The following is a 115,343-nucleotide window of genomic DNA, read 5'->3' as shown; positions in this document are numbered from 1 at the left end:
TTCCCGGCACGATCTACGAGCACTGTCTTGCAGAGCAGATCCTGGGCGCCAACAGCCTGTTTGAACGGGATCCGCACGAGGTGAGCCGCACGACGCGCCGCCGAATCGAGGAAGTTGAGCTGCTGCTGACCTTGCAGCAACAGCTGCGTGGCCCGCACTGAACGCAACGTGGTAAAATAATTGCAGACCAGAATGCTTGTAAGGAGTCACCATGACGATTACCTGCCCGGATTGCCAGGCACTGCTTGAGCCTCAGAATGGGGTAGCGCACTGCGAGAGCTGTAATAAGGATATTGCGCTTGAAGCCCGCTGCCCGGAGTGCCATCAGCCACTCCAGGTCTTAAAAGCCTGCGGGGCGGTGGATTATTTCTGCCAGAACGGCCACGGTCTTATCTCTAAAAAACGCGTGGAGTTTGTTCGGGCCGAAGGTTAATCGCACACGCAGCCTTCACCTTTCTTCCACAGCTCGACCAGCGACTCGGGCGCTTCCTGCTCCGGCACCAGCACGATGATATCGGCGTAGTGCGCCTGATTTTGCCCGGTCCAGATAATCTGGATGCGGAAATAGCGCTGGTCGCCGCTGCCGGGTGACGAGGCCTGTCCCGGCGGCTGGCCGCGCGGAAAGGCCTGCTCCAGGATGCTCACCAGACGCTGGCGCTGGGCCTCATTGAGCGAGGAGAGCGCGATGGTGCGCTGGCCGCTCAGCTTAGGAATAAAAGCGACGCCGCCTTCCCGGGCCAGCTCAACCACGGCGTCATCCGTCAGTTCCGGAACCTGCATTTACAACACTCCCACCTGTTCCCAGGCTTGTTTAATGGCCGCCCCAACGTCGCCGCCGGAGCGTTTCTCTCCGTGCGAGATTGTCAGTTTTGCGAAGGCCTCAAAATCTGCATCCTGCGCCAGATTGCGATCGCAAACCGTGTCGTACCAGGCATAACCCGCTTTTTCCCAGGCGTAGCCGCCGATCGCCGTCGCGGCCAGATAAAATGCCCGGTTGGGGATGCCGGAGTTGAGATGAACGCCGCCGTTATCCTCGCGCGTTTTTATGAAATCTTTCATGTGCGCGGGCTGCGGGTCTTTGCCGAGCAGCGGATCGTTGTAGGCGGTGCCCGGTTCAGACATCGAGCGCAGCCCTTTGCCGTTGATACCTTTTGCCAGTAACCCCTCACCAATCAGCCAGTCCGCTTTATCGGCGGTTTGCTTCAGATGGTACTGCTTCACCAGCGAGCCAAACACGTCCGACAGCGACTCATTCAGCGCGCCCGACTGCTCAAAATAGATAAGACCGGCTTCGGTCTCGGTCACGCCGTGGCTCAGCTCGTGCGCCACCACGTCGATGGCGATGGTAAAGCGGTTAAATATTTCCCCGTCGCCATCGCCAAATACCATCTGCTGACCGTTCCAGAAGGCGTTCTGATATTCCCGGCCGTAATGTACGGTGCCGGTCAAAATAAGCCCTTTATTATCGAGCGAATCACGCTGATATTCTTTCCAGAAGAAATCATGAGTAATACCCAAATAATCGTAGGCTTCGTCCACCGCCACATCGCCGTTTGAAGGCTGGCCTTCGTAACGCACCTGCGTACCCGGCAGCTCCTGGGTTTGCTTCGCATCGTAGATATCCCGCTCCAGCTGTCCGGCTTTATTCACGTGCGGCGCGGCGGGTTTTCCCGGCATGTGGGCCATCAGCGTCTGGACGTGGGTTAAGGTCTGGCGGGCACAGCGCTGCTGCGGCTCGGAACCGCTTTCGATAATACGACGAAGAATATAAGGGGGAATAACGCTATAAAGATGGGGCATGCTGCTCTCCTTATTAAAAAAGGGAATAGCAGCAGTATAGTAAGTAACCGGCGAAGAATTATCCGGTTTTACGCTGACGCGTCTTTTTCACCGGTTTAATTGATTTAACTTCGCTTTCTACCCAGCCGTCTGAAAGACGCGTCGTCAGCACATCGCCGGTATTTACCTGTTTGGTCTGCTTGAGCACTTTGCCGTCCGTCGCCGTCGTCACGCTATAGCCGCGCGCCAGCGTGGAGAGGGGGCTGACCGCTTCAAGGTGGGTCACCGCATTGCCAAAACGTTCGCGGGTGGTGCTCAGTCGGGCGCGGAGAGTCTCTGCCAGACGATACTCCAGCTGCTGGATCCGCGTTTGCGCGCGATAAATTTTCGGCTGTGGGTTCTGCTGGTTCAGGCGCTGCGTCACGCGCTGCTGGCGCGACACCGCGCGCTTAAGCTGCGCGTCCACCGCCACGTTCATGCGCTGACGCAGGCGCTCCAGCACGGTCTGCTGACGCGCCAGACGCAGCTGCGGGTGCTGCTGCTGAAGACGGTGATGAAGCTGGGTAAAGCGGCGGGTACGGTTGGCAAGGAAGTAGTCCATCGCCATCTCAAGACGCTGCTGGCCGTTCTGAATCTGACGCAGCAGCTCAAGCTGGTTTCGGCTGACCACTTCCGCCGCCGCGGACGGCGTAGGCGCGCGCAGATCCGCGACAAAATCGGCTATTGTTACGTCCGTTTCGTGGCCGACGGCGCTCACCACGGGGATAAGGCTGGCAAAGATTGCCCGCGCCACGCGCTCGTCGTTAAAGCTCCACAGGTCTTCCAGCGAGCCACCACCGCGCCCGACGATTAATACGTCGCACTCCTGACGGGCGTTCGCCAGCTCAATGGCGCGCACAATCTGGCCCGGCGCATCGTCACCCTGCACGGCGGTCGGGTAAATGATGACGGGCAGGGAAGGGTCGCGACGCTTGAGTACGTGCAAAATATCGTGCAGTGCCGCACCGGTTTTCGAGGTGATGACACCTACGCAGTGGGCAGGCGAGGGCAGCGTCTTTTTGTACTGCTGATCGAACAGTCCCTCGGCAGAGAGCTTGGCTTTTAACTGTTCATACTTCTGCTGCAGCAGGCCTTCACCCGCAGGCTGCATGCTCTCGACGATAATCTGATAGTCGCCGCGCGGCTCATACAGGGTGATATTGGCGCGCACCAGAACCTGCTGGCCGTGCTGAGGACGGAACGTCACGCGACGGTTGCTGTTGCGGAACATCGCGCAGCGCACCTGGGCGGTGTCGTCTTTTAAGGTAAAGTACCAGTGGCCGGAGGAGGGCTGCGTGAAGTTAGAGATCTCACCGCTGATCCAGACCTGCCCCATTTCCTGCTCAAGCAGCAAACGCACCGTCTGATTCAGGCGGCTGACGGTATAAATTGAGGGGGATTGAGAGGATAACATGTGAGCGGGATCAAATTCTAAATCAGCAAGTTATTCAGTCGATAGTAACCTGCTGAGAGGTGAGCGCAAGCATTTTTTTTAAAAAAGTGTGGATGCAATCGGTTACGCTCTGTATAATGCCACGGCAATATTTAACCACCCAGGTCAGAGATATTGCCCATGCTACGTATCGCTAAAGAAGCACTGACGTTTGACGACGTCCTCCTCGTTCCCGCTCACTCCACCGTTCTGCCGAATACTGCCGATCTCAGCACGCAGTTGACGAAAACCATTCGCCTGAACATTCCTATGCTCTCTGCGGCAATGGACACCGTGACTGAAGCGCGCCTGGCTATTGCCCTGGCACAGGAAGGTGGCATTGGCTTTATTCACAAAAACATGTCTATCGAACGTCAGGCGGAAGAAGTTCGCCGCGTGAAGAAACATGAATCCGGCATCGTGTCCGATCCACAGACCGTTCTGCCAACCACCACCCTGCACGAAGTGAAGGCCCTGACCGAGCGTAACGGCTTCGCCGGTTACCCGGTGGTGACCGAAGAGAACGAACTGGTCGGTATCATCACCGGTCGTGACGTGCGTTTCGTGACTGACCTGAACCAACCTGTCAGCGTCTACATGACGCCAAAAGAGCGTCTGGTCACCGTTCGCGAAGGTGAAACTCGCGACGTGGTGCTGGCAAAAATGCACGAAAAACGCGTTGAAAAAGCGCTGGTTGTAGACAGCAACTTCCACCTGCGCGGCATGATCACAGTTAAAGATTTCCAGAAAGCAGAACGTAAACCGAACGCCTGTAAAGACGAGCATGGCCGTCTGCGCGTCGGTGCTGCGGTTGGCGCAGGTGCCGGTAACGAAGAGCGCGTTGACGCGTTGGTTGCTGCGGGCGTTGACGTCCTGCTGATTGACTCCTCTCACGGCCACTCCGAAGGCGTTCTGCAACGTATTCGTGATACCCGTGCCAAATACCCTGACCTGCAGATCATCGGCGGTAACGTGGCCACTGGCGCAGGCGCTCGCGCGCTGGCTGACGCTGGCTGCAGCGCGGTGAAAGTGGGTATCGGCCCTGGCTCTATCTGTACCACGCGTATCGTGACTGGCGTGGGCGTTCCACAGATCACCGCCGTGTCTGACGCGGTTGAAGCCCTGGAAGGCACCGGTATTCCGGTTATCGCTGACGGCGGTATCCGCTTCTCTGGCGACATCGCGAAAGCGATCGCTGCGGGTGCAGCGGCGGTGATGGTGGGCTCCATGCTGGCCGGTACCGAAGAATCCCCGGGTGAAATCGAACTCTACCAGGGCCGTTCTTACAAATCCTACCGCGGCATGGGCTCCCTGGGCGCGATGTCCAAAGGTTCATCTGACCGTTACTTCCAGACCGATAACGCCGCTGACAAACTGGTACCGGAAGGTATCGAAGGTCGCGTTGCCTATAAAGGCCGTCTGAAAGAGATCATTCACCAGCAGATGGGCGGCCTGCGCTCCTGTATGGGTCTGACCGGCTGTGGTACCATTGACCTGCTGCGTACTAAAGCGGAATTCGTACGCATCAGCGGTGCGGGTATCCAGGAGAGCCACGTTCACGACGTGACGATCACCAAAGAGTCCCCGAACTACCGTCTGGGCTCCTGATAAGTTTCCGCGCCCGGCTTCTGCCGGGCGCTCTGTTTTTGTTTCACTTGCCTCGGAATTAGCGTCAATGACGGAAAACATTCATAAACATCGCATTCTCATCCTGGACTTCGGTTCTCAGTACACTCAGCTGGTGGCGCGTCGCGTACGTGAACTGGGCGTTTACTGTGAGCTGTGGGCGTGGGATGTCACGGAAGCACAGATTCGCGAATTCAATCCAAGCGGCATCATCCTGTCCGGCGGCCCGGAAAGTACCACCGAAGAGAACAGCCCGCGCGCGCCACAGTACGTGTTCGAAGCTGGCGTGCCGGTATTCGGCGTCTGCTATGGCATGCAGACCATGGCCATGCAGCTGGGCGGCCACGTAGAAGGATCTAACGAGCGCGAGTTCGGCTATGCACAGGTTGAAGTGGTTAACGACAGCGCGCTGGTGCGCGGTATCGAAGACTCCCTGACCGCAGACGGCAAACCGCTGCTGGACGTGTGGATGAGCCACGGCGACAAAGTCACCGCCATCCCGTCTGACTTCGTGACCGTTGCCAGCACCGAGAGCTGCCCGTTTGCCATCATGGCGAACGAAGAAAAACGCTTCTACGGTGTGCAGTTCCACCCGGAAGTGACCCACACCCGTCAGGGTATGCGCATGCTGGAGCGCTTCGTGCGTGACATCTGCCAGTGTGAAGCCCTGTGGACCCCGGCAAAAATCATCGACGACGCCGTTGAGCGTATCCGCCAGCAGGTTGGCGATGACAAAGTGATCCTCGGCCTCTCCGGCGGCGTGGACTCCTCCGTGACCGCGATGCTGCTGCACCGCGCCATCGGCAAAAACCTGACCTGCGTCTTCGTGGACAACGGTCTGCTGCGTCTGAACGAAGCCCAGCAGGTGATGGACATGTTCGGTGACCACTTCGGTCTGAACATCGTTCACGTGGAAGGCGAGCAGCGCTTCCTGGACGCGCTGAAAGGCGAGAACGATCCGGAAGTGAAACGTAAGATCATCGGCCGCGTGTTCGTGGAAGTGTTCGACGAAGAAGCACTGAAGCTGGACGACGTGAAGTGGCTGGCGCAGGGTACTATCTACCCTGACGTTATCGAATCCGCGGCATCCGCCACCGGTAAAGCACACGTCATCAAATCTCACCACAACGTGGGCGGCCTGCCGAAAGAGATGAAGATGGGTCTGGTTGAACCGCTGCGCGAGCTGTTCAAAGACGAAGTGCGTAAGATCGGTCTGGAACTGGGTCTGCCGTACGACATGCTCTACCGTCACCCGTTCCCGGGCCCGGGTCTGGGCGTGCGCGTGCTGGGTGAAGTGAAGAAAGAGTACTGCGACCTGCTGCGTCGCGCGGACGCGATCTTCATCGAAGAGCTGCACAAAGCTGACCTGTACAACAAAGTGAGCCAGGCGTTCACCGTGTTCCTGCCGGTTCGCTCCGTCGGTGTGATGGGCGATGGCCGTAAGTACGACTGGGTTGTTTCCCTGCGTGCGGTGGAAACCATCGACTTCATGACCGCGCACTGGGCGCACCTGCCGTATGACTTCTTAGGCCGCGTGTCTAACCGCATCATCAACGAAGTGAACGGTATTTCCCGCGTGGTGTATGACATCAGCGGTAAGCCACCGGCTACGATTGAGTGGGAATGATTTCCCAACCGGCTACGTCTGGTACTAACAGGTTCTAAATTATCTCTAAGCCCGCGGATTGCGGGCTTTTTTTTGGGCCATGGCTGGCAACACCATCTCAGGTGAGTGCCAGGAGCGGGCGCAACGTAATACTATCCATTAAATCCTTATTCGATGCGTTCCACATTTGGATGACGATCGGTTGCGGCTTCATGGAAAATGTCACCCAGCCAGCCGGCAATCTCGCCTTCAGTCATATCGTCAGGAATAGCGATGTCATAGAGTCGAGAAAACTTTCTCTCCGTCAGGTCAGCACGAAATACCAGCCACCGATCATGCTTACGTTGAACGCCAATATGCCGTCCAAAAACGTTATATATCAGCATATGCAATCTCCGATCATGCTAGTGAGTTCCTGTAGTTAAGATATATACGGCAGATCAGGCCAGAGAGTAAATTGTATAAATATGAAAGGTCAGCGTTCGTACCTCGCTCACAGCGCACATCATGCTTCTGTATCTGCTCTGTGCCAAGAGGGGACGTTGATAACCAAATTTAAGTATCACCTAGGGCTTATATGAGAATGGTCTTGATACAGCGTTCAGTAAAACTCGAACGCTTCATCAAAATGTCTTAGAGTGGGAGAATATTCTACTTATGCCCATATCGATTTGTCAGGGGATTGTCTTACCACTCAAAGAACCGGAAACTGATACCGGAAAAACTCTAACTCAGTGGGCAATTTTTGTTGACCATTACAACGCTCTCTCTTGTACAACTTGGTTTATGGCATGACAGACGCGACTGATTTATCAGATTAACCCATTAGACATTACAAACTTTTGATACTTCCCGTGGATTATTCGATTCAGGAACGGTAGTATAGTTATATTAAGGTGATACAAACAGTGAATTTCAATACTGTAGTTAAAATGAGTAAAACGCTTAGCATTAAGTTGAGAGGAAAATGAAACTACTTAATAAAAAGTATTACAATCTCGAACCAAACTTTGAGTACCTTAAGGACTCATTTATTTTAGGGCTAGCTTGGAAAAAAACGGATCGTTTTGTAAGAACTCATAATTGGTATGCAGATCTTTTAGCGCTAGACAAGTGTGCATTTGATATTAGTGATGAGGTCACTAGTTGGTCAAGTGAGGCCGTAAATAGAAATCTGTCTAAAAGTGATATTGAATTAATACCAGCTCCAAAAGGAGCGAGCTGGTTCTTTAATAAAGGGAAGTGGACTACTAATAAAGATGATAGGAAACTAAGACCTTTAGCTAATATATCTATTAAGGATCAGTCTTTTGCAACAGCAGTAACCATGTGTCTTGCTGATGCGATAGAAACGAGACAGAAAGACTGCTCATTGCGTAATCTTGACTATGCTGAGCATGTAAATAAAAAGGTTGTTAGTTACGGAAATAGGCTTGTCTGTGATTGGGACAATGAAAGGGCGAGATTTCGTTGGGGCGGCAGCGAGTATTATAGGAAATTTTCCTCAGATTATCGTAATTTTCTACAAAGACCTGTCTATATAGGTAGGGAAACTGTAAATAAAATTAGTGAAATTGATGATGTTTATATTATTAGTTTGGATCTGAAAAATTTTTTCGGTTCTATAAAAATAAGCACACTGTTAGAAAAACTTAAGAAAATATCTTCTGAGCATTATGGTCATAATATTATAAATGAGAATGGTTTTTGGGATTTTACGAGTCAGATTTTAAATTGGGAGTGGCCTGAAGACTCTTTATCTTTACTTAAAGATTTGGATATTGAAGAAGAAAATGTTGGACTCCCACAAGGTTTAGCATCTGCCGGAGCTTTGGCTAATGCTTATCTCATTGAGTTTGACGAATCTTTAACTTCCAACCTCCGTACTAAGATAGGCGGTAGCCAAATTATACTGCATGATTATTGTCGATACGTCGATGATATTAGGATGGTAATTTCTGGAGAAGCATTAACAAATGAGGAAATTAAGAAATCCATTCATGAGTTAGTTCAGAGGATCCTCGATGAAACGCTAGATCAAGATGAGTCAGATAACGAACCATATTTAAAAATTAATGATAAAAAAACTTATATATTGGGACTCTCAGATATTGATAACGGAAGTAGCCTTACAAATCGAATCAATGAAATCCAGAATGAAGTAGGAACTTCGAGTATTCAGAGCGTAATGGATTAGATAATAACATACCGGCGCTTCAACAGTTATTATTGACTGAACAAGATAATTTTCTAGATGATGCAGAAGGTTTATTTTCTGGATTTAATAATGATAAATCGATTAAATTAGAATCTTTACGTAGATTTTCTGCCCATAGGCTGGAAACAAGTTTGGCTAATAAAAGCAAACTAATCTCACCTGCAGAAAGAAAGCAGTTTGATAATGAATCTGCGTTGATTGCAAAGAAATTATTAAAAACCTGGTTAAAAGATCCATCAATTATGGTTATTTTCCGCAAAGCGATAACCATAAACCCTAATCTAGATGCTTATAAAACAATTTTTGAAATTATATTCCAAAGAATACAGCGTAATCGTGAAAAATGCGATAGATATATCATGTTGTATCTTCTTTCCGATATATTTCGTAGCGTTGTTGATATCTATCGAAAACTATCCCCAGAGTGTACCTCTGATTATCAGAAATTGATGAGTGAAGTTACATCATTTGCCCATAAACTTCTTTCTTGTAGATCCGTTATTCCAAACTACGCATATCAGCAAGCACTATTTTATCTTGCAGTTATCAATAAGCCATTTATAGCTAGTAAAAAATCCTCTTCTGATCTTTCAAAGCTTCAACATGTCTTAATTAAACGACATTTAGAGCCGTTGAGTAGTAGTGATGGATACCTATTTGAATTATCTGCTCAAATTAGTAAAGACTACCAAGCAAATGTTGCTTTTCTACTTTCTCATACAAATACTAGTGAAGTAGTAGACTCAATCGTCGAGAAATTTGCTTACCGTGGTGGTGAGTTTTGGAATAGCATTTGGAAAGAGTTTGTCAGGACGCAAGATAAAGTTAGGATCAACAAATTTAGATGGGCCATACCAAAAAATGAGGCGAAACCAAATGGTTCGGACCACTATCTTTCATCAGTGATAAGTTTTAAGGAAAATCCATTTAAATACGAACATGCGCTTCTCAAGCTAGGTATAGCATTAGTTAATCTTTTAGAAGATACAGAGAAAAACGTATGGCAATCTGATGGAAAGCAGTATTCCCCACATGAAATAAAAGTGAAATTAGAAAGCCATTCAACATCATGGGCTGAATTATGGCGCCAAAATTCTATTATTTCATGTTCGATTGATAAAATAGCTCAAGATCCTCGCTATGAAAGCCCTAAATGGTTGGTGAATTGTCAACAAGACAAAAATGATGAAAAAAAAATATATTGGGTTTGCAGTGTATTAAGAAGTGCTGCTTTAGGTAATGTAGATTACACGCAGCGAAATGATTTAAAGCCTGATAGAGTAGAGTATGATGGGATCCACTCTCAGTTTTACAAGCGACGTATGGGAATGTTACATACACCAGAGTCAATTGTTGGTTCATATGCAACTATAACTGATTGGTTTGCAAGCTTTCTTCAGCATGGATTGCAATGGCCAGGCTTTTCATCTTCATATATAAATCAAGAAGATATATTGTCAATTACCAGCCTTGGTGAGTTTAAAAAATGCTTGTTGGAAAGGTTAGGCTACCTGAACACGCAAATATGCACTTCATCGAGTGTTCCGACCTTACCTACTGTTGTCAGCAGACCTGAATTGGCATCTAACTATTTTAGAATTGTTACGGTTCAGCAATTATTTCCGAAGGATAAGCATTTTCACCCTTCTGACGTAACACTTGATAATCCAGAGGTGCGTTGGAAACACAGAGAACACCTTGCGGAAATTTGTAAACTAACAGAGCAGACTTTAGATGCAAAACTTAAAACTGAGTCTAGGGATCATACAAGTACCGCTGATCTGATTGTCTTTTCTGAATTGGCTGTTCACCCGGAAGATGAAGATATAGTAAGAGCACTGGCATTTAGAACCAGATCCATCATTTTTTGCGGTTTTGTCTTCTGTGAACAAGATGGTCAAATAGTTAACAAAGCTCGCTGGATTATTCCAGATTCGTCAGAATCGGGGACTCAATGGCGTGTTCGTGATCAAGGGAAATTTCATATGACCAGTGGTGAAATGACTCTGGGTGTTCATGGATATAGACCATCTCAACATATTATTTCTATTGAGGGTCACACCGAAGGACCATTTAAATTAACTGGTGCGATTTGTTACGATGCGACAGATATAAAGCTTGCTGCGGACCTGAGAGATTTGACTGATATGTTTGTCATTGCAGCGTACAATAAAGATGTAGATACGTTTGACAATATGGCTTCAGCTCTACAATGGCATATGTACCAGCATGTTGTTATTACGAATACTGGAGAATATGGTGGCTCAACAATGCAAGCCCCGTACAAAGAGAAACATCACAAACTGATTTCTCATGCTCATGGAACTGGTCAAATAGCAATTAGTACTGCTGATATAGATTTAGCAGCATTTAGACGAAAGATTAAAGAATATAAAAAAACCAAAACCCAGCCTGCTGGATTTAATCGAAAACATTAAGGATTCATATGGAAACATTAGTTAAGTTAGCTACGATTGCTTCTCCATTAGTAAGTGCTGGGGTAGCTATTTGGGCAATTTTAGTTGCCAAATCAACTATCAATGAAAACAAAGAAATTGCTAAGAAAACCATTGCAGATACAGCCTACCAGGCATATTTGCAACTAGCGATGGAGAACCCTCAATTTTCGAAAGGTTATAGTGCAGATTGTCGACAAGAGCGAGACCCTATGTATGACCAATATGTTTGGTACGTAGCCAGAATGATATTCTGTTTTGAGAAAATCATTGAGGTTGAAGGAAACTTAAAAGATAGCTCTTGGACGAATACGCTGGAAAAACATTTGAAGTTTCATTCTGAACATTTTAAGAAAACAAAAGTTGTTGAAGAGATACTCTATATTTCCCCAATTTTGGATCTTATAAAATGTGCGACTAACTAAGAATCTATTCTAAAAGAGTGTATTCCACACAAGAAGCCCACTGGAAACTGTAACCTCCCAAGATAATTTTGGGGGGCTCTCCGTGGGCGGTAAGTGTCAAGATCGTTGTCAACCGGTGGGGCTGTAAACCATTTTGTGGGGCGGGTGTATATTGCGAGATAAATTTGGCATCGCGGCTTTAACTTCCGTTCTTCGCTCAGAGCGGATCTGACCCGCCCCACAAGCCCACTCCCTTTAGAGCATTGTAGTTCAGGTCTCTAAAATCGCATGACTCACCGGGATAGGGCCCTTACAATTGCCTCCGAGCCGAACTTTCGACAACTGTTAGGTCAACAAAAAGCTAAACGGGGCATTTCCTGTTGAAACTCAGAACCATCCGGGATATTACACCCCTTATAATGGTTCCACCGCGCCCGGTGCAAAACCGACACGCATTAACCAACGGAGATTATCATCTTGAACAAGTCAATACTCGCATACTCTGTGGCCGCGCTGCTGGCCGTGTCCGCCATGTCCGCCCAGGCCAGGACCCCTGCCAGGCTCAAGTCGCCAGTATCGGGCGTGCTCTGCGACCGATATGTATGCGCCAATGACAAGGGATTATCCCGCGATTTGACAGAGACGTATCTCGGTAAGAAGGCTGCTGCAAACGAGGTGTTCACGTCGAGCAATGTCGATCTGACCGAATTCACCTTTGCCAACGGTATTTTCTGCGATGTGAAGGAGCGACTGTGCCGTGAAGATCGCTATTATGGCGCGAACGGACAGCGCTCAGGGGCGGTGTCTAAAAAGTACACAAAGCTGCTCTTTGGCGAATAATGGTAATGAAAAGAGACTGCGTTATAGGGATATAAATTATATTTTGCAGTATATTATTATAAATAATGATGTGGTTATCAAAAATAAATTTCTCGTGAAAGGTTATGTTGCGGAATATTGCTCTGTTACTACCCTTTAGCTGAGCGTAACAGTGAAGCGGTCTGGTTACGTGAATTCCCATTCACTACCATGAGCGAATAAAGGAATGAAAAACCGCATAATGATTGTCGGCGGCGGCACGGGAGGAACAATTGTCGCCAACCTTCTGACCAGGAAATTACGACGTGAAATTGCTGCTGGTCAGGTAGAGCTGGTACTGATTTCCGAATCACCGGTGCACTACTACAAACCCGCCTTTATGTACGTCGCCTTTAACCTCTTCCATCACCATGAACTGGCCCGGCCTGAACGGCAGTTACTGAGTCCTGAAATTCAATTTATTACCGACAGGATTGAATCTTTCGATTTTAAGCAGCGTCGACTGTACGGTGCCAGTAAACGATATTACGACTGGGAGCTGCTGGTTATCGCAACGGGCTGCACGCCTTTCCCCCAAAAAATCCCTGGCCTTGCCGAAGCGGGCGACCATTTTTATCAATATGCGGCGGCAAGACAGCTAGCGCATAAGCTCGCCACCATCAAAAAGGGGCGAATATTTATTACCGTCTCTTTTCCTGAAACGCCGAATGTTCCCCACCAGTGCGGCATTGCCCCTATTGAAACCACGCTGATGGTTGACGACTATCTGCGCCAGCGTGGGGTGCGTAATCAAGTTGAGATTGTTTATACCTATCCGACCGTCGCGCAGCTGCTGCGAAACTGTTTGTTCCTGCAGCGTCCGGTGGGGGAGGCGCTGGGTGATATTTTTGCTGCCAAAGGAATACAGCATCAGCGCGGTTTTACCTTAAGCCATGTCGATCCTGACAGCAAAATTGCCTATTCCGCCGAGGGCGATTCACAGAACTTCGACATCCTGATGGCAACGCCTCCCATCAGGGCGGTTGAAGCGGTGCGTAATACGGGACTCAGTGAGGTTCAGAACGGTGAAGGCTGGCTGCCGACGGATCACCAGACGCTCTGCGTCTACGGCTTAGAAGGCGTATATGTGATCGGCGATACCGTTGACCTCCCGATCAGTAAAGCGGGAGGGTCGTGCCACAACCAGGCGCCCATCATTGCTGACAACATTGTGGCGGAGCTGTACGGCAGACCGCCCGGAAGCGGTAACCATTATGATGGACGGGTTCAGGCCGTCGCGCAGATGGGGCTCTGGGCCGGCATGCCGTTGGTATATGACTATCGCAATGACGTGACCCCCATGCCGGCGACAAAACTCGGCGGCATGCTGCGAAACGGTTTTAACCGTGGACTGTATTGGGGCGTCGTGAGGGGGATGTTCTGATGAGTGACCAGGAACAGATACTAAAAAGCCTTGCCCCGCTTATGGCGGGCAATCGCCTGAATAATCTGGTTGATCTGCTTGCCGTCGTCGCAGACCTGCTGGAAATGGCCGATAGCGCGATGGTCGAAAAACTGGCTGGCGTTTTTGAAGATGTCGTGACCGTCGGCTGGGAAGGGGGAACCGCGCTACGCATGGCGTGGGGAGAGCAAATTAACCGGGAAGGGGATATCTCGCTTCGGCAGGTGTTCACTATGCTTAACGACCCTGATACCCGCCGCGGCATTATGCTTTTACTGCGGGTGTTACAGATTACGGGGCAACGTCTGAATTCCCTCTCTTCCGTCAGTTATTCTGATTGCCCCGAGATAAGGAGTAGTTAATGTCTGGCTGATGCTTTTCAGGCGGTCGGGTATCGGCTATGCCTTACCCGGCCCACCAAACTGCACTGGGGCTATTTCTCCCCGCTCCCCAACCGATACGCCAGCGCCACCACCAGCGACTGCACCAGGCACAGCGTCGCCGACTGAGATCGAAACGCGTCCACCTGCGCCTCTTTCACCACAAAGCAGAGATCGCTGAACGTCGCCAGGGGGCTTATCTGGCTGTCCGTAATCACAATCTGCCGCGCGCCAACGCTGGCGGCGGTTTCGCTGACCATCACCGTCTCTTCCGCGTACGGCGAGAAGCTGATCGACACCACGATGTCGCGCGCCTTAATGCGGCTGATCTGCTCGCGCAGCATCCCGCCCATACCGTCGAGCAGGATAGGGCGACACTCCAGGTGGCTCAGGGCGTAGGTCAGATACGCGGCGACGCTAAAGGAGCGGCGCAGCCCGGCGATGTAGATGGTGTCGGCGTCGGCCAGCAGCTGTACCGCGCGCTCCAGCATCTCCGGCTCGGCGCGGGCGGCCAGCTGCTGCAGCGCCTGGGCGTTCGAGCGGGCGAACTCCTGCAGGATATCGAGCGGCGTTTCCGGCACGGCCTCGCTCTCCATTTCGCGGAACAACCGGGCGCGGTCGCTGTAGCTGGCGGTCTCCTCCACCAGGTTCATGCGAAACAGCTGTTTCATTTCGTTGAAGCCGGTGAAGTCAAAGGCGTTAGCAAAGCGGATCAGCGTCGAGGGCGGCACGTCGGCGCGCTCGGCAATGACGGCAACCGTATCAAACGCCACGCTGTTGGTGTTATCCAGCACGTAGCGGGAGACCTGCTGCAGCCTCTTGCTCAGGCTATCGTAGCGATCGCGGATTTGCTGCTGCAGTTCGTTCAGGCTGGTTGCTGTCGTCATCTTTTCCCCCAAATACAGTCTTATGATTCTAAACGCAAAACCGCGTCTTTTAAATGTCGGCCATCCATCTGGCAGCAAAAATGAAACAGAAGCTTCAGTCATTTCCTCGCCCGAAATTCCTTAATAGCGCACGCGGCGTCAGTGGTGATGGCTGTTAACATAAAAATCCATCCTTGATCACAATAATCATCATTTATTTTATTTCAACTTAAAATGGAATATTTGTTTCATATATAGTGTTCAGTACACAGTGTTCAGGTCACAGTCACGTATCAACAGCGAGAGGTTAAGGATGGAGACGGTAGCGAATTTTATTCACGGCGAATGTGTCACCGGTTCAGGCCAGCGCGTTCAGGCGATCTTCAACCCGGCCACCGGCGAGCAGATCCGCCAGGTGGTGATGAGTACGGCGCAGGAAACGGAGCAGGCGATCGCCGCCGCGCAGCAGGCGTTTCCGGCGTGGGCGCGTCATGCTCCGCTTAAGCGCGCGCGCGTGATGTTCCGCTTCAAGGCGCTGCTGGAAGAGAACATGGATCGCCTGGCCCGCCTCATCAGCGAAGAGCACGGCAAGGTCTTCTCCGACGCGGTGGGTGAACTGACCCGCGGCCTGGAAGTGGTGGAGTTTGCCTGTGGTATTCCGCATCTGCAAAAGGGCGAACACTCGGCGAACGTCGGGACCGGCGTCGACAGCCACTCGCTGATGCAGCCGCTCGGGGTCTGCGCCGGGATCACGCCGTTTAACTTCCCGGCGATGGTGCCGATGTGGATGTTCCCGATTGCGCTGGCGACCGGGAATACCTTCGTGCTGAAACCGTCGGAAAAAGACCCTTCACTCGCGCTCGCGCTGGCGCAGCTGCTGAAAGAGGCCGGCCTGCCGGACGGCGTGTTCAACGTGGTGCAGGGCGATAAAGAGTCCGTTGACGTGCTCCTGACCGACCCGCGCGTGCAGGCGGTGAGCTTTGTCGGCTCCACGCCGATTGCGGAATACATTTACCAGACCGCCTCCGCCCACGGTAAGCGCTGTCAGGCGCTGGGCGGCGCGAAAAACCACTGCATTTTAATGCCGGATGCCGACATGGAGATGGCGACCAACGCCATCATGGGCGCGGCCTACGGCGCGGCGGGGGAACGCTGCATGGCGCTCTCGGTGGTGCTGGCGGGGGGGGATAACACCGCCGATGACCTCTGCGCCCGGCTGGAAAAACAGATTGCCGCGCTGCGCGTCGGACCGGGTCTTGACCAGACGCCGGAAAACGAAATGGGGCCGCTCATCTCCTCCGCGCACCGCAGCAAGGTGCTGGGCTACATCGACAGCGGGGAAGCGCAGGGGGCGAAACTGCGCGTGGACGGTCGCGGCTTCAGCGTGAAGGGCCACGAACAGGGCTACTTCGTCGGGCCGACGCTGTTCGATAACGTCACCCCGGAGATGACCATCTATAAAGAAGAAATTTTCGGCCCGGTGCTTTCTGTGGTGCGCGTAGCAGATTACGCCAGCGCGGTGGATCTGATTAACCGCCATGAATATGGTAATGGCTCGGCAATCTTCACCCGCGACGGCGGCTGCGCGCGCCGCTTCTGCGAAGAGGTGCAGGCGGGCATGGTGGGGGTCAACGTGCCGATCCCTGTTCCGATGGCGTTCCACAGCTTCGGCGGCTGGAAGCGTTCCATCTTCGGCGCGCTCAACGTCCACGGCAGCGACGGCGTGCGTTTTTACACCCGAATGAAAACCATCACCGCGCGCTGGCCGGAAATGCAGCAGGAGACAGGCGCTGCGTTCTCCATGCCGACGCTGGGCTGACAGGAGGCGTTATGAAAACCGAACGTATGACCATGGCCCAGGCGCTGGTCCGGTTCCTTAATCAACAGTATGTTAGCGTGGATGGTCACGAAACGCCCTTCGTGGAGGGCGTCGCCACCATCTTTGGGCACGGCAACGTGCTGGGTATCGGCCAGGCGCTGGAGCAGGATCCCGGCCATCTGCAGGTGATGCAGGGCTGCAACGAGCAGGGCATCGCCCATATGGCGACGGGATTTGCCAAACAGCACCGTCGTCAGCGCATCTTTGCCGTCACCTCCTCCGTCGGGCCGGGCGCCGCCAATATGGTCACGGCCGCGGCAACCGCCACGGCGAACCGCATCCCGCTGCTGCTGCTCCCGGGCGATATCTACGCCAGCCGCCAGCCCGACCCGGTGCTGCAGCAGATTGAGCAGTATCACGACATCAGCATCAGCACCAACGACTGCTTCCGTCCGGTCTCCCGCTACTGGGACCGCATTAACCGCCCCGAGCAGCTCATGAGCGCGATGCTCAGCGCGATGCGAACGCTTACTGACCCGGCTGATACCGGTGCGGTGACGATTTGCCTGCCGCAGGACGTGCAGGGGGAAGCGTGGGATTACCCGCTGAGCTTCTTCGCGCGTCGCGTGCACCACATCGAGCGCCGTCCGCCCGATCCGCAGCGTCTGGCGCAGGCGCGGGCGCTGATCGCCCGCAAGCGTCGTCCGCTGGTGGTGTGCGGCGGCGGGGTGCGCTATTCCGGCGCACATGAGGCGTTTCGCGACTTTGTCGAGACGCTGCAGCTGCCGTTTGCCGAAACCCAGGCCGGAAAGGGGGCGCTGGTAAGTGACCACCCACTTAACCTCGGTGGCGTAGGGGTGACGGGCGGAATGGCGGCCAACCAGCTCGCGCCGCAGGCTGATCTGGTGATTGGCATCGGCACGCGCCTGACCGACTTTACCACCGGCTCCAAGGCGCTCTTTTCCCATCCGGATGTCGAATTTCTGCTGCTGAACGTGGCCGAGTTTGACGCCCTGAAGCTGGACGCCACGGCGCTGATTGCCGACGCTCAAACCGGGCTCGAGGCATTGACCCACGCGCTCGGTGATTACCGCAGCGGCTGGGGAGAGGCGATCGCTGAGGCGAAATCCGCCTGGCGCGACGAGTGCCGTCGCCTGTGGGATCGCCAGTGGCGTCCGGACGACGCGCCCGAAGTGGCGGGGCATCTGGACGCGCAGCTGGCGGAGTACGGCGAGACGCTCAACACCCGCCTGACCCAGACGCGGGTGCTGGGGCTGATCAACCAGCATATTGAAGATAACGCCATCGTGGTGGGCGCGGCCGGTTCGCTGCCGGGGGATTTACAGCGCCTCTGGCAGGTCAAAACGCCGGACAGCTATCACCTGGAGTACGGCTACTCCTGCATGGGCTATGAGATTGCGGCAGCCATCGGCGCGAAGCTTGCCCGACCCGGGCAGCCGGTATACGCCATGGTGGGGGATGGCTCCTACATGATGCTGCACTCCGAGCTGCAAACCGCCGTTCAGGAGGGCATTAAGGTCACCGTTCTGCTGTTTGATAATGCCAGCTTCGGCTGCATTAACAACCTGCAGATGGGGCATGGCATGGGCAGCTTTGGCACGGAAAACCGCCATCGCAACCCGGAAACCGGACGGCTTGACGGTCCGCTGGTGAAGGTCGACTTCGCGCAAAATGCGCAGAGCTACGGCTGCCGCGCCTGGCGGGTGCACGACGAGCAAACCCTGCTGGCGGCGCTGGAGGCATCACGCGCCCATCCGGGCCCGACGCTGCTGGACATCAAGGTGCTGCCGAAGACCATGACCCACGACTACGCCTCCTGGTGGCGAACCGGTGATGCGCAGGTGGCGGCGTCGTCTGCCGTGCGTGAGGCCGCTGAGCAAACCCAGGCGCAGGTGAAAAAAGCCCGCCAGTATTGAGTTTTCCTGCCGTAACGAAATTTTCATTTCATTTCCCCTCACCCTAACCCTCTCCCCAAAGGGGAGAGGGGATGGTTCGGTGCGGCCTTTTCTCCCTGGCCCACTTGGGGAGAGGGGACGGCTCGGGGCTGTCTTTTCTCCCTCGCCCCTTTGGGGAGAGGGCCGGGGTGAGGGGAAGATGTCCTCTCTCACATGTTGTGAGATTGATAACAAAATTTATCTCATTCATCTCAAAAGTGTTAACCCACACTCAAAAACATAATTTTCACTATTTATAAAAATGAAATAAATGTTTTATTTATAGGGTCGTTAGTTCACAGCATTCACCAACACCGGGAGCCGTTATGTTTAACATTGCTTTACTGGGCGCTGGCCGAATTGGCCAGGTACATGCAGCTAACATCGCCAGCCACGGCGCGACCACGCTCTGGTCCGTGGTTGACCCGAATCAGGAATTTGCCACCCGTCTCGCTGCGCAGTATCAGGCCCGCCAGCAGAGCCTGGAGGAGGCGATGACCGACCCTAACGTTCACGCCGTGCTGATCGCCTCCGCGACCGATACCCACGCCGACCTGATTGAAATGGCCGCCCGCCACGGCAAGGCCATCTTCTGCGAAAAGCCGGTCCACCTTGACCTCGCCCGCGTGCGCGACTGCCTGAAGGTGGTCAAAGAGTACGACGTGCCGCTGTTTATCGGCTTTAACCGCCGCTTTGACCCGCAGTTCCGCCGCGTGAAAACCGACGTGCAGGCCGGGCGCATCGGCAAGCCGGAATCGCTGCTGATCATCTCCCGCGACCCGTCTCCGCCGCCTGCGGAGTACGTGCGCGTTTCCGGCGGCATGTTCCGCGATATGACCATTCACGACTTTGACATGGCCCGCTTCATCATGGGCGAAGAGCCGGTGTCGGTGTATGCCCAGGGCAGCAACCTGGTCGATCCGGCGATTGGCGAGGCGGGGGACATCGATACCGCGTTTATCGTTCTGAAATACGCTTCCGGCGCGATGGCGACCATCGTCAACAGCCGCCGTTCATCTTACGGCTACGACCAGCGCCTGGAGCTGCACGGCTCCGAAGGGCTGCTGTGCGCGGGCAACATTCTGGAAAACCAGGTGCAGCACTACGGCAAACAGGGCTGCACCAGCGCGCTGCCGGAACACTTCTTCCTGCAGCGCTACAAATCCGCTTACGCCGCGGAATGGGAACACTTTGTCGCGGTCCTGCGCGGCGAAGCGGTACCTGACTGCAGCGGCGATGATGGTGAACGTGCGCTGTACCTTGCGGATAAAGCGCTGGAGTCGCTGCGTACCCAGCGCGAGATCGTCCTCTAAACACAACAACCCTACACAGAGAGACATAATAATGAAAAAACTGATCGTAGCCGCCCTCATCGCCATGACGTCCGGGGCCGCCCTCGCCGAAAACGAGCAAATTGTTTTCAGTACGCCAAACCTGGCCATGCCGTTTGAAGTTCACATGCAGCGCACGGCGGTGAAAGCCGCAAAAGAGATGGGCGTGAAGCTTCAGGTGCTGGACGGGCAGGGCAGCTCGCCGAAGCAGGTGGCTGACCTGGAAAACGCCATCACCCGCGGGGCGCAGGGCTTTATCGTCTCCCCGAACGACGTGAACGCGGTCTCCAGCGCGGTGGATGAAATTCAGGATGCGAAGCTGCCGGTGGTCACCCTTGACCGCTCCGTCGACAGCCAGAAGAAGGTGCCGCACTTTGGCGCCAACAACTACAAAGGCGGCCAGGCGATTGGCGACTTCGTCAAAACCAAATTCCCCGACGGGGCGGAAATCATTCTGCTGACCGGCCAGCCGGGCTCCTCCTCCAACATCGAACGCACCAAAGGGATCCGCGACAGCCTGAAGGCGGGTGGCGATAAATACAAGATCGTCGCCGATCAGACCGGCAACTGGATGCGTTCTGAAGGGATGCGCATCGTGGAAAGCGTGCTGCCCTCGCTGCCGAAGCGTCCTCAGGTGATCCTCTCTGCCAACGACGACATGGCGCTGGGGGCGATTGAAGCCCTGCAGAGCCAGGGCGTGAAGCCGGGCGAAATTCTGGTCACCGGGTTTGATGCGGTGCCAGAAGCGCTGGCCCGCGTGCGCGATGGCTGGCTGGCGGTAACGGCGGACCAGCGTCCGGGCTTTGCGGTGCAGACGGCGATGAGCCAGCTGGTGGCCAACGTGCGCGAGAAGAAAGCCATCACCGGGGCCGACTATCCGCCGACGCTGATCACCAAAGAGAACCTGCAGCAGGCTGAGCGTATCGGTGAGGCCGGTAACTAATATGTCCCGAGCCGCCTCTGGCGGCTCATCATGAGGAGGAGCAGACTGATGTCGCAACCCTTACTGAAAGTGACCGACCTGGCAAAAAGCTTTTCCGGCGTCTGGGCGTTAAGCAGCGCCCAGCTGACCGTCGGCGGGGGCGAGATCCACGCCCTGCTGGGGGAAAACGGGGCGGGTAAATCCACGCTGCTGAAGGCGCTCGCGGGGGCGCAGCCGCAAACCCGCGGGGATATCTGGTTCAACGGCGAAACCCTGCCGGTGGACGACTCCCCGGTGGAACGGCAGAACAAGGGCATTATCACCATCTATCAGGAATTCAACCTGCTGCCCAACATGACCGTCGCGGAAAACATGTTTCTCGGGCGCGAGCCGCGTAAACGTAACCTGATCGTCGACGAAAAGGCGGTCAATCAGGAGGCGCAGGTCATTCTCGACTATCTGCAGCTGAACGTTGCGCCGACCACGCCGGTCGCCCGCCTGAGCGTTGCCCAGCAGCAGATGGTGGAGATCGCCCGGGCGCTGACCCTCAACGCCAGGCTCATCATTATGGACGAACCCTCCGCCGCGCTGAGCGACAGCGAGGTGGAAAGCCTGCACCGCGTGGTGCGCGAGCTTAAAAACCGTGGCGTGAGCATTATTTACGTTACCCACCGTCTGCACGAAGTTTTCCAGCTCTGCGATCGCTTCACCGTTTTCCAGGACGGCCGTTTCACCGGCACCGGCGCGGTGGCGGAGACCAACGTCGAACAGCTCATCCGCCTGATGGTCGGACGTGACGTGGCCTTTAACCGTCGTCCCGCCAGCGAAACGCATCATGAGGACAAACCCGTCCGCCTGGCGGTGAAGGGGCTGAGCCGCGAAAAGCCGCCGCTGGATCCGCACGGCATCGCCCTGCACGACATCAGCTTCCACGTCCACGCCGGGGAGGTCTTAGGCATTGCCGGGCTGGTGGGCGCCGGGCGCACCGAGGTGGCGCGCTGCCTGTTTGGCGCGGACGCGTTTACCGCCGGGAGCTTTGAGCTGGACGGCGTACCGTACCAGCCGCGCGACCCGCTCTATGCCCTCGACCAGGGTGTGGCGCTGGTACCGGAAGACCGCAAAAAAGAGGGGGCGGTGCTGGGACTGTCGATTCGCGACAACCTGTCGCTCTCCTGCCTCTCCTCGCTGCTGCAGTGGCGCTGGTTCGTGAACACCCGCAAAGAGGACGATCTGATCGAGTCCTACCGCAAAGCGCTGCAGATCAAAATGGTCAACAGCGCGCAGGAGGTGCGCAAGCTCTCCGGTGGTAACCAGCAAAAGGTGATCCTCGCGCGCTGCATGGCGCTCAACCCGCGGGTGCTGATCGTCGATGAGCCGACGCGCGGCATCGACGTGGGGACCAAATCGGAAGTGCACCAGGTGCTGTTTGACATGGCGAAAAAGGGCGTGGCGGTGATCGTGATCTCCTCCGATCTGCCTGAAGTGATGGCGGTGTCAGACCGGATCATCACCCTCAGCGAAGGCCGGGTGACCGGCGAGATCCACGGTGACGACGCTAACGAAGAACGGCTGATGACGATGATGGCCATCAACCACAACGCCCTGAACGCGGCATAACGGAGTTTCTCATGACGCAGATGATTTCTAAAACGCAGGCCCCGGTCAAACGCGCCGGACGCATCGATCCCATCGCCTTCTTCGAGCGCTTCGGGGTGCTGATTTTCATGATCCTGCTGCTGATCTTCTTCCAGTCGCAGAACAGCAACTTTTTCTCTGAACGCAATATTTTCAACATCCTGACCGAAGTTTCCATCTACGGGATCATGGCCGTGGGGATGACCTTTGTCATCCTGACCGCCGGGATTGACCTCTCCGTGGGCTCCATTCTGGCTGTCTGCGCCATGACCGCGGCGTACGTGATCAAGGGCGACAACTTCACCACCGTCGACCCGAACGCCTGGGGCGGCATGAGCTGGCTGATCGGGCTGGGGATTTGTCTGGCGATGGGCACGGCGATTGGCTTCCTGCACGGTCTGGGCGTCACCCGCCTGCGCCTGCCGCCGTTCATCGTGACCCTCGGCGGGATGACCATCTGGCGCGGCCTGACGCTGGTGATCAACGACGGCGCGCCGATTGCCGGTTTCGATCAGGGCTACCGCTGGTGGGGGCGCGGGGAGCTGCTCGGCATCTCCATTCCGATCTGGATCTTCGCCATCGTCGCCCTCGGCGGCTATCTGGCGCTGCATAAAACCCGCTGGGGCCGCTTCGTCTACGCCATCGGCGGTAACCCGGAGGCAGCGCGCCTGGCGGGGGTGAACGTCAAGCGCGTGCTGGTTAGCGTCTACGTGCTGATCGGCTGCCTGGCGGGGCTGGCGGGCTTCATTCTGAGCGCGCGTCTGGGGAGCGCCGAGGCGGTGGCCGGGATCTCCTTTGAGCTGCGCGTCATTGCCTCGGTGGTGATTGGCGGCACCTCGCTGATGGGCGGCTACGGGCGCATCGGCGGCACCATTATCGGCTCCATCATCATGGGGATTCTGATTAACGGCCTGGTGCTGATGAACGTCTCGGCCTACTACCAGCAGATTATCACCGGATTAATTATCGTTCTGGCGGTGGCGTTTGATACCTACGCCAAGAGCCGTCGCGGCGCACTGTGAGGATCACGATGAAAGAGGTTCGTATTGGATTGATTGGTACCGGGTATATCGGCAAGGCGCACGCTATCGCCTATGCCCAGGCCCCGACGGTGTTCAACCTGCGCGGCAGGCTGGTGCGCGAGATGGTGGCGGAAGTCACGCCGGAGCTGGCGGCAGCGCGCGCGCAGGCGTTTGGCTTCAACCGCTCCACCGGCGACTGGCGGGCACTGGTGGCCGACCCGGCGATTGACGTGGTGGATATTTGCTCACCCAACCATCTGCATAAGGAGATGGCGCTGGAGGCGATCCGCCACGGCAAGCACGTCTACTCGGAGAAGCCGCTGGCGCTGAACGCCCACGACGCGCGCGAGATGGTCGACGCCGCGAAGCGGGCCGGGGTGAAAACGCTGGTGGGGTTCAACTACATGAAAAACCCGACGGCGCAGCTGGCGAAGGAGATTATCGCCCGCGGCGAGATTGGCGAGGTGATCCACTTCTACGGCACCCACAACGAAGACTATATGGCCGACCCGCGCTCGCCCATTCACTGGCATTGCTTTAAAGAGACCGCCGGGCTGGGGGCGCTGGGCGACCTCGCGGCGCATATCGTCAATATGGCCCAGTACCTGGTCGGGGAGATTGAGCAGGTCTGCGGCGACCTGAAGATTGTGGTCCCGGAACGCCCGGCGAAGGCCGGCTCGTCGGACATGGTTGCCGTCGAAAACGAGGATCAGGCCCACGCGATGGTGCGCTTCGCGGGCGGGGCGCAGGGCGTGATTGAAACCTCCCGCGTTGCCTGCGGCCGCAAGATGGGGCTGTCGTACGTCATTACCGGCACGAAAGGCGCCATCAGCTTCACCCAGGAGCGCATGGCCGAGCTGAAGCTCTATCTGCATGACGATCCGGTAAACCGTCAGGGGTTCCGCACCTTACTCGTCGGCCCTGCGCACCCGGACTACGCCGCGTTCTGCATGGGCGCAGGCCACGGGATTGGCTTTAACGATCAAAAAACGGTGGAGGTGCGCGATCTGGTGGACGGAATTGCCGCCGACGCGCCGATGTGGCCGGACTTCGAAGAGGGCTGGAAGGTGTCGCGCGTGCTGGACGCGATCGCGCTCTCGCACCGGGAAGGCCGCTGGCTGAACGTGAACGACATTGTCTGATGAGGTATCAACGTGGAAAAGCAGTTTGATGTGATATGCATGGGCCGCGTGGCGGTAGACCTCTACAGCCAGCAGATTGGTGCCCGTCTGGAGGACGCGTCGAGCTTCGCCAAATATCTCGGCGGGTCGTCGGGCAACGTGGCGTACGGCACCGCGCGTCAGGGTTTACGTTCGTCGATGCTGGCGCGCGTCGGCGATGAACATATGGGCCGCTTCCTGCGCGAAGAGCTCAACCAGGTGGGCTGCGATACCAGCCATCTGATCACCGATAAAGACCGCCTCACGGCGCTGGTGCTACTCGGCATTAAAGACCGGGACACCTTTCCTCTTATTTTTTATCGCGATAACTGCGCGGATATGGCGATTACCGCCAGCGATGTGGACGAAAGCTACATTGCCTCCGCACGTTGTCTTGCCATCACCGGGACTCACCTTTCTCATTCTCAGACCCGCGAGGCGGTGCTGACGGCGCTGGGCTATGCCCGCCGTCACGGCGTGCGCACGGTGCTGGACATCGACTACCGTCCGGTGCTGTGGGGGCTGACCTCCTTAGGCGACGGTGAAACGCGCTTTATCGCCGCCGATAAGGTCACCCGCGAGCTGCAGGAGGTGCTGCACCTCTTCGACGTCATTGTCGGCACCGAAGAGGAGTTTCACATTGCGGGCGGCAGCACGGAGACCCTGCAGGCGCTGGGGCAGGTGCGCTCAGTCAGTGAAGCTACGCTGGTCTGCAAACGCGGTGCGCTCGGCTGCTCGGTCTACACCGACGCCATTCCGCCCCGGCTGGACGACGGCCTGACGGTGACCGGCGTGCGCGTGGAGGTGCTGAACGTCCTCGGGGCGGGGGACGCGTTTATGTCCGGCCTGCTGCGCGGCTACCTGAACGACGAGGGCTGGGAGCAGGCGTGCCGCTACGCCAACGCCTGCGGCGCGCTGGTGGTCTCGCGCCACGGCTGCGCTCCGGCGATGCCGAGCAAAATCGAGCTGGATGACTATCTCTCCCGCGCTGCGAACGTGCCGCGCCCGGATCTCGACCCGCGTCTTAACCACCTCCACCGGGTGACCACCCGCCGCCGCGAATGGCCGGAGCTGTGCGTGATGGCCTTCGACCACCGCAGCCAGCTTGAGGATATGGCGCTGCAGTGCGGCGCGTCGCTTAAGCGCATTCCGGCGCTGAAGCAGCTGATCCTGCAGGCCAGCCGCGAGGCGGCGAGCCGCGCGGGGCTGGAGGGCAAAGCCGGTCTGCTGTGCGACGGCACCTTTGGTCAGGACGCGCTGAACGCCATCACCGGGGAAGGGTGGTGGATTGGTCGCCCCATCGAGCTGCCGGGGTCGCGTCCGCTGGAGATGGAGCATGGCAACATCGGCACCCAGCTCATCAGCTGGCCGCAGGAGCATGTGGTGAAGTGCCTGGTCTTTTTCCATCCGGAAGACGCTCACGGCCTGCGCCTGGAGCAGGAGCAGAAAATCGCCGAGGTATACCACGCCTGCTGCCAGTCCGGGCACGAGCTGCTGCTGGAGGTGATCCTGCCCGCAAGCATGCCGCGCAGCGACGAGCTCTATCTGCGCGCTATCTCCCGCTTCTACAACCTCGGCATTTACCCGGACTGGTGGAAGCTGCCGCCGCTCTCCGCCGACGGCTGGACGGCGCTGAGCGAGATTATCGAACGTCGGGACCCGCACTGCCGCGGGGTGGTGATCCTCGGTCTGGACGCCCCGGCGGAACAGCTGCGCGCCGACTTTAAAGCGGCAGCGGGGCAGACGCTGGTGAAAGGCTTCGCCGTGGGGCGCACGCTGTTTGGCGATGCGTCCCGCGCGTGGCTGAAGCACGATATTGACGATGCGCAGCTGGTGGCGCGCATCCGGGACAACTACCTGCAGCTTATCGCCTGGTGGCGCGAGCGCGGACACGCATAATGGAGACGACAATGAGTGTACAACTGGGCATTAACCCGCTGACGTGGACGAATGACGATCTGCCTTCTCTCGGCGCGGAAACGTCGCTGGAGACCTGCCTGAGCGAAGGGAAAGAGGCCGGTTTCGCCGGTTTCGAGCTGGGCAATAAGTTCCCGCGCGAAGCGCGCCTGCTTGGCCCCATCCTGCAGCGCCACGACCTGCAGCTGGTCTCCGGCTGGTACTCCGGCCGCCTGCTGGAGCGCAGCGTGGAGGAGGAGATCGCTGCCGTGCAGTCCCACCTGACGCTGCTGCGCGAGCTGGGGGCGAAGGTGCTGGTCTTTGCGGAAGTGAGCGGCTGCATTCACGGCGAGCAGCAGACCCCGGTGCACCTGCGCCCGCGCTTCCCGCAGGCGCGCTGGAAAGAGTACGGCGAGAAGCTCACCGAATTTGCCCGCTACACCCAGCAGCAGGGAGTCCAGATTGCCTACCATCACCATATGGGCACGGTGATTGAGTCCGCCGACGACGTGGACAACCTGATGACCCACACCGGCGACGCGGTGGGGCTACTGCTTGATACCGGCCATCTGACCTTTGCCGGGGCCGATCCGCTGGCGGTGGCGCAGCGCTGGGCGTCGCGCATCAACCACGTTCACTGCAAAGACGTGCGCGCCGACGTGCTGGCGGACGTGAAAAACCGCAAAACCAGCTTCCTCGACGCGGTGCTGAGCGGCGTGTTTACCGTGCCGGGCGACGGCTGTGTGGATTATCCGCCGATTATGCGGCTGCTGAAGGCGCAGGACTATCACGGCTGGCTGGTGGTCGAGGCCGAGCAGGATCCGGCCATCGCCCATCCGCTGACCTACGCCCGTCTGGGATATAACAACCTGAACCGCCTGGCGCGCGACGCCGGACTGATTTGAGGAGGTGACATGTCACGTCTGTTATCACGCTGGCAACAGCCGAACGCGGAGGGACGCACCCAGTCCGTCACGCCGGAAAGTGCAGGGTGGGGGTACGTCGGCTTTGAGGCGTATGAGCTGCAGGAGGGGCAGACGCTGACGCTGCCCGCCGTCCGCGAAGAGCGCTGTCTGGTGCTGGTCGCCGGACGCGCCTCCATCAGCACGCCTTCCGCGCAGTTTAGCGACATCGGTGAGCGGATGAGCCCGTTCGAGCGCATCAAGCCGTGGGCGGTGTACGTCACCCCGCAGGAGACGGTGCAGGTGAAGGCGCTGACGACGCTGGAGCTGGCGGTCTGCGCCGCGCCGGGCAAGGGCACGCATCCGACGCGGCTGATTGCCCCGCAGGATATCGACGGTGAGGCGCGCGGCAAGGGGCACAACCAGCGCTATGTGCATAACATTTTGCCGGAAGACAAGCCTGCTGACAGCCTGCTGGTGGTGGAGGTATGGACCAACGAGGGCTGTACCAGCTCGTATCCGAGCCACAAACACGACACGGATAACCCGCCTCAGGAGACGTATCTGGAGGAGACCTACTATCATCGCCTCAACCCGGAGCAGGGGTTCTGCATGCAGCGGGTTTACACCGACGACAGAACGCTGGATGAGTGTATGGCAGTCTATAACCGTGACGTGGTCATGGTGCCGAAGGGCTACCATCCGGTGGCGACGATGGCCGGGTATGACAGCTACTACCTCAATGTGATGGCGGGGCCGGTGCGCAAATGGATGTTCACCTGGGAGGAGGACCACGCGTGGATTAATCGGGATTATCCCGCGGATGGTGGTAGCTAACGCGGGTTAGCCACCAGAACACCAGCGCCAGCAGGCTGACCGAGGCGCCAAGCAGGCAGACGCCCGGCCAGCCGGCAAAGGCATACGTCATCGTCGTGCCGAGTGCGCCGAGCCCGCTGCCGGCGGCATAAAACAGCATGTAAAGCCCGACCAGCCGGCTGTGCACCTCGGGACGGGTGCGAAAGATCATGCTCTGGTTGGTGACGTGCAGCGCCTGTCCCCCCAAATCGAGCAGTATGATGCCGATAAGCATGATCCCGAGTGAACGGTCCATCAGCGACAACGGCCACCATGCCAACAGCAGCATCACCAGCGCCGCGGCGCTGGTGCGTTGGGCATATCCCCGATCGGCCCAGCGTCCTGCCCGGCCAGCCGCCAGCGCCCCCACCGCGCCTGCCAGTCCAAACGCGCCAATCACGGTATGCGAGAAGCTAAAGGGCGGAGCGCTCAGCGGCAGCACCAGCGCACTCCAGAAAATGTTGAACGATGCAAACATCAGCAGCGCCAGCACGCCGCGTATCTGCAGCACTTTTTCCTGCCGTAACAGTGTAAGCATTGAGCCAATCAGCCGCGGGTAGCTCATCGTGGCAGTGACGGCTGGCAGAGTGGGGAGCCTCCACCACAGCGGTAACGCAATGATGAGCATCAGCGCGGCGGCACACAGATAAACCCCGCGCCAGCCCGCGATATCGCTGATGCCGCCAGCAAAGACGCGCGCGAGCAGCAGACCCATGAACACGCCGCCCTGCGCTGCGCCGACAACGCGGCCTTGTTCATGCGGGGACGCGGCGCTGGCGGCGTAGGCAATCAGCCCCTGTGTCATGGCCGTACCCAGCATACCGGTCGCAAGCATACCGAAAAGCAGCGCCGAGGGGGACTGTGCCAGGCTGACGGAAACCAGCGCAACCACCAGAGCAATCAGCTGTATTGCCATCAGCCCTCGACGATCCACTTTGTCACCCAGAGGAACCACAAGCAAAAGAGCCAGCGCGCAGCCAATTTGTGTCGCGGTCACCACGCCACCCACGGCCGCATGGCTGATGCCGAAATCGTTCGCCAGCGCGTCAAGCAAAGGCTGGGCGTAATAGACATTTGCCACGCTTAAGCCGCTGGCAGTGGCGAACAGCCAGACTATGCTGCGTGGCATGTCGGCTGAAAGAGGGGCTGATGTCACTGACATGTTTAACGTTCCTTGCCTGAGATAACCTGGTTTTAAAATGAAACTGGTTGAATGCTAGGTCATGTGGTTTTAAAATGCAACTGGTTGCGGGGTGGCCTTTGCGAGGAGAATACGAGATGTCCCAAAAGACGGTTAAAGCGGAATATTGTCCCGTTGCCCGCAGCGTCGAGGCGATCGGGGATCGCTGGTCGTTGCTTATCGTGCGCAATGCATTTGACGGCATGACGCGCTTCGGGGATTTTCAGCGTAGCCTCGGGGTGGCGCGCAACATCCTTTCTGACCGGCTTCGCAAGCTTGTAGATGCGGACATCCTGACGTTACAGGGGGCATCAGACGGCACGGCGTATCAGGAATATGTCCTGACCGACAAAGGTGAGAGCCTTTTCCCCGTGGTCGTGGCGCTGCGTCAGTGGGGAGAACAGCATCTGTTTGCGCAGGGCGAGCGCCACTCGCTGTTGGTCGACAGGCGGACGGGCAAGCCGGTTCCCTTTATGGCGCCAGCAGCGCAGGACGGCACTGCGCTGCTGCCTGGGGATACGGAAGTGCAGAAAGTTGAATAAGCCGCCGCTGTTGTTAATTGCTCCTGATCGCCTGCTCAATCGTGCGGGCAACGATCTGCGGCTGGCTCACCATCGACACGTGGCTTGCCGTCACCTCTGCGGTTTTCGCATGGATCGTCTTTGCCATCGCACGCTCAAGATCGGGGTTGATCATTCGATCATTCTTGCTGACCACAAACCAGCTCGGTTTATCATGCCATGCCGCGTGGGCGACCTTTTCACCAAACGCCTCGGCCTTAATCGGCCCCTGCGTCGCTGCAATCGTGTTTTGAATGTCTGGCGTCACATCCGGCGCGAAATCCTTCCTGACGGCGTCCGTTGGCAGATATAAATAGCCGTCCGCCGTTTTGGCAATGCCCGCGCTGCCCGGCGGCGCAGGGAATCTTTCTGCCAGATCCGCCGTCGACTGACCGGAATCCGGCGCGAACGCCGCCACATACACCAGTGATTTTACTCGCGCATCGTTGCCTGCTTCGCTAATCACGGTGCCGCCCCAGGAGTGACCCACCAGTACGACATCCCCCTGGGCGCGTTCGATGGCTCGTCGCGTGGCGGCAACGTCATCTTTTAGCGACGTGAGCGGTAGCTGGACGGCAATGACCTCTGCGTGCTGTTTCTGCAACAGGGTAATGACCTTATTCCAGCTGCTGCCGTCGGCAAATGCGCCGTGTACCAGCACGACGCTGGTTTTGCTCTGTGCAAAGGCACTGGCGGAAAGCGCCAGCAGGCCTGCCGTCAGTACAGACAGTGCTTTCATTTTCAGATTCCTTAAAAATGGTGGACCGCCGCGTGGGGCGGGACGGTGAATTCAAGGGTTTTATGGTCGAGCGGCTTATGCGTCGGGTCGGCCAGAATAATGGTCACCTTGTGTTTCCCTGCGGGCAGCCCCACCAGGATCACCGGCTCTCCGCTGGCGTCAGCCCAGTGCCATGGCGCATCGTCCACCACCACGTGAATGTGCCCGATGCGCGGGGTGACCTTGAGCGCGTCGGGCCCGAACACCGGCTCGATGCGCAGGTTTTCGGCACGGTACTGTATAAACACCGCGCCTTTGCTCAGCGGCCCGGCAAGCGGCGGATCGACGATCAGTTTTGCAGGCGGTTGCGGCTGTGCCAGTGGCGCAACGGCGGCGGGGCCGTTAACGTCCGCGGCGCTCAGATTGTCCAGCGGTGTGGCCTGGACACGTGCTACAGATGTCAGGACAAGCAGGGGGAAAAGTACATAGCGACGAATCATTGCTCTCTCTCCTCATCGGTTCTCAATGGCGACAGGGAAAGAAAACCATTTTTATGTATCGGAGATATTTGCCGGAGGGGGCGTTTTGTACTCGTTTGTCACCGTGGCCCGCGGGATACAGTGCGATACACTTTGCCTTCCGGGACGGCGCACAATGGCTATCGCCAGCCCGGCAATCACCAGCGTCAGCCCCGTTGAAACCCACATTGCACCCGCGATCCCCAGCGTTTTATTCAGCCACGCATAGGCAAACGGCGAGGCTGCCGCCATCAGCTGGCCGGGGATAAGCAGCATGCCGGTGCGGCGGGCATAGCTTTCCGCGCTGAACAGTTCCAGCGGCAGCGTGGCTTTCACGATGGTGACCAGCCCGTTCATGGCGCCATAGCCCAGCACAAACCCGGCCGCACACCACACAAACAGAGCGCTGCTCAACCCCAGAAGAAAGCAGAGCGGCATGGCGAGCGCGGTAAAAAGCGTGAGTTTGAAGGGGGTTAAACGGGCACCCGCCAGCACTTCCAGCGAGCGAGCAGCCGTCTGGCCGATCCCCCACAGCATGCCGATGGCGACCGGCAGGCCGAAGTGGGCAATAAACTCCGGCAGATGGGTGGAGGTGCCGTTAGAGACAAAGGTGATGAGGGCAATGAAGGCGGCATAAAGCCAGCCATTGCGCCGCTCGTTGTGCAGAGGCGGCGCGGCGACCTTTGTCGTCACCGTCAGCCGCTGCCGGGGAAGCGTTCTTATCAGCGTCGCGCTCAGCAGGCCGAAGAGAGCATAGACGCGCAGCGCCTCCTGCCAGCTCATCACCTGAAGCAGAGCATCGCCCAGCGGCCAGAAGACGGCGGAAGCCAGCCCACCCGCCAGCGTGACGCGTGAGATCGTTCTTCGCGCCTGCTGCCCGTAGAGATTCACCAGCGCGGCGAAGAGCGCATCGTACAGCGACAGGCGCATCCCTACACCGGTGATCAGCCAGGCGCAGTACCAGCCAAATAGCGTCTGGGTATACGCCATACAGGCGCAGCTTGCGGCGATCAGCAGCGTGCCGCTCATCACCACCGTCTGGCCGCCAAAGCGTGCCAGCAGGCGGGCCACAAAGGGGGAAACCGCCGCCATCACCAGCATCGCCAGCGTCAGGCCGAGGTAAATCTGCGGTGACGACCATCCCCGGTCGGCTGCAATGGCCAGCGCAAAGGTGCCGGGCATATAAAACGAGATCCCCCAGTTGATGAGTTGATTACATCCCGCCATGAGAGCGAGGCGGCGTGGCAGGGCAGGTGTTTCCATTATTTTTCATTCCGTTATGTAGTTGTCCTGAGCATAACGGGCGCGGTATTGTGCTGGCAGGGCCGTAACCTTATGCGCGGTATAAGAGAAACTTTGAATGACGACGCTTAATCTGGGCTATCTCGCCACCTTCCGTCTGGTGATCCAGCGCGGCAGCTTTTCAGCGGCAGCGGACGTGCTGGGCATTTCACAGCCCGCCGTCAGCCTGCAAATACGCCAGCTGGAGCAGTTTCTGCAAACGCGGCTGGTAGAGCGTACCGGGCGGGGGATTAAGGCGACGGCCGCCGGGCAGGCTTTGCTGACGCATGGGGAGCGTATTCAGCAGGCGGTGGATGACGCCATCCGGTCCGTGAGTGCGTTCAGTCACGACGTGAGCGGCACCATTACGCTTGGCACGGGGGCAACGGCCTGCATCCATCTTCTCCCGCCCCTGCTGGAGCAGCTGCGCCGCGACTATCCGCTCCTGAGCGTGGGGGTGACAACGGGCAACACCCTCGACATCGTCAGGGCCATCGAAGAGAACCGTCTCGATGTGGGGCTGGTCACGCTGCCGGTGAGCGGCAGAGCGCTGGACGTCATGCCGGTGATGGACGAAGAGTTTGTGTTTATCGCCTCGCGGGAGCAGCAGGATGTTTTCCGGGATTTCACGCCGGAGGCGCTGCACGCTCATCCGCTGATTGCCTTTGAATCAGGCAGCGGGACCCGGGCGCTGATCGACGGCTGGTTTGCAGCCAGTGGATTGGCGATCGCGCCGGTGATGCAGCTTGGCAGCATCGAGGCGATCAAACGCATGGTTCGCGCGGGGCTGGGCTACAGTATTGTGCCGCGCATGGCGGTCGAACAGGATGTCGATCGTGAAGGGCTATGCGTGATGTCGCTGATGCCCATGCTGCAGCGGCAGCTGGCGGTGGTCATGCGGCAGGATAAAATCCTCAGCAAAGGGATCGCGGCCCTTATTCGGCTCGTGCAACATCCTTCGGCGGTTTAGCGGTCAGCGGTGTCGACGGTCAGGCTGGATTGCTGCGACTGGGTTTTGTCCTGATGGTGGTACCAGGCGCCAATCGAAGAGTAAACGAAGCGGCCAAAGAAAAACAGGAAGCTGATGAGCAGTATGATGCGGGTCATTCGGGTGTTAAATCGATGTCGTTTGCGCATACGCGTGACCTGACTCACTCTGTTTTTCCTGGGTAAGCCCTTTTGGGCGATAAGGATATTAAGGCACAGCGGGAAGATGGGGTCAATTCTGTGATGTGTAAATAACCGTCAATGTTTACATTAATTAATGTTATTGAGATTAATTAATACATTTACCATATTGATAATATGAAGAAAATAATTGTAGAAAAACGTCGCAAAACGTTATTTGCGTAAAGTAGTTTGATTTATGTCAACGGATTCCTGGCCCTGATATTTAAAATCCTTCCTCCACACTGTTCGCCCGGCACGCTGCCGGGCGGGACGTACGTCAGGTCGGATGCCTGTCTTTATTTCCCTCTGGAGCGATAGGGGTTTAACCGGGCATCTATGAACATTCTCGCTTTCCTGAAAAAAAATGAAAACCGCTGGTGGGCATTGCCGCTTATTTTACCGGTGGTTTTACTTCCCGTGCTGAGCATTGCGAATACGCTCACGCAGCTGGGCGACGGCATTGTGGCACTCTATTATTTACCCCTCTCATTTTTGCTTTCGCTGATGATGTTCTTTGGCCTGGAAGCGCTGCCCGGGATCGTATTGTCGCTGTTTATCCGCTATTACCCCTCGGTCGGGATGTTTGAAACCGTCGCCGGCGTGCTCCATTTTATCGTCCCTTTAGTGCTCAGCTGGGGCGGCTACCGGGTGTTTGCGCCCAGACGGAATATGACCGCGTACGGCGACATCCGGCTGATGGCGCAGCGCATCTTCTGGCAGGCCTTCTGCCCCGCGACGCTGTTTCTGTTGCTGTTTCAGTTTGCGGTGTATTTAGGCGTGTATGAGAGCCGCCAGAGCCTGGCGGGATTAAACCCTCTTAATATTCGCACGCTCATCAACTACCAGGCGCTGCTGGTCAGCGGACTGACGGGCGTGCCGCTGAGCTATCTGCTGATCCGCCTGATTCGTCATCCGCGCTATCTTAAAAGCCTTATCTCGCAGGTCCGTTCCCAGATAGACAAAAAGGTGACGATCGTTGAGTTTCTGGTGTGGGCAATCGCGCTTGGCGGGCTGCTTTCGCTGCTGCTGCTCCCGATGAATGAAAACAGCTCCATTTTTACCACCAACTACACCCTGTCGCTGCTGATGCCGGTGATGCTCTGGGGCGCGATGCGTTTTGGCTATAAGCTGGTGTCGCTGATCTGGATACCGGTGCTGCTGGTGTCTATTCACTATTTTTACCACTATATCCCGGTGAACCAGGGGTATGACATTCAGCTGGCGATCACCTCTTCCAGTTACCTGGTCTTCTCGTTTGTGGTGATTTATATGTCGATGCTGGCGACCCGGCAGCGCGCGGTGAACAAACGCTCCCGCAGGCTGGCGCTACTCGACCCGGTCGTCCATATGCCTAACCTGCGGGCGCTGTCGCGTGAACTGGCGAAAAACCCGTGGTCGGCGCTCTGCCTGCTGCGCATTCCGGAGCTGGAAATTCTGGGTCGAAATTACGGCGTGTTGCTGCGCATTCAGTACAAACAGCAGCTGGCGCAGTGGGTGAATGGCACGCTCCAGCCCAATGAGCAGGTGTATCACCTCACCGGGTATGACATGGCGGTACGGCTCAATGCGGAATCACACCAGCAGCGGATTGAAGCTCTGGACGAGCATATCAAACAGTTTCGCTTTGTCTGGGACGGAATGCCGCTGCAGCCGCAGGTGGGCGTGAGCTATTGCTATGTCCGCTCCCCGGTTAATCATCTTTATCTGGTGCTGGGCGAACTGGGCGTGGTTGCCGATCTGTCGCTCTCCTCCAACCATCCGGAAAATCTTCAGCAGCGTGGGGCCATCCATTTGCAGCGCAGCCTGAAGGATAAAGTCGCGATGATGAGCCGCCTGCAAAAGGCACTCGATAACGACGAATTCGCCCTGCTGGTTCAACCCGTTCGCGGCCTGCGTGGCGATCGCTATCACGAAGTTCTGCTGCGGATGCCGGATATCAACGGGCTATTGATCTCCCCCGACCAATTCCTGCCCGTCGCGCAGGAGTTTGGTCTCTCCTCGCGGGTGGATTTGTGGGTGCTGGAGCATACCCTGCGCTTCCTTGCAGCGCATCGTGAAACACTTCCCGGTCAGCGCTTTGCCATTAATCTGGCCCCGTCGACCGTGTGTCGGGTGCAGTTCCCGCTTGAGGTAAGTCGCCTGCTGGCAAAATACGCCATTGAGCCGTGGCAGCTGATTTTTGAGGTGACGGAGTGCAGCACCTTCGGCAGCGGGGAGCAGGCGCTACATATCCTCCAGCAGCTGCAGAAAATGGGGGTACGCATTGCGATTGATGATTTTGGTACCGGGTATGCAAGCTATGCGCGGCTGAAAAGCGTGGATGCCGATATTCTCAAGATTGACGGCAGCTTTATCCGCAATATCGTCAATAACAGCCTGGATTATCAGATCGTGGCGTCTATCTGCCATCTGGCGCGCATGAAGAAGATGCTGGTGGTGGCTGAGTACGTCGAGACGGAAGAGATACGTAGCGCGGTTCACGCGCTAGGTATCGATTATGTGCAGGGCTATCTGATTGGCAGGCCAGCGCCGCTTGAGTCACTGCTGGAAGCTGAGGCGTCCTGCGCGGACGCCTGAGCCGTTACGCGGCGACGTCGGCGCTCTCTTCTTCAATTTTGAGCAGCCAGCCGGTGACCGCTTCCCAGTACTGCTGCTCTTTTTCCAGGTCCAGCAGGACCAGCGCGTTCTGGCTGAACCAGTCGTGCGGGAAGCTCAGCGTCCAGTGATGGTCGTCGGTTTTAAGCTTCAGCGTGGGCGGCGTGGTGGTGGCCTGGCGCTGGTTATTGAGCAGCACGCCCAGGCGCAGCAGCTGAATAAGCGGCAGGAACTGCTTCTTCTTGAACAGCGTGAAGCGCGGCAGATCGTCGAGCTTGATGGCTTTGCGGTGATAACGCACCAGGGTCGCCATCATGGTTTGCTGCTCCTGGTTGAAGCCAGGCAGATCGCTGTTTTGCAGAATGTAGGCCGAATGGCGATGCATCCCGCTGTGGTTGATGTTCAGCCCCACTTCGTGCAGCATCGCGGCCCATTTTAACAGCGCGGCAAGCTGCGGGTGTGCGAGCTTCGGATTCTGTTCTTCCCACTGTTCGTACATCTGCACCGTGGTGTCCAGCACGCGCTTCGCCTGTTCGCGGTCGATGTTGTACTGGTTGGCCAGGCTTTGCGCGGTGCGGCTGCGAATATCCTGATGGCGGAAGCGGCCTTCCATTTCGTACAGCACGCCTTCGCGTAGCGCGCCGTCGGAAAGGCGCAGCTCTTTAATGGCGAGGGCATCAAACACGCCGCAGAGAATGGCCAGCCCCGGCACGAAGACCGCCTTACGCTCGTCGGAAAGACCCGGCAGGCTTAGGGCGTCAAAACTTTTATGCTTCAGCACTTCTTCGGTCAGCAATGTCAGGCGTTCAGGCGTGATAAACCCGTCTTTTTCACCCATCGCCAGCAGCACTTCATGCGCCGCTTTGATGGTGCCTGACGCGCCCAGCGCCACGTTCCAGCCCTGAATTCGGTACTGCCAGGCCAGGTTTTCCAGTTTCTGGACGGCCGCCATACGCGCACGCTGGAAGTTCTCGCGGGTGATGGTGCCGCCCGGGAAATACATCTGCGCGAAGCTGACGCAGCCCATACGGCGGCTTTCCACCAGGCGAGGCTCAAAGTCTTCACCGATCACAAGCTCCGTTGAGCCGCCGCCGATATCGATAACCAGCTTGCGCCCTTTTTCCGGCTGGGTGTGCTCAACGCCCATGAAAATCAGACGCGCTTCCTCGTTGCCGGAGATGATCTCAATCGGGTAGGGGATCACTTTTTCGGCCCGCTTGAGAAACTCTGGCGCGTTCAGCGCCTGGCGCAGTGTGTGGGTGCCCACAATGCACACGCTGGAGGGCGAGAAGCCCTGCAGGCGTTCAGCAAACAGCGACAGGCAGTTTAACCCACGCTCCATTGCCTCTTCGCTGAGCATGCTGCGTTCATCAAGGCCATCCGCCAGGTGTACCCGCTGCTTCAGACGACCGATGATCTGCAGCGCGCCATCCACCTCACGGGCGATGACCATGTGGAAACTGTTAGAGCCAAGATCGACCGCGGCGAATTCCTGCGGGCGTGGGGTCTTATCATTTATCGGCATAGGTTAATCGGGTTGCTCGAGTGATTTGATATAGTCGTAAATCGCCAGTTGCGACCGCACTTTGCGGCGGTTGCCACGCGGTACATAGCGGTTACTGAGTTCTTTGTCGATATAGCGTGCTTTCACGGTATCGCTGAACAGAATCTCGATGATGTCGAGGATCTGCTGCTTCAGGCGCGGATCCAGCAGCGGTGCCGCGACTTCAATTCGGTAGTCAATATTGCGCGTCATCCAGTCTGCCGAAGAGAGATAGACCTGTTTATCACCCGCATTATCGAAAATATAGACGCGATCGTGTTCCAGGTAGCGGTCAACAATGCTGATCACGCGAATATTGTCGCTGATGCCTTCCAGTTCCGGGATCAGCGAGCACATGCCGCGGATCAGCAGATTAACCGGCACGCCGGAGCTGGACGCCGCGTACAGCCTGTCCACCAGCCCTTTATCAACCAGGTTGTTAAGCTTCAGCGTGATGCCGGACGACAGCCCTTTCTGGGCATTGGCGATCTCTTTATCGATCATATCGTACAGCAGACGGCGCGAGTTCTGCGGCGAGACCAGCAGATAGTCAAAGTTCACCGGACGGTACGGGTTCTCAATAAAGTTAAAGACCCGGCGCACCTCGTTGGTGATGCGGGCATCGGCGGTCAGCAGCGAGTAGTCGGTATAGATTCGCGCCGTTTTCTCGTTAAAGTTCCCGGTACCGATGTGGGCGTAGCGCACCACCTCGTCGCCCTCTTTACGGGAGATGAGGAACAGCTTGGCGTGAATTTTTAGCCCTGGCGCAGAGAAGATGACGTGCACACCGGCTTCCGTCAGACGACGCGCCCAGTGAATGTTCGCCTCTTCGTCGAAGCGCGCCTGCAGCTCAACCACCACGGTGACTTTTTTGGCGTTGTGCGCCGCGTGGATCATCGCGTCGATGATGCGGGAATCTTTTGCCACGCGGTAGATGTTGATTTTGATCGCCAGCACGCTCGGGTCGAACGAGGCCTGACGCAGCAGTTCCAGCACGTGCTCAAAGGTGTGATACGGATAGTAGAGCAGGACATCGCGTTCGCGGATGGCGTCGAATCCGTTGCGGAATTTATCGAACCACAGATGGCGCAGGCGCGGCAGCGGCTTGTTCACCAGATTCGCTTTGCCGACGTTCGGGAAGCCAATAAAGTCTTTAAAGTTGTGGTAACGACCACCCGGTACGATGGAGTCATAGCGCGAAATGGTCAGCTTCTCGCGCAGCATTTCCACCATGGCGTCCGGCATATCGCGCTGATAGACAAAGCGTACCGGCTCGGCCGTCAGGCGCTGTTTCAGGCTGGACGACATCAGCTCCATCAGGCTGGCTTCCATCTCGTGCACCAGGTCATATTCGGCGTCACGGGTCATCTTCATCGAGTAGGCGTTTAACGCATCGTAATCGAAGAAGCCCTTGAAGATGTCGTCCAGACAGTAGCGCAGGATGTTATCGAGCAGGATCATCGGCTTGCGTCTGCGCGGGGTTTCCGGCGGCAGGTTCACAAAGCGCGGCACCTTGTCGGACGGGATTTCCAGCAGCGCGTAACGGATGGATTCACCGCGAATAATTTCCACGGCCAGATAGGTGTAGTCATCTTTCAGGAACTGCACCAGATCGGTTTCGCGGTTGATGAGAATCGGGGTAATGTGCTGGCGCAGGTACTGTTTAAAGTAGTGGCGCAGCCAGTTTTGTTGGTTAACGGAAAGCTGACGTTCGTTAATCAGGAAGATTTGATTACGCGCCATCTCCAGCAGCAGTTCGTTATACAGGCCGTCAAATTCCTGATCGGCTTTCAACACGCGGGACTGGATTTTGCCCAGCAGGTGCCGCGAGTGCGAGTTTAGACCCTGTTCTTCGCTGATGATGATGCGTCTTTTCAGCTCGGCAAAGCGAACCTTGTAGAACTCATCCAGGTTGTTGGAATAGATGCCCAAAAAACGCATGCGCTCGATCAGCGGGTTACTTTTGTCTGCCGCTTCCTGGAGTACACGTTCGTTAAATGCTAACCAGCTTAGCTCTTTCTCGATATATAACTTTTCCTGACCCATTACAGCTCACACTCCAGTTCAATCACAGGACGTGGTAAATCCGTCTCGTCCTTATTATGGCGAGCATTTCCACGATATGTCCAACAGTGCCAGAAAAGTATGACAGTTATTTTTTTTGTTGGGGATTTTAGAAGGTTGGAGAAGGGGATATCGGGTAATGCAATGAACAGGTCGGGTAAGCGCAGCTGCGCTACCCGACATAACAAACTACTCTTCCGCCGCATGACCTTGCGGGGGTAACTTCACGCCGTCCAGCCAGGCTGCGCCGTCGCGCATTTCGAGACGCCCGTCGACAAACCAGCTTACCACCAGCGGGTAGATGGCATGCTCCTGGGTCTGCACGCGTTCGGTCACGTCTTCTTCGCTATCGCCGTCAAAGACCGGGACTTTTGCCTGCAGGATCACCGGACCGCCGTCCAGCTCGTCGGTAACGAAATGCACGGAGGTGCCGTGCTCCTCATCGCCGTTTTCCAGAACCTGACGATGGGTGTGCAGGCCGGGATATTTCGGCAGCAGGGAAGGGTGGATATTCAGCAGACGTCCGGCGAAGTGTTCTACAAAAGCCGGGCTCAGAATACGCATATAGCCCGCCAGTACGACCACGTCCGGCGCGTAAGCATCAATCTCATGCACCAGCTCGCGGTCAAAGGCTTCACGCCCGGCGAACTGGCTGGCTTCCAGCGCGTGCGCAGGGATGTTCGCTTCCCGCGCGCGCTCAAGGCCGAACGCGTCGGCCTTGTTGCTGAAAACTGCCCGAATGGTGCCATTGATTTTCTTCTGTTTGCAGGCGTCAATTATCGCCTGCAAATTGCTTCCGTTGCCGGAAATGAGCACCACGATGTTTTTCATTCAATGACCACACGCTGTTCGGAATCGGAGGCTTTAATCGTACCGATTTTCCACGCGTTTTCACCTTTTTCAGTCAGCAGCTTGACCGCTTTATCCGCTTCGCTTGCCGGCAGGGCGATAACCATGCCCACGCCGCAGTTAAAGGTGCGGTACATTTCGTGGGAGCTCACGTTGCCTGCGGTCTGCAGCCAGTTAAACACGGCTGGCCACTGCCATGAGGATTCGTCGATCACCGCCTGGGTGTTGTCCGGCAGGACGCGCGGGATGTTTTCCCAGAAGCCGCCGCCGGTCAGGTGAGCGATAGCGTGAACGTCGACGTTCTCGATAAGCTCAAGCACGTTTTTCACGTAGATGCGGGTCGGGGCCAGCAGATGGTCAGCCAGCGGTTTACCGTCAAGCTCGGTCGTCAGCGGGTCACAGCCGCTCACTTCGATGATTTTACGCACCAGGGAGTAGCCGTTGGAGTGCGGGCCGCTGGAGGCCAGCGCGATCAGCACATCGCCATCGGCCACTTTGCTGCCGTCGATAATTTCTGATTTTTCTACTACACCGACGCAGAAGCCCGCGACGTCATAATCTTCGCCGTGATACATGCCCGGCATTTCCGCGGTTTCACCGCCAACCAGCGCACAGCCAGACTGCAGGCACCCTTCGGCGATACCGTTGATCACGCTTGCCGCGGTATCTACGTCCAGTTTGCCGGTCGCGTAGTAATCGAGGAAGAACAGCGGCTCTGCACCCTGAACCACCAGGTCATTCACGCACATCGCGACCAGATCGATACCGATCGTGTCGTGACGCTTTAAATCCATCGCCAGGCGCAGTTTAGTGCCTACACCGTCAGTTCCCGAGACCAGAACAGGTTCACGATATTTTTGCGGCAGCGCGCACAGTGCGCCGAATCCACCCAGACCCCCCATCACTTCCGGGCGGCGGGTTTTTTTCACCACACCTTTGATTCGGTCAACCAGCGCATTACCTGCGTCAATATCAACACCGGCATCTTTGTAGCTGAGAGAAGTTTTGTTGGTCACGGCTTAAATCCCCACGCGATTGCATAGCTAGTAAGAAAAATCGGCGCAATTCTAACAGTCCAGGCAAACGTTTGCGAGCCTATTCTGGACGTAGGGATCTTTTTTTACGCGCAGCCTGCCAGTGCGCCCAAACTTGCGTCTGTTCACGAAAATGAAACCGGTTTCGGTATTCTCCTTGCAACCCGAAACGGCTTTGCACATCATTCAACTGAAACCGGTTTCTGTAATTGTTTTTGCAGAAAATAACGCAGAATGAGGGAAAGTGAATGTCAGGATTTAAAGCAGATTTTCTGTGGGGCGGTGCGGTTGCGGCGCACCAGCTAGAAGGCGGCTGGAAAGAGGGCGGCAAGGGGGTGAGTGTGGCCGATGTGATGACCGCAGGCGCGCACGGCGTGCCGCGTGAAATCACCAACGGCGTGCTGGACGGGAAAAACTACCCTAACCATGAAGCCATCGATTTCTATCACCGCTATAAAGAAGACATCAAACTCTTTGCCGAGATGGGGTTTAAATGCTTCCGCACCTCTATTGCCTGGACGCGGATCTTCCCGAAAGGCGACGAGCTTGAGCCGAACGAGGCAGGCCTGAAATTCTATGACGACCTGTTCGACGAGTGTCTGAAGCACGGCATCGAACCGGTTATTACCCTGTCTCACTTCGAGATGCCGTTCCATCTGGTCACGGAATACGGCGGCTGGCGCAACCGTAAGCTGATCGACTTCTTCGTTCGTTTTGCAAAAGTGGTTTTCCAGCGCTATCAGCACAAGGTGAAGTACTGGATGACCTTTAACGAGATCAACAACCAGGCCAACTTCCACGAAGACTTTGCCCCATTCACCAACTCGGGGCTGAAGTACGCGCCGGGCGAAGATCGCGAGCCGGTAATGTTCCAGGCCGCGCACTATGAGCTGGTGGCCAGCGCGCTGGCGGTGAAGGCGGGGCGCGAGATTAACCCGTCCCTGCAGATCGGCTGCATGATTGCCATGTGTCCTATCTATCCACTGACCTGCGCGCCGGACGATATGATGATGGCGATGAACGCCATGCACCGCCGCTACTGGTTCACCGACGTGCACGTGCGCGGCAAGTACCCGCAGCATCTGCTCAACTACTTCGAACGTCGCGGCTTCGCGCTGGATATTACCGAAGAAGATAAAGCGGCGCTGACGCAGGGCTGCGTTGACTACATTGGGTTTAGCTATTATATGTCCTTCGCCACCAAGGCGACGGCGGACAACCCGCAGCTGGACTATGACGAGAGCAAGAGCCTGGTCTCTAACCCGTACGTGCAGAAATCCGACTGGGGCTGGCAGATTGACCCGGTGGGGCTGCGCTACTCCCTCAACTGGTTCTGGGATCACTACCAGCTGCCGCTGTTTATCGTTGAGAACGGCTTTGGCGCAATCGACGTGCAGGAGAGTGACGGCACGGTGAACGACCAGTACCGCATTGACTACCTGGCCGCCCACATCCGCGAGATGAAAAAAGCGGTGGTGGAAGATGGTGTAGACCTGATGGGCTATACCCCGTGGGGCTGTATCGACCTGGTGTCTGCCGGTACCGGTGAAATGAAAAAACGCTACGGCTTTATCTTTGTCGATAAAGACAATGAAGGAAAAGGCACGCTGAACCGCAGCAAGAAGAAGTCGTTCGACTGGTATAAGCAGGTGATTGCGAGCAACGGGGATAACCTGTAATTGTCGGGTGGCGCTAACGCTTACCCGACCTACAATACACGTAGGCCCGCGTAAGCGCAGCGCCACCGGGCAGAACCCGCACCCAAGCCGGAACTCAGCCTCCGGCTTTTTTGTCTTTGCTTGATCCCTGTCAAGCAACATGGGTATGGCCTAATCCGAAAAAAGCGGTATAATCCCGCGATTTTTTTGCGGATGCCATTCAGAGGAGAAAGAGAATGAAGATTGTGGAAGTGAAACACCCACTCGTTAAACACAAGTTGGGCCTGATGCGTGAGCATGACATCAGCACGAAGCGTTTTCGCGAACTGGCCTCTGAAGTCGGCAGCCTGCTGACCTACGAAGCGACCTCCGATCTGGAAACGGAAAAAGTCACCATCGAAGGCTGGAACGGCCCGGTGCAGGTTGAGCAGATCAAAGGTAAGAAAATTACCGTTGTGCCAATCCTGCGTGCCGGTCTCGGCATGATGGAAGGCGTGCTGGAGCACGTGCCAAGCGCGCGCATCAGCGTGGTGGGGATCTACCGTAACGAAGAAACCCTCGAGCCGGTTCCTTACTTCCAGAAGCTGGTGTCCAACATCGACGAGCGTATGGCGCTGGTGGTTGACCCGATGCTGGCAACCGGCGGTTCAATGATTGCCACCATCGACCTGCTGAAAAAAGCGGGCTGCAGCAGCATTAAAGTGCTGGTGCTGGTTGCGGCACCGGAAGGGATCGCGGCGCTGGAAAAAGCGCACCCGGACGTTGAGCTGTATACCGCCTCTATCGACCAGGGCCTGAACGAGCACGGGTACATCATCCCGGGGCTCGGCGATGCCGGCGATAAGATTTTTGGTACGAAATAATCGAATAACGATAAATAAGCCGACTTTGATAGTCGGCTTTTTTTTGAATAAAACACCAACAACGATACTACTCAGAGGAAAACACTATGACGCGCCGTGCTATCGGGGTGAGTGAAAGACCGCCGCTTTTACAGACTATCCCGCTTAGTTTGCAGCACCTGTTCGCCATGTTTGGCGCAACCGTGCTGGTGCCAATCCTGTTCCACATTAACCCAGCTACCGTGCTGCTGTTCAACGGCATCGGTACGCTGCTGTACCTCTTCATCTGTAAAGGCAAAATTCCGGCGTATCTCGGGTCGAGCTTCGCCTTTATCTCGCCGGTGTTGCTGTTGCTGCCGCTGGGTTATGAGGTCGCGCTGGGCGGCTTTATCATGTGTGGCGTGCTGTTCTGCCTGGTCTCCTTCATTGTGAAGAAAGCCGGTACCGGCTGGCTGGACGTGATGTTCCCCCCTGCGGCGATGGGCGCCATCGTGGCCGTCATCGGTCTCGAACTGGCGGGCGTCGCGGCGAATATGGCCGGTCTGCTGCCTGCTGACGGCCAGTCACCGGATTCCAAAACCATTATCATCTCGCTGGTGACCCTGGGCGTAACGGTGTTTGGTTCCGTGCTGTTCCGCGGCTTTATGGCGATTATCCCGATCCTGATCGGCGTGCTGGCGGGCTACGCGCTCTCCTTCGTGATGGGCGTGGTGGATACCACCCCGATTGCCGAGGCGCACTGGTTCGCGCTGCCAACCTTCTACACGCCGCGCTTCGAATGGTTTGCGATTTTCACCATTCTGCCTGCGGCGCTGGTGGTGATTGCGGAGCACGTCGGCCACCTGGTGGTAACGGCGAACATCGTTAAGCGCGATTTAATCCGCGACCCGGGTCTGCACCGCTCCATGTTTGCGAACGGTTTCTCCACCATCATCTCTGGTTTCTTTGGTTCTACGCCAAACACCACCTACGGTGAAAACATCGGCGTGATGGCGATTACCCGCGTCTACAGCACCTGGGTTATCGGCGGCGCGGCGATCATCGCCATTCTGCTCTCCTGCGTCGGTAAGCTGGCGGCAGCGATTCAGATCATCCCGGTTCCGGTGATGGGCGGCGTTTCTCTGCTGCTGTACGGCGTGATCGGTGCCTCCGGTATTCGCGTGCTGATTGAATCCAAAGTGGATTACAGCAAGGCGCAGAACCTGATCCTGACCTCGGTGATCCTGATTATCGGCGTGAGTGGCGCGAAGGTGCACATCGGCGCGGCCGAGCTGAAAGGCATGGCGCTGGCAACCATCGTCGGCGTGGGCCTGAGCCTGATTTTCAAGCTGATCTCCGTGATCCGTCCGGAAGAGGTGGTGCTGGACGCTGACGAAAGCGAAAAAGCGTCACACTGATCCTATAACCGGGTGGACGATCCGCCCGGTTCTCTCCTTGCAGGTTCCGTGTTAAACTCCATGCCGATTTTATGTCAGATCTGGTTGAGGTACTTCTGAACGGACCGGCACAGCTCTCTCTGCCACTCTATCTCCCTGACGACGAAACTTTCGCGAGTTTCTGGCCGGGTGATAACCCCTCTTTACTGGCTGCACTGCAAAACGTGCTGCGCCAGGAACACAGCGGATACATCTATATCTGGTCACGCGAAGGCGCGGGGCGCAGCCACCTGCTGCATGCCGCCTGCGCGGAGCTTTCGGCGCGCGGCGATGCGGTAGGCTACGTGCCGCTGGATAAACGTACCTGGTTCGTGCCTGAGGTGCTTGAGGGAATGGAACATCTTTCGCTGGTGTGCATTGATAATATCGAATGCGTGGCGGGGGATGAGCCGTGGGAAATGGCGATCTTTAACCTCTACAACCGCATTCTGGAATCGGGGAAAACCCGGCTGCTGATCACCGGCGATCGTCCGCCGCGTCAGCTGAACCTGGGACTGCCTGATCTGGCGTCTCGTCTGGACTGGGGGCAAATCTACAAGCTTCAGCCGCTATCGGATGAAGATAAGCTTCAGGCGTTACAGCTGCGCGCAAAGCAGCGCGGGTTTGAGCTGCCGGAGGACGTAGGGCGCTTCCTGCTGAAGCGTCTGGATCGCGAAATGCGCACCCTGTTTGATACGCTCGATCAGCTCGATCGCGCCTCCATTACCGCCCAGCGCAAGCTGACTATCCCGTTTGTGAAAGATATTCTAAAGCTTTGAGTTTTTTGCCCGGTGTCGGCTGCGCCTTACCGGGCCTACGAAAACCTGCCGCACTTTGTATGCCGGGTAAGGCGCAACCGCCATCCGGCTAAAGATCCCCCATTAGATGCTCAACCAGCAGTGGAATCGGTCTTCCCGACGCCACGCTTCGTCCGTTTTCGCGCCACAGCGCCGTACCGCTGATGTCCAGATGCGCCCACGGGATTGTCGGCGGGCAGAAGTGATGCAGCAGCCACGCTGCCGAAGCGCTGATCGCCGCATTGTTGGTTGGCGTGTTGCACAGATCGGCAATCGCGCTGTCGGTCTGCTTTTTCAGCCGCGCATCCAGCGGCAGGGACCACACTTCATCGCCGCTCTGCTTACCCGCCAGCGTCAGCGCCGCGCGCAGCGGTTCATCCTGCGTCATCAGCCCGCTCAGCTCATACCCCAGCGCCTTCACGACCGCACCGGTTAACGTAGCCATATCAATGATATAGCGCGCCTGCGGATGCCGCTGGCTGGCCCAGGCGATGGCGTCCGCCAGCACCAGTCGGCCTTCGGCATCGGTGTTGTTGATTTCAACGGTGATCCCGTTGCAGGCCGTTGCTACCGTGCCGGGCTGCATGGCGTCCGGGCCGATGGCGTTTTCTGCCAGCGCCAGCACGCCCATCATGCGTACGGGCAGCGCCAGCTCTGCGACGGTCAGCATCAGGCCCAGCACGTTAGCCGCACCGCACATGTCGTATTTCATGGTGTACATGCCCGCGCCTTCCTTCAGCCACAGGCCACCGGTATCAAAGGTAATGCCTTTACCCACATAGCAGCGCACCGGGCCGTCGTTGACACCGTCATAGTGAATTGCCAGCAGGCGCGGCGGACAGGTCGCCCCTTTGCCGACGGCGTGCAGCAGCCCCAGACCGTCCTCAACGATTTGCTTTTCATTCAGCACTTCGCACCGCAGGGCAGGGAAGGCGGCACACAGTTTTTGCGCCTCTTCCACCACAAACTGCGGCGTGCAGCGGTCGGACGGGGTATCCGCCAGACGTCGCGCCGCGACCATGCCGTGGGCGATGGCCTGCTGCTGGCGGAAAATAACCGCCAGTCGCTCCTGCTGTTTGGGTAAGCAGAGCGCGGTGATGCGCTCAAGACGGACGCTGTCGCTGGTTTTCTTCAACTGCAAATCGCTAAGCCTGTGCGCCTGATTAAAGAGAAAACGCAGCACCTGCGCCAGCACCACATCGTCGATATCAGTCACGTCCAGTATCAGCTCGGGACTGACGGGCGAGGCCAGCAGCGGGCGCAGCGCCGTCAGTAATTCTTCGGTCAGGCTATCCTGCCAGAGCGCATCGGGCAGCAGGGTGATCCGGGCAAACGGGGCGCAGCCAAAGCGGGTGTCAGCGATGCTGGCAGACTCGCGCATTTCCGCGACAAGCGCCGTTTCGGGCAAAAGCGTACAGGAGGCGGAGGCAATCAAATGGCTCTGCGGCTTCGCGTCGGAAAGCGCGGTGATAAACTGATACGTAATCATCATGACTCCTCAATCGGCGCGCGGATCCGTGCGGCATAGGCCTGCATCCACTCATCGTCTACCGCGTGATAATGCGTTTTCTCCCGCAGGCGTTCGGTACGAAAAACGGTGAGGGGCTGTCGAGCCGTCGCCACCACGAACGAAAAGGTTTTGATGTTGGTAGCGGCACCAAATTCGCCCCTGTTATTCATGCACACCACGGAGAGATCGCCCACGCGGCCAAAGCGCGACATCAGCTTGTCCTCCAGTTCGAACACCACCGAATCTGCCGCCTGCTGCGGCGTCATACCCTGCGCCATGCGGCGAACGATTTCGTAGCTGGTGCAGCCTTTCATCAGATCTTCACCGACGCCGGTGGCGGTGGCGGCGCCGGTTTCGCTGTCACAGTAAAAGCCGGAGCCGATGATCGGCGAATCGCCGAGTCGACCGCGTTTTTTCATGAACAGGCCGCTGGTGGAGGTGGCGACGCTCATTGAGCCCTGTTTATCGAGGCCGATAATGCCGACGGTGTCATGTCCGTCGTAAGGGCTTAAGCCCTTATCCAGCGTTTCGCGGCAGCGTTTGCGGTAATGCTGCATGGCGCGGTCGGTGAGCATGGTTTTGTCGGCAAAGCCCTGGCTCAGCGCCCATTCCCGCGCGCCCTGGCCGACCAGCAGGCTGTTGTAGCGCTGGCGGCTTAACGCATGCGCCACGCGCACCGGGTTGGCGATATCCACCAGGTTGCCCACGGCACCAAACGCCAGCGTGTCGCCGTCCATGTAGGCGGCGTCCAGCTCCACCTCACCATTTTCGGTGGGCAGCCCGCCGTAGCCGACGGATTTATAAAACGGAAAGTCTTCGACGGCGGCGACGGCATCCACCACCGCTGCCGAGACCGGTTTCCCCGCAGCCAGCGCAGATGCAGACTCGGTGACGCCTTCAAGCGCCATTCGCCAGGTCGCGATAATTCCCCACATGCGTTACTCCTGTTTTGCAAGGGTGGTGTCGGTTTGCGTAACGGTGGCCATTTCCGCCGCGCGGTACTGTTTGTCCACGATACGCATAAAAGGCAGATACAGCATGGCGCCAATCAGCAGGTTGATCAGTTGCATCACGCTGCCGCTCAGGTGACCGGTGACGATAAAACCGCTGATGACCGGCGGCAGCGTCCAGGGAATAAACACCCCGGTGGTGACGGCAACCGCGCCAATCTTCATCGCCGCATACTGCACGGTGACCAGCACCAGCGGCACCAGGTTGAACGGGATAAGCATGATCGGATTCATGATCACCGGCAGGCCAAACAGGATCGGTTCGTTGATGTTAAACACCGATGCCCCGGCGCCGAGGCGCGCCACTTCACGCATGTTTTTGCTGCGGGCGAAAATCAGCATTGCAATCACCAGCGACAGCGTGGCCCCCGCGCCGCCCATCCAGATCATGTCAAAAAACTGTTCGGTGATAATGTGCGGCGGCGTCGTGCCTGCCTGAATCGCGGCGATGTTGTCGGTCTGGTTCTCCATCCACAGCGGTCGAATGATGCCGTTGATCATCGAGCCGGAGTTAATGCCCACTGACCACAGAATGGTGATGCTGAACACCGTCATCAGCGCGCCAAAGTAAGAGGTGCCGTAGTGGCGCACCGGCGTGGCAACCACTTCGTAAATAAACTGGTGGATGGTGTTGTAGTGGGTGTTTTCAAACACGATACGGATACCCAGCACCAGAATCATCACCAGCAGGGCCGGGATCAGCGCGGCGAACGACTCCTGCACCGCCGGAGGCACGCCGTCCGGCATTTTGATCACCAGTTTTTTGCGCTTGAGCCAGCAGAACAGCTCCGTCCAGAGCAGGGAACCAATCATCGCCACGAACAGCCCTTTGCTGCCAATCCACTCCACCGGAATGACGGTGATACCGCCGTTCTCCGCCACTTTGATAAAGGGCGTCAGGATGAGAAAGGCGACCAGCGCCAGGATGCCGCAGGAGATGCGATCCTCGCCATAGTGTTCCGCCAGGCGGAAGGCGACCAGGAAGCTGATGAACAGCGACATGGTGGAGAACACCGCGTTGAACGGGATTTCGATAATGGCGCTCCAGCTCTCACCAAAGGCCTGAGACATAAACTGCTGATAGGCTTGATTCGGGAACGACGAGATCACCAGCAGAATAGAGCCGACGATGATAAACGGCATGAAGGAGACGTAGGCGCCGCGAATGGCCCCGAGATGCCGCTGCTGGGCCGTTTTGGCCGCCAGCGGCATCAGTTTTGCTTCAAGAAATCCCAGAACATTGTTCATTGTGAACTCCGTACAAGATTGAGGGGTGTTGTTTGTGTTATGTCTGAGGATTATCAGTGAAGCGTGGCGAGCGAAAGGTGAAATCGGTCACAAAGCAATCGCTGGTATAGTGTAAATCTCACAAGATTGGTTCTGAGGATCCTGCGATGGAAATTAAACTGCATGCTAATGCCACCACGACGCCGCGCATCCGTCGCTATCTTCAGCAATCAGATAAAAGCGACAGGGAGCTGGCCGTTGAGCTGGGGATCTCGGTCACTACAGTCAGGCGCTGGCGTAACCGCGACCAGGTTTCGGATAACCACACGACGCCAAAAGTGATACACAAAGCATTGAGACAGGAGCAGGTTGCGCTGGTCAATGCCCTGCGGGATATCACGGGTGCCCCGCTGGACGAACTGCTGCAGATGGTCAATAACGGACTCGGGATCGCCGTATCCCGCGCGACCCTCAATCGCTACCTCAAACCGGCTTCGGTAAAGCAGAAGGGCGCGACGTTACAAGGGAAAAAGGCGCTGAGGGCAGGTATCGTGCCGCAAAAACTCCTGTTACATCATCAGCCTCTGTCTCTGCATATGGACGATGGCGGTGAACAGCATCTGCTCTGGGCGCGTGAACCCGTGAGCGGCTGGTGCTCCGCCCGGCTGTACGCGGGCATTTCTCCACAGCTGCTGGTCCACTGGGTGAACGACGTGCTGGAAGCCTGTCCGGCTGATATTCAATCTATTGAGACTTTTGGTTTCGAGGTGAAGCTTGAGAAACGCAATACCGCCGTGACAGTGCATCCACAGCAATTCCCCGCCGTTCAGGTTGCTCTGCCGCTATGCGACATCATTCCACGTCTGAACAGTGAACCGGCAGGCGAGCTGCTGATCCAGCTGTGCGAATTTTACAACCGGGGAAAAACGCAGAAAAAGTTGGGAGAGAGTACGCCGCAGGCCTTCTTGGAAGCGCTGCGGCATAAGGACTAGAGGATCTCGAGCACGTCTTCCGGCGGGCGTCCAATGCGCGCCTGGCCGTTCGCCACCACAATCGGGCGCTCAATCAGCTTTGGATTTTCAACCATCGCCTGAACCAGTTCAGCCTCGGTGAGACGGTTGTCATCCAGGTTAAGCGACTTATACAGATCTTCTTTCTGGCGCATCAGTTCTCTTGCACTGCCCATTCCCAGCATGTGCAGCAGCTGGCGGAGGGTTTGCGCGTCAGGTGGGGTGTCAAGGTACAGCACCACCTCCGGCTCCACGCCGTTAGACTTTAACAGGCTCAGGGTATCGCGGCTCTTGGAGCAGCGAGGGTTATGATAGATTTTTACGGCGTCTGTCATGACGTGAATTCTCCTTTATTACATCTTCTCGTACGGCTTAAAGCGCTGCTGCAGGCCGCGTAGCTGATCGATACGCGCGTCGTAGCGAGCCTGCTGGAGGCTGCCGAGTTTGACCTGCGAGCTGGCGCTGCTGAGCGCGGAAATCGCCTGATCGAGGCGGCCCACCAGGGCAAAACCTTCGGCACGCGCCGCCAGCTCCTGATCGCGGTTGCCGAGCTGGGCTTCCGCCTGAGCGAGCAGATCCCAGCCGTTTTGATCGTCTTTATTATTAAAGGTGTAGCGGTTGAGGATGGTCGCCGCCTCGCCAGGCTGGCCGCCCTGCAAGTAGGCGTTCGCCAGATTAAGCTGCAGCACCGGGTTGGTACGGACATCTTTCGCCCCTTTCAGGCGGTTAATCGCATCGGCAGGCTTCTTCTGCCCCAGGTCGATATCCGTCGACAGATCGAGGTACCACGGGTTGTTCGGATCGGCTGCCAGAAGCGGCTGCAGCGCTTTACGCGCCTCGTCGTATTTGCTGGCTTCCATCGCCTGGAGCGCATGACCATACTGCGCGGCGTTTTTTTCTCGCACGTTGCCTTTCGCCAGGGTATCCAGCAGGTCGCTGGTGAGCTGGTTACGCCCGGAATTGTACATCCCCAGCGTTCTCACTTTCGCCATGTAGAAATCCTGCGAAGACTGGACCACGACCGGGCGCATCTGGTTGGCACGGTTACGCGCGTCCGACAGACGGCTTTCCGGCAACGGGTGGGTCAACAGAATTTCCGGTGGACGGGAAGAGTAACGCGCCTGATCGAGCAGTTTTTCGAGGAAGCTCGGCATGGCCTGCGGGTCAAAGCCCGAACGCTGTAACACCTGAATGCCGATGCGGTCCGCTTCCTGCTCGTTCTGCTGGGTGAAGCTGATCATCCCCTGACGCGTTCCCGCCAGCGTACCGGTCAGGGCTGCCATCCCGGCCTGTGGGCTGGCCATCGCCAGCAGAATAGAGCCCAGTGCGCCCACCCAGGTGAGGGGGGCGTTACGTTTCTGGTCTTCCATCGCACGCGCCAGATGGCGCTGGGTGACGTGCGAAATTTCGTGCGCCATTACCGAGGCCAGCTGGCTTTCGTTGTCAGAGTAACGGAATAACGCCGAATGCAGCACCACGTTACCGCCAAAGAAGGCGAAGGCGTTGATTTCGTCATTATTGATTAAATAGAAATGGAAGGGGGTTTTTACCGAGTCGGCGTGCGAAACCAGACGCATCCCCAGCCCGTTAATGTACTGTACCAGCAAAGGGTCGTTAATCAGCGGGGCGCTGCCGCGCAGCTGGCGAACATAGTAATCCCCCATTTGCATCTCTTGCCCAATAGAGAGCGTGCTTCCTGCTGTGGTGCCCATGTCCGGCAATGTATCGGACGAGTCAGCAAAAGCGGGCAACACCTGACCGACCGTCACCGCGGCAATCAGTGTCGCAACCAGTGTTTTTCTCAACTGCCTGAACATAACCACTGTCCTGTATGTTGGATGTGCTAATTTGACCGATGAACCGGTATATCGTTCATCTCTGCTGCTCTGGGAGTGTAGCCGTGTTGTAGCATGAAGAAAATCCCATTCATCAGGCTTTTGCGGATTGTGATCGGGATACAAAAAGCGAAAGTCTTTTTTGTGACAGTTAGATACAATTCATCGTCTCACTCCCGCCATTCGATTCAGGGAAGGGTTGTATGCTCGAAATGTTAATGCAGTGGTACCGGCGTCGGTTCAGCGACCCGGAAGCCATTGCTTTGTTGGTTATTCTGGTTGCCGGGTTCGGTATTCTGTTCTTCTTCAGCGGTCTGCTCGCGCCCCTGCTGGTGGCGATTGTGCTGGCGTACCTGCTGGAGTGGCCAACGGCGCGCCTGGAGCACATCGGCTGTTCCCGTCGCTGGGCGACCAGCATCGTGCTGGTGCTGTTTGTCGGCATCCTGCTGTTAATGGCCTTTGTGGTGATGCCGGTTGCCTGGCAGCAGGGGATCTACCTTATTCGCGATATGCCCGGCATGCTCAACAAGCTTTCTGATTTTGCCGCCACGCTGCCGCGCCGTTACCCAGCCCTGATGGATGCTGGGATTATCGACGCGATGGCGGAAAATATGCGCGCCCGCATCATGATGATGGGCGATTCGGTGGTGAAATACTCTCTGGCCTCGCTGGTCGGACTGCTGACGCTGGCGGTTTACCTTGTGCTCGTGCCGCTGATGGTCTTCTTCCTGGTGAAAGATAAAGACCAGATGCTCAACGCCGTACGCCGTATTTTACCGCGCAACCGCGGGCTGGCGGGGCAGGTCTGGGAAGAGATGAACCAGCAGATCACCAACTACATTCGCGGCAAGGTGCTGGAGATGATTGTCGTGGGGGTCGCCACCTGGATTGGCTTTCTGATTTTCGGCCTGAACTACTCGCTGCTGCTGGCGGTGCTGGTAGGGTTATCGGTCCTGATCCCTTACATCGGCGCGTTTGTGGTGACCATTCCGGTGGTTGGCGTGGCGCTGTTCCAGTTTGGGCTGGGAACTGAGTTCTGGAGCTGCTTCGCGGTGTACCTGATTATTCAGGGCCTGGACGGTAACCTGCTGGTGCCGGTGCTGTTCTCCGAAGCGGTGAACCTGCATCCGCTGGTGATTATCTTATCGGTGGTGATTTTCGGCGGGCTGTGGGGATTCTGGGGCGTATTCTTCGCCATTCCGCTGGCAACGCTGATTAAAGCCGTGGTCCACGCGTGGCCGGATGTGCCGGCGGTGGAAGAGAAGTAGTTTTGAGCGGCCTGATGCCCTCACCCCGACCCTCTCCCACGGGGAGAGGGGGAAAACACGAAAAACGGCAACCTGGGTTGCCGTTTTGCTGTTTATCAGGCGCTTTCTTTCAGCCAGTTCAACACCACGTCGTGGTGGTTGCTGGTTTTGAAGTCGTCAAACACGTGTTCAACTTTTCCGTCAGCGTCAATCAGGAAGCTGATGCGGTGAATACCGTCGTAGGTTTTACCCATAAACGTCTTCTCGCCCCAGACGCCGAACTGCTCGCACACCTGATGGTCTTCATCAGAAAGCAGCGTGAAGTTCAGCAGCTCTTTTTCAGCAAATCGTGACAGCTTTTCTGGTTTATCCGTGCTGATACCCAGCACTTCCACGCCGACTTTTTTCAACTCGTCCATGTTGTCGCGTAAGCCGCAGGCCTGTACGGTGCAGCCAGGGGTCATGGCTTTCGGGTAGAAATAGACCAGAACACGCTGTCCCTGGAAGTCGGTCAAATTTACTTGCTCGCCGTCTTGATCCGGTAAGCTAAATTTCGGTGCGATGTCACCGGCTTTCAGTGGGTTCATTACTCAACTCCATCCTGTTCGTGCTGCGAATAATTGACGACGCTTATACTGCCCTGCGCGTTTAATTCTGTACAGAGGGCTTTGAACGCTTGCTCGATATTTGACGCATCCTGTGATGCAGGACTGTGCGCGGTAATTTGAATAAAGAGCGTGGGAACTGTGCTTGCGTCGCCCGGCTGTGTGCGGGAAACGAGCTCGGCAATGTTCATCTGATGGCTGTCAAACAGCGCCGTGAAGCGCTCTATCAGATGGGGAGAATCAGGCACTTCAACCTGCACCCAGACGGTAGAAGGCATAGCCGGACGCGGTCGCGCCGTGGTGCGCTTCATGACGATCAGCAAATCCAGCTCGGCGCCTTTCAGCGGCAGGGTCGATTCAATCAACGTAATGGCGTTCCATGTCCCGGAAAGCAACATAATAAATGTGAACTCTTCGCCAAGCATGGCCAGACGGCTGTCTTCGATATTACAGCCGCAGCTGCTTACGTGGCGGGTGATGGTGTTCACGATACCCGGCCTGTCGGCACCCAGCGCAGTGATAACCAGGTAATGTTGTGATGAGGTTGTCAAACCTGTTCTTCCTTTGCTTGGTTAAGTCTTCCTAAGGAAAGCATAAAAAAAACATGCATACAACCGCCTGAGCGCCTCAGGTCGCTTGCTTTTATTACAGTTCCAAACGTACCATTGAGACTCTTGTTCGCACAGAGGATGGCTCATGTTCACGGGAAGTATTGTCGCGCTTGTTACACCGATGGATGAAAAAGGTAATGTCTGCCGGTCAAGCATGAAGAAGCTCATTGATTACCATGTCGCCAATGGAACCTCGGCGATCGTTTCGGTAGGGACTACCGGTGAATCCGCAACGCTGAGCCACGACGAGCACGGCGATGTCGTGATGCTGACCCTGGAACTGGCTGACGGACGTATTCCGGTCATCGCGGGGACAGGGGCTAATGCAACCGCAGAAGCTATCAGCCTGACCAAACGTTTTAACGACAGCGGCATCGTTGGCTGTCTGACGGTGACCCCTTATTACAACCGTCCTACTCAGGAAGGTTTGTTCCAGCACTTCAAAGCCATCGCTGAACATACTGACTTGCCACAAATTCTGTATAATGTGCCGTCCCGTACCGGTTGCGATATGCTGCCGGAAACCGTTGGTCGTCTCTCGGAAGTAAAAAATATTATCGGTATTAAAGAGGCGACAGGGAACTTAAGCCGCGTTCATCAGATCAAAGAGCTGGTTTCAGACGACTTTATCCTGTTGAGTGGTGATGATGCGACCGCGCTGGACTTTATGCAACTCGGTGGCCATGGCGTGATTTCCGTAACGGCAAACGTTGCGGCGCGCGATATGGCTGAAATGTGCAAACTGGCCGCAGCCGGTCACTTTGATGAAGCCCGCGTCATTAATCAGCGTTTGATGCCGCTGCACAATAAATTATTTGTCGAACCCAATCCGATCCCAGTGAAATGGGCATGTAAGGAGTTGGGGCTTGTAGCAACCGATACGCTGCGTCTGCCAATGACACCGATTACCGACCACGGTCGTGACATCGTCAGGGCGGCGCTGAAGCATGCCGGTTTGCTGTAGAGTTTAGGGAGATTTGATGGCTTATTCAGTACAGAAGTCGCGCCTGGCGAAGGTTGCGAGTGTTTCGCTTGTTATGCTGCTCGCTGCCTGTAGTTCAGACTCGCGCTACAAGCGCCAGGTGAGCGGTGATGAATCCTATCTGGATGCGACCCCGCTTGCTGAACTTCACGCACCGGCTGGTATGATCCTGCCGATTCAGAACGGCGATTATAATATTCCCGTGACCAACGGCAGCGGCCCGGTCGGTAAAGCGCTTGATATTCGTCCGCCAGCACAGCCTCTGGCGCTGGTTAACGGGGCGCGTACCCAGTTCACCGGTGATACGGCGTCTCTGATGGTTGAGAGCGCGCGCGGTAGCACGCTGTGGCCGCAGGTTGTCAGCGTCATTCAGTCGAAGAACTACACCATCGATAAACGCGATGACGCCAGCCAGACGTTAACCACCGACTGGATCGAGTGGAACCGTCTGGATGAAGACCAGCAGTACCGCGGTCGTTATCAAGTCTCCGTAAAACCACAGGGTTACCAGCAGGCGGTCAACGTTAAGCTGTTGAACCTGGAGCAGGCGGGTAAACCGGTTGCGGATGCCGCGTCCCTGCAGCGTTACAGCACCGAAATGCTGAACGTGATTGCCGCGGGTCTGGATAAAACCGCGACCGATGCCGCCAACGCCGCGCAGAGCCGCAACGGTGTGACCTTCGATGTGCAAAGCGGTGCGGATGATACCGGCCTGCCAATGCTGGTGGTTCGTGCACCGTTTAACCAGACCTGGCAGCGTTTGCCAGCGACGCTGGAAAAAGTGGGCATGAAAGTGACCGACAGCACCCGCTCAACCGGTAGCATGACGGCAACCTATAAGCCGCTCTCCGACAGCGCATGGCAGGAACTGGGCGCGAAAGATCCTCAGCTTGCCTCCGGTGACTACAAAATTCAGGTCGGTGACCTTGATAACCGCAGTAGCCTGCAGTTTATCGATCCAAAAGGTCACACGCTGACCCAGTCGCAGAACGATGCGCTGGTCGCTGTCTTCCAGGCAGCATTCAGCAAATAAATACGAGGGCTGGTGAATCCAGCCCTTTTTATTTTCGTGCCACGCAAACGTGTGCGTGGCATAATATGCCCAGTTTTGAACACAAATCATCACACCAGGAGTAATGAAGATGCAGAAGCAAGCTGAGTTGTATCGTGGCAAAGCGAAGACCGTATACAGCACGGAAAACCCGGATCTGTTGGTGCTCGAGTTCCGCAATGATACGTCAGCAGGGGATGGCGCACGCATTGAGCAGTTCGATCGTAAAGGCATGGTGAACAACAAGTTCAACCACTTCATTATGACCAAACTGGCCGAAGCGGGTATCCCGACCCAGATGGAAGCGTTGCTGTCCGATACGGAATGTCTGGTGAAAAAACTGGATATGGTTCCGGTTGAGTGCGTTATTCGTAACCGTGCGGCGGGCTCCCTGGTGAAGCGTCTCGGCATTGAAGAAGGTATCGAACTGAACCCACCGCTGTTCGACCTGTTCCTGAAAAACGATGCCATGCACGACCCGATGGTCAACGAATCCTACTGCGAAACCTTCGGCTGGGTGAGCAAAGAGAACCTGGCGCGTATGCAGGAGCTGACCTATAAAGCCAACGAAGTGCTGAAAAAACTGTTTGATGACGCGGGCCTGATCCTCGTCGACTTCAAGCTGGAGTTTGGTCTGTTCAAAGGCGAAGTGGTGCTGGGCGATGAGTTCTCACCAGACGGTAGCCGCCTGTGGGACAAAGAAACCCTGGATAAAATGGACAAAGACCGTTTCCGTCAGAGCCTGGGTGGCCTGATTGAAGCGTACGAAGCGGTTGCTCACCGTTTAGGCGTTAAGCTCGACTAACTCCCTCACTTGCCAAAGGATGTTCGCATCCTTTGGCGTCTTACCTTTGTTTCCTATGGTAATCTTGCCGTTAACCGCCTACGATCATAGCTATTATAAATGGAATAGTTCGAGGTGGTTATGCGCTGGCAAGGGCGTCGTGAAAGTGACAATGTAGAAGACAGACGCAGTGATGGCAGCGGCGGTCCTTCCATGGGGGGGCCCGGCTTCCGGTTACCCAGCGGCAAGGGCGGTATCATCCTGCTGATTGTGGTGTTAGTCGCGGGTTACTACGGCGTTGACCTCACCGGGTTGATGACCGGTCAGCCGCTGCAACAGCAGCATTCTCAGCGCTCCATCAGCCCGAATGAAGATGAAGCGGCCAAATTTACCTCCGTTATTCTCGCCACAACAGAAGACACCTGGAGTCAGCTGTTTGAGAAAATGGGGCGTACCTACCAGCAGCCGAAGCTGGTGATGTACCGGGGGGCAACCCGCACCGGATGCGGCACCGGGCAATCCGTGATGGGGCCGTTCTACTGCCCGGCAGACGGTACCGTCTATATCGATCTCTCTTTTTACGATGACATGAAACGCAAGCTTGGCGCCGACGGTGATTTTGCCCAGGGCTACGTGATCGCGCATGAGGTTGGCCATCACGTGCAAAAGCTGCTGGGGATTGAGCCAAAAGTACGCCAGCTGCAGCAAAATGCGTCTCAGGCTGAAGTGAACCGCCTGTCCGTCAAAATGGAGCTGCAGGCGGACTGCTTCGCGGGCGTCTGGGGTCACAGCATGCAGCAGCAGGGCGTGCTGGAATCCGGCGATCTTGAGGAGGCGTTAAATGCCGCTCAGGCGATCGGTGACGACCGTCTTCAGCAGCAGAGCCAGGGGCGCGTCGTACCGGACAGTTTCACTCACGGTACCTCACAGCAGCGCTACAGCTGGTTTAAACGCGGTTTCGACAGCGGCGACCCGGCGCAGTGTAATACCTTCGGCAAAGCGATGTAATGCTGGCGTTTGATCAGCTGATACGCGAGCTTGAGCGCACCGGCCATCGTCGGCTGGTGGTGCTCAGCGGTGAGGCGCAGTGGACGTTAAGCCAGGCGGTTGCCCTGCGTGACGCCTTGCCCGGAGACTGGGTAAGGCTTCACGAACATCCTTCAAAAGCCATCAGCGGCCTGCTGGGACGCGAGTTCCGGCATGCCGTTTTTGACGCCAGCACCGGGTTTGATGTCGCCGCGTTTGCCGCCCTGAGTGGAACGCTGAGCGCCGGAAGCCTTCTGGTGCTGCGGGTTCCGCCGCTTGCTGACTGGGCCGACAGGCCTGACAGCGATTCTTTGCGCTGGAGCGACAGCGCGGAGCCGATCGCCACTCCACACTTTGTGCACCACTTCTGCCGGACGCTTGCCGCCGATTCGGATGCGATTGTCTGGCATCAGCATCGTCCCTTGTCCGTTCCCGTTGCGCCGGATTTACCCGCCTGGCAGCCTGCCAGCGGCGCACCGCAGCGCGAGCAGGCGGAGATCCTCGACGTGCTTCTGACCATGCCTGCGGGCATTGCAGCCGTAACGGCACCGCGCGGACGCGGAAAGTCAGCGCTGGCGGGGATGCTGCTCAGTCGCATTCAGGGGAGTGCGGTGGTCACTGCACCGGCTAAAGGGGCAACGGATGTCATTGCGCGCTTTGCGGGCGAGCATTTCCACTTTATGGCTCCGGACGCGCTGTTGGCCTCTTCACGCCAGGCTGACTGGCTGATTGTCGATGAAGCCGCTGCGATCCCGGGTCCGCTGCTGGAGAAGCTGGTGACGCGTTTTCCGCGCGTAGTGTTAACCACCACGGTCCAGGGCTATGAGGGGACGGGCAGGGGATTCCTGCTGAAGTTCTGCGCTCGTTTCAGTAGATTGCGGCATTATGCCTTATCGACCCCCATTCGCTGGGCTGCCGGATGCCCGCTTGAGCGATTCGTGGCGAATGCGCTGTTATTTGATGATGCGCTTATCGATCGCAAACCGGAAGGCGATGTGCGTATAACGCCGCTGACACCGCGGACGTGGGAGAGTGACCCGGCATGCGTGGCAAGCGTTTATGAACTGCTGTGTGCTGCACATTACCGTACTTCACCGCTCGATTTACGCCGGATGATGGACGCGCCCGGCCAGCACTTTGCTGTTGCCGGGACGGAGGCAGAGATTGCCGGCGCGCTCTGGCTGGTGGAAGAGGGCGGGCTGTCCCCTGAGCTTAGCCGCGCCGTGTGGGCGGGATACCGGCGTCCACGCGGGAATCTCGTGGCGCAGTCGCTGGCGGCGCACGGCGGATCGCCACTCGCGGCGACGCTGAAAGGGCGACGGATTAGCCGCATTGCGGTTCACCCCCTGCGCCAGCGGGAAGGCATCGGGCAACGGCTTATCCGTAGCGCCAGCGGGGAAGACTATCTGTCGGTGAGTTTTGGTTATACCGACGAGCTGTGGCATTTCTGGCTGCAATGTGGGTTTGTGCTGGTGCGGATGGGGAGCCATCGGGAAGCCAGCAGCGGCTGCTACACGGCGATGGCGCTGCTGCCGCTGAGCGAAGCCGGGCGTCAGCTGTGCGCGCAGGAACATCAGCGTTTGTGCCGGGATATGCGCGTCCTGTCGGCCCGGAACGGTGAAAAGATCCCGGTGGAAGACGGCTGGGAAGCTACCCTTAATAGTGACGACTGGCTGGAGCTGGCGGGGTTTGCGTTTGCCCATCGGGCGTTTTCAACCTCGGTTGCCGCGCTTACGCGGTTGTTGCTCACCATTGATATGCCGCTTCCGGCCCTGCGGGGGAAAATGGCAGGGAAAGCGGATGAGGTCGGGCGAAAAGCGTTGCTGGCAAAGCTGCGCAGTGAAACCGCGCAAGCGCTTGAAAGCCTTGATTATCCGCGCTGCCAGCGGTTGAAGGAAGCCATTTTGCAATGGCAATTTTTTCAATGACTTCTTCAGTAAAGTGGCATGGTCATTCCCGCCGGGAGGCGTAGAATCCAGGTCATCTATTAAGGAGACCACCATGAAACACGACCATTTTGTTGTTCAAAGCCCTGACAAACCGGCTAAACAGTTACTGCTTCTGTTTCATGGGGTTGGCGATAATGCCGTCAATATGGGTCAGATTGGCAGCTGGTTTGCGCCCGTTTTCCCCGACGCGCTGATTGTCAGCATCGGTGGCGTTGAGCCATGCGGTCCGAACGGACGCCAGTGGTTCTCGGTTCAGGGCGTGACGGAAGAGAACCGTCAGGCGCGCATCGATGCCATCATGCCCACCTTTATCGATATCGTCCGCTACTGGCAACAGCAGAGCGGCGTGGGTGCCGACGCGACCGCGTTGATTGGCTTCTCACAGGGGTCAATCATGTCGCTGGAAAGCGTTAAAGCGCAGCCGGGTCTGGTTTCACGGGTAATCGCGTTTAACGGCCGTTTTGCGACGTTACCGACAAGCGCAACCACGCAGACCACGATCCACTTAATCCACGGCGGTGAAGACCGGGTGATCGAGCTCTCGCATGCGGTTGCTGCCCAGGAAGCGTTGATTCGCGAAGGTGGGGATGTGACGCTGGATATCGTTGACGATCTGGGCCACGCCATAGACGACCGCAGCATGCAGTTCGCGCTCGATCGTTTGCGCTATACCGTACCGAAGCACTACTTTGATGAAGCGCTCAGCGGCGGTAAGCCGGATAATGATGATATTGTTGAGTTTATGTGAGGTTATCCCCTCTCCACAGGAGAGGGGATACAGACCGATTACTTCTTCTGGTCTTTCTTCGGCCAGTCGTCGTCATCGTCCCACTTGTCGTTGAAATCACGGTGCGGGGGAAGATCCGGTTTGTTGGCGAGAAATTTTTTATGGTCAACGCGCTTAAGGTCTTTAATCACGTTAAGCAATACGCCAACCAGAAAAACCAACACCAGAATCCACCAGTACTTTGAAAGCCAATCCATTCGCTATTCCTCTCAGAGCGTTCGTCAGGCGACGAGTTGCTCCATAATACGTTGATACATACGGGCCAGCAGTTGCAAATCTGCCGCATTGACACACTCATTTATTTTATGAATGGTTGCGTTTACTGGCCCCAGTTCGACAACCTGGGCGCCCATACGGGCGATAAAGCGTCCGTCTGAAGTGCCACCCGTTGTCAGCAGCTGTGGCTTAATTTCATTATAGTGCTCGATGGCGTTCACCACCGCATCCACCAGCTTACCGCGCTGCGTCAAGAACGGCTGGCCGGAAAGCCACCACTCCACGGTGTAGCGCAGCTGATATTTTTCCAGCAGGGCGACAACGCGCGCCTTGATCATCTCATCGGTCAGTTCGGTGCTGAAGCGGAAGTTAAACTGGACGAAGTAATCACCCGGGATCACGTTGTTGCTGCCGGTCCCGGCCTTGACGTTCGCAATCTGCATGCTGGTTGGTGGGAAGAATTCGTTGCCTTTATCCCACTCGATGCCCACCAGCTCGTTCAGCATCGGCGCAGCGCGATGTACCGGGTTATCGGCCAGATGTGGATACGCAACGTGCCCCTGAACGCCGTGAATGGTCAGGTTACAGGTCAGCGAGCCACGGCGCCCGTTTTTGACGACATCACCCACCACTTCGGTGCTGGACGGCTCACCGACCAGGCAGTAGTCGAGACGCTCGTTGCGCGCCATCAGCGCTTCAACGACCTTCACGGTACCGTTGTGCGCGCTGGCTTCTTCGTCGGAGGTGACCAAAAACGCGAGACGGTTTTTGTGGTTCGGATGCTGCGCCACAAAGCGCTCTGCCGCCACGACCATCGCCGCCAGAGAGCCTTTCATGTCTGCCGCGCCGCGACCAAACAGCATGCCATCGCGAATGGTCGGCTCAAACGGCGGGTTAATCCAGCGATCCGCATCACCTGCGGGAACGACGTCAGTATGCCCGGCAAAGGCCAGCGTTTCACCCTGGCCGCGCCACGCCCAGAAGTTCTGGGTATCGCCAAAATCCATGTGTTCAACGGTAAAACCGATGGCACGCAGGCGTTCAATCATAAGAGCCTGACAACCTGCGTCGTCCGGGCTAAGGGAAGGACGGCGAATAAGCTGCTGAGTCAGCTCAATGACCGGGCATGACATAAACTACACCTCAACGAAAAAAGTCGGAATAAAGGGTTTCACTGAAACCCAGCAGCATAGGCTGCCCTGGCGCGCAGAGCAATGGGCGTTTGATAATTGCCGGCATCTCGAGCATCAGTTTTGCCGCGCTGTCGGCATCGTTGATGCTGGCGCGCAGAGAGTCGTCCAGTTTACGCCAGGTGGTACCGCGGGTGTTCAGCAGGGCTTCCCAGCCCAGTTCGCGAATAGCGCTATGCAGAAATTCTGCATCGAGCCCATCGGCACGGTAATCGTGGAAGCGGTACTCCACGCTGTTTGCTTCCAGCCAGCGGCGGGCTTTTTTGATGGTGTCGCAATTTTTAATGCCGTACATCACAACCATGGTGAATCCTTTTGATGTTCTGATAATTAAATGTTCAGTAAATTCGAAGATATATCCTTAAGTGGAATATAACACATTCAGGAATCGTCTGGATTAATGTGTCTTCTTAATTCGACTCACAACTGTACGCTGAATATTCTTTCATCATTTAAGCATAGATGTCCATAAACTTTAAAAACCCAATAAAGTCAGCCAATAAAATAAAACTCACCCGTCCGTAGGGTTATTTCAAAATATTGCTGGCCGTCACAAAAAATTGAGAGCTCTCCGTTCATATTTATCATAAATCCCCGCGGAACGTGGGGTACAATCACAGCAATTGGTTAAATAGTCTTCACAATGATGGTACGTTTTTGTAGAATGCGCATAATAATAAGAGAGGTTGTTATGATTGAACGTGAACTGGGGAACTGGAAAGATTTTATCGAAGGCATGCTTCGTAAATGACATTCAGTAAGAATTGCAAGAGCACTAAAATAAGTAAAATAACCATAGTGTGAATTAATCACACAATAAAAAGGCGGCCGATAAAGCCGCCTTTTTTTATTTCAACCACTTACTCAGGACGTTCCTTCAGCGGGAAGCGGCGACGCACCAGCACAAAGAACAGCGGAACGAAGTAAATGGCCAGAATGGTGGCCGAAATCATGCCGCCCATCACCCCGGTCCCGACCGCATGCTGGCTGCTGGAGCCCGCGCCTGTGCTGGTTGCCATTGGCAGAACACCAAAGACAAACGCCAGCGACGTCATCAGGATCGGACGCAGGCGCTGACGGCAGGCGTGCAGCGTAGCGGCCATCAGCTCGTGGCCTTTGGCATTCATCTCGTTGGCAAACTCAACGATCAGAATGGCGTTTTTCGCCGACAGCCCAATAACGGTGAGCAGGCCCACCTGGAAGTAGACATCGTTCTCCAGGCCGCGCATCCAGGTCGCCAGCAGCGCACCGATGACGCCAAGGGGCACCACCAGCATGACCGAGAACGGGACCGACCAGCTCTCATACAGTGCGGCAAGGCAGAGGAAGACCACCAGCAGAGAGAGCGCGTAAAGCGCAGGGGCCTGCGCCCCGGAGAGACGCTCCTGGTAAGACATGGCCGTCCACTCGAGACCAAAACCGGCGGGCAGCTGCTGCACCAGTTTTTCCATGGTGTCCATGGCAGTACCGGTACTGACGCCCGGCGCGGCTTCCCCGACGATTTCAACCGCAGAATAGCCGTTATAGCGCTCCAGGCGCGGCGAGCCGCTCTCCCAGTGCGAATTAGCAAAGGCGGAGAACGGCACCATGCCGCCAGCATTATTTCTGACAAACCAGCGGTTTATATCATCCGGCAGCATGCGGAACGGCGCGGCGGACTGGACATACACTTTTTTCACGCGGCCGCGGTCCATAAAGTCATTCACATAGCTCGAGCCCCACGCCGTCTGCAGGGTGTCATTGATATCGTTGATCGAGACGCCCAGCGCCTGCGCCTTACGCTGATCGATATCCACCTGGAGCTGCGGACTATCATCAAGACCGTTATGGCGAACGCGGGTCAGGCCCGGATCGTTGCCCGCCAGCGCTAGCAGCTTATCGCGTGCCGCCATCAGCGCCGTGTGGCCCGCCCCGGCGTGATCCTGCAGCTCCATATCGAAACCGGCAGAACTGCCCAGCCCGCTTATCGCCGGCGGACTGCTGGCAAAGACGCGCGCCTCTTTGATGTGGGCAAAGGCTTTAGTCGCACGTTCAATGATGGCAAATGACGTTCCCGTTCTGGTATCGCGCTCGTCCCAGTCCTTCAGGCGGACGAACATGCGGGCGACGTTCTGCCCGTTCCCGCCCGGACCGGAGCCGACGGTAGAGAAGACCGACACCACGTTATCTTTCTCTTTGGTGAAGAAGTACTGTTCCACTTTCTGGACCACTTTCAGCGTCTGCTGCTGCGTTGCGCCGCTCGGAAGCTGCACCGAGGTGGTGAACATCCCCCGGTCTTCCATCGGCAGGAACGAGGTGGGCAGGTGCAGGAACAGCCAGACCATGCCGCCCAGCAGCACAACGTAAATCATCATCCAGCGCAGGCTGCGGTGCAGCACGTGACCAACGGCAGACTCATACCGCGCGGCGTTGCGGTTGAACATCCGGTTAAACCAGCCGAAGAAGCCTTTCTGCCCGTGATGCTCCCCTTTGTGCAGCGGTTTCAGAATAGTGGCGCACAGCGCAGGGGTGAGGATCAGCGCCACCAGAACGGAGAGCACCATCGCCGAGACGATAGTGATTGAGAACTGACGGTAAATCGCCCCGGTTGTGCCGCCAAAGAAGGCCATCGGGATAAAGACGGCCGACAGCACCATCGCAATCCCGACTAACGCCCCCTGAATTTGCCCCATGGATTTGCGCGTCGCCTGGCGCGGAGAGAGTCCCTCTTCGCTCATGATGCGCTCGACGTTTTCAACCACCACGATGGCATCATCCACCAGAAGGCCAATCGCCAGCACCATGGCAAACATCGTCAGGGTATTAATGCTGTACCCGAACGCGTAAAGCACCGCAAAGGTCCCCAGCAGCACCACCGGAACGGCAATGGTGGGGATCAGCGTCGCGCGGAAGTTTTGCAGGAACAGGTACATCACCAGGAACACCAGCGCGATGGCTTCCAGCAGGGTCTTCACCACGTCCTCAATCGAGGCTTTGACGAAGGAGGTGGTTTCGTAGGCGACTTTGTACTCCAGCCCGTGCGGGAAATACTGCGACAGCTCGTCCAGACGGTCCAGCACCAGTTTTGCCGTCGCCATTTCGTTCGCGCCGGAGGCCAGTTTAATCCCCAGCCCGGAGGCCTGATTGCCATTAAAGCGGCTCAGATAGTCGTATTTTTCCGCCCCCATTTCCACCGTGGCGACATCGCCGAGACGGACTTCCGACCCGTCCTGATTTACGCGCAGGGTGATGTTGCGGAACTGGTCCGGCGTCTGCAGCAGGGATTGTGAATTGATGGTGGCGTTCAGGGCTTGTTTATCAACAGAAGGTGTTCCCCCCAGCTGCCCCACCGCAATCTGGGCGTTCTGGGCTTTAATGGCATCCGTCACGTCGGTTGCCGTCATCTGGTAGCTGTTCAGCTTGTTGGGATCGAGCCAGATACGCATCGAGTATTGTGAGCCGTAGGCGTCGATATCTCCGACGCCGTTAATCCGGCTGATAGGATCCTGAATATTACTGGCGACGTAGTCCGCGATGTCCTGTTTATCCATCGAGCCATCTGTCGAGACAAAGGCGATGGTCAAAATGTTGGTATCACCGGTTTTACGCACGGTCACACCCTGGTTCTGCACCGCCTGGGGCAGCTTGCGCATGGCCGACTGCAGCTGGTTTTGGACCTGCTGTACCGCTTCGTCCGGATCGGTACCCGCCTTAAAGCTCAGGGTCACCGTCGCCTGACCCGTGGCGCTACTTTGCGAGGACATGTACATCAGGTTATCCAGACCCGTCATGTTCTGCTCGATAACCTGCGTCACGGTATTTTCCAGCGTTTGTGCCGACGCGCCGGGATAGTTTGCGGTGACGCGCACGTTCGGCGGGGCCAGGTCGGGGTATTGCTCAACGGGAAGTGAAGTAATCGCCAGGACACCTGTCAGACACAACAGGATGGCAAGCACCCAGGCAAAAATGGGGCGATCGATGAAGAAATTCGCCATGAAAGTGTGACCTCGTTTTGCTGCACGTCATTATTGTTTATTGCCCGCATAACTTTAGCGGTAAGGGCCAGGTCAAACGTGGAGAAATAAAGGAGATAATGTAAATTATCATGCGCTTTTCCCTGCGCTTGCCCCTTTACCGTTATTTACCTGTTAACGGTGTGGGCACCGGGAACGTCACGCTGACCAGCGTGCCGCCGTTTTGCGGCTGTGAAAAGTGTAGTGTTCCCCCAAGCCGTTGCGCGCGTTCACGCATAATGTTCAGCCCGTAGTGTCCCGGCGGCTCGCTGGCCTCGCCAATTCCGATCCCGTTGTCACGAATGCTGACGCAGTGCGTACCGTTCGCTGCCGTCACGCAGTTCACCGCGATTTCGCTGGCCTGCGCGTGCTTAATGGCGTTCAGCACGGCCTCACGCACGATCTGTAAAAGATGCACCTGCTTTTGCGCGTCCAGCGCCAGCGAGGAGAGGCGACAGTCGAGATGCAGCTTAGCCTGCGTCTGGCGCTGCAGGACGTCGAGGGACTCCTGCAGCGCCGCGGGCAAATTCGCGTGGTTCAGCGTCAGGCGGAAGGTAGTGAGCAGTTCGCGCAGCTGCTGCCAGGCGTTGTTCAGCTCGCGGGAGAAGTCGGAGATGATGGTCTGCGCCGGAGTATTTTCCTCCGGCACGGCGCGTTTGAGCAGCGCAAGCTGAATGCGCAGATACGACAGCACCTGCGCCAGCGAATCGTGCAGCTCGCGGGCGATGGTGGCGCGCTCTTCCATCAGCAGCAGCTGCTGGTAATGTTTTTGCGCCTGGTTAAAGTACAGCCCGCGCCCGAGCATAGTCGCCACGCTTCTCATCAGCGGAAGGGGGACGCTGTCCGTTTCGCTTTGCCAGCGCAGCTCGCCGTAAAGGGTGTCCTGCATCAGTACCGGCAGGTTTTGTAGAGGGATCCCCCTGGACTCCTTCCCTTCACACAGCCGCCAGTCGTCGCTGGTGCGCAGCTCCAGATAATTCATCTGCGTATAGTCATGGACAATCTGCAGGATATGCCGGAAACAGTGGCTGTCTATCTGGCCGGTATTCAGCGCCTGCGAGCACTTGAACAGCATGTCGAGCTGCTGGTGGGCTTCGTGCAGGTGCCGCGTTTTTTCCGCGACCGAAGCCTCAAGCGAACGGTAGAGCGTATCTAATTCGGCGGACATGTGGTTGAAGGCGCGGGAGAGCTGGCCCAGCTCATTCGGCAGGGCGGAATCCGGCGCCGGGGTTGCAAATTCCCCGCGCTCAACCCGTTCGCTGGCCGCCACCAGATTGTTAAGCGGCAGCACCACCTGGCGACGGATGCGTCGCAGGGTAAACAGCGTCAGCAGCAGGATCCCGAGAGCGCCTGCCAGGGAAAGCAGGGTCACCGTCTGAATTTTATGTTCGGTGTAGTGCTGAAGGGCGAGCACAAAGGCATCAATGCGGCCGACAAAATCTTCAATATTGCGTTGATACCACGCGCTGTCGCCACCGGCGATGCGTGCATCCATCTCCTGCCAGGCCACATGCAGCTGCTGGTAGCGCGCTTTAACATTGTCCGGAACGTACCAGCGGTTCAGCTTCTGCAGCGCTGGCGCGCCGAGCGTCTGTTGCCAGCTCTCGCGATGTGCAGCAAGGGAAGGGCTGTTGCGCTGCATCTCGTAGCCCAGACGATAGCTCTGCATGCGCAGCGAGCCGGCGATATTGATGGCTTCGGCATCACGCTGGCTGCTGGCCAGCGTCAGCAGCGCGACGGTGCTGGTCAGCACGGATAAGACAATGATCGAAAAGAAAGCCCAGGCAAGGCTTCCGGAAACGGGTCGTTTAACGGTCACAGAACGGCTCTCTGAATAAAATTGATCTGCCACAGGTTCACTGGAAATAATTGGGCATTCCGGGCATTTGAACATTGCCCGATCGCGCCGTGATGCGTAAATACCATACTCTTATAAAGAGAAAGGTTATTGAACCAAAAACAGGTGTGGTTATGAATCGTTTTATTATGGCTAACAGCCAGCAGTGCATCGGGTGTCGCGCCTGCGAAGTGGCCTGCGTGATGGCGCACAACGATGAGCAGCATGTCCTGAGCGAGCGCCATTTTCATCCCCGTATTACGGTCCTGAGATCCGGTGAGAAGAGCAGCCCCGTGACCTGTCATCATTGTGAAAATGCACCCTGCGCGCAAAGCTGCCCGAACGGTGCCATCAGCAAATGCGATGACAGCGTACAGGTGAATCAACAAAAATGCATCGGCTGTAAGGCCTGCGTGGTGGCCTGCCCGTTTGGCACAATGGAGATTATCGTCACCCCGCTCGACAACGGCAGCGTGAAGGCCTCGGCGAATAAATGCGATCTCTGTCTGACGCGGCCACACGGCCCGGCCTGTATCGAGAATTGCCCGGCAGATGTCCTCTCACTGGCGACGCCTGCTGTCCTTGATCATCTGGCGAAATCGCGCCGACAGCGCACGGCCTGCCTGGAGGCGCAGCCCTGGCATGCGGAGGCCGTCGGAGAAGATGCTCCGCGCGCCAAACTGCAGCAGATGCAGGGGACGGCGCCACGCGGCGAGCCCGATAAACTGGCTGCCGCCGAACGCGTAAGCCATTTTAACGAAATTTACCTGCCGTTCCGGGACGGGCAGGCCGCCCGCGAGGCGTCGCGCTGCCTGAAATGCGGAGAGCACAGCATTTGCGAATGGACCTGCCCGCTGCACAACCACATCCCGCAGTGGATTGAGCGTCTCAACGCGGGGGATATCACCGGCGCGGTCGAGCTTTCTCATCAGACCAACTGTTTACCTGAAATTACCGGCCGCGTCTGCCCGCAGGACCGATTATGCGAAGGGGCCTGCACGCTTCGTGAAGAGGCAGGCGCCGTGACCATCGGCAACATCGAGCGCTATATCTCCGATCGGGCGCTGGCGATGGGCTGGCGGCCGGATATGTCCGCCGTCACGCCGACAGATAAACGTGTCGCGATTGTCGGCGCGGGGCCTGCCGGGCTGGCGTGCGCCGACGTGCTGGCGCGCAGCGGCGTGAGCGTGACGGTCTATGACCGGCATCCGGAAATCGGTGGATTGCTAACCTTTGGCATCCCGGCATTCAAGCTGGACAAATCGCTGCTCGCGCGGCGCAGAGAGATATTTACCGCGATGGGGATCCGCTTTGAGCTGAACTGCGAGGTGGGCCAGGACGTATCGATGTCGCAGTTAAAGCACGATTACGATGCCCTGTTTATTGGCGTGGGAACCTATCGTTCGATGAAGGCGGGTATCCCGCATGAAGACGCGCCAGGGGTCTATGACGCGCTGCCTTTCCTGGTGGGCAACACGCGGCATGTTATGGGGCTGGAGGCGACGGCCAGCGAACCGTTCATCGACACCCATGGCTTAAACGTGGTGGTGCTTGGCGGGGGCGATACCGCCATGGACTGCGTCCGCACCGCGTTACGCCACGGTGCGGCGAAGGTGACCTGCGCCTATCGTCGGGATGAGGCCAACATGCCGGGCTCGAAGAAAGAGGTGAAGAACGCCAGAGAAGAGGGCGCTGCGTTTGAATTTAACGTCCAGCCGGTTGAGCTGACGCTGGATCCGAACGGAAAGGTCAACGGTATCCGGATGCTGCGTACCGAGCTCGGAGAGCCGGATGCGCAGGGACGGCGGCGACCGGTTCCCGTGGCGGGCAGTGAGTTCGTGATGGCCGCGGATGCAGTCATCATGGCGTTTGGTTTTAACCCGCACGCGATGCCGTGGCTGCAGGCGCAGGGTGTCGAAACGGATGACTGGGGGCGGATCGTTGCCTCCGTCGAGAGCCGTTACCGTTACCAGACGACTAACCCGCAGATATTCGCCGGGGGCGATGCGGTACGCGGCGCGGATCTGGTGGTGACCGCAATGGCGGAAGGGCGTCATGCGGCGCAAGGGATACTCGACTGGCTGGGGGGTAACGCGCCAAAACATCATTAAACCGGCGGGCGACAAAGCGGGATTCACGGCGTAGTATAGGACGACTCATTGTGTCGTGGAGCCCGTATGACCCTGAAAATTGACGTTATCAAAGACAAAATTCTCTCTGAAAACTACTTTGTCCTGCGTAACATCACCTATGATCTTACACGTAACAACGGTGAAGTGATCCGCCACAAACGCGAGGTCTACGACCGTGGCAATGGAGCAACTATTCTGCTCTATAACCGTGAAAAGCGGAGCGTGGTGCTGATCCGCCAGTTCAGGGTGGCGACATGGGTCAATGGCAACCCTGACGGACGTCTGATTGAAACCTGCGCGGGCCTGCTCGATGATGATGAGCCGGAAGTCTGCATCCGCAAAGAGGCCGTTGAAGAAACCGGCTTCGAAGTGGGCGAGGTCAAAAAGGTCTTCGAGCTGTTTATGTCGCCCGGCGGCGTGACGGAAATCGTCCATTTCTTCATCGCGGAATACAGCGACGCGCAGCGCACTCACCGGGGCGGTGGCGTCGAGGATGAAGATATCGAAGTGCTGGAGCTTCCTTTTGCCCGAGCGCTGGAGATGGTGCGAACAGGGGAAATCAGGGATGGTAAGGCGGTGATATTACTGCAGTATTTACAGACTACCGGGCTGATGAATACCCCTTTCGAACGGATATAGCCTGTTTTTCGGGTATATCTGATAAATCCGATTGAGCAACCCCGGCGGGAACACGAAGATACTGCCCAGTTATGCGTTTTCGTTCCGGGATTGTGTCATTCATGCGCTACAGCGTCTTTTTATTTTCCCTGTTTTGGGTGCTCCTCGCGCCGCAGGTGCGGGCTGCACCCGCGCAGCAAGCCTTTTCTGACTGGCAGGTGACCTGCAATAACCAGAACTTTTGCCTTGCCCGCAACACGGGCGAACATCGTGGTCTGGTCATGACGCTCACCCGAAGCGCCGGGGCGAAAACGGATGCCACGCTGCGTATCGATCTCGGCGGTCTTGATACGCCCTCCGTTAAAGAGCCTGAGATTGCTCCCCGCCTGCTGCTGGATAACGTTCCTCTGAAGCTCGACAAACAGCGCTGGCAGCTCACGCCCTGGCATCTGAAAACAGACGATGCGGCCACCATCACCGCCTTTCTGAAAAACATCCAGGAAGGGAAGGCCCTGACCCTGCGCGGCGGTAAGCAGGTCATTTCACTGAGCGGTCTGAAAGCCGCGCTGCTGTTCATTGATGCGCAGCAAAAGCGCGTCGGCAGCGAAACCGCGTGGATCAAGAAAGGTGACGATCCGCCGTTAAGCGTTCCGCCTGCACCCGCCTTAAAAAAGGTGGCGGTCGTCAATCCGACCCCGACGCCACTCTCCCACGTCGAACTGAACGACCTGCTGGACTATGGTACCGGACGGATGAACAGCAGCCAGTGCTCGCTGGATCCTAACCGCCGGGAAGTGCGCGTCACCGCGTTAACCGATGACAAAGCGCTGCTGATCGTCAGCTGCGAGGCGGGGGCCTATAACACGGTTGATCTGGCGTGGCTGGTATCACGTAAAAAACCGTTCACCGCCCGCAGCGTCAGGCTGCGTCTGCCGTTTACGCCGTCAAGCGACGGCAGTGAGATGGAGTTGATGAACGCCAGCTTCGATGAGAAGACGCGCGAGCTGACAACGCTCGCGCTGGGACGCGGTATGGGCGATTGCGGGATCCAGACGCGCTGGCGTTTTGACGGCCAGCGTTTCCGCCTGGTGCGCTACGCCGAGGAGCCCAGCTGCGACAACTGGAATGGGCCAGATGCCTGGCCCACGCTGTGGATCACGCGGTAGCTTTTCTGCCGGGTGGCGGCTTCGCCTTACCCGGCCTACAAAAGCCCGAACCGTAGGCCGGGTAAGCGCCACCCGGCAAAGCAGACCGCACCCCCGTTACTGTTTACGGAAAAAGTCGTTATACAGCATGTAAAGATGCGCCGCGCTCCATGAGAAGTTAGGCGCGCCCTGCTGCGCGCCGGTCAGCGGGTTGTAGTTTTCCTGAATCGGGCCGTCGGACGTTAATCCCTTCGCGTGCTTAAAGAAGTTTTCTGCCAGCGTTTGAGCCTGCTCCCGGTAGCCATAGCGTTCCATCCCTTTCAGCCCAAACCAGAACTGGTCGACCCACACCCGGCCTCGCCAGTAGATATCCGGACCAAAGGCCGGGTTGGTTAGCGCGGCAGTCCCGAGCGGCACATACGTGTTGAACTCTTTCGGATCCAGCATCACCTTCACCACGGCATCCGCATGCGCCTGCGTTGCCGCACCGTTAAACAGCGGCGACCAGCCTTCCGGTCCTTTACCGCGCTCGACGATAGGGTTGCCCGCACAGCCGTTCGCCAGCGGTTTATCCTCGATACGGATGTCATAGTAAAAACCGCTCTTCGCGTCGAACATGCAGGTATTGATGTAGGTCGCGAGCTTATCCGCCAGCTGGCGGTAGCGGCTGGCCTCCTGCTCTTTACCCAGCAGGCTCGCCATCTGCGCCAGATAGTGATTGTCGCTGTACATGTAGCTCGCCTGATCGACGGACTCCTGCAGCAGCGAATAGCCCAGCAGCTTGCCCTCGTTATCGCGATTTTCAGCAAACTTCACCGTCCAGTCGCTGCGCTTGCCGCCGTTTTCGACGTAGTTATCCAGCTGGGCTTTATCGATAAAACCGAATACGGCTGCGTCATCGCGACCTGATTCCCACGAGGCCGCAACCTGCGCCGGGATCTCCAGACTGTCGTAATGGTCCTTGTCGATCACCCGGGCATAGTTGTTCAGGCCGGAAAGCGATTCCTCTTTATCGCCTTTTTTGACCGTAAAGAGCATCTCCCCGCTGGCGGTGTTATGGGCTTTGTCACGCGTCGCGCCGTACTCCGGCACGCCGTTGCCGTTATGGTCGCGGTTGCGCAGCCACCAGTCGTGGTAGGCCACCAGTTTAGGGTACATTTCTGCCAGCCAGGCTTTATCCTGCGTGGTGTTATATACCTCCATCACCGACCACGCTGCCAGGCTCGGTTTAGTATTGCGCTCATTCCAGTTGCCGCCGTCGCCGCCGCGTTCCGGGCTCAGGTTCCAGGCGATGAGATCCGGCACAAAGCCGGCATCCTGCGGGCGTACCGGATCGTCGGGTTTGATTTGCCAGGAGAAGACCGCGCGAATGTTCTCTTTGGCGATATCCGGGTTGAAATGCGACATGGCAAACGCCTGTTTCCAGGTATCCCAGGGCCAGGTCTGGTTGCCGGAGAACCACCGTCCGGTGACGGATGGCGTCACCGTGTTATAGCGCACCGCGCCGCCCGGCGAGCGCCAGTTGCCGTTCAGCGTTTCGATGGCCTTCACCGCCACGCGGGTTTGCTCTGGCGTGGCGTTAGGGTTAGTTAAACCTTTCTGCAAATAGCCCTCCCAGCGCTGCTGCGAGGCCGTCATATAAGCGGCCGGGCGCGCCAGAATATCGCGGATCTGCACCTGCTCGCGCTTCACCTCATCGGCATTCAGCAGATGGGAGTAGGTGGTATACAGCGTGGTGCTGCCGGTAATGTGTGCCCGGCTGGTAAAGCGATGCCCGTCGACGGTGGTCTCGACGGGGAGGGATTTATGCACCTGATATTCGGAACTGCCGGAGGTCAGCAGATCCCAGGTGGAGCGCACTTTGCCAAAGGTCACTTTCAGGCCGTCACGGGTGGGGACCAGCCTGCGCTGGTAATCCGGATACGCGCCGTCGATGGTCTTATCCGACAGCGGTTTGCCCTCTTTGGCCTCCAGCTTTTCCAGCAGTTCGCCGTCCCACACCAGTTCCAGCGGTGCCTTGCTGGTGATGCGGGTCTCCAGCAGCGAGGTGCGCGCGGTGGCAAAGCGCAGCGTCATTACGATCTGCACATCTTTCGCACTCAGCTTTTGCACCAGCGCGCCGGGAAGGCTGTAAGCCTCAAGGGTAAAATCGACTTTTTTGCCGTTCTGATACACATTCAGGCGATCGAAATTGGTCGCCATAAAGTTAATGTACTCTTCGGTGAGCAGCGCTACGCCGGGAAATCCTCCCTGGGTCTGCGGCCCGTTCGGCAGCAAATGACCATGCCAGGCACCCAAATCGAAAAAGGGATTAAACCGCTGGTGGTCGTCAGCGTCGAAATCGTGCATGTATTCCGGCGCACCGGTACGGTTGATGGCGTTTTTAAAATCAGCAGGAGCGGTGGCGTGAGCCGAAAAGCTGAGCGCCAGCGCGCAGGCCAGCGGTGTAAGGCTGAGTTTCATATCGGAAGATCCTTTTACCAGTAGACGTATTGCATCAGGAAGACCTGATCGCTCGGGTCGCCGGAGGCATTTTTCATGTAAAAGCGGCTGTCGGCTGCGGTGGCAAAGCGTCCACCGCCGTACTCATACCAGATGCCGAACTGCATAAATGAGGTCGTTTCATCGGCGGCATTGTCCGGGCGATGCTTTGCGTAGCTGTAAGCGGTGGAGAGATAGACACCTTTTAACGCTTCAACCATGGCGCTGACCATATAGCCGGTTTCAGTCCCGGAGACGTCCTTGCCGCTGGCGCGTCCGGTGTGATGCCAGGCGCGCGCCGCCAGATTGGGGGACAGAATGCCGGTCAGGAAGAGTTGTCCCGTGCCGTCGGTGACCTCAAGTCCGTTCATCCAGGTGACATCTTTGACGATGTCATACTGGATATAGCCGTTCGCCATCGCCGGATAGGTATACTTATCGTCATAGCGATCGTATTTACCAAAATGCAGCCAGGCTTTGCTCTCGTCATGGTGCCCCGCAGGCGTGGCGGTGACGCTGTAGCGCAGGTTCCCGGAGAGGTTTTGTACCTTGAGCGCGTACATAATGTCGCGGGTGTTGGGGATCACGTAGCCCAGATCGGGCGTGAAATCTCCCCACCACTGCAGGTCATCAAGGGAGGAGTCCTGACGCAGGCTGAGCATGATCTCGGTGTTGCCGTCGGTTTTGTAGCCGCCGTAAAAGCGGTTAAGCCCACCTTCGAATCCGCCCCAGCTGTGGTCGGGCACCCAGGCGTTCCCCTGATGGTCAGCCTGTACGGTCCAGCCCTCGCCGTAAATCAGGCCGAACCAGTGCCCGTATTTCATTTCCAGACCGCTCTCAATGTAGGTGCCGTCACTGTATTTATGTTTATTCTGACCTTCTAAATCCATATATCCGCCAACACCCAGCTCGCCATAAAAACGAAACGACGGAGAGGTAATTTCCGGGGTTCGGGTATCGTCATGTTCAGCGGGTCGGGCTTCTTCTGCGGCAAATGCCGGGCAGCAGAAAGAGAGGGCAGCGAGTGCCCCAATTGTTTTCTCTTTAATTTTCATGCACTCATCCCAGTGAAAAAATATCCATGCCTTCAGCGTTAGTGAAGATTTGAGGCAGGTGACGCTTCTGTTTGTTGTTGTTCTTTTGATAATCCCTTGACGTATTTGCTGTATTTCCACCAGGCAAATCCGAGGAATAACACAATGCCCCCGACGTTATAGAAAATAATCGTCAGAATATTGGCACTGGTGGGGAAAGTTGAGGCCACAAAGCCGATGGAAAAAATCACAATCAGCATCGACACCACTACCATGCCCGTGGTACGTGAGCCCATTTTGAAGTCGCGCGGGAGATGATCGAGCTTACGGCGCAGGTTCAGGTAGGCCAGCATAATGAACAGCGGCGGTAACATTGACGCGGCGGCGGTCATGTTGATGACGGTATTCATCAGCTCCTGCGCGGTATTCGACCCCATAGTTGGGATAATCATGAGCGGAATGACGATCAGATACTGGATCCACGCCGCCCGCGCCGGTACGCCGTTCTCGTTCAGCGCCACGGTTTTTGGCCCAAAGATGCCGCTTGGGATCTCAGAGAAGAAGATTTTGACCGGGGTTGCCGTCCACATCAGCAGGGAGCCGAACATCGCGGTAAAGGAGACCAGGCCGACAAAGCGGTTCATCAGCACCTCCGGCAGGCCAAACCATACCGCCAGGCCGTGGAACACCTGTACCGAACCACCGGTGAATTTCAGCTCTTTGCTGCTGATAAAGACGTTAATCAGCACCGAGGAGATGGAGTAGAGCACGCCGATGAAAATCCCCGCCAGAATGATCACCCTGACAAAGGATTTTGAGCCGCCCTTCACGTCGTTAACGTATACCGCAACGGACTCTGCGCCCCCGGCGGCCATAAATATCCAGGTGGTGATGCCGAGGAAGGCCCAATTGAAGTTGGGGATCATTGCGTCAACGGTAATCGGGTCGGCTGGCTGCACGCCGCCCACCAGCGCCGCGCCGGCCAGTAGAATATAGGAGAGGGTCAACAGCAGCATGAGCGTAGAGGTCACCGACGTGATCGGCCCCAGCATCTTCGCCCCGTTGGTGGACACCCAGGTCGAGAAGGCGAACAGCACCATGCTCAGTACCGTGGTGGCAAACGGCGTAAGAATGTACTCATAGCCCAAAAAGGCGTAAGAGGCGTAGGCGATGACGCGCGGTAATAACGAGGTAAAGAAGAACAGGTTCACGAACCAGTAGGTGTAGGCGGTAATAAACGCCCAGCGCCCGCCCAGCGAGCTTTTCACCCAGGCGTACACGCCCGCTTCGGAGTTTTTATTCAGGGAGACAAACTCCGCGATGATTAAGCAGAAAGGAATAAAGTAGAACAGGGTGGCTAAAAAGAACATCGGCGCGGAGGCCAGCCCCAGCTCGATGTTGTTATTAATCACGTTGTTAAAACTGAATACGGCGGCAAACGTCAGCGACAGCAGGCCGAATTTGCCGATGGTATTACGCTTGGTAGTTTCAGACATAACCTATCTCCGGGTACGAGGAGGATAGCGGTGCTTCATTGGCACCGCTGGATTTTTTATTTGTTATGGAAATAACCGTCTTCGATGGTCACATAGAGGACGACTTTTTTGGCTGGCGTTTCGCTGATAAAGCGATACGCCTCGTGGTTTTCACATATCACGATCTGTCCCTCCCTCACCTGTTCGGTATGGCCCACGCCTTTCAGGTATTCACGGTCGGTTTCATCCCGGTAGCACTCCACAAGCTGAAGGGCGTCTTTTGCGGCGTACTCAATTTTCTGCGCGCCCTGCAGGTAGTAATGCACCTCGAAATAGCGGCGATGGCCGACGAACAGCGCGTCGGTGCTGGCATCATGGGTCACGCGGTAGGCCAGAGAGTCGCCAATCGAGTGGGCAACGCCGGGCTGGATGTGGTCGATGTTATTAATGGCCTCTGTGCAGCGCTGCCATTTGCGGCCCGTGCGATAACGCTGCTGGAACTGTTCCAGGCTGTCGAGAACGATCATTTTTCTGCCTCGCTGTGCGAATTCATGGAGAAGAAACCGCTGCCGAACCGATGGCGCGCCAGCGTCTGCGCGGCGGTGTGTCCGCCTTCCAGCGGGAGCAGGGTGAAGCCGTAGCGGAACGGCCGGAACCAGACGCGCCAGGTATCCAGCACTTCGCTTCCCCAGGAGTTAGAGCCTAAGCCCAGTACCTGATGGTCGAGATTGAGGGTGATGTCCTCGCTGCGACGCAGTTCGTTGCAGTGCTGCGCGGCGTGGATGTTCTCTGCCGTGTAGCGCCAGGCGCTGAGGTGAATGGGTTGTTCAGGCACCACCAGCAGGCCGCTGCCGTGACGGCTGGCGAGCGTTGCCCAGCGCACCTGCTGACGGTTGCCGTTGTTCTGCGGGAACGGGTAGTTTTCGAACATTTCGTCCACCGTGGTGTGCCACAGGTCTATGGTGCTGGCCTGCTGGCTGTCCGGGTAGTTCTCACCGGGTCCGCGTCCGTAGTAGCTCACCTGGTCGAATTCACCGTTGATGCCGAGGGTAAATCCGATGCATGGGATAATGTGCGGATAATCACCGTAGCGTTCACCGCTCAGCTCAACGTTAATTTGCCCGTCGGCGGCAATGCGCCAGCGATAGGTGCAGCGCATGCCAAAATCAAACACCGGCGGGGCAATCAGCGTGCGGGTGGTAATGACGATCGCATCGTCCTGCTGCTCGACCTCAAAACCGCGCAGGTGCTCCTGCATAATCTGCAGATGGTTGGGTTGCCACAGCCCCTCATACTCCTGCTTGTGGTTATCAATCATCGGTTTGAAAAAGTTAATCTTCGGTTCACGGGTGATGTTTTCCTCACCGTTAACCAGCCAGGAGCAGAGTTTCCCCGTCACTTTTGAGAAGCGTGCGCGGAAGTTATGCCCGATCACGGTACAGTTCAGACGGTCTTCTGCCAGCCGCAGCGGTGTCGCGTTGGCGTTACTAAACGGCGTGACGTGAGTTGTGCGCGTTTTTAGCGGGAACTGATACACCGCAATCTCGTGCCCCGCTTCGCTGTAGCGCGTGCGGCTGTTTTTGCTGATGCGCACGGTCAGGAATGCTTCGCGCTCGTCGAGTTCGGGCAGGTTCAGGCTCACGCTGCGGGTGCTGTTGGGGGCCAGCCCGGAAATTGTCAGCGGCTGGCTGTGCAGGGTTTCACCTTCGGCACGCACCTCAACGAGCAGGGTGTAATCGTCCAGGTTGGTGAACCAGAAGCGGTTTTCAACGTGCAGCTCGCCGTTCTGCCAGCGCAGTTTGACCGGGGCAATCACCTGCTTATATTCGCGCAGCCCCGGACCCGGCGTTTGATCGGAGTAGATCAGCCCGTCGAGGCAGAAGTTGTAGTTATTCGGATAGTCACCAAAGTCACCGCCGTAGGCGTAATACGTATTGCCGCTGGCATCTGCCGACTGAATACCGTGGTCGCACCACTCCCAGACGTAGTGGCCCTGAATGCAGTCGTGGCGATCGAAGACGTTTTGATACTCGCTCAGACCGCCGGGGCCGTTGCCCATCGCGTGGGCGTATTCGCAGATAATGCGCGGTTTGGCGTGGGGATACTCGCCGAACAAATTCATCAGCGGCACGCGGGTGTACATGGTGGAGATGATATCCACCACCTCGGCGTCGCGATCTTCTTCGTAATGCAGCAGGCGCGTGTCGTCCAGCGCCTTCGCGGCCCGGGCCATGGCGCGAATATTGCAGCCGTAGCCGGACTCGTTTCCAAGCGACCAGATGATGATGGAAGGGTGGTTTTTCTGGGCGTGAATATGGCGCTCGATGCGCTCAACGTAGACATGTTCCCACACCGGATCGTCCGTGATGCGGCTCAGGTCGCCGACGTTGGCAAAGCCGTGGGATTCCACATCCGTCTCCGCCATCACGAACAGGCCGTAGAGGTCGCACAGCTCGTAGAAGCGCGGATCGTTGGGGTAGTGGGCGGTGCGCACCGAATTGATATTGTGCTGCTTCATCAGGATCAGGTCGCGCTCGACGCGATCCATGCCCACGGCGCGGCCCTTCTGGTGATCGTTGTCGTGACGGTTTACGCCGTGCAGCTTCAGGTAGCGGTTGTTCACGTAGAACAGGCCGTCTCGCACCTTGATGTCGCGGAACCCAATGCGCTGAGGGATAACCTCCAGCGTCTGTCCGTGTTCATCTTTGAGCGTTACGACCAGATGGTAGAGGTAGGGCGATTCCGCAGACCACTGCTGAGGCTGTTTGACCTCAATGTTAAAGGCGGTTTCCGCGCTGCGGGTCACGGTCAGGCTGTCGGTAGTGCCCTGATGGATCGCTGCTTCGCCATCATACAGGGCATACTCCAGCGACACGGCGGATGCGTGCGGGGCCAGGTTTTCCAGCTCAAGCTGACAGAAGAGGGTGGCGTCTTTCCATGCCTCGTCGAAGGTGGTTTTGATCGTGAGGTCGCGCACGTGAGTGGGATTTTTGCCGATCAGATAGACGTCGCGGAAAATGCCGGCCGTCCACCACATGTCCTGATCCTCAATGTAGGTCGAATCCGCCCACTGCAGCACCCGCACGCACAGCAGGTTTTGCCCGCCGTGCACCGCGTGGCTGATATCAAACTCGGCGGTCAGCCGGCTGCCCTTGCTAAAGCCAATGTAGTGACCATTCACGTAGACTTCGAAATACGTTTCGACGCCGTCAAACTTGATGAGGGTCTGCTTCCCCTGCCAGCCGTCCGATAGCGTGAAGTGGCGCTGATACGCCCCGGTCGGATTGTCTGTAGGCACCCACGGCACGTCGACCGGGAAGGGGAAGCCTTCGTCGGTGTACTGCAGCTGGCCGTGCCCTTCCATCTGCCACATGGCGGGTACGGTAATGTCGCCCCAGTCGGCCATATACTCAGAGGTAAAGTTTTCCGGTACCAGAAGGGGGTGGGTGAAAAAGCGAAAGTTCCACTTACCGCTCAGAGACAGAAAGTGGCTGCTGGCCTCGCGGGCAAAGGTGCGAGCCTGCGCGACGGTGTCGTATGAGAAGAAGTACGCTCGCGGCGGAAGCCGGTTCTCATGCGTGAGTTGAATATTTTCCCAGCGATTCATGCGATCTCCCTGTAGGGGGTAAACATCATTGCTGGAGATTTTAGTAAATATTTTACTAAATAAAATCAGTAAAATTGATTTGCTTTAACTCGATCACGAAATAAAAAAATGCCGGGCATGCCCGGCAGTGTGTTAAACGAGGGGAATTAGCGGGTGGTGCCGCGCAGTTTCAGCACGCTCGGCACGAAAACCTGCAGCGGCAGCGTCCGGCCATCGCGGGCTTTTTCCAGCAGCAGGTTAACCCCCTGGCTGCCCATCATTTCCGAGTGGATGCGTACGGTAGAGAGCGGCGGGAAGGTGAAGCGGGCGGTCGGGATATCGTTCACGCTAATGAGCGAAATGTCTTCCGGGATCGCCAGCCCTTTTTCATGGATAGCGCGCAAGACGCCGATGGCTATCGAATCAGAGGCTACAAACAGGGCGGTAGGCCAGCTTGTCTGAGCCAGCATGGTTTTTGCCAGTTCGTATCCGGATGAGCTGGAAAAACCGCCGCGCCAGATATCCTGTTCTGACACCACCCCTTTCAGGCGACCATACTCGACAAAAGCGGCTTCGCGGATATCGGCTTTGCCGGGCTCATCTTCCCCGCCGATAAAGCCAATGCGCTTAACGCCCTGATCAATGAAGAAATCAACGATCTGCTTGCTGATGCGCGAGAGGTCAATGTCGACGGAATCGAACGCGCTGCCGGGCTCGTGAAAATCGATAAAGCAGACGTTGTCCGTCAGGGCCATTGCGCTACGGCGAGTTGCTGAAGAAGGTTTGCCCACAATCAGTACGCCGGTAAGTTTTTTACTCTCTGGCAGGGTGGCATTGGCGTAACAGTTGCTCAGCTCGACGCCCAGTTTTTCACACTGTGTCTCAATACCGTGGCGGATGGCAAGGTAGTAAGGGTCGTTAATCTCCAGCTCTTGCTGGTAGCTGTAGAGCGCCAGAATGTGCTGCTGACCCACCGCGGCAGACTGCATTTTGCGGGACGTTGTGCTCTTGTATTCCAGCTTTTCCGCAATCTCCAGAATGCGGTGCTTGGTCTCTTCTTTTACGTTCAACGTTGGGTCATCGTTTAAAACCCGGGATACCGTCGCCAGCGAAACGCCAGCCTCCGTCGCGATGTCTTTGAGCGTAGCCATGTTTTTCCTTATTCCCCCACGTGATGACCCATTGTAAAGGATGAATCAGGACATGCATCCGTTTTTACTAAATATCCTGCCCATTGCTTCCGGCAAATAGCGTGCTAGTATTTAGTAAAACTTTACCAAGGAGAGAGCATGGACACGATAGCTTACGATGACTTTGCAAAGCTGGAGATCCGCGTGGGGACGATTGTGGACGTTAAGCGCCACGCCAACGCAGACAAACTCTATATCGCGCAGATTGATGTGGGCGGAAAAACGCTGCAAACCGTCACCAGCCTGGTGCCGTATTACCGGGAAGAAGAGCTTATGGGAAAAACGGTGGTGGTGCTGTGTAATTTGGCGAAAGCGAAGATGCGCGGCGAAACGTCTGAATGCATGCTGCTCTGCGCGGAAACCGATGACGCCAGCGAAAGCGTGTTGTTAACGCCGGAGCGGGCGATGGCGGCGGGTGTCCGGGTAGTATAAAAAAGGGTGGCAAAGCCACCCGATTTTCCAGGCCGGGTAAGCGACAGCGCCACCCGGCAACGCAGACCGCACTACAGCACGCTCAGCGCCTTCTCCACCACGTTCTCAACGGTAAAGCCGAAGTACGGGAACAGCTTATCGGCAGGGGCGGATTCACCGTAGCCTCGCATGCCCACAATCGCCCCTTTGAGCCCGACATACTTGTACCAGTAGTCGGCGATACCGGCCTCCACCGCCACGCGCGCCGCGACGTTAGAGGGCAGCACCGACTCCCGGTACGCCTCGTCCTGAGCGTCAAAAATATCCGTAGAAGGCAGGGATACCACGCGCACCGCGTGGCCTTCGGCGGTCAGTTTTTCCGCCGCTTTCACCGTGATTTCCACCTCGGAACCGGTCGCAATCAGGATCACGTCCGGCTTGCCGCCGCTGTCCTTCAGAATGTAGCCGCCGCGGGCGATGTTTTTCACCTGTTCCGGCGTGCGCTCAATCTGCGCCAGATTCTGGCGGGACAAAATCAGTGCCGTTGGGCCGTTATGGCGTTCTACCGCCAGCTTCCAGCCCACTGCCGCTTCGACCTGATCGCACGGACGCCAGGTGCTGAAGTTTGGCGTCAGGCGCAGGCTAGCCAGCTGTTCAACCGCCTGGTGGGTGGGGCCGTCTTCTCCCAGACCAATGGAGTCGTGGGTATAGACCATAATCTGCCGCGCCTTCATCAGCGCCGCCATGCGCGCCGCGTTACGGGCGTACTCGACGAACATCAGGAAAGTGGCGGTGTACGGCACAAACCCACCGTGATGGGCGATGCCGTTGGCGATCGCGGTCATCCCGAACTCGCGCACGCCGTAGTGGATATAGTTCCCGGCAATATCCTCTTTCAGCGATTTCGAGCCGGACCAGATCGTCAGGTTGCTTGGTGCCAGGTCCGCCGAGCCGCCGAGCAGTTCGGGCAGAATAGGGCCGATTGCGTTCAGGGTATTTTGCGACGCCTTACGGGTGGCGATCTTCGCCGGGTTGGACTGCAGGTTTTCAATCAGCGCCTGGGTTTTATCGTCCCAGTCTTCCGGCAGACCGCCGCTCATGCGGCGGGAGAACTCGGCGGCCAGCTCCGGGTGCGCTTTTTTATAAGCGGCAAACTTCTCGTTCCAGGCGTGCTGGGCCTTCTCGCCGTCTTCACGGGCATCCCAGGCTCTGTAGATCTCTTTTGGGATCTCAAACGGCGGGTATTTCCAGCCCAGCTTCTGCCGGGTCAGCGCCACTTCCTCCTCGCCCAGCGCCGCACCGTGCGCCTCCTCTTTGCCCGCCTTGTTCGGCGAGCCGAAGCCGATGACCGTGCGGCAGATAATCAGGGACGGTTTGTCCTTCACGCTCTGCGCTTCCTGAATCGCTTTTTTCACCGCCTCAGGGTCGTGACCGTCAATCTCATGCACCACGTGCCAGTGGTAGGCCTCGAAGCGTTTTGCCGTGTCGTCGGTAAACCAGCCCTCGGTCTCCCCGTCGATGGAGATGCCGTTGTGATCGTAGAACCCGATCAGCTTGCCGAGCCCCAGCGTGCCTGCCAGCGAGCAAACCTCGTGGGATATCCCCTCCATCAGACAGCCGTCACCCATAAACACGTAGGTGTAGTGATCGACAATCTCATGGTCCGGCTGGTTGAACTGTGCCGCCAGCGTACGCTCGGCAATCGCCAGCCCGACCGCATTGGCCAGCCCCTGACCGAGCGGCCCGGTGGTGGTCTCCACGCCCGGCGTATAGCCAATCTCCGGGTGCCCAGGGGTTTTGGAGTGCAGCTGGCGGAAGTTTTTCAGCTCCTCAAGCGGCAGATCGTAGCCGGAAAGGTGCAGCAGGCTGTAGAGCAGCATTGAGGCGTGACCGTTGGAGAGAATAAAGCGGTCGCGATCGTACCAGGTGGGGTCATTCGGGTTGTGCTTCAGGAAGTCGTTCCACAGCACTTCGGCAATATCGGCCATGCCCATCGGTGCGCCGGGGTGGCCGGAATTGGCTTTCTGCACGGCATCCATGCTGAGGGCGCGAATGGCATTGGCGAGCTCTTTACGGGACATAGTTCACTCCGTGGCAAGGTTAAAGTTTGGCGGCGAGAAGGTCTTCAAGTTTGCGCTGGTCGACGGCGAACAGGCGGATACCTTCCGCCAGTTTTTCCACAGCCATCGCGTCCTGGTTGTGCTCCCAGCGGAACTCCGCTTCGGTCATGGTTTTCGGTTTTGGCAGAACGGTGGAGGTGGGCACCAGCTTACGGATCACCGTCTCTTCTTTGTCCTGTAGCTCCTGGAGCAGGTTAGGGGAGATGGTCAGACGGTCACAGCCTGCCAGGGCGAGGATCTGCTCGGTACGGCGGAAGCTGGCCCCCATCACGATGGTTTCGTAGCGGTGCTGTTTGTAGTAGTCGTAGATGTTACGGACCGATTTCACGCCCGGATCCTCATCCACCACGTACGGATCCATCGGCTGTTTTGCCTGATACCAGTCGTAGATGCGCCCGACAAACGGCGAGACGAGGAACACGCCCGCTTCCGCGCAGGCGCGCGCCTGGGCAAACGAGAACAGCAGCGTCAGGTTGCAGTGGATACCCTCTTTTTCCAGCACCTCTGCCGCGCGGATGCCTTCCCAGGTGGAGGCGAGCTTGATCAGAATGCGTGATTTATCGATGCCCTGATCCTGGTAGAGCTCGACCAGACGACGTGCCTTATTAATGCTTTTTTCTTTATCAAATGAGAGGCGGGCATCGACTTCGGTCGAGACGCGTCCCGGAATGCTTTTCAGAATTTCTGCACCAAAATTAACCGCCAGCTTGTCGCTGGCTTCGGCGACCTGCTGCTCCTGCGTTTTACCGCGCTGTTTACCGTAGGCAATGGCGTCATCAATCAGATGGCTAAAATGGGCAAGCCCGGCCGCTTTGAGCAGCAGCGAAGGGTTGGTGGTCGCATCCTCCGGCTGATAGTGGCGAATCGACTCGATATCGCCGCTGTCTGCAACCACGGTGGTGAATTTTTTGATGCCGTCTAGCTGGTTCATAAATGATTACTCCTTGGAAATAAAAGCGTTAGCTGAGTGCGTTAGTTCACACTTCTGGAAAAATCATGATGGACTTAACAAAAAAGCATAGCAGACGGGGGAGGCATTGCTTTTGAGACGGGTAACATGGCTGTTATAAATTGATAACAATTTTTAATGTGTGATGGTGAGAGTTTGGCAGCCTTCAAAGTTTATGCGCTGTCCTGCGGCGATACTATCTGACCGATACGTAAAAGGAATAACAAGATGGACGATCAGTTAAAACAGAGTGCCCTCGATTTTCACGAGTTTCCTGTCCCGGGGAAAATCCAGGTCTCCCCAACCAAGCCGCTGGCAACCCAGCGCGATCTGGCGCTGGCCTATTCGCCAGGCGTAGCTGCCCCGTGTCTGGAAATTGAAAAAGACCCGCTGGCGGCCTACAAATACACCGCGCGTGGCAACCTTGTCGCCGTGATCTCTAACGGCACGGCGGTGCTGGGGCTGGGCAACATCGGTGCGCTGGCCGGTAAACCGGTGATGGAAGGGAAGGGGGTACTGTTCAAGAAATTCGCCGGTATCGACGTGTTCGATATCGAGGTGGATGAGCTCGACCCTGACAAATTCATCAACGTGGTGGCCGCGCTGGAGCCGACCTTCGGCGGGATTAACCTGGAAGACATCAAAGCGCCGGAATGTTTCTATATCGAGCAGAAGCTGCGCGAGCGTATGAACATTCCCGTGTTCCATGATGACCAACACGGGACCGCGATTATCAGCACCGCCGCGATTCTGAACGGCCTGCGCGTGGTAGAGAAAAATCTCTCCGACGTGCGCATGGTGGTTTCTGGCGCAGGCGCCGCGGCTATCGCCTGTATGAATCTGCTGGTGGCGCTGGGTATGCAGAAACACAACATTGTGGTCTGCGATTCCAAAGGCGTTATCTATAAAGACCGTGAGCCGAACATGGCTGAAACCAAAGCGGCCTATGCGGTGGAAGACGACGGTAAACGCACCCTGGACGAGGTGATCGACGGCGCGGATATCTTCCTCGGCTGCTCGGGTCCGAAAGTGTTGACCCAGGAGATGGTGAAGAAGATGGCGCGTGCGCCAATGATCCTGGCCCTGGCGAACCCGGAGCCGGAAATCCTGCCGCCGCTGGCGAAAGCGGTGCGTGAAGACGCCATTATCTGTACCGGTCGTTCTGACTACCCGAACCAGGTCAACAACGTACTCTGCTTCCCGTTCATCTTCCGCGGTGCGCTGGACGTCGGCGCAACGGCGATCAACGAAGAGATGAAGCTTGCCGCCGTTCACGCCATCGCGGAGCTGGCGCACGCCGAGCAGAGCGAAGTGGTCGCGTCTGCGTACGGCGACCAGGATCTGAGCTTCGGTCCGGACTACATCATTCCAAAACCGTTCGACCCGCGTCTGATTGTCAAAATTGCTCCCGCGGTGGCCAAAGCGGCGATGGACTCCGGCGTGGCGACGCGTCCGATTCACGATTTCGACGCTTACGTCGATAAGCTCACCGAATTTGTCTATAAAACCAACCTGTTCATGAAGCCAATCTTCTCCCAGGCGCGCGCCGACGCGAAGCGTGTCGTGCTGGCGGAAGGGGAAGAGGCGCGCGTGCTGCACGCCACCCAGGAGCTGATCACCTTAGGCCTGGCGAAACCGATCCTGATTGGTCGTCCGAGCGTGATCGAAATGCGTATCCAGAAGCTGGGCCTGCAGATTAAGCCGGGCGTCGACTTCGAGATCGTTAACAACGAATCCGATCCGCGCTTCAAAGAGTACTGGAGCGAATACTACGCGATCATGAAACGGCGGGGGATCACTCAGGAGCAGGCGCAGAAAGCGGTGATCAGCAACACGACGGTGATCGGCGCGATCATGGTCCATCGCGGCGAGGCGGATGCGCTGATCTGCGGCACCATCGGCGATTACCACGAGCACTTTAGCGTGGTGCAGGAGATCTTCGGCTATCGCGACGGCGTCCATACCGCTGGGGCGATGAACGCGCTGCTGCTGCCAAGCGGCAACACCTTTATTGCCGATACCTACGTTAACGACGACCCGACCCCGGACGAGCTGGCGGAGATCACCGTGATGGCCGCCGAGACCGTGCGTCGCTTTGGTATTGAGCCGAAGGTGGCGCTGCTGTCGCACTCTAACTTTGGTTCGTCTAAATCCGCGGCGGCCTGCAAAATGCGTGAGACGCTGGCGCTGGTGCGCGAGCGCGCGCCGGAGCTGATGATTGACGGGGAAATGCACGGCGATGCGGCGCTGGTGGAGAGCATCCGTAACGAACGTATGCCGGACAGCCCGCTGAAGGGATCGGCTAACATCCTGATTATGCCGAACGTGGAAGCGGCGCGTATCAGCTATAACCTGCTGCGCGTCTCCAGCTCTGAAGGGGTGACCGTAGGACCGGTGCTGATGGGCGTGGCGAAACCGGTGCATGTATTAACGCCGATTGCCTCCGTGCGTCGTATCGTGAACATGGTGGCGCTGGCGGTGGTTGAGGCGCAGACGCAGCCGCTGTAATATCACTTTAATTTATTTCCGGCGCGGGTTTCTCCCGCGCCTTTTTATTTTCCCTTTCTTAGTGATCCACTTCACCTTTTAAACCTGGTTGCCGAATTTTGTTATTTGCTCTGACAAAAAATTGCCACGATGAGGGCAGTTTTAGAGGAGGCGGTGAGCAATGGAAAAAGAACGCATTATCCAGGAATTTGTGCCGGGGAAACAGGTCACGCTGGCGCATCTCATTGCGCACCCCGGAGAGGAACTGGCGAAAAAGATCGGCGTTCCCGAAGCCGGTGCCATCGGCATCATGACGCTGACGCCAGGGGAAACGGCGATGATTGCCGGTGACTTAGCCCTGAAGGCGGCAGATGTACATATCGGTTTTCTCGATAGATTCAGCGGTGCGCTGGTTATCTACGGCTCGGTAGGCGCGGTAGAAGAAGCGTTATTACAGACGGTAAGTGGTCTGGGCCGGTTATTAAATTTCACATTGTGCAATCTGACAAAAAGTTAATCAGAGGCGGCGATGAAACGTATTGCGTTTGTCGGTACGGTGGGGGCGGGGAAAACGACGCTCTTTAATGCGCTACAGGGAAATTATTCCCTCGCCAGAAAAACACAGGCCGTGGAGTTTAATGAGAATGGCGATATCGATACGCCAGGGGAATATTTTAGCCATCCTCGCTGGTATCACGCCTTAATTACCACGCTGCAGGATGTCGATACGTTGATTTATATACATGCGGCAAATGATAAAGAAAGTCGCTTACCTGCCGGGCTGCTGGATATTGGCGCAAGTAAACGACAAATCGCCGTTATCAGCAAAACGGACCTGCCGGATGCCGACGTCGCGGCAACGCAACAACTTCTTTGCGGGATGGGGTTTCAGGAGCCGATTTTTGAGCTCAATAGCCATGACCCGCGCAGCGTGCAGCATCTGGTGGATTATCTGACTGAGCTCAGCCAAAAGGAGGAAAGGGCAGGTGAAAAAACTCATCACAGCTAACGATATTCGTGCGGCCCACGCACGCGGCGAACAGGAAATGTCAGTTGTTCTGCGCGCCAGCATCATCACCCCGGAGGCGCGCGAAGTTGCGGAGCTGCTGGGCGTCACCATCAGCGAATGCGATGAATCCACGCCATGCGCTGCCGCTGCTAAACCGGCTGCGGTGATTGATGGCAAAACGGAAAACCAACGCATTCGCGAAACCATCATTGCACAGTTACCGGAAGGACAGTTTACCGAAAGCCTGGTTGCCCAACTGATGGACAAAGTCATGAAGGAGAAACAGTCGCTGGAGCAGGGCGGAATGCAGCCGAGCTTTCACTCGGTGACTGGTAAAGGCGGCGTCAAAGTCATCGACGGCAGTAGCGTGAAGTTTGGTCGTTTTGACGGCGCACAGCCGCACTGTGTGGGGTTAACCGATCTGGTGACCGACCAGGACGGCAGCAGTATGGCCGCCGGGTTCATGCAGTGGGATAACGCCTTTTTCCCATGGACGCTGAACTACGACGAAATCGACATGATTCTGGAAGGTGAGCTGCACGTTCGTCACGAAGGCGAAACCATGATTGCTAAAGTCGGGGACGTGATGTTTATCCCGAAAGGCTCCAGCATCGAATTTGGTACGCCCTCGACGGTGAAGTTTCTGTATGTGGCCTGGCCTGCGAACTGGCAGTCCTGCTAAGGCGGATGTATGAAGGATTTCATTACCGAAGCATGGCTCAGAGCGAATCATACGCTCAGCGAAGGGGCTGAAATTCATCTCCCCGCTGACGCTCGCCTGACGCCGTCTGCCCGGGAATTACTGGAAAGCCGACATCTGCGCATTAAGTTTATCGACGAGCAGGGCAGCCTGTTTATTGCTGACGAAGACCAGCAGCCGCAGCCGGTGCATGGGTTAACCAGCAGCGATACGCATCCACAGGCCAGCTGCGAACTGTGTCATCAACCGGTGGCGAAGAAACCTGACACGCTGACGCATCTGACGGCGGACAAGATGGTTGCCAAAAGTGATCCGCGCCTGGGATTTCGCGCCGCGCTGGACAGCACCATCGCGCTGGCCGTGTGGTTGCAGATAGAGCTTGGGCAACCGTGGCAGCCGTGGCTTTCGGATATCCGTTCGCGCCTGGGCAACATTATGCGCGCCGATGCGATGGACGAGCTGCTGGGAGCACAAGCTATCGTCGGCTTAAGTGACGACGATTTACACCGCCTTTCGCATCAGCCGCTGCGCTATCTGGACCACGACCATCTGGTGCCTGAAGCCAGTCACGGACATGATTGCGCGCTGCTTAATCTGCTGCGTACCAAAGTCCGTGAAACGGAGACGGTGGCGGCCCAGGTTTTCATCACCCGTAGTTTTGAAGTCATGCGACCGGACATCATGCAGGCGCTCAACCGCCTTTCCAGTACGGTCTACGTCATGATGGTTCTGAGCGTTGCGAAGCACCCGCTGACGGTTAGCCAAATTCAACAGCGACTGGAGGAGAAACCGTGATCATTGAACGTGCTCGTCAACTCTCCCACCGCTCACCTGCACGGGTGGTGTTTCCGGATGCGCTGGATGTTCGGGTACTGAAGGCGGCAAATTACCTGCATCAGCACCGTCTGGCGCGTCCCATTCTCGTCGCCAGCCCGTTTGCGCTGCGCCAGTTTGCTCTCAGCCACCGGGTGGGGATGGATGGCATTCAGGTTATCGATCCGCAAAGCAACCTGCCAATGCGTGAAGAGTTTGCGCTGCGCTGGTTGGCCCGCGCGGGAGATAAAACGCCTGCGGATGCAGGGGAAAAACTCAACGATCCGCTGATGTTCGCCGCGGCAATGGTCAGCGCGGGTAAAGCTGACGTCTGTATTGCGGGCAATCTATCGTCGACGGCAAACGTGCTGCGCGCCGGTTTGCGCATTATTGGGCTACAGCCAGGCTGTAAAACGCTGTCGTCAATTTTCCTGATGCTGCCACAGTATCTCGGGCCGTCATTAGGGTTTGCCGATTGCAGCGTCGTGCCGCAGCCCACCGCCGCACAGCTGGCGGATATTGCGATTGCCAGCGCGCAGACATGGCAGGGGATCACGGGGGAAGAGCCGCGCGTGGCCATGCTGTCGTTTTCAAGTAATGGCAGCGCTCGCCATCCCAACGTCGCTAACGTGCAGCAGGCGACGGAGATTGTTCGTGAGCGTGCCCCGCAGCTTATCGTGGATGGCGAACTGCAATTTGATGCCGCCTTTGTTCCGGAAGTCGCCGCGCAAAAAGCGCCCGCCAGTCCGTTAAAGGGCAATGCCAACGTGATGGTTTTCCCGTCGCTGGAGGCAGGCAATATTGGCTACAAAATCGCCCAGCGTTTGGGAGGGTATCGCGCCGTTGGTCCCTTGATTCAGGGACTTGCCGCACCGCTTCACGACCTCTCTCGCGGCTGTAGCGTACAGGAAATTATCGAACTGGCGTTGGTGGCCGCTGTGCCGCGCCAGACTGACGTGAGTCGTGAAAACGCCTCGCACACACTGGTTGTATAAGGTCCCGTTCTGGACCCCTTTGACTTAAGAGGAAAGCAAAATGGAAGCATTAGGAATGATTGAAACCCGGGGCCTGGTTGCACTGATTGAGGCTTCTGACGCAATGGTTAAAGCGGCACGTGTGAAACTGGTTGGCGTGAAGCAGATCGGTGGCGGTCTGGTCACTGCTATGGTCCGTGGCGACGTAGCGGCATGTAAAGCGGCAACAGACGCAGGTGCTGCGGCTGCACAGCGTATTGGCGAGCTGGTTTCCGTACACGTGATCCCGCGTCCGCATGGCGATCTGGAAGAAGTGTTCCCGATCAGCTTTAAAGGCGACAGCAACGACATGTAAGTCGTCCATGTGACGCCACAAATTTCATTGCTGGCGTCACCCTCTCTCCTTTTCACATTACCTTCTGCGGAGGGTAGGGGGAGGTTTTACCTGAAATATGCCACGGAGGCGCGTATGAAACTGGCAATCGTCACAGGACAAATTGTTTGTACCGTACGCCATCAGGGGCTCGCGCACGACAAGTTGCTGATGGTGGAAATGATTGATGCCCAGGGTAATCCCGACGGCCAGTGTGCTGTTGCTATCGACAGCATCGGAGCGGGAACCGGGGAGTGGGTGCTGCTGGTCAGCGGCAGCTCAGCCCGTCAGGCGCACCGTCACGAATCATCACCTGTCGATCTGTGCGTGATTGGCATCGTCGATGAAGTGGTGGCTGGTGGCCAGGTGATCTTCCATAAATAAGGCAGAAAATCATGAATCAACAGGATATTGAACAGGTCGTGAAAGCGGTGCTGCTGAAAATGAAAGACAGCAGCCAGCCCGTCAGTGCCGTTCAAGAAATGGGCGTTTTTGCCTCCCTGGATGACGCAGTGACGGCAGCAAAACTGGCCCAGCAGGGGTTGAAAAGGGTCGCCATGCGTCAGTTGGCTATCGCGGCTCTTCGCGAGGCGGGCGAAAAGCACGCCAGAGAATTAGCGGAACTTGCCGTCACAGAAACCGGCATGGGACGCGTTGACGATAAATTTGCCAAAAACGTGGCGCAGGCACGCGGTACGCCGGGGGTGGAATGCCTGTCTCCACAGGTCCTGACCGGCGATAACGGTCTGACGCTGATTGAAAATGCGCCGTGGGGCGTGGTGGCCTCGGTGACGCCGTCTACCAACCCTGCCGCAACTGTTATTAACAACGCCATCAGCCTGATTGCCGCTGGCAACAGCGTGGTCTTCGCTCCGCATCCTGCGGCAAAAAAAGTCTCTCAGCGCGCCATTACGCTGCTTAACCAGGCGATTGTTGCCGCAGGCGGCCCGGCAAACCTGCTGGTGACCGTTGCCAATCCGGATATCGAAACCGCCCAGCGCCTGTTCAAGTACCCAGGCATCGGCCTGCTGGTGGTGACCGGCGGTGAAGCCGTAGTGGATGCTGCGCGTAAGCACACCAACAAGCGTCTGATTGCCGCCGGTGCGGGTAACCCGCCGGTGGTGGTGGATGAAACGGCCGACCTGGCCCGCGCGGCGCAGTCGATCGTCAAAGGCGCATCGTTTGATAACAACATCATCTGCGCCGATGAAAAAGTCCTGATCGTCGTGGATAGCGTTGCCGACGAACTGATGCGCCTGATGGAAAGCCAGCATGCGGTGAAACTGACTGCGGCTCAGGCCGAACAGCTGCAACCTGTGCTGCTGAATAATATCGATGAGCGCGGTAAAGGCACGGTCAGTCGTGACTGGGTAGGCCGCGATGCAGGAAAAATCGCGGCGACGATTGGTCTGACCGTACCAGAGCAAACGCGGCTGTTATTCGTCGAAACCTCAGCGACGCATCCGTTTGCCGTCACCGAATTGATGATGCCGGTGCTGCCTGTCGTGCGGGTCGCCAGCGTCGATGAGGCCATTGAACTGGCGGTCAAGCTTGAAGGCGGCTGTCACCATACGGCGGCGATGCATTCGCGCAATATCGACAACATGAACCGCATGGCAAACGCCATTGATACCAGCATTTTCGTCAAGAACGGACCGTGTATTGCGGGGCTTGGGCTCGGCGGTGAAGGCTGGACCACGATGACCATTACCACACCAACCGGGGAAGGGGTGACCAGCGCGCGCACGTTTGTGCGTCTGCGTCGCTGTGTGTTGGTGGACGCCTTCAGAATTGTATAAGGAGTAAAAGGGATGGCGCACGACGAACAGCGTTGGCTGACACCCAGGCTGCAAAAAGCGGCAGCGCTATGTAACCAGACGCCTGCTGCGAGCGATTCACCGCTGTGGCTGGGCGTTGATTTGGGAACGTGTGATGTGGTGTCGATGGTTGTCGACAGTGACGGACAGCCGGTTGCGGTTTGCCTGGACTGGGCCGATGTCGTGCGCGATGGCATCGTCTGGGATTTCTTCGGCGCGGTGACCCTCGTTCGTCGCCATCTCGATACGCTCGAACAACAGCTGGGTTGCCGCTTTACCCATGCGGCAACCTCGTTTCCACCGGGAACGGACCGGCGCATTTCGATCAACGTGCTGGAGTCTGCCGGACTTGAAGTGAGTCATGTGCTCGACGAACCGACCGCGGTGGCGGACCTGTTGCAGCTCGATAACGCTGGCGTGGTGGATATCGGGGGCGGTACCACCGGGATTGCCATTGTTAAACAGGGCAAAGTGATCTATTCCGCCGATGAAGCGACCGGCGGGCACCATATTTCTCTGACGCTCGCCGGGAACCGTCGCATCCAGTTGGAGGAAGCCGAGCAGTACAAGCGCAGCAATGGCAAAGAAATCTGGCCAGTGGTTAAGCCGGTCTACGAAAAGATGGCGGAAATCGTGGCTCACCATATAGCCGGACAGGGCGTCGCTGACTTGTGGCTGGCCGGTGGCTCCTGTATGCAGCCGGGCGTTGATGAACTGTTCCGTAAGCGTTTCCCGAAGCTGCAGGTGCATTTACCCCAGCACAGCCTGTTTATGACTCCGCTGGCGATTGCAAATAGCGGAAAAGAAAAAGCGGAAGGAATCTATGCAAGCTGAATTGCAGACCGCGCTCTTTCAGGCATTCGATACCCTGAATCTGCAACGCGTAAAAACGTTTAGCGTTCCACCGGTTACGTTATGTGGACTGGGAGCGCTGAGTACCTGTGGGCAGGAAGCAAAAGCGCGCGGACTGACGCATATGTTCGTCATGGTTGATCGTTTCCTGCATCAGGCGGGGATGACCGCTGCACTGGAGCGCAGCCTGGCGATGAAAGGCGTGGCGATGACGCTGTGGCCATGTCCGGCGGGCGAACCGTGCATTACGGACGTCTGCGCGGCGGTCGCGCAATTGCGTGAATCGAAGTGCGATAGCGTTGTGGCCTTCGGCGGCGGTTCCGTACTGGATGCCGCAAAGGCAGTCGCGTTGCTGGTGACCAACCCCACGCAGACGCTGGCTGACATGACGGAGCACAGCGTGTTGCGTGCGCGTCTGCCGCTGATTGCGGTGCCAACTACCGCCGGAACGGGCTCAGAAACCACTAACGTCACGGTGATTATCGACGCCGCGACAGGACTTAAACAAGTGCTGGCCCACGCAATGCTGATGCCGGATGTGGCGATCCTTGACGCCGCGCTGACGGAAGGTGTGCCCGCACACGTCACGGCGATGACCGGGATCGATGCGCTGACGCACGCCGTTGAAGCATATAGCGCGTTGAACGCGACGCCGTTTACCGACAGCCTGGCGATTGGCGCGATTGCGATGATCGGTAAATCGCTGCCAAAGGCCGTCGGCTACGGTCAGGATCTGGCGGCGCGGGAAAGCATGCTGCTGGCGTCCTGCATGGCGGGAATGGCGTTTTCAAGCGCGGGACTGGGCTTGTGTCATGCGATGGCGCACCAGCCGGGCGCTGCGCTGCATATCCCGCACGGACAGGCTAACGCCATGCTGCTGCCCACGGTAATGGGGTTCAACCGCATGGTGTGTCGTGAGCGCTTCAGCCATATCGGACGGGCGTTAACTAACAAGAAGTCGGACGATCGCGATGCCATCAACGCCGTCAGCGAGTTGATTAGTGAAGTGGGCCAGACAAAACGACTCTCTGACGTTGGGGCAAAGCCCGAGCATTACAGCGCATGGGCGCATGCCGCGCTGGAGGATATTTGTATTCGCAGTAACCCACGCACAGCCACGCAGGCCGACATTATCGCGTTGTATGCGACGGCACAATAAATACACATATGACAGGGAGTGAAGGTTATGGGAATTAACGAAATCATCATGTACATCATGATGTTCTTTATGCTGATTGCCGCCGTGGACAGGATCCTGTCGCAGTTCGGCGGTTCGGCGCGCTTCCTCGGTAAGTTCGGTAAGAGTATTGAGGGTTCGGGCGGCCAGTTTGAAGAAGGTTTCATGGCGATGGGCGCGCTGGGCCTGGCAATGGTCGGTATGACCGCGCTGGCACCCGTACTGGCGCATGTGCTTGGGCCGGTGATTATTCCGCTGTACGAAATGCTGGGCGCAAACCCGTCGATGTTTGCCGGAACGCTGCTGGCGTGCGATATGGGCGGCTTCTTCCTGGCGAAAGAACTGGCGGGCGGCGACGTTGCGGCGTGGCTGTACTCTGGCCTGATCCTCGGAGCGATGATGGGGCCGACGCTGGTCTTCTCCATTCCGGTTGCGCTGGGAATTATTGAACCGTCTGATCGTCGTTATCTGGCGCTGGGCGTGCTGGCCGGTATTGTCACCATTCCAGTTGGCTGTATTGCGGGTGGTTTGGTCGCGATGTACTCCGGCGTCGAAATCAATGGTCAGCCGGTGGAGTTCACCTTTGCGCTGATCCTGATGAACATGATCCCGGTGCTGATCGTGGCCGTGCTGGTGGCGCTGGGATTGAAATTCATCCCGGAAAAAATGATCAACGGCTTCCAGATCTTCGCGAAATTCCTCGTGGCGCTGATCACCCTCGGTCTGGCGGCTGCGGTGATCAAATTCCTGCTTGGCTGGGAGCTGATTCCGGGTCTTGATCCTATCTTCATGGCACCGGGAGACAGGCCGGGTGAAGTGATGCGCGCCATCGAAGTTATCGGTTCTATTTCCTGTGTGCTGCTGGGCGCCTACCCGATGGTGCTGCTGTTGACCCGCTGGTTTGAAAAACCGCTGATGAGCGTCGGCAACCTGTTAAACGTTAATAACATTGCGGCTGCGGGGATGGTCGCGACGCTGGCGAACAACATCCCGATGTTCGGCATGATGAAGAATATGGATACCCGCGGCAAAGTGATCAACTGCGCCTTTGCGGTCTCCGCGGCCTTTGCTCTGGGGGACCACTTAGGCTTCGCCGCTGCCAACATGAACGCGATGATCTTCCCAATGATTGTCGGCAAGTTGATCGGCGGTGTGACGGCGATTGGCGTGGCTATGCTGTTAGTACCGAAAGACGAAGATGTTCCGGCACCAGCAGACACTCATCCGGAGGCGCAATCGTGAATATTCGCCAGCTACTCAGCGTCGGTATCGATATCGGCACCACCACCACTCAGGTGATCTTCTCGCGCCTTGAGCTGGTCAACCGTGCGGCAGTGTCGCAGGTGCCGCGCTACGAATTCATCAAACGCGAAGTTAGCTGGCAAAGCCCGGTGTTTTTTACCCCGGTTGATAAACAGGGCGGGTTGAAAGAGGCCGAACTTAAGGCGCTGATCCTCGCCCAGTATCAGGCGGCGGGCATCAAGCCTGAGGCCGTCGATTCCGGTGCGATCATCATTACCGGAGAAAGCGCCAAAACCCGCAACGCACGACCCGCAGTGATGGCGCTCTCCCAGTCGCTGGGGGACTTTGTGGTTGCCAGCGCCGGCCCGCATCTGGAATCGGTGATTGCCGGTCAAGGCGCGGGAGTGCAAACCCTGTCCGAGCAAAAAATGTGCCGGGTACTGAATATCGACATCGGCGGCGGGACGTCGAACTACGTCCTGTTCGATGCCGGAAAGGTCAGCGGTTCGGCCTGCCTGAACGTTGGTGGAAGGCTTCTGGAAACGGACGGTCAGGGGCGAGTGGTGCATGCGCATCAACCGGGGCAGATGATTGTTGATGACGTATTTGGTCCGGGCTTTGACGCCCGAACTCTCAATGCGGGGCAGCTTGTTCAGGTGGCCAGACGGATGGCGGCGCTGATTGTGGAGGTGATTGACGGCACGCTTTCACCGCTGGCGCAGGCGATGATGCAAACCGGTTTACTGCCTGCGGGTGTGAAACCGGATGTGATTACGCTTTCAGGGGGAGTGGGCGAATGCTACCGCAACCAACCAGCCGATCCGTTCTGTTTTTCCGATATCGGGCCGCTCCTCGCCACGGCGCTGCATGAACATCCGCGTCTGCGTGAGATGAACGTGCAGTTCCCGGCGCAGACCGTGCGTGCCACGGTGATTGGTGCCGGTGCGCATACGCTGTCGCTTTCGGGCAGCACTATCTGGCTGGAAGGCGTGGCGCTTCCGCTGCGCAATCTGCCGGTGGCGATTCCGGTTGATGAGGCTGATCTGGTTGCCGCCTGGCAGCAAGCGCTGATGCAACTCGATCTGGATCCGCAAACGGACGCCTACGTGCTGGCGCTGCCCGGTTCGCTCCCGGTGCGCTACGCCGCGCTATTAACGGTGATTGATGCGCTGCTGGCCTTTGTCGCGCGCTATCCGAATCCGCATCCCCTGCTGGTGGTAGCCGAGCAGGATTTTGGTAAAGCCCTGGGCATGCTGTTACGCCCACAGTTACAGCAACACCCGCTGGCGGTCATCGATGAGGTGGTTGTCCGGGCGGGGGACTATATCGACATTGGTACGCCTCTTTTTGGCGGATCGGTTGTGCCGGTGACGGTGAAATCACTCGCATTTCCTTCCTGAGGGAACGACTTATGAAACTAAAGACCACATTGTTCGGCAATGTTTATCAGTTTAAGGATGTGAAAGAGGTGCTGGCAAAAGCCAACGAACTGCGTTCGGGGGATGTGCTGGCAGGGGTAGCTGCAACCAGTTCGCAGGAGCGCGTGGCGGCCAAGCAGGTGCTGTCAGAAATGACGGTGGCGGATATCCGCAATAACCCGGTGATTTCCTATGAAGAGGACTGCGTCACGCGTCTGATTCAGGATGACGTCAACGAAACGGCCTATAACCGCATCAAAAACTGGAGCATCAGCGAACTGCGCGAGTACGTGCTGAGCGATGAAACCTCCGTTGATGACATTGCGTTTACGCGTAAAGGGTTAACGTCGGAAGTGGTCGCCGCGGTAGCAAAAATCTGCTCTAACGCGGACCTGATCTACGGCGGTAAGAAAATGCCGGTGATCAAAAAGGCCAACACCACTATTGGTCTTCCTGGCACTTTCAGCTGCCGTTTACAGCCGAACGACACCCGTGATGACGTGCAGAGTATTGCGGCACAAATCTACGAGGGACTCTCCTTCGGTGCGGGCGATGCGGTAATTGGCGTAAACCCGGTAACGGATGATGTGGAAAACTTAAGCCGCGTACTGGATACCGTGTACGGCGTTATCGATAAATTCAACATCCCGACCCAGGGCTGCGTACTGGCACACGTTACCACCCAGATCGAAGCGATCCGTCGCGGCGCGCCGGGCGGGCTGATTTTCCAGAGTATCTGCGGCAGCGAGAAAGGCTTAAAAGAGTTCGGCGTTGAGCTGGCTATGCTGGATGAAGCACGCGCAGTGGGCGCGGAGTTCAACCGCATCGCCGGTGAAAACTGCCTGTACTTCGAAACCGGACAAGGGTCTGCGCTCTCCGCAGGCGCTAACTTCGGTGCCGATCAGGTGACGATGGAAGCGCGTAACTACGGGCTGGCGCGTCACTACGATCCGTTTCTGGTGAACACCGTGGTGGGCTTTATCGGGCCGGAGTATCTGTACAACGATCGTCAGATTATTCGCGCGGGTCTGGAAGATCACTTTATGGGCAAGCTGAGTGGCATCTCAATGGGCTGCGACTGCTGCTACACCAACCATGCTGATGCTGACCAGAACCTCAACGAAAACCTGATGATTCTGCTCGCCACCGCTGGCTGCAACTACATCATGGGCATGCCGCTCGGTGACGACATCATGCTCAACTATCAGACCACCGCCTTTCACGATACCGCCACCGTCCGTCAGTTGCTGAATTTACGGCCGTCGCCGGAGTTTGAACGCTGGCTGGAAACCATGGGCATTATGGCAAACGGTCGTCTGACCAAACGGGCGGGCGATCCGTCACTGTTCTTCTGATGACGCGGGGATGACACACGATGGATCAAAAACAGATTGAAGAAATTGTACGCAGCGTTATGGCGTCAATGGGAGAGTCGCAGCCGCAGGCGCAAGCGTCGTCACCTGAAGAGAAATGTAGCACCGCGCAGTGTGCTGCACCAACGGGTGAAAGCTGTGCAATGGATTTAGGCTCAGCCGAGGCCAAAGCGTGGATTGGCGTTGAGAACCCGCATCGCGCAGAGGTGTTGACCGAGCTGCGTCGCAGCACCGCCGCGCGTGTATGTACCGGCCGTGCCGGTCCACGCCCGCGCACTCAGGCGCTGCTGCGTTTCCTGGCCGATCACTCGCGTTCAAAAGACACGGTGTTGAAAGAAGTGCCCGAAGAGTGGGTAAAAGCCCAGGGGCTGCTGGAAGTACGCTCGGAAATCATTGACAAAAACCTGTACCTGACTCGCCCGGATCTGGGGCGTCGTCTGAGTGCGGAAGCCATTGAAGCGCTGAAATCACAGTGTGTAATGAACCCGGATGTGCAGGTGATTATCTCTGATGGCCTGTCTACCGACGCCATCACCGCCAACTACGAAGAGATCCTGCCGCCGCTGTTGTCGGGCTTAAAACAGGCCGGATTGAAGGTTGGGACGCCGTTCTTTGTTCGCTATGGTCGCGTGAAAATCGAAGATCAGATCGGCGAACTGCTTGGTGCGAAAGCGGTGATCCTGCTGGTTGGGGAACGTCCGGGCCTTGGCCAGTCTGAAAGCCTTTCCTGCTATGCCGTCTATTCGCCGCGCGTGGCGACGACCGTTGAAGCTGACCGTACCTGTATCTCGAATATTCATCAGGGCGGTACGCCACCGGTTGAAGCGGCGGCGGTGATTGTGGATTTGGCCAGGCGCATGCTGGAGCAAAAAGCATCCGGCATCAATATGACCCGTTAAGGAGGCATCATGCCAGCATTAGATTTGATTAGACCTTCAGTCACCGCAATGCGCGTGATTGCCTCGGTAAATGACGGTTTTGCCCGTGAACTTAAATTACCGCCACATATACGTAGCCTTGGACTCATCACAGCAGATTCTGATGACGTGGCGTATATTGCCGCAGACGAAGCGACAAAACAGGCAATGGTCGAAGTGGTTTATGGCCGCTCGCTGTATGCCGGCGCGGCGCACAGCCCCTCTCCAACCTCGGGCGAAGTGCTGATTATGCTCGGAGGGCCAAACCCGGCCGAAGTTCGCGCAGGTCTGGACGCGATGGTGGCCAATATTGAAAGCGGTGCGGCGTTCCAGTGGGCAAATGACGCAGAAGATACCGCTTTCCTGGCGCATGTGGTTTCGCGTACCGGGTCGTATCTCTCGGCGACCGCAGGATGCCGACCTGGCGATCCGATGGCGTATCTGGTGGCGCCGCCGCTGGAGGCGACGTTGGGTATTGATGCTGCGCTGAAATCTGCTGATGTGCAGATTGTCACCTATGTGCCGCCACCGTCAGAAACCAACTATTCGGCCGCGTTTTTGACCGGTAGCCAGGCCGCCTGTAAAGCCGCCTGTAACGCCTTTGCCGATGCCGTGCTGGATATTGCCCGTAATCCAGTCCAGCGCGCGTAAGAGAGGTAGTGATGATCAATGCACTGGGATTACTGGAAGTGGATGGCATGGTGGCTGCCGTCGACGCGGCAGATGCCATGTTGAAAGCCGCTAACGTGCGTCTGTTGAGCCACGAAGTGCTCGATCCTGGCCGGCTGACGCTGGTGGTGGAAGGCGATCTGGCTGCGTGCCGCGCAGCACTGGATGCCGGCAGCGCTGCCGCAGCGCGTACAGGCCGTGTTATCAGCCGTAAGGAAATAGGCCGGCCGGACGATGACACCCAGTGGCTGATCGGCGGTTTTACGCGCCAGTCGAAGAAACCAGAACAGAAGCCAGAAGTGAAAACAGAGGTAAATCCGCAGAAGACGCAGGATGCCCCGTTGACGTCTGAATCCTCTGAGCAACTTCTGGCGCTGTTGACATCGGTCCGTCAAGGAATGACGGCAGGAGAAGTGGCTGCCCACTTTGGCTGGTCACTTGATGAAGCCAGAAAGGCGCTGGAACAGCTCTTTTCTCACGGAGCGTTGCGTAAACGCAGTAGTCGCTATCGCTTAAAAAATTAACCTGTCGGAGGGCCGGGGGCTTCGTGGAGGCTTCCGGCTTAAAAGATCATGAAAAAGACCCGAACTGCAAACCTGCACCATCTTTATCATGAAGCATTACCCGAAGACGTTAAACTTACGCCGAAAGTGGAGGTGGACAACGTTCATCAGCGGCGAACAACGGATGTGTATGAGCATGCGCTGACGATTACCGCCTGGCAGCAAATCTACGACCAGCTGCATCCGGGAAAATTTCATGGCGAGTTCACGGAAATCCTGCTCGACGATATTCAGGTGTTCCGTGAATACACCGGACTGGCGCTGCGTCAGTCATGTCTTGTCTGGCCGAACTCGTTCTGGTTTGGTATTCCGGCCACGCGCTGCGAACAGGGATTTATTGGCACCCAGTGTCTGGGTAACGCTGAAATTGCCACCCGCCCGGGCGGGACGGAGTTTGAACTGAGTACGCCGGATGATTACACCATTCTGGGCGTCGTTATTTCGGAAGAGGCGATTGCCCGTCAGGCCAACTTCCTGCATAACCCGGAAAGGGTGATGCATATGCTGCGTAACCAGTCGGCGCTGGAAGTGAAAGAACAACACAAAGCTGCTCTATGGGGCTTTGTGCAGCAGGCGCTGGCGACATTTAGCGAGAATCCGGTAAACCTCCATCAACCTGCGGTACGCAAAGTGCTGGGCGATAACCTGCTGCTGGCGATGGGCACAATGCTGGAAGAAGCGCAGCCGATAATCACGGCCGAGAGTATCAGCCATCAGAGCTATCGTCGCCTGCTGTCGCGTGCGCGCGAATATGTGCTGGAAAATATGTCAGAGCCGCTGACCGTACTTGACCTGTGTAATCAGTTGCACGTCAGCCGTCGGACGCTGCAAAACGCCTTTCACACGATACTTGGAATTGGTCCGAATGCCTGGTTAAAACGTATTCGTCTGAACGCCGTGCGTCGCGAGCTGATAAGCCCGTGGTCGCAAAGCGTGACGGTAAAAGACGCCGCCATGCAGTGGGGATTCTGGCATCTGGGGCAGTTTGCCACTGACTATCAGCAATTGTTTGCGGAGAAACCGTCGTTGACGCTGCATCAGCGTATGCGCCAGTGGGCGTGATGACATTATTGTGCCGGATACGACGCTTTGCGCCTTATCCAGCCTGCGGGGCGGTGCCTCAGTCAATGCAGGCCTGATAAGGCGCTAGCCGTCATCAGGTCAGGTAAACTACACCCAGTCGCGGATCTGAATAAACTCGCTAAGGGCGGCTTCCGGGCTGTTCGCTTCCGGCTGCCAGTCATATTCCCAGCGCACCAGCGGCGGCATCGACATTAAAATCGACTCCGTGCGCCCGCCGGTCTGCAGGCCGAACAGCGTCCCGCGATCCCACACCAGATTAAATTCCACGTAGCGCCCCCGACGGTAGAGCTGGAACTCACGTTCGCGCACGCCATAGTTGGTGTTTTTACGGCGTTCGACAATCGGCAGGTACGCGTCGGTATAGCCTTCACCCACCGCGCGCATAAAGCTGAACGCGGTATCAAAATCCGGCGTGTTGAGATCGTCAAAGAACAGCCCGCCGATGCCGCGCTGCTCGTCGCGGTGCTTCAGGTAAAAGTAGTCGTCGCACCACTTTTTAAATTTCGGGTAGACGTCTTCGCCAAACGGCAGGCAAAGATCCCGCGCAGTGGTGTGCCAGTGCACGGCATCCTCTTCGAAGCCGTAATAGGGCGTTAAGTCGAAACCGCCGCCGAACCACCAGACCGGGTCGGCGCCCGGTTTTTCCGCAATGAAAAAGCGCACGTTGGCGTGGCTGGTCGGCACAAACGGGTTGTGCGGATGCACCACCAGCGAGACGCCCATCGCCTCAAAGCTGCGGCCTGCGAGCTCGGGACGATGTGCCGTCGCAGACGCAGGCATGGCGTCGCCGTGAACGTGGGAAAAATTCACGCCCGCCTGTTCGAAGATGCCGCCGTTTCGCAGCACGCGGCTGCGCCCGCCGCCTCCAGCCTCGCGCTGCCAGGTATCTTCCTGAAATTCACCGCCATCTGCGGCGGCCAGTTTCTGGCAGATCTCATCCTGCAGCTGCAGCAGGAAGGTTTTGACCAGTTGAGCATCGGGTTTCATTAACGTTTCCTGGAGTGCGCTTTTTGGTTATCGAACCAGTTGAAGTAACTGATAATGCCGGAGGCGATGGCGTTGGCGATCTTCTGACGAAACGCCGTGGTGCCGAGGAGTCGCTCCTCTTCCGGGTTGGTAATGAATGAGGTTTCCACCAGCACGGACGGGATGGACGGTGATTTCAGCACCACGAACGCTGCCTGCTCGGTGCCTTTACTGTGCAGACGATGCACTGGCTTAATCTTCTTCAGAATATGCGAGCCGAGCGTCAGGCTGTTTTTGATCGTATCCGTCTGCACGAGGTCGAACAGCACCTGCTGTAGCAGGTGGTCTTTGTCAGTGGCTTTCTTCCCGGCGACTTCATCCGCCCGGTTTTCGCGGTCGGAGAGGTATTTCGCCATGGCGCTACTGGCGCCACGGTTGGAAAGCGCAAACACCGAGGCACCGGCCGCAGAAGGGTTGGTAAAGCCGTCGGCGTGGATCGACATAAACAGATCCGCCCCGTGCTGGTGGGCGATCTCTACGCGGTCATACAGTGGAATAAAGGTATCGCCAGAGCGCGTCAGACGGGCGTCAATGCCGTTACTGCGTAAAATTGCGCGCACATTTTTTGCAATTGCCAGCACGACGTGTTTTTCTTTCGACCCGTTTTTGCCGATGGCGCCGGTATCAATGCCGCCGTGCCCTGGGTCGAGCATCACCAGACGCTTCGCGCCCGGCTTTTTGGCTTTCGGTTTGCTGTGTCCGTTACTGGTTTTGAGCGTGCTCTCGTCTTTCGCCTGAGCCTGCTTTGCGATGCCCGTTAACGTTAAGGCCGCCAGCCCCGCTTTGAGAACCTGACGACGCGATGTGAGTGCTTTTAATGGTTTGAATGTGCTCATGCGGCCTGAATACTAAAAAATGGGGTCCTGGTGTTATATCGTATCGTGTTTCCCGTTACGACAGTCCATATTGAGAATTGTTTTACTTTTCATTTCAATACGTGACAAAGTGACATTATGCCAAATTTTGGCGAGATTTTCCCCGGTTATTGGCTAAAGGCGTGCTTCGCGCCATAATCACTGTTTTTAAACCCGAAAAGGCGGTTAATACCATGGAGATACGCGTTTTTCGCCAGGAAGATTTCGAAGAGGTGATCACCCTTTGGGAGCGCTGCGATCTGCTGCGTCCGTGGAACGATCCGGAAATGGATATCGAACGTAAGGTGAATCACGACGTCAGTCTGTTTCTGGTCGCGGAAGTCAATGGCGAGGTTGTGGGGACGGTAATGGGCGGTTACGACGGCCACCGCGGCTCGGCCTATTATCTGGGCGTTCACCCGGAATACCGTGGCCGCGGCATTGCCAATGCGCTGCTGAACCGACTCGAGAAGAAGCTGATCGCCCGCGGCTGCCCAAAGATCCAGATCATGGTGCGGGAAGATAACGACGTCGTACTGGGCATGTATGAGCGTCTGGGCTATGAACATGCTGACGTGCTGACTCTGGGCAAGCGTCTGATCGAAGATGAAGAGTACTGAGATCCATCCGGCTGACTATGACGCGCAGGGCCGCGTCAGGCTGCCCTTTTTATTCTGGTGCGTTCTGCTGCTCCAGGCCCGGACCTGGGTGCTGTTTGTGATGGCCGCCGCGTCGCGCGGGCAGGGCGACACGCTGCTGAATCTCTTTTATCCCGATCACGACGCCTTCTGGCTCGGACTATTGCCGGGCGTACCGGCGGTGGTGGCGTTTTTGTGCAGCGGCCGGCGGCAGGCGATCCCGCGTTTGTGGCGCGCGCTTCGCGGGCTGCTGATCCTTGCCCAGATTGCGCTGCTCTTCTGGCAGCCGGTACTCTGGTGGTACGGTGAGCCGCTGACGGGCATCGGTATTGCGCTGGTGGTTGCCGATATTGTGGCGCTGCTGTGGCTGCTGACAAACCCGCGTCTTCGCGCCTGTTTTGCGCCTCAGGACGATTAATCCGGCACTTTTTGCCGATGTCGCACTCCAACAAGCGTTGATTTAATTAGAAAGGACGTTTCAATGAAATCGCTGCGTTTACTTTTATGCGCTCTCCCGCTGGCGTTGACCGGCTGTTCGACGCTCTCCTCCATTAACTGGTCCGCCGCGTATCCGTGGAACTGGTTTGGCTCATCAACGGAAGTGACCGAGCAGGGCGTGGGGAAAATTACCGCCGCGACGGCGCTGGATCAGAATGCTATTCAGGATGCGCTCAGCAGCGATTACCGTCTGCGTAGCGGCATGAAAACGGAGAATGGCAATATTGTTCGCTATTACGAAGCGCTGAAGGGCGACAAGCTGGCGCTGGTGATCAACGGTGACAAAGGCACGGTAAACCGAATTGCGGTGATGGATGAAGATATTCCGACCGCTAGCGGCGTGAAAGTAGGGACCCCGTTTAGCGAGCTTTATAAGCAGGCTTTTGGTAATTGCACCAGCTTGCCGTCTGACGACAAGGTCGCGGTGGAATGTAAGGCGGAAGGCAGCCAGCACATCAGCTATGTCTTCACCGGAACCTGGAGCGGACCGGAAGGACTGATGCCGTCTGACGACACGCTCAAGAGCTGGAAAGTGAGCAAAATACTCTGGAAGCAGTAATTTGCGCCTGAACAAACCGCCTCGCTGAAATCCGGGTATAATACCCGCCATCAATGCCACGCTGACGTGGCATCTTTATTTCAGGAGGAGCGATGTCTCAGGTTCAGAGTGGCATTTTGCCAGAACATTGCCGCGCGGCGATTTGGATTGAAGCCAATGTTAAAGGGGACGTGGATGCCCTGCGTGCGGCCAGTAAAGCGTTTGTTGATAAGCTGGCCACCTTCCAGGCCAAATTCCCGGAAGCCCACCTCGGCGCCGTTGTTGCCTTTGGCAATAACGTCTGGCGTCAGTTGAGCGGTGGCGAAGGGGCGGAAGAGCTGAAGGACTTCATCCCTTACGGCAAAGGTCTGGCACCTGCGACCCAATATGATGTGCTGATCCACATTCTCTCCCTGCGTCACGACGTGAACTTTTCCGTTGCCCAGGCCGCTGTGGCGGCCTTTGGCGACAGCATTGAGGTGCAGGAAGAGGTTCACGGCTTCCGCTGGGTCGAAGAGCGCGATCTGAGCGGCTTCGTCGACGGGACGGAAAACCCGGCGGGTGAAGAGGTTCGTCGCGACGTGGCGGTGATTAAAGACGGCGTGGACGCGGGCGGCAGCTACGTGTTCGTGCAGCGCTGGGAGCACAACCTCAAGCAGCTTAACCGTATGAGCGTGCACGACCAGGAGATGATGATTGGTCGTACTAAAGAAGCCAACGAAGAGATCGACGGCGACGACCGTCCCGTTACCTCTCACCTGACCCGCGTTGATCTCAAGGAAGACGGCAAAGGGCTGAAGATTGTTCGCCAGAGCCTGCCGTACGGTACCGCAAGCGGCACGCACGGCCTCTACTTCTGCGCCTACTGCGCGCGCCTGTATAACATTGAGCAGCAGCTGCTGAGCATGTTCGGCGATACCGACGGTAAGCGCGACGCCATGCTGCGCTTCACCAAACCGGTGACCGGCGGCTACTACTTTGCGCCGTCCGTTGAGCGTCTGCTGGCGCTGTAATAGCCTTTCTCCCTCTCCCTGTGGGAGAGGGCTGGGGTGCGGGCATCAGGCCGCACCCCTTATTCCCTTTTCTGCTTCTAAATCACTAAACGGTATATAAAACCGTTACTCCTTTCATCCCCGTTATAAATATTATGACTATAAGATAGTCATCACATTTATAAGGGTGCGCAATGGCCGTTACTGTACTAAAAAAAGGAACTCTGGCGCTGGCAGGTTTACTGCTGGTGGCACAGGCGCAGGCGACTGAACTGTTAAACAGTTCGTATGACGTCTCCCGCGAGCTGTTTGCCGCCCTTAACCCACCGTTCGAACAGCAGTGGGCGAAAGACAATAACGGCGATAAGCTGACCATCAAGCAGTCCCACGCCGGGTCGTCCAAGCAGGCGCTGGCGATTTTGCAGGGCCTGAAAGCGGATGTGGTGACCTACAACCAGGTCACTGACGTGCAGATCCTGCACGACAAAGGCAAGCTGCTTCCGGCGGACTGGCAGAGCCGTCTGCCGAACAACAGCTCGCCGTTCTACTCCACCATGGGCTTCCTGGTGCGTAAGGGCAACCCGAAGAATATCCACGACTGGAGCGACCTGGTGCGTTCCGACGTGAAGCTGATTTTCCCGAACCCAAAAACCTCCGGTAACGCGCGTTACACCTATTTAGCGGCGTGGGGCGCAGCGGACAAGGCTGACGGTAACGATAAAGCCAAAACCGAGCAGTTCATGACCCAGTTCCTGAAAAACGTCGAAGTGTTTGATACCGGCGGCCGTGGGGCGACCACGACCTTCGCAGAACGCGGTCTCGGCGATGTGCTGATCAGCTTTGAATCGGAAGTGAATAACATCCGCAAACAGTATGAAGCGCAGGGCTTTGAGGTCGTTATCCCGAAAACCAACATCCTGGCCGAGTTCCCGGTGGCGTGGGTGGATAAAAACGTGCAGGCAAACGGTACCGAGAAAGCGGCAAAAGCCTATCTCAACTACCTGTACAGCCCGCAGGCGCAGACCATCATTACCGATTACTACTACCGCGTGAACAACCCGGACGTGATGAACAAGCTGAAAGACAAATTCCCGCAGACCGCGCTGTTCCGCGTGGAAGATCATTTCGGCTCCTGGCCTGATGTGATGAAAACGCATTTTGCCAGCGGCGGTGAGTTAGACAAACTGCTGGCGGCGGGGCATAAGTAATGTTTGCAGTTTCGACAAAACGCGTGCTGCCGGGCTTTACCTTAAGCCTCGGGACCAGCCTGCTGTTCGTCTGCCTGATCCTGCTGTTGCCGCTCAGCGCGCTGGTGATGCAGCTTGCGCAGATGAGCTGGGCGCAGTACTGGGATGTGGTCACCAACCCGCAGGTGGTGGCGGCCTATAAGGTGACGCTGCTGTCGGCGTTTGTCGCCTCCATTTTTAACGGCGTGTTTGGCCTGCTGATGGCGTGGATTTTAACCCGCTATCGCTTCCCGGGCCGTACGCTGCTTGACGCCCTGATGGATCTGCCGTTTGCGCTGCCGACGGCGGTGGCGGGCTTAACCCTCGCGTCGCTCTTCTCCGTGAACGGGCTGTACGGCGAGTGGCTGGCGAAATTTGACATCAAGGTGACCTATACCTGGCTCGGTATCGCGGTGGCGATGGCCTTTACCAGCATCCCGTTTGTGGTCCGTACCGTGCAGCCGGTGCTGGAAGAGCTGGGTCCGGAATACGAAGAAGCGGCGGAAACGCTGGGCGCCACGCGCTGGCAGAGCTTCCGCAAGGTGGTGCTGCCGGAGCTCTCTCCGGCGCTGATGGCGGGCGTCGCGCTGTCGTTTACCCGCAGCCTCGGCGAGTTCGGCGCGGTGATTTTTATCGCCGGGAACATCGCCTGGAAAACGGAAGTCACCTCGCTGATGATTTTCATCCGTTTGCAGGAGTTTGATTATCCGGCGGCGAGCGCAATTGCCTCGGTGATCCTCGCAGCCTCGCTGCTGCTGCTGTACTCAATTAACACTCTGCAAAGTCGCTTTGGTCGACGTGTGGTAGGTCACTGATGGCGGAAGTTACGCAATTGAAGCGATACGATGCACCCCGCATCAACTGGGGTAAATGGTTTCTGATTGGGGCGGGCGTGCTGGTTTCCGCCCTCATTCTCGTCGTGCCGACGGTTTATATCTTCGTTCAGGCGTTCAGCAAGGGCCTGATGCCCGCGCTGGAAAACCTGGCAGACCCGGATATGCTGCATGCCATCTGGTTGACCGTAATGATTGCGTTGATCACCGTGCCGGTGAACCTCGTGTTCGGGACTCTGCTGGCCTGGCTGGTGACGCGCTTTAACTTCCCGGGACGTCAGCTGCTGCTGACCCTGCTGGATATCCCTTTCGCCGTATCGCCGGTGGTGGCGGGTCTGGTGTACCTGCTCTTTTACGGCTCCAACGGCCCGCTTGGCGGCTGGCTGGATGCGCATAACCTGCAGATCATGTTCGCCTGGCCGGGTATGGTGCTGGTCACCATCTTCGTGACCTGTCCATTTGTGGTGCGTGAGCTGGTGCCGGTGATGTTAAGCCAGGGCAGCAACGAAGACGAAGCGGCGGTGCTGCTGGGGGCTTCGGGCTGGCAGATGTTCCGCCGCGTGACGCTGCCGAACATTCGCTGGGCGCTGCTTTACGGCGTGGTGCTGACCAACGCCCGCGCGATTGGTGAGTTCGGTGCCGTTTCCGTTGTCTCCGGGTCGATTCGCGGTGAAACCCTGTCGCTACCGCTACAGATTGAACTGCTGCAGCAGGACTACAACACCATCGGCGCGTTTACTGCCGCAGCGTTGCTGACGCTGATGGCGATTTTGACCCTGTTTTTGAAGAGTGTGGTGCAGTGGCGTTTAGAAAATCAGGAAAAACGTCAGCATCAGGAGGGAAATCATGAGCATTGAGATTGCCAATATTAAGAAGTCTTTTGGTCGCACCCAGGTGCTGAATGATATCTCGCTGGATATCCCTTCCGGACAAATGGTGGCGCTGCTGGGGCCGTCTGGCTCGGGTAAAACTACGCTGCTGCGTATTATCGCCGGGCTTGAGCATCAGACCAGCGGGCATATCCGTTTTCACGGCACCGACGTGAGCCGCCTGCATGCCCGCGATCGTAAAGTAGGTTTTGTGTTCCAGCATTACGCGCTGTTCCGCCACATGACTGTGTTCGACAACATCGCGTTTGGCCTGACCGTGTTGCCGCGTCGCGAGCGCCCGGATGCGGCAACCATTAAGGCGAAGGTGACCAAACTGCTGGAGATGGTGCAGCTGGCTCATCTGGCGGACCGTTTCCCGGCCCAGCTGTCCGGCGGTCAGAAACAGCGCGTGGCGCTGGCGCGTGCGCTGGCCGTTGAGCCGCAAATTCTGCTGCTGGATGAACCTTTCGGCGCGCTGGATGCACAGGTGCGTAAAGAGCTGCGCCGCTGGCTGCGTCAGCTCCATGAAGAGCTGAAATTCACCAGCGTCTTCGTGACCCATGACCAGGAAGAGGCGATGGAAGTCGCGGATCGCGTGGTGGTCATGAGCCAGGGTAACATTGAGCAGGTTGACGAGCCGGAGCAGCTCTGGCGCGAACCGGCGACCCGCTTCGTGCTGGAGTTTATGGGCGAGGTAAACCGTCTTCAGGGTACTATTCGCGGTGGGCAGTTCCACGTGGGTGCGCACCGCTGGCCGCTGGGCTACACCTCCGCGCATCAGGGACCGGTCGATCTGTTCCTGCGTCCGTGGGAAGTGGACGTGAGCCGCCGAACCAGCCTGGATTCACCGCTGCCGGTGCAGGTGCTGGAAGCTAGCCCTAAAGGTCACTACACCCAATTGGTGGTACAGCCCCTGGGCTGGTATACCGAGCCGCTGACCGTGGTCATGCGCGACGACGTGCCGCCGCACCGAGGAGAGCGCCTGTTTGTCGGTCTGCAGCACGCCCGTATTTATCACGGCAAGGAGCGCATCGAGACGCGCGAGGATATTGCTCTGGCGGAGTCAGCCTGATAGGTTATTAGGATGTTTATCGCCCGGTGGCGCTGCGCTTACCGGGCCTACAGTTATCACTGCGTCTTGTAGGCCGGGATCGCTGCGCGCGCCCGGCTTTTTTATTGAGTAAAAAACGTGAATACACTCGAAAACACCATCGGCAACACGCCTCTGGTCAAGCTTCAGCGCATGGGGCCAGACAACGGCAGCGAAATCTGGGTCAAACTCGAAGGCAATAACCCGGCGGGGTCGGTGAAAGACCGCGCGGCGCTGTCGATGATTGTCCAGGCCGAAAAGCGCGGCGAGATTAAGCCGGGCGACGTGCTGATTGAAGCCACCAGCGGTAACACGGGTATCGCGCTGGCGATGATTGCGGCGCTGAAAGGCTATCGCATGAAGCTGCTGATGCCGGACAACATGAGCCAGGAGCGCCGTGCCGCGATGCGTGCCTACGGAGCCGAGCTGATTCTGGTGACCAAAGAGCAGGGGATGGAAGGCGCGCGCGACCTGGCGTTAGAAATGGCCGAGCGCGGCGAAGGTAAACTGCTCGATCAGTTTAATAACCCGGACAACCCGTACGCACACTACACCACCACCGGCCCGGAAATCTGGCAGCAAACCGACGGGCGTATCACCCATTTTGTCTCCAGCATGGGTACCACCGGCACCATTACCGGGGTATCGCGTTTTCTGCGCGAGCAGGATAAAGCCGTCACCATTGTCGGCCTGCAGCCGGAAGAGGGGAGCAGCATTCCGGGCATTCGCCGCTGGCCTGCGGAGTATATGCCCGGCATCTTTAATGCGCAGCTTGTGGACCAGGTGCTGGATCTTCACCAGCGCGAGGCGGAAAATACCATGCGTGAGCTGGCCGTGCGCGAAGGCATCTTCTGCGGCGTCAGCTCGGGCGGCGCGGTAGCGGGTGCGATTCGGGTAGCAAAGGCAAATCCGGGCGCGGTGGTGGTGGCGATTATTTGCGATCGCGGCGATCGCTATCTGTCTACCGGCGTCTTTGGTGAAGAGAGTTATTCGCAGGGGGCGGGGATTTAAGCGTCATGGAGATGATTCTATTCCGGGATAATACCCGGGCGCAGCAAACCGATATTGTCGCCGTGCAGTCGCAGGTGGTTTACGGCAGCGTGGGGAACAGCATTGCGGTACCGAATATTCGTACCCACAGGCTGAACGTTACCGCCGTGCCGACGGTACTGTTTAGCAACACGCCGCACTACGACACATTTTATGGTGGAGTGATCCCCGACGAGTGGTTCAACGGCTACCTTAAGGCGCTAGAAGAGCGCGAGATCCTGCGCGAGCTTAAAGCAGTCACCACCGGCTATATGGGCAGTGCCAGCCAGATCGTCCTGCTGGCGCAGTGGCTGAAGGCTGTCAAAGCGCAGCATCCCGACCTGCTGGTGCTGGTCGACCCGGTTATCGGCGATATCGACAGCGGAATGTACGTGAAGCCCGAGATCCCCGAAGCGTATCGGGAGCACCTGCTGCCGCTAGCGCAGGGGATTACGCCAAACGTCTATGAACTGGAAGTGTTAAGCGGCAAACCGTGCCGCACGCCGGAAAGCGCCATCGCGGCGGCACAGGGACTGCTCTCTGACAGCCTGAAGTGGGTGGCGATTACCAGTGCACCGGTCGCTGACGACCCGCAGAACATCCACGTGGTGCTGGTGACGAATGAAGGCGTCACCGTCAGCGCGCATCCGCGAGTAGAAACCGATCTGAAAGGGACGGGAGACCTGTTCTGTTCAGAGCTGGTGAGCGGCATTGTTGAGGGGAAAACCGTTGCCGATGCCATTCGCATGGCTGGCGATCGGGTGACGGACGTGATGCTTTATACCCAGTCGAAAGGTTACGACGAGCTTATCCTCCCCGCATAAACGAAAATGGCGCCCGAAGGCGCCATTTTTCTGTGCGGCAAGAATTACTTCTTGATGCGGATAACCGGGGTTTCACCCACGGTGACGCTGCCAGACAGTTTGATCAGTTCTTTGATTTCGTCCATGTTGGAGATAACAACCGGAGTCAGGGTAGACTTGGCTTTTTCTTCCAGCAGTGGCAGATCGAATTCAATCACCGGGTCGCCAACTTTCACACGCTGGCCTTCTTCCGCGATACGTTTGAAGCCTTCGCCTTTCAGTTCAACGGTGTCGATACCGAAGTGAACGAACAGTTCGATACCGCTATCAGATTCGATAGAGAACGCATGGTTGGTTTCAAAAATTTTACCGATGGTGCCGTCAACTGGAGCAACCATTTTGTTGCCAGTTGGTTTGATAGCAATGCCATCACCAACGATTTTCTCAGCAAACACTACATCCGGCACGTCTTCGATGTTGACGATCTCGCCGGAGAGCGGAGCAACAATCTCAATAGTTCCGGAGTCTTTTTTATCATCAGAAACCAGAGATTTCAGTTTATCGAACAAACCCATGATCTTCTCCTAAGCAGTAAATTGGGCCGCATCTCGTGGATTAGCAGATTGTTTTTTCTTCAATGAACTTGTTAACCAGCGTCATTAACTCGTCCGTTGTCGGTTGAG

Annotated in this window: 106 protein-coding genes (2 of these 106 only partly in view); 68 read left to right on the top strand and 38 right to left on the bottom strand. The window is 57.0% G+C overall.

Translation table 11 applies throughout. From position 1 onward, the window contains the following. Positions 1–161, top strand: the end of a protein-coding gene (locus P349_RS09965; RefSeq protein WP_032648737.1) for an oxidoreductase. The gene continues 874 nt to the left of window position 1, outside the view; the window shows 161 of its 1,035 coding nt (coding positions 875–1,035); the start codon falls outside the window, past its left edge; the stop codon is at positions 159–161. 50 nt (positions 162–211) lie between these two features. Next, positions 212–433, top strand: coding sequence for a zinc ribbon domain-containing protein (locus tag P349_RS09970; protein ID WP_032648740.1), 222 nt, complete (start codon positions 212–214; stop codon positions 431–433). Here the strand turns inward: P349_RS09970 and P349_RS09975 are convergent. Genes P349_RS09975 through xseA form a run of 3 tightly spaced genes read right to left on the bottom strand, consistent with a single transcriptional unit; the run spans position 430 to position 3,232 of the window. Next, on the bottom strand, positions 430–780 hold the full coding sequence (locus tag P349_RS09975) for a protealysin inhibitor emfourin (protein WP_024908659.1): 351 nt from the start codon (positions 778–780) through the stop codon (positions 430–432). The genes P349_RS09970 and P349_RS09975 overlap by 4 nt on opposite strands. Continuing rightward, entirely contained in the window at positions 781–1,800 is a 1,020-nt protein-coding gene (locus P349_RS09980; RefSeq protein ID WP_032648743.1) for a M4 family metallopeptidase, read from the bottom strand. It lies immediately after the preceding gene. A gap of 58 nt (positions 1,801–1,858) precedes the next feature. Then, a complete protein-coding gene (xseA, locus tag P349_RS09985; RefSeq protein WP_032648746.1) occupies positions 1,859–3,232 on the bottom strand; it encodes an exodeoxyribonuclease VII large subunit in 1,374 nt (457 codons plus the stop codon). A 159-nt stretch (positions 3,233–3,391) separates the two neighbouring features. Between xseA and guaB the strand changes: the two genes are divergently transcribed. Together guaB and guaA are read left to right on the top strand one after the other, a co-directional pair. Beyond that, positions 3,392–4,858 carry an IMP dehydrogenase gene (guaB, locus tag P349_RS09990; protein ID WP_008502128.1) on the top strand — a complete coding sequence of 489 codons (1,467 nt, stop codon included), beginning with the start codon at positions 3,392–3,394 and terminating at the stop codon, positions 4,856–4,858. A 67-nt stretch (positions 4,859–4,925) separates the two neighbouring features. Beyond that, positions 4,926–6,503 (top strand): glutamine-hydrolyzing GMP synthase, encoded by a 1,578-nt coding sequence (gene guaA / locus P349_RS09995; RefSeq protein WP_032648748.1) that lies wholly within the window; start codon positions 4,926–4,928, stop codon positions 6,501–6,503. 146 nt (positions 6,504–6,649) lie between these two features. On the opposite strand, the gene P349_RS10000 is transcribed toward guaA, so the two are convergent. After that, positions 6,650–6,868, bottom strand: a complete 219-nt coding sequence (locus P349_RS10000) for a DUF7661 family protein (protein ID WP_032648750.1) — start codon at positions 6,866–6,868, stop codon at positions 6,650–6,652. Positions 6,869–7,449: 581 nt separating this feature from the next. On the opposite strand from P349_RS10000, the gene P349_RS26825 reads away from it, so the two are divergent. The 6 genes from P349_RS26825 to P349_RS10020 all read left to right on the top strand — a co-directional run bounded on the left by P349_RS26825 (position 7,450) and on the right by P349_RS10020 (position 14,182). Beyond that, positions 7,450–8,679 (top strand): RNA-directed DNA polymerase, encoded by a 1,230-nt coding sequence (locus P349_RS26825; protein ID WP_238550740.1) that lies wholly within the window; start codon positions 7,450–7,452, stop codon positions 8,677–8,679. Positions 8,680–8,711: 32 nt separating this feature from the next. After that, a complete protein-coding gene (locus P349_RS0124445; protein ID WP_238550741.1) occupies positions 8,712–11,138 on the top strand; it encodes a hypothetical protein in 2,427 nt (808 codons plus the stop codon). 8 nt (positions 11,139–11,146) lie between these two features. Then, on the top strand, positions 11,147–11,581 hold the full coding sequence (locus P349_RS10005; protein ID WP_032648753.1) for a hypothetical protein: 435 nt from the start codon (positions 11,147–11,149) through the stop codon (positions 11,579–11,581). A 456-nt stretch (positions 11,582–12,037) separates the two neighbouring features. After that, positions 12,038–12,400: a YcgJ family protein gene (locus tag P349_RS10010; RefSeq protein WP_032648755.1), complete on the top strand. Its 363-nt coding sequence runs from the start codon at positions 12,038–12,040 to the stop codon at positions 12,398–12,400. 205 nt (positions 12,401–12,605) lie between these two features. After that, positions 12,606–13,802 carry an NAD(P)/FAD-dependent oxidoreductase gene (locus tag P349_RS10015; RefSeq protein WP_032648757.1) on the top strand — a complete coding sequence of 399 codons (1,197 nt, stop codon included), beginning with the start codon at positions 12,606–12,608 and terminating at the stop codon, positions 13,800–13,802. Continuing rightward, positions 13,802–14,182, top strand: coding sequence for a DUF1641 domain-containing protein (locus tag P349_RS10020; protein WP_032648758.1), 381 nt, complete (start codon positions 13,802–13,804; stop codon positions 14,180–14,182). The genes P349_RS10015 and P349_RS10020 overlap by 1 nt, the downstream gene beginning before the upstream one ends. Positions 14,183–14,253: 71 nt before the next feature. Here P349_RS10020 and P349_RS10025 read toward each other — a convergent pair whose 3' ends face one another. Further along, positions 14,254–15,087 carry a MurR/RpiR family transcriptional regulator gene (locus P349_RS10025; protein WP_024908667.1) on the bottom strand — a complete coding sequence of 278 codons (834 nt, stop codon included), beginning with the start codon at positions 15,085–15,087 and terminating at the stop codon, positions 14,254–14,256. A gap of 292 nt (positions 15,088–15,379) precedes the next feature. Between P349_RS10025 and P349_RS10030 the strand changes: the two genes are divergently transcribed. The 10 genes from P349_RS10030 to iolB all read left to right on the top strand — a co-directional run bounded on the left by P349_RS10030 (position 15,380) and on the right by iolB (position 28,545). Beyond that, positions 15,380–16,885: a CoA-acylating methylmalonate-semialdehyde dehydrogenase gene (locus tag P349_RS10030; RefSeq protein ID WP_032664139.1), complete on the top strand. Its 1,506-nt coding sequence runs from the start codon at positions 15,380–15,382 to the stop codon at positions 16,883–16,885. Between the two features lie 11 nt (positions 16,886–16,896). Then, the gene (gene iolD / locus P349_RS10035; RefSeq protein WP_032646816.1) at positions 16,897–18,822 is read left to right on the top strand and encodes a 3D-(3,5/4)-trihydroxycyclohexane-1,2-dione acylhydrolase (decyclizing); all 1,926 of its coding nucleotides are present in this window, start codon (positions 16,897–16,899) and stop codon (positions 18,820–18,822) included. Between the two features lie 344 nt (positions 18,823–19,166). Continuing rightward, positions 19,167–20,153, top strand: a complete 987-nt coding sequence (gene iolG, locus P349_RS10040; RefSeq protein WP_032646814.1) for an inositol 2-dehydrogenase — start codon at positions 19,167–19,169, stop codon at positions 20,151–20,153. Between the two features lie 31 nt (positions 20,154–20,184). Beyond that, a complete protein-coding gene (locus P349_RS10045; RefSeq protein WP_008502118.1) occupies positions 20,185–21,114 on the top strand; it encodes a sugar ABC transporter substrate-binding protein in 930 nt (309 codons plus the stop codon). A gap of 48 nt (positions 21,115–21,162) precedes the next feature. Continuing rightward, entirely contained in the window at positions 21,163–22,710 is a 1,548-nt protein-coding gene (locus P349_RS10050; protein ID WP_032646812.1) for a sugar ABC transporter ATP-binding protein, read from the top strand. Between the two features lie 11 nt (positions 22,711–22,721). Further along, positions 22,722–23,750 carry an ABC transporter permease gene (locus P349_RS10055; RefSeq protein WP_008502116.1) on the top strand — a complete coding sequence of 343 codons (1,029 nt, stop codon included), beginning with the start codon at positions 22,722–22,724 and terminating at the stop codon, positions 23,748–23,750. Positions 23,751–23,758: 8 nt separating this feature from the next. Beyond that, positions 23,759–24,892, top strand: a complete 1,134-nt coding sequence (locus P349_RS10060; protein ID WP_032646810.1) for a Gfo/Idh/MocA family protein — start codon at positions 23,759–23,761, stop codon at positions 24,890–24,892. Positions 24,893–24,904: 12 nt separating this feature from the next. Further along, positions 24,905–26,809: a bifunctional 5-dehydro-2-deoxygluconokinase/5-dehydro-2-deoxyphosphogluconate aldolase gene (locus P349_RS10065; RefSeq protein ID WP_032646808.1), complete on the top strand. Its 1,905-nt coding sequence runs from the start codon at positions 24,905–24,907 to the stop codon at positions 26,807–26,809. An 11-nt stretch (positions 26,810–26,820) separates the two neighbouring features. After that, on the top strand, positions 26,821–27,711 hold the full coding sequence (gene iolE / locus P349_RS10070; RefSeq protein ID WP_024907546.1) for a myo-inosose-2 dehydratase: 891 nt from the start codon (positions 26,821–26,823) through the stop codon (positions 27,709–27,711). 9 nt (positions 27,712–27,720) lie between these two features. After that, positions 27,721–28,545 carry a 5-deoxy-glucuronate isomerase gene (gene iolB / locus P349_RS10075; RefSeq protein ID WP_032646807.1) on the top strand — a complete coding sequence of 275 codons (825 nt, stop codon included), beginning with the start codon at positions 27,721–27,723 and terminating at the stop codon, positions 28,543–28,545. Here the strand turns inward: iolB and P349_RS10080 are convergent. Beyond that, on the bottom strand, positions 28,511–29,725 hold the full coding sequence (locus P349_RS10080) for an MFS transporter (protein WP_032646805.1): 1,215 nt from the start codon (positions 29,723–29,725) through the stop codon (positions 28,511–28,513). The genes iolB and P349_RS10080 overlap by 35 nt on opposite strands. Positions 29,726–29,841: 116 nt before the next feature. On the opposite strand from P349_RS10080, the gene P349_RS10085 reads away from it, so the two are divergent. After that, positions 29,842–30,285, top strand: coding sequence for a winged helix-turn-helix transcriptional regulator (locus tag P349_RS10085; protein ID WP_032646804.1), 444 nt, complete (start codon positions 29,842–29,844; stop codon positions 30,283–30,285). Positions 30,286–30,298: 13 nt separating this feature from the next. Here the strand turns inward: P349_RS10085 and P349_RS10090 are convergent, their stop codons facing one another. From P349_RS10090 to P349_RS10100, 3 genes are read right to left on the bottom strand one after another with little or no spacing between them, the layout of a single operon-like run. Next, positions 30,299–31,042, bottom strand: a complete 744-nt coding sequence (locus tag P349_RS10090; RefSeq protein WP_032646802.1) for an alpha/beta fold hydrolase — start codon at positions 31,040–31,042, stop codon at positions 30,299–30,301. Between the two features lie 11 nt (positions 31,043–31,053). Further along, positions 31,054–31,521 (bottom strand): DUF6130 family protein, encoded by a 468-nt coding sequence (locus tag P349_RS10095; protein ID WP_032646800.1) that lies wholly within the window; start codon positions 31,519–31,521, stop codon positions 31,054–31,056. 51 nt (positions 31,522–31,572) lie between these two features. Further along, a complete protein-coding gene (locus tag P349_RS10100; RefSeq protein WP_032646799.1) occupies positions 31,573–32,802 on the bottom strand; it encodes an MFS transporter in 1,230 nt (409 codons plus the stop codon). 97 nt (positions 32,803–32,899) lie between these two features. Here P349_RS10100 and P349_RS10105 point away from each other — a divergent pair, with 97 nt between their 5' ends. Continuing rightward, on the top strand, positions 32,900–33,790 hold the full coding sequence (locus P349_RS10105; protein ID WP_032646797.1) for a LysR family transcriptional regulator: 891 nt from the start codon (positions 32,900–32,902) through the stop codon (positions 33,788–33,790). Here P349_RS10105 and P349_RS10110 read toward each other — a convergent pair. Next, positions 33,787–33,975 carry a YfgG family protein gene (locus tag P349_RS10110; RefSeq protein WP_021241815.1) on the bottom strand — a complete coding sequence of 63 codons (189 nt, stop codon included), beginning with the start codon at positions 33,973–33,975 and terminating at the stop codon, positions 33,787–33,789. The two genes, P349_RS10105 and P349_RS10110, sit on opposite strands and share 4 nt — an antisense overlap. A 351-nt stretch (positions 33,976–34,326) precedes the next feature. On the opposite strand from P349_RS10110, the gene P349_RS10115 reads away from it, so the two are divergent. After that, positions 34,327–36,567 carry an EAL domain-containing protein gene (locus P349_RS10115; RefSeq protein WP_032646796.1) on the top strand — a complete coding sequence of 747 codons (2,241 nt, stop codon included), beginning with the start codon at positions 34,327–34,329 and terminating at the stop codon, positions 36,565–36,567. Between the two features lie 4 nt (positions 36,568–36,571). Here the strand turns inward: P349_RS10115 and ppx are convergent, their stop codons facing one another. The 4 genes from ppx to purM all read right to left on the bottom strand — a co-directional run bounded on the left by ppx (position 36,572) and on the right by purM (position 42,057). Further along, a complete protein-coding gene (gene ppx, locus P349_RS10120) occupies positions 36,572–38,110 on the bottom strand; it encodes an exopolyphosphatase (protein WP_024907553.1) in 1,539 nt (512 codons plus the stop codon). Positions 38,111–38,113: 3 nt separating this feature from the next. Further along, entirely contained in the window at positions 38,114–40,174 is a 2,061-nt protein-coding gene (ppk1, locus tag P349_RS10125; RefSeq protein WP_024907554.1) for a polyphosphate kinase 1, read from the bottom strand. Positions 40,175–40,381: 207 nt separating this feature from the next. After that, positions 40,382–41,023 (bottom strand): phosphoribosylglycinamide formyltransferase, encoded by a 642-nt coding sequence (gene purN / locus P349_RS10130; protein WP_032646794.1) that lies wholly within the window; start codon positions 41,021–41,023, stop codon positions 40,382–40,384. After that, on the bottom strand, positions 41,020–42,057 hold the full coding sequence (purM, locus tag P349_RS10135) for a phosphoribosylformylglycinamidine cyclo-ligase (RefSeq protein WP_024907556.1): 1,038 nt from the start codon (positions 42,055–42,057) through the stop codon (positions 41,020–41,022). Before purM ends, purN begins: the two co-directional genes overlap by 4 nt. Positions 42,058–42,323: 266 nt before the next feature. On the opposite strand from purM, the gene P349_RS10140 reads away from it, so the two are divergent. The 4 genes from P349_RS10140 (at position 42,324) to P349_RS10155 (ending at position 46,769) form a co-directional block, all read left to right on the top strand. Continuing rightward, a complete protein-coding gene (locus P349_RS10140) occupies positions 42,324–43,754 on the top strand; it encodes a 6-phospho-beta-glucosidase (protein WP_032646791.1) in 1,431 nt (476 codons plus the stop codon). Positions 43,755–43,969: 215 nt separating this feature from the next. Further along, positions 43,970–44,596 (top strand): uracil phosphoribosyltransferase, encoded by a 627-nt coding sequence (gene upp / locus P349_RS10145; protein ID WP_008501641.1) that lies wholly within the window; start codon positions 43,970–43,972, stop codon positions 44,594–44,596. 86 nt (positions 44,597–44,682) lie between these two features. Continuing rightward, positions 44,683–45,972 carry a uracil permease gene (uraA, locus tag P349_RS10150; protein WP_032646790.1) on the top strand — a complete coding sequence of 430 codons (1,290 nt, stop codon included), beginning with the start codon at positions 44,683–44,685 and terminating at the stop codon, positions 45,970–45,972. 95 nt (positions 45,973–46,067) lie between these two features. Beyond that, positions 46,068–46,769, top strand: a complete 702-nt coding sequence (locus P349_RS10155) for a DnaA inactivator Hda (RefSeq protein ID WP_166792068.1) — start codon at positions 46,068–46,070, stop codon at positions 46,767–46,769. 88 nt (positions 46,770–46,857) lie between these two features. Here the strand turns inward: P349_RS10155 and P349_RS10160 are convergent, their stop codons facing one another. The 3 genes from P349_RS10160 to celB are packed head-to-tail and all read right to left on the bottom strand — an operon-like array spanning position 46,858 to position 50,555. Next, positions 46,858–48,276, bottom strand: a complete 1,419-nt coding sequence (locus P349_RS10160; protein ID WP_032646788.1) for a leucyl aminopeptidase family protein — start codon at positions 48,274–48,276, stop codon at positions 46,858–46,860. Then, positions 48,276–49,232, bottom strand: coding sequence for a N(4)-(beta-N-acetylglucosaminyl)-L-asparaginase (locus tag P349_RS10165; protein ID WP_024907561.1), 957 nt, complete (start codon positions 49,230–49,232; stop codon positions 48,276–48,278). The genes P349_RS10160 and P349_RS10165 overlap by 1 nt, the downstream gene beginning before the upstream one ends. A gap of 3 nt (positions 49,233–49,235) precedes the next feature. Further along, on the bottom strand, positions 49,236–50,555 hold the full coding sequence (celB, locus tag P349_RS10170) for a PTS cellobiose transporter subunit IIC (protein WP_024907562.1): 1,320 nt from the start codon (positions 50,553–50,555) through the stop codon (positions 49,236–49,238). Between the two features lie 146 nt (positions 50,556–50,701). Here celB and P349_RS10175 point away from each other — a divergent pair, with 146 nt between their 5' ends. Then, positions 50,702–51,526 (top strand): homeodomain-like domain protein, encoded by an 825-nt coding sequence (locus P349_RS10175; protein ID WP_032646786.1) that lies wholly within the window; start codon positions 50,702–50,704, stop codon positions 51,524–51,526. On the opposite strand, the gene arsC is transcribed toward P349_RS10175, so the two are convergent. Beyond that, positions 51,523–51,879 carry an arsenate reductase (glutaredoxin) gene (gene arsC / locus P349_RS10180; RefSeq protein ID WP_024907564.1) on the bottom strand — a complete coding sequence of 119 codons (357 nt, stop codon included), beginning with the start codon at positions 51,877–51,879 and terminating at the stop codon, positions 51,523–51,525. The two genes, P349_RS10175 and arsC, sit on opposite strands and share 4 nt — an antisense overlap. Positions 51,880–51,897: 18 nt before the next feature. Then, entirely contained in the window at positions 51,898–53,361 is a 1,464-nt protein-coding gene (gene bepA / locus P349_RS10185) for a beta-barrel assembly-enhancing protease (protein ID WP_032646784.1), read from the bottom strand. A gap of 221 nt (positions 53,362–53,582) precedes the next feature. On the opposite strand from bepA, the gene P349_RS10190 reads away from it, so the two are divergent. After that, a complete protein-coding gene (locus P349_RS10190) occupies positions 53,583–54,647 on the top strand; it encodes an AI-2E family transporter (protein ID WP_032646782.1) in 1,065 nt (354 codons plus the stop codon). 95 nt (positions 54,648–54,742) lie between these two features. Here the strand turns inward: P349_RS10190 and bcp are convergent, their stop codons facing one another. Together bcp and P349_RS10200 are read right to left on the bottom strand one after the other, a co-directional pair. After that, positions 54,743–55,213: a thioredoxin-dependent thiol peroxidase gene (gene bcp / locus P349_RS10195; RefSeq protein WP_008501635.1), complete on the bottom strand. Its 471-nt coding sequence runs from the start codon at positions 55,211–55,213 to the stop codon at positions 54,743–54,745. Then, positions 55,213–55,782, bottom strand: a complete 570-nt coding sequence (locus tag P349_RS10200; RefSeq protein WP_023325845.1) for a glycine cleavage system transcriptional repressor — start codon at positions 55,780–55,782, stop codon at positions 55,213–55,215. The genes bcp and P349_RS10200 overlap by 1 nt, the downstream gene beginning before the upstream one ends. 145 nt (positions 55,783–55,927) lie before the next feature. On the opposite strand from P349_RS10200, the gene dapA reads away from it, so the two are divergent. The 6 genes from dapA (at position 55,928) to ypfH (ending at position 62,382) form a co-directional block, all read left to right on the top strand. Beyond that, complete coding sequence (gene dapA, locus P349_RS10205; RefSeq protein WP_008501633.1) at positions 55,928–56,806, top strand: 4-hydroxy-tetrahydrodipicolinate synthase; 879 nt, start codon at positions 55,928–55,930, stop codon at positions 56,804–56,806. A 16-nt stretch (positions 56,807–56,822) separates the two neighbouring features. Beyond that, positions 56,823–57,857, top strand: coding sequence for an outer membrane protein assembly factor BamC (gene bamC / locus P349_RS10210; RefSeq protein ID WP_032646781.1), 1,035 nt, complete (start codon positions 56,823–56,825; stop codon positions 57,855–57,857). Between the two features lie 109 nt (positions 57,858–57,966). Then, positions 57,967–58,680, top strand: coding sequence for a phosphoribosylaminoimidazolesuccinocarboxamide synthase (gene purC, locus P349_RS10215; RefSeq protein ID WP_032646778.1), 714 nt, complete (start codon positions 57,967–57,969; stop codon positions 58,678–58,680). Between the two features lie 120 nt (positions 58,681–58,800). Further along, positions 58,801–59,667, top strand: coding sequence for a KPN_02809 family neutral zinc metallopeptidase (gene ypfJ / locus P349_RS10220; protein WP_032646776.1), 867 nt, complete (start codon positions 58,801–58,803; stop codon positions 59,665–59,667). After that, positions 59,667–61,613, top strand: coding sequence for a tRNA(Met) cytidine acetyltransferase TmcA (locus P349_RS10225; protein ID WP_032646774.1), 1,947 nt, complete (start codon positions 59,667–59,669; stop codon positions 61,611–61,613). Before ypfJ ends, P349_RS10225 begins: the two co-directional genes overlap by 1 nt. A gap of 73 nt (positions 61,614–61,686) precedes the next feature. Then, positions 61,687–62,382 (top strand): esterase, encoded by a 696-nt coding sequence (ypfH, locus tag P349_RS10230; RefSeq protein WP_024907569.1) that lies wholly within the window; start codon positions 61,687–61,689, stop codon positions 62,380–62,382. 38 nt (positions 62,383–62,420) lie between these two features. On the opposite strand, the gene P349_RS10235 is transcribed toward ypfH, so the two are convergent. The 3 genes from P349_RS10235 to P349_RS10245 are packed head-to-tail and all read right to left on the bottom strand — an operon-like array spanning position 62,421 to position 64,131. After that, positions 62,421–62,618, bottom strand: a complete 198-nt coding sequence (locus P349_RS10235; RefSeq protein ID WP_014171111.1) for a YpfN family protein — start codon at positions 62,616–62,618, stop codon at positions 62,421–62,423. 24 nt (positions 62,619–62,642) lie between these two features. Then, a complete protein-coding gene (gene dapE / locus P349_RS10240) occupies positions 62,643–63,770 on the bottom strand; it encodes a succinyl-diaminopimelate desuccinylase (RefSeq protein ID WP_032646771.1) in 1,128 nt (375 codons plus the stop codon). Positions 63,771–63,780: 10 nt separating this feature from the next. Further along, positions 63,781–64,131, bottom strand: a complete 351-nt coding sequence (locus P349_RS10245; RefSeq protein ID WP_032646769.1) for an ArsC family reductase — start codon at positions 64,129–64,131, stop codon at positions 63,781–63,783. A 387-nt stretch (positions 64,132–64,518) separates the two neighbouring features. Here P349_RS10245 and ypfM point away from each other — a divergent pair, with 387 nt between their 5' ends. Continuing rightward, complete coding sequence (gene ypfM, locus P349_RS26360; protein ID WP_015572204.1) at positions 64,519–64,578, top strand: protein YpfM; 60 nt, start codon at positions 64,519–64,521, stop codon at positions 64,576–64,578. 109 nt (positions 64,579–64,687) lie between these two features. Here ypfM and acrD read toward each other — a convergent pair whose 3' ends face one another. Both acrD and narQ read right to left on the bottom strand, forming a co-directional pair. Beyond that, entirely contained in the window at positions 64,688–67,801 is a 3,114-nt protein-coding gene (gene acrD / locus P349_RS10250; protein WP_032646767.1) for a multidrug efflux RND transporter permease AcrD, read from the bottom strand. Between the two features lie 142 nt (positions 67,802–67,943). Beyond that, positions 67,944–69,638, bottom strand: coding sequence for a nitrate/nitrite two-component system sensor histidine kinase NarQ (gene narQ / locus P349_RS10255; RefSeq protein ID WP_032646861.1), 1,695 nt, complete (start codon positions 69,636–69,638; stop codon positions 67,944–67,946). Between the two features lie 152 nt (positions 69,639–69,790). On the opposite strand from narQ, the gene aegA reads away from it, so the two are divergent. The 3 genes from aegA (at position 69,791) to P349_RS10270 (ending at position 73,572) form a co-directional block, all read left to right on the top strand. Next, the gene (gene aegA / locus P349_RS10260; RefSeq protein WP_032646764.1) at positions 69,791–71,767 is read left to right on the top strand and encodes a formate-dependent uric acid utilization protein AegA; all 1,977 of its coding nucleotides are present in this window, start codon (positions 69,791–69,793) and stop codon (positions 71,765–71,767) included. Between the two features lie 66 nt (positions 71,768–71,833). Continuing rightward, on the top strand, positions 71,834–72,427 hold the full coding sequence (nudK, locus tag P349_RS10265; RefSeq protein ID WP_032646762.1) for a GDP-mannose pyrophosphatase NudK: 594 nt from the start codon (positions 71,834–71,836) through the stop codon (positions 72,425–72,427). Positions 72,428–72,528: 101 nt separating this feature from the next. Then, positions 72,529–73,572: a DUF1176 domain-containing protein gene (locus P349_RS10270; protein WP_032646860.1), complete on the top strand. Its 1,044-nt coding sequence runs from the start codon at positions 72,529–72,531 to the stop codon at positions 73,570–73,572. A 96-nt stretch (positions 73,573–73,668) separates the two neighbouring features. Here the strand turns inward: P349_RS10270 and ygjK are convergent, their stop codons facing one another. The 6 genes from ygjK to ebgR form a co-directional block, all read right to left on the bottom strand. Next, entirely contained in the window at positions 73,669–76,014 is a 2,346-nt protein-coding gene (gene ygjK, locus P349_RS10275) for an alpha-glucosidase (RefSeq protein WP_032646759.1), read from the bottom strand. Positions 76,015–76,028: 14 nt separating this feature from the next. Further along, entirely contained in the window at positions 76,029–77,087 is a 1,059-nt protein-coding gene (gene ygjJ / locus P349_RS10280; RefSeq protein ID WP_032646757.1) for a protein YgjJ, read from the bottom strand. 38 nt (positions 77,088–77,125) lie between these two features. Beyond that, positions 77,126–78,562: an amino acid permease gene (locus tag P349_RS10285; protein WP_032646755.1), complete on the bottom strand. Its 1,437-nt coding sequence runs from the start codon at positions 78,560–78,562 to the stop codon at positions 77,126–77,128. Positions 78,563–78,618: 56 nt separating this feature from the next. Next, positions 78,619–79,068 (bottom strand): beta-galactosidase subunit beta, encoded by a 450-nt coding sequence (locus P349_RS10290; RefSeq protein ID WP_032646754.1) that lies wholly within the window; start codon positions 79,066–79,068, stop codon positions 78,619–78,621. Then, the gene (ebgA, locus tag P349_RS10295) at positions 79,065–82,148 is read right to left on the bottom strand and encodes a beta-galactosidase subunit alpha (protein ID WP_032646749.1); all 3,084 of its coding nucleotides are present in this window, start codon (positions 82,146–82,148) and stop codon (positions 79,065–79,067) included. Before ebgA ends, P349_RS10290 begins: the two co-directional genes overlap by 4 nt. A gap of 146 nt (positions 82,149–82,294) precedes the next feature. Continuing rightward, positions 82,295–83,278: a transcriptional regulator EbgR gene (gene ebgR, locus P349_RS10300; RefSeq protein WP_032646748.1), complete on the bottom strand. Its 984-nt coding sequence runs from the start codon at positions 83,276–83,278 to the stop codon at positions 82,295–82,297. Positions 83,279–83,416: 138 nt separating this feature from the next. Between ebgR and P349_RS10305 the strand changes: the two genes are divergently transcribed. Continuing rightward, positions 83,417–83,749 (top strand): tRNA-binding protein, encoded by a 333-nt coding sequence (locus tag P349_RS10305; RefSeq protein WP_024907583.1) that lies wholly within the window; start codon positions 83,417–83,419, stop codon positions 83,747–83,749. 71 nt (positions 83,750–83,820) lie between these two features. On the opposite strand, the gene tkt is transcribed toward P349_RS10305, so the two are convergent. Both tkt and tal read right to left on the bottom strand, forming a co-directional pair. Beyond that, positions 83,821–85,809, bottom strand: coding sequence for a transketolase (gene tkt / locus P349_RS10310; protein ID WP_032646746.1), 1,989 nt, complete (start codon positions 85,807–85,809; stop codon positions 83,821–83,823). 19 nt (positions 85,810–85,828) lie between these two features. Beyond that, positions 85,829–86,779 (bottom strand): transaldolase, encoded by a 951-nt coding sequence (gene tal / locus P349_RS10315; protein WP_024907585.1) that lies wholly within the window; start codon positions 86,777–86,779, stop codon positions 85,829–85,831. Positions 86,780–87,025: 246 nt separating this feature from the next. Between tal and maeB the strand changes: the two genes are divergently transcribed. From maeB to eutR, 18 genes are all read left to right on the top strand, one after another. Further along, positions 87,026–89,305 carry an NADP-dependent oxaloacetate-decarboxylating malate dehydrogenase gene (gene maeB / locus P349_RS10320; RefSeq protein ID WP_032646743.1) on the top strand — a complete coding sequence of 760 codons (2,280 nt, stop codon included), beginning with the start codon at positions 87,026–87,028 and terminating at the stop codon, positions 89,303–89,305. Between the two features lie 160 nt (positions 89,306–89,465). Beyond that, on the top strand, positions 89,466–89,801 hold the full coding sequence (eutS, locus tag P349_RS10325) for an ethanolamine utilization microcompartment protein EutS (RefSeq protein ID WP_024907587.1): 336 nt from the start codon (positions 89,466–89,468) through the stop codon (positions 89,799–89,801). Positions 89,802–89,813: 12 nt separating this feature from the next. After that, complete coding sequence (gene eutP / locus P349_RS10330; RefSeq protein ID WP_032646741.1) at positions 89,814–90,293, top strand: ethanolamine utilization acetate kinase EutP; 480 nt, start codon at positions 89,814–89,816, stop codon at positions 90,291–90,293. Continuing rightward, positions 90,271–90,975, top strand: coding sequence for an ethanolamine utilization acetate kinase EutQ (eutQ, locus tag P349_RS10335; protein WP_032646740.1), 705 nt, complete (start codon positions 90,271–90,273; stop codon positions 90,973–90,975). Before eutP ends, eutQ begins: the two co-directional genes overlap by 23 nt. Positions 90,976–90,984: 9 nt before the next feature. Further along, the gene (eutT, locus tag P349_RS10340) at positions 90,985–91,788 is read left to right on the top strand and encodes an ethanolamine utilization cob(I)yrinic acid a,c-diamide adenosyltransferase EutT (protein ID WP_032646738.1); all 804 of its coding nucleotides are present in this window, start codon (positions 90,985–90,987) and stop codon (positions 91,786–91,788) included. Next, a complete protein-coding gene (pta, locus tag P349_RS10345) occupies positions 91,785–92,801 on the top strand; it encodes a phosphate acetyltransferase (protein WP_032646734.1) in 1,017 nt (338 codons plus the stop codon). The genes eutT and pta overlap by 4 nt, the downstream gene beginning before the upstream one ends. Positions 92,802–92,841: 40 nt before the next feature. After that, positions 92,842–93,135, top strand: coding sequence for an ethanolamine utilization microcompartment protein EutM (gene eutM / locus P349_RS10350; protein ID WP_003835054.1), 294 nt, complete (start codon positions 92,842–92,844; stop codon positions 93,133–93,135). A gap of 114 nt (positions 93,136–93,249) precedes the next feature. Continuing rightward, positions 93,250–93,537: an ethanolamine utilization microcompartment protein EutN gene (gene eutN / locus P349_RS10355; protein WP_024907592.1), complete on the top strand. Its 288-nt coding sequence runs from the start codon at positions 93,250–93,252 to the stop codon at positions 93,535–93,537. A gap of 11 nt (positions 93,538–93,548) precedes the next feature. Beyond that, positions 93,549–94,952, top strand: coding sequence for an aldehyde dehydrogenase family protein (locus P349_RS10360; RefSeq protein WP_032646731.1), 1,404 nt, complete (start codon positions 93,549–93,551; stop codon positions 94,950–94,952). Between the two features lie 12 nt (positions 94,953–94,964). Next, positions 94,965–95,804 carry an ethanolamine utilization protein EutJ gene (gene eutJ, locus P349_RS10365; protein WP_032646729.1) on the top strand — a complete coding sequence of 280 codons (840 nt, stop codon included), beginning with the start codon at positions 94,965–94,967 and terminating at the stop codon, positions 95,802–95,804. Then, positions 95,794–96,981, top strand: a complete 1,188-nt coding sequence (gene eutG, locus P349_RS10370) for an ethanolamine utilization ethanol dehydrogenase EutG (RefSeq protein WP_032646727.1) — start codon at positions 95,794–95,796, stop codon at positions 96,979–96,981. The genes eutJ and eutG overlap by 11 nt, the downstream gene beginning before the upstream one ends. Before the next feature lie 27 nt (positions 96,982–97,008). Beyond that, positions 97,009–98,241 carry an ethanolamine utilization protein EutH gene (eutH, locus tag P349_RS10375; RefSeq protein ID WP_032646725.1) on the top strand — a complete coding sequence of 411 codons (1,233 nt, stop codon included), beginning with the start codon at positions 97,009–97,011 and terminating at the stop codon, positions 98,239–98,241. Beyond that, entirely contained in the window at positions 98,238–99,641 is a 1,404-nt protein-coding gene (eutA, locus tag P349_RS10380) for an ethanolamine ammonia-lyase reactivating factor EutA (RefSeq protein WP_032646722.1), read from the top strand. The genes eutH and eutA overlap by 4 nt, the downstream gene beginning before the upstream one ends. Before the next feature lie 11 nt (positions 99,642–99,652). Continuing rightward, positions 99,653–101,014, top strand: a complete 1,362-nt coding sequence (eutB, locus tag P349_RS10385; protein WP_003038029.1) for an ethanolamine ammonia-lyase subunit alpha — start codon at positions 99,653–99,655, stop codon at positions 101,012–101,014. Positions 101,015–101,034: 20 nt separating this feature from the next. Continuing rightward, a complete protein-coding gene (gene eutC, locus P349_RS10390; protein WP_032646719.1) occupies positions 101,035–101,931 on the top strand; it encodes an ethanolamine ammonia-lyase subunit EutC in 897 nt (298 codons plus the stop codon). A 9-nt stretch (positions 101,932–101,940) separates the two neighbouring features. After that, positions 101,941–102,600, top strand: a complete 660-nt coding sequence (gene eutL / locus P349_RS10395) for an ethanolamine utilization microcompartment protein EutL (RefSeq protein ID WP_024907599.1) — start codon at positions 101,941–101,943, stop codon at positions 102,598–102,600. Between the two features lie 11 nt (positions 102,601–102,611). Beyond that, positions 102,612–103,142 carry an ethanolamine utilization microcompartment protein EutK gene (eutK, locus tag P349_RS10400; RefSeq protein WP_032646716.1) on the top strand — a complete coding sequence of 177 codons (531 nt, stop codon included), beginning with the start codon at positions 102,612–102,614 and terminating at the stop codon, positions 103,140–103,142. A 48-nt stretch (positions 103,143–103,190) separates the two neighbouring features. Further along, a complete protein-coding gene (gene eutR, locus P349_RS10405; protein WP_024907601.1) occupies positions 103,191–104,243 on the top strand; it encodes an HTH-type transcriptional regulator EutR in 1,053 nt (350 codons plus the stop codon). A 108-nt stretch (positions 104,244–104,351) separates the two neighbouring features. On the opposite strand, the gene hemF is transcribed toward eutR, so the two are convergent. Next, positions 104,352–105,251, bottom strand: a complete 900-nt coding sequence (hemF, locus tag P349_RS10410) for an oxygen-dependent coproporphyrinogen oxidase (RefSeq protein WP_032646715.1) — start codon at positions 105,249–105,251, stop codon at positions 104,352–104,354. Then, the gene (amiA, locus tag P349_RS10415; protein ID WP_024907603.1) at positions 105,251–106,126 is read right to left on the bottom strand and encodes an N-acetylmuramoyl-L-alanine amidase AmiA; all 876 of its coding nucleotides are present in this window, start codon (positions 106,124–106,126) and stop codon (positions 105,251–105,253) included. Before amiA ends, hemF begins: the two co-directional genes overlap by 1 nt. A 212-nt stretch (positions 106,127–106,338) precedes the next feature. Between amiA and P349_RS10420 the strand changes: the two genes are divergently transcribed. The 10 genes from P349_RS10420 to pdxK all read left to right on the top strand — a co-directional run bounded on the left by P349_RS10420 (position 106,339) and on the right by pdxK (position 114,681). Then, entirely contained in the window at positions 106,339–106,764 is a 426-nt protein-coding gene (locus tag P349_RS10420) for a GNAT family acetyltransferase (RefSeq protein WP_024907604.1), read from the top strand. Next, positions 106,751–107,200, top strand: a complete 450-nt coding sequence (locus P349_RS10425) for a DUF2919 domain-containing protein (RefSeq protein ID WP_032646712.1) — start codon at positions 106,751–106,753, stop codon at positions 107,198–107,200. The genes P349_RS10420 and P349_RS10425 overlap by 14 nt, the downstream gene beginning before the upstream one ends. Positions 107,201–107,263: 63 nt before the next feature. Continuing rightward, positions 107,264–107,839 carry an RpoE-regulated lipoprotein gene (locus P349_RS10430; protein ID WP_032646711.1) on the top strand — a complete coding sequence of 192 codons (576 nt, stop codon included), beginning with the start codon at positions 107,264–107,266 and terminating at the stop codon, positions 107,837–107,839. 92 nt (positions 107,840–107,931) lie between these two features. Continuing rightward, positions 107,932–108,831, top strand: coding sequence for a Dyp-type peroxidase (locus P349_RS10435; protein WP_023332959.1), 900 nt, complete (start codon positions 107,932–107,934; stop codon positions 108,829–108,831). 173 nt (positions 108,832–109,004) lie between these two features. Then, the gene (locus tag P349_RS10440; protein ID WP_032646709.1) at positions 109,005–110,018 is read left to right on the top strand and encodes a sulfate ABC transporter substrate-binding protein; all 1,014 of its coding nucleotides are present in this window, start codon (positions 109,005–109,007) and stop codon (positions 110,016–110,018) included. Then, positions 110,018–110,851: a sulfate/thiosulfate ABC transporter permease CysT gene (gene cysT / locus P349_RS10445; RefSeq protein WP_004123378.1), complete on the top strand. Its 834-nt coding sequence runs from the start codon at positions 110,018–110,020 to the stop codon at positions 110,849–110,851. The genes P349_RS10440 and cysT overlap by 1 nt, the downstream gene beginning before the upstream one ends. After that, a complete protein-coding gene (gene cysW / locus P349_RS10450; RefSeq protein WP_032646707.1) occupies positions 110,851–111,726 on the top strand; it encodes a sulfate/thiosulfate ABC transporter permease CysW in 876 nt (291 codons plus the stop codon). Before cysT ends, cysW begins: the two co-directional genes overlap by 1 nt. Beyond that, complete coding sequence (gene cysA / locus P349_RS10455; RefSeq protein WP_008501607.1) at positions 111,716–112,810, top strand: sulfate/thiosulfate ABC transporter ATP-binding protein CysA; 1,095 nt, start codon at positions 111,716–111,718, stop codon at positions 112,808–112,810. The genes cysW and cysA overlap by 11 nt, the downstream gene beginning before the upstream one ends. 117 nt (positions 112,811–112,927) lie before the next feature. Then, positions 112,928–113,839 carry a cysteine synthase CysM gene (gene cysM / locus P349_RS10460; RefSeq protein ID WP_032646706.1) on the top strand — a complete coding sequence of 304 codons (912 nt, stop codon included), beginning with the start codon at positions 112,928–112,930 and terminating at the stop codon, positions 113,837–113,839. A 5-nt stretch (positions 113,840–113,844) separates the two neighbouring features. Beyond that, positions 113,845–114,681 carry a pyridoxine/pyridoxal/pyridoxamine kinase gene (pdxK, locus tag P349_RS10465; RefSeq protein ID WP_032646704.1) on the top strand — a complete coding sequence of 279 codons (837 nt, stop codon included), beginning with the start codon at positions 113,845–113,847 and terminating at the stop codon, positions 114,679–114,681. Positions 114,682–114,725: 44 nt separating this feature from the next. Here the strand turns inward: pdxK and crr are convergent, their stop codons facing one another. Then, on the bottom strand, positions 114,726–115,235 hold the full coding sequence (gene crr, locus P349_RS10470) for a PTS glucose transporter subunit IIA (RefSeq protein ID WP_003861316.1): 510 nt from the start codon (positions 115,233–115,235) through the stop codon (positions 114,726–114,728). A gap of 40 nt (positions 115,236–115,275) precedes the next feature. Next, positions 115,276–115,343, bottom strand: partial view of a phosphoenolpyruvate-protein phosphotransferase PtsI gene (ptsI, locus tag P349_RS10475; protein WP_032646702.1) — the 3' end only. The gene runs 1,660 nt beyond the window's last position; the window shows 68 of its 1,728 coding nt (coding positions 1,661–1,728); its start codon lies beyond the right edge, outside the window — the gene reads right to left on this strand; the stop codon is at positions 115,276–115,278.

It is taken from the genome of Enterobacter sp. DC4 (assembly GCF_000568095.1).
In the GTDB taxonomy this organism is placed as follows: domain Bacteria; phylum Pseudomonadota; class Gammaproteobacteria; order Enterobacterales; family Enterobacteriaceae; genus Enterobacter; species Enterobacter pseudoroggenkampii.
This window is presented reverse-complemented; position numbering and strand designations above follow the sequence as displayed.

Coding starts and splice junctions, on each gene's coding strand:
- P349_RS09970 (WP_032648740.1), top strand. CDS start 212: ATGACGATTACCTGCCCGGATTGCCAGGCACTGCTTGAGCCTCAGAAT.
- P349_RS09975 (WP_024908659.1), bottom strand. CDS start 780: ATGCAGGTTCCGGAACTGACGGATGACGCCGTGGTTGAGCTGGCCCGG.
- P349_RS09980 (WP_032648743.1), bottom strand. CDS start 1,800: ATGCCCCATCTTTATAGCGTTATTCCCCCTTATATTCTTCGTCGTATT.
- xseA (WP_032648746.1), bottom strand. CDS start 3,232: ATGTTATCCTCTCAATCCCCCTCAATTTATACCGTCAGCCGCCTGAAT.
- guaB (WP_008502128.1), top strand. CDS start 3,392: ATGCTACGTATCGCTAAAGAAGCACTGACGTTTGACGACGTCCTCCTC.
- guaA (WP_032648748.1), top strand. CDS start 4,926: ATGACGGAAAACATTCATAAACATCGCATTCTCATCCTGGACTTCGGT.
- P349_RS10000 (WP_032648750.1), bottom strand. CDS start 6,868: ATGCTGATATATAACGTTTTTGGACGGCATATTGGCGTTCAACGTAAG.
- P349_RS26825 (WP_238550740.1), top strand. CDS start 7,450: ATGAAACTACTTAATAAAAAGTATTACAATCTCGAACCAAACTTTGAG.
- P349_RS10005 (WP_032648753.1), top strand. CDS start 11,147: ATGGAAACATTAGTTAAGTTAGCTACGATTGCTTCTCCATTAGTAAGT.
- P349_RS10015 (WP_032648757.1), top strand. CDS start 12,606: ATGAAAAACCGCATAATGATTGTCGGCGGCGGCACGGGAGGAACAATT.
- P349_RS10020 (WP_032648758.1), top strand. CDS start 13,802: ATGAGTGACCAGGAACAGATACTAAAAAGCCTTGCCCCGCTTATGGCG.
- P349_RS10025 (WP_024908667.1), bottom strand. CDS start 15,087: ATGACGACAGCAACCAGCCTGAACGAACTGCAGCAGCAAATCCGCGAT.
- P349_RS10030 (WP_032664139.1), top strand. CDS start 15,380: ATGGAGACGGTAGCGAATTTTATTCACGGCGAATGTGTCACCGGTTCA.
- iolD (WP_032646816.1), top strand. CDS start 16,897: ATGAAAACCGAACGTATGACCATGGCCCAGGCGCTGGTCCGGTTCCTT.
- iolG (WP_032646814.1), top strand. CDS start 19,167: ATGTTTAACATTGCTTTACTGGGCGCTGGCCGAATTGGCCAGGTACAT.
- P349_RS10045 (WP_008502118.1), top strand. CDS start 20,185: ATGAAAAAACTGATCGTAGCCGCCCTCATCGCCATGACGTCCGGGGCC.
- P349_RS10050 (WP_032646812.1), top strand. CDS start 21,163: ATGTCGCAACCCTTACTGAAAGTGACCGACCTGGCAAAAAGCTTTTCC.
- P349_RS10055 (WP_008502116.1), top strand. CDS start 22,722: ATGACGCAGATGATTTCTAAAACGCAGGCCCCGGTCAAACGCGCCGGA.
- P349_RS10060 (WP_032646810.1), top strand. CDS start 23,759: ATGAAAGAGGTTCGTATTGGATTGATTGGTACCGGGTATATCGGCAAG.
- iolE (WP_024907546.1), top strand. CDS start 26,821: ATGAGTGTACAACTGGGCATTAACCCGCTGACGTGGACGAATGACGAT.
- iolB (WP_032646807.1), top strand. CDS start 27,721: ATGTCACGTCTGTTATCACGCTGGCAACAGCCGAACGCGGAGGGACGC.
- P349_RS10080 (WP_032646805.1), bottom strand. CDS start 29,725: ATGTCAGTGACATCAGCCCCTCTTTCAGCCGACATGCCACGCAGCATA.
- P349_RS10085 (WP_032646804.1), top strand. CDS start 29,842: ATGTCCCAAAAGACGGTTAAAGCGGAATATTGTCCCGTTGCCCGCAGC.
- P349_RS10090 (WP_032646802.1), bottom strand. CDS start 31,042: ATGAAAGCACTGTCTGTACTGACGGCAGGCCTGCTGGCGCTTTCCGCC.
- P349_RS10095 (WP_032646800.1), bottom strand. CDS start 31,521: ATGATTCGTCGCTATGTACTTTTCCCCCTGCTTGTCCTGACATCTGTA.
- P349_RS10100 (WP_032646799.1), bottom strand. CDS start 32,802: ATGGAAACACCTGCCCTGCCACGCCGCCTCGCTCTCATGGCGGGATGT.
- P349_RS10105 (WP_032646797.1), top strand. CDS start 32,900: ATGACGACGCTTAATCTGGGCTATCTCGCCACCTTCCGTCTGGTGATC.
- P349_RS10115 (WP_032646796.1), top strand. CDS start 34,327: ATGAACATTCTCGCTTTCCTGAAAAAAAATGAAAACCGCTGGTGGGCA.
- ppx (WP_024907553.1), bottom strand. CDS start 38,110: ATGCCGATAAATGATAAGACCCCACGCCCGCAGGAATTCGCCGCGGTC.
- ppk1 (WP_024907554.1), bottom strand. CDS start 40,174: ATGGGTCAGGAAAAGTTATATATCGAGAAAGAGCTAAGCTGGTTAGCA.
- purN (WP_032646794.1), bottom strand. CDS start 41,023: ATGAAAAACATCGTGGTGCTCATTTCCGGCAACGGAAGCAATTTGCAG.
- P349_RS10140 (WP_032646791.1), top strand. CDS start 42,324: ATGTCAGGATTTAAAGCAGATTTTCTGTGGGGCGGTGCGGTTGCGGCG.
- upp (WP_008501641.1), top strand. CDS start 43,970: ATGAAGATTGTGGAAGTGAAACACCCACTCGTTAAACACAAGTTGGGC.
- uraA (WP_032646790.1), top strand. CDS start 44,683: ATGACGCGCCGTGCTATCGGGGTGAGTGAAAGACCGCCGCTTTTACAG.
- P349_RS10160 (WP_032646788.1), bottom strand. CDS start 48,276: ATGATTACGTATCAGTTTATCACCGCGCTTTCCGACGCGAAGCCGCAG.
- P349_RS10165 (WP_024907561.1), bottom strand. CDS start 49,232: ATGTGGGGAATTATCGCGACCTGGCGAATGGCGCTTGAAGGCGTCACC.
- celB (WP_024907562.1), bottom strand. CDS start 50,555: ATGAACAATGTTCTGGGATTTCTTGAAGCAAAACTGATGCCGCTGGCG.
- P349_RS10175 (WP_032646786.1), top strand. CDS start 50,702: ATGGAAATTAAACTGCATGCTAATGCCACCACGACGCCGCGCATCCGT.
- arsC (WP_024907564.1), bottom strand. CDS start 51,879: ATGACAGACGCCGTAAAAATCTATCATAACCCTCGCTGCTCCAAGAGC.
- bepA (WP_032646784.1), bottom strand. CDS start 53,361: ATGTTCAGGCAGTTGAGAAAAACACTGGTTGCGACACTGATTGCCGCG.
- P349_RS10190 (WP_032646782.1), top strand. CDS start 53,583: ATGCTCGAAATGTTAATGCAGTGGTACCGGCGTCGGTTCAGCGACCCG.
- bcp (WP_008501635.1), bottom strand. CDS start 55,213: ATGAACCCACTGAAAGCCGGTGACATCGCACCGAAATTTAGCTTACCG.
- dapA (WP_008501633.1), top strand. CDS start 55,928: ATGTTCACGGGAAGTATTGTCGCGCTTGTTACACCGATGGATGAAAAA.
- bamC (WP_032646781.1), top strand. CDS start 56,823: ATGGCTTATTCAGTACAGAAGTCGCGCCTGGCGAAGGTTGCGAGTGTT.
- purC (WP_032646778.1), top strand. CDS start 57,967: ATGCAGAAGCAAGCTGAGTTGTATCGTGGCAAAGCGAAGACCGTATAC.
- ypfJ (WP_032646776.1), top strand. CDS start 58,801: ATGCGCTGGCAAGGGCGTCGTGAAAGTGACAATGTAGAAGACAGACGC.
- P349_RS10225 (WP_032646774.1), top strand. CDS start 59,667: ATGCTGGCGTTTGATCAGCTGATACGCGAGCTTGAGCGCACCGGCCAT.
- ypfH (WP_024907569.1), top strand. CDS start 61,687: ATGAAACACGACCATTTTGTTGTTCAAAGCCCTGACAAACCGGCTAAA.
- P349_RS10235 (WP_014171111.1), bottom strand. CDS start 62,618: ATGGATTGGCTTTCAAAGTACTGGTGGATTCTGGTGTTGGTTTTTCTG.
- dapE (WP_032646771.1), bottom strand. CDS start 63,770: ATGTCATGCCCGGTCATTGAGCTGACTCAGCAGCTTATTCGCCGTCCT.
- P349_RS10245 (WP_032646769.1), bottom strand. CDS start 64,131: ATGGTTGTGATGTACGGCATTAAAAATTGCGACACCATCAAAAAAGCC.
- acrD (WP_032646767.1), bottom strand. CDS start 67,801: ATGGCGAATTTCTTCATCGATCGCCCCATTTTTGCCTGGGTGCTTGCC.
- aegA (WP_032646764.1), top strand. CDS start 69,791: ATGAATCGTTTTATTATGGCTAACAGCCAGCAGTGCATCGGGTGTCGC.
- nudK (WP_032646762.1), top strand. CDS start 71,834: ATGACCCTGAAAATTGACGTTATCAAAGACAAAATTCTCTCTGAAAAC.
- P349_RS10270 (WP_032646860.1), top strand. CDS start 72,529: ATGCGCTACAGCGTCTTTTTATTTTCCCTGTTTTGGGTGCTCCTCGCG.
- ygjK (WP_032646759.1), bottom strand. CDS start 76,014: ATGAAACTCAGCCTTACACCGCTGGCCTGCGCGCTGGCGCTCAGCTTT.
- ygjJ (WP_032646757.1), bottom strand. CDS start 77,087: ATGAAAATTAAAGAGAAAACAATTGGGGCACTCGCTGCCCTCTCTTTC.
- P349_RS10285 (WP_032646755.1), bottom strand. CDS start 78,562: ATGTCTGAAACTACCAAGCGTAATACCATCGGCAAATTCGGCCTGCTG.
- P349_RS10290 (WP_032646754.1), bottom strand. CDS start 79,068: ATGATCGTTCTCGACAGCCTGGAACAGTTCCAGCAGCGTTATCGCACG.
- ebgA (WP_032646749.1), bottom strand. CDS start 82,148: ATGAATCGCTGGGAAAATATTCAACTCACGCATGAGAACCGGCTTCCG.
- ebgR (WP_032646748.1), bottom strand. CDS start 83,278: ATGGCTACGCTCAAAGACATCGCGACGGAGGCTGGCGTTTCGCTGGCG.
- P349_RS10305 (WP_024907583.1), top strand. CDS start 83,417: ATGGACACGATAGCTTACGATGACTTTGCAAAGCTGGAGATCCGCGTG.
- tkt (WP_032646746.1), bottom strand. CDS start 85,809: ATGTCCCGTAAAGAGCTCGCCAATGCCATTCGCGCCCTCAGCATGGAT.
- tal (WP_024907585.1), bottom strand. CDS start 86,779: ATGAACCAGCTAGACGGCATCAAAAAATTCACCACCGTGGTTGCAGAC.
- maeB (WP_032646743.1), top strand. CDS start 87,026: ATGGACGATCAGTTAAAACAGAGTGCCCTCGATTTTCACGAGTTTCCT.
- eutS (WP_024907587.1), top strand. CDS start 89,466: ATGGAAAAAGAACGCATTATCCAGGAATTTGTGCCGGGGAAACAGGTC.
- eutP (WP_032646741.1), top strand. CDS start 89,814: ATGAAACGTATTGCGTTTGTCGGTACGGTGGGGGCGGGGAAAACGACG.
- eutT (WP_032646738.1), top strand. CDS start 90,985: ATGAAGGATTTCATTACCGAAGCATGGCTCAGAGCGAATCATACGCTC.
- eutM (WP_003835054.1), top strand. CDS start 92,842: ATGGAAGCATTAGGAATGATTGAAACCCGGGGCCTGGTTGCACTGATT.
- eutN (WP_024907592.1), top strand. CDS start 93,250: ATGAAACTGGCAATCGTCACAGGACAAATTGTTTGTACCGTACGCCAT.
- P349_RS10360 (WP_032646731.1), top strand. CDS start 93,549: ATGAATCAACAGGATATTGAACAGGTCGTGAAAGCGGTGCTGCTGAAA.
- eutJ (WP_032646729.1), top strand. CDS start 94,965: ATGGCGCACGACGAACAGCGTTGGCTGACACCCAGGCTGCAAAAAGCG.
- eutG (WP_032646727.1), top strand. CDS start 95,794: ATGCAAGCTGAATTGCAGACCGCGCTCTTTCAGGCATTCGATACCCTG.
- eutH (WP_032646725.1), top strand. CDS start 97,009: ATGGGAATTAACGAAATCATCATGTACATCATGATGTTCTTTATGCTG.
- eutB (WP_003038029.1), top strand. CDS start 99,653: ATGAAACTAAAGACCACATTGTTCGGCAATGTTTATCAGTTTAAGGAT.
- eutC (WP_032646719.1), top strand. CDS start 101,035: ATGGATCAAAAACAGATTGAAGAAATTGTACGCAGCGTTATGGCGTCA.
- eutL (WP_024907599.1), top strand. CDS start 101,941: ATGCCAGCATTAGATTTGATTAGACCTTCAGTCACCGCAATGCGCGTG.
- eutK (WP_032646716.1), top strand. CDS start 102,612: ATGATCAATGCACTGGGATTACTGGAAGTGGATGGCATGGTGGCTGCC.
- eutR (WP_024907601.1), top strand. CDS start 103,191: ATGAAAAAGACCCGAACTGCAAACCTGCACCATCTTTATCATGAAGCA.
- hemF (WP_032646715.1), bottom strand. CDS start 105,251: ATGAAACCCGATGCTCAACTGGTCAAAACCTTCCTGCTGCAGCTGCAG.
- amiA (WP_024907603.1), bottom strand. CDS start 106,126: ATGAGCACATTCAAACCATTAAAAGCACTCACATCGCGTCGTCAGGTT.
- P349_RS10420 (WP_024907604.1), top strand. CDS start 106,339: ATGGAGATACGCGTTTTTCGCCAGGAAGATTTCGAAGAGGTGATCACC.
- P349_RS10425 (WP_032646712.1), top strand. CDS start 106,751: ATGAAGAGTACTGAGATCCATCCGGCTGACTATGACGCGCAGGGCCGC.
- P349_RS10430 (WP_032646711.1), top strand. CDS start 107,264: ATGAAATCGCTGCGTTTACTTTTATGCGCTCTCCCGCTGGCGTTGACC.
- P349_RS10435 (WP_023332959.1), top strand. CDS start 107,932: ATGTCTCAGGTTCAGAGTGGCATTTTGCCAGAACATTGCCGCGCGGCG.
- P349_RS10440 (WP_032646709.1), top strand. CDS start 109,005: ATGGCCGTTACTGTACTAAAAAAAGGAACTCTGGCGCTGGCAGGTTTA.
- cysT (WP_004123378.1), top strand. CDS start 110,018: ATGTTTGCAGTTTCGACAAAACGCGTGCTGCCGGGCTTTACCTTAAGC.
- cysW (WP_032646707.1), top strand. CDS start 110,851: ATGGCGGAAGTTACGCAATTGAAGCGATACGATGCACCCCGCATCAAC.
- cysA (WP_008501607.1), top strand. CDS start 111,716: ATGAGCATTGAGATTGCCAATATTAAGAAGTCTTTTGGTCGCACCCAG.
- pdxK (WP_032646704.1), top strand. CDS start 113,845: ATGGAGATGATTCTATTCCGGGATAATACCCGGGCGCAGCAAACCGAT.
- crr (WP_003861316.1), bottom strand. CDS start 115,235: ATGGGTTTGTTCGATAAACTGAAATCTCTGGTTTCTGATGATAAAAAA.